The following is a 111344-nucleotide window of genomic DNA, read 5'->3' on the forward strand; positions in this document are numbered from 1 at the left end:
TGAAAGACAATGACATCGAAATCCCCTATCCGCATCGCGTGATCGAGATGAAAGGGCCCATGCCCACGTGAGCGATGCAGTTGTGATCGGGGCAGGTCCGGCAGGTCTGATGGCCGCCGAAACCCTTGGCCGGGCCGGTGTATCTGTCACAATCATTGACGCGATGCCTTCGGTTGGGCGCAAATTCTTGATGGCCGGTAAATCGGGGCTAAACCTGACCAAGGCCGAACCGATGGACAGGTTTATCGCAGCTTTTGGCAACATCCCCCCGGTGATGCAAAAGTCTTTGGCGGCCTTTGGTCCCGATCAGGTCATCGCCTGGGCGCATGATCTGAACCAAGCGACATTTACCGGAACAACCGGGCGAGTATTTCCCGACGCGATGAAGGCCTCGCCTTTGCTGCGTGCATGGATGGCCCGGCTTGGGGCGTTGGGCGGGTCGATACAGACCCGTTGGCGCTGGGATGGCTGGCAAGGAACGGACCTGCGTTTTGAAACGCCGGACGGGATGCGTCTGATAAAGGCAGGGGCAACAATCCTGGCACTGGGCGGTGCAAGCTGGGCGCGTCTGGGGGCAAATGGCGCCTGGACCCGATTTTTGCCGAATGACGTGACCCCGTTTCTGCCCGCGAATATGGGGTTTGTCGTCAATTGGTCGAGCCATATGGCCCCCCATTTTGGCCAGCCGGTCAAGGCTGTGGGGCTGCGCGCAGGGGATAAGATAAGCCGCGGTGAATTTGTGCTGTCTGCAAAAGGCATTGAAGGCGGCGGCATCTATGCAGTCTCTCAGGCCATGCGCGCAGGGGCGCAGCTTTATCTCGATCTGCTGCCCGATTGGTCTTTGCCTCAAATACGCGATGGCTTGGCTAAACCACGGGGCAAAGCCAGCCTATCGAACCATCTGCGCAAAGTGTTGCGGCTTGACCCCCTACGCCTGGCCCTTTTGAACGAATTTGGGCGCCCCTTTCCAGATGATTTGGCGGGTTTGATAAAGGCGCTTCCGATGACGCATCAGGGTCCGCGCCCCATCGATCAGGCCATTTCGACAGCCGGGGGGCTACGTTTTGACGCTTTGGACGACAATCTGATGCTACGGGGCCGCCCGGGCGTGTTTTGCGCTGGTGAAATGCTGGATTGGGAAGCGCCCACGGGCGGTTATTTGATCACCGGATGTCTGGCAACGGGCCGCTGGGCGGGGCTGGGCGCCGCTGATTATCTAAGGGCGTCCAAAAGATAGCACCTTGCGGTGTCATCCCGCGATTTGGTCGATCATGCGACCAAAAGCAGCTCCGCGGGTTGAAATCCGTAAAAATCCAAATCCCATTGATAGCGGTCTTCGATCATGCGCGTGGCCTCGGGGCTGTAACGCGCGCTAACAGGTTGATGAACCCGTAGCGTATCAATCGGACGCGCCCCGAAATGAGGTTTGATCCCGATATTATGGAAAATCTCGGGCAAATCCCGTTCGGCCGTTTCGGCCTTCACCACATGTGTAACCCGGTCCTGACACCAATCAAGGGCCGACCATGCGCCAAAACGGCGCCAACGGGGTCCGGCAGCTGTCATAGCGGCCCCATTTCCATTCGGCCGGGTACCGGCCAGCCAGGTGGTAAAATCGGGTACCGTCACGCCGACGCGCCGACGCATCCGCCAAACCCGGTCAGTCGCGGCAATACGGTCATAAAGCTGCGCCATCTTCGTCAAGGGGTTTCGGACAATCGCGACGCGCGTGTAATTGCGGAAGGCGTAGCCCGCCATATCAAAGGCCAGCTCAGCCTCTGCCGGGGACATACCTTGGAAAAAATGGCTTCCCATGCCTTTATGGCGCTGAAGCGGCTGATCCATCCATGGTAGAAGCGCATGGGTCATCCATGGGCAAGCGCCCATCGGATCTGGAAACAGAATGAAACGGTAACGATGTGATACTAACATACAGAAACTTTGCGGCATATTAGTTAACAAACCATTTACACGCATAAGGTGTGTTTTTGTTGCAGGAATTCCATCAAGATCATTGACCATTTCCAAGTTGCCCGCAGCGCGGTAGACCTTGCGCATCTATCGGGTGGAGTGACCATGACAAAAAGAGCCGTTTTTCTGATAGCATCGGCCTTGCCGCTTATCTGGGGTGCCGCAGCGCAGGCGCAGGATGTCCCTATCAACTACTCGCTTTTTGGCACGCCAGGGCTGTTGGATATGCCGTCGGCCCATACTGCGCCCGAAGGCACATTGGCCACATCTTTATCCTATCAAGAAGGGCTGCTGCGCGCCACGGCAACGTTCCAATTGACAAACCGGCTGTCGGCCAGCGCCCGTTATTCTATCGTCGATTTATATAATGATGACGCCACCGCCGTTGAAACAGGCGAGTTTGAGCGCAGCTTTGATCTACATTACCGATTAAATAACGAAGGCACCTATCTGCCGGCCTTTGCCGTCGGGATCAGAGATATGTTCACGCCGGGCGCGTTTTCATCCGAATATATCGTGGCCACGAAATCGATTGGTGATCGGTTGACTGTCACAGGCGGCATCGGATGGGGGGCCATGGGCACGCGCGATAGTTTCAGCAACCCGTTTTCCGGTCTCGATGACCGGCCTGTCTTTGTCGATACAGGCGAGGTTGGCGGGCAGCTTGGCTCTGACTATTGGTTTCGCGGGGAAGCTGCAGCCTTTGGCGGTGTCACCTATCAGCTCAATGAAAAATGGGGTTTTGTGGGCGAATATTCGTCGATTGCCTATCCGCAAACAGGCCTATCGCCCGCTTTAGAGGCGGAATCGCCCTATAATCTTAGCGTCATCTATCGGCCACGCCCGGGCGTCCAACTGTCGCTTGCATCGCTTTATGGAAGCGAAGTTGCCCTGTCTGGCACATTTACGCTGAACGCAAATAATCGCCCAAGCCTGAGCGGTTTTGAAAAGGCCCCTGCCCCGATCAAAGGCCGCAGCGCCGCTGAGCGCCATGAGACCACATGGGATCGCAGCACCCTGCCCGAAGCAGGTTTGCGCAACGCCATGAGCGCCCTGTTGGATATCGAGGGGCTGACCCTGACCGGTCTGGACGTCACCGACACCACGGCGCGGGTGCGTTATACCAACGGGCGGTTCAGATCAGATGCCCAAGCCATGGGCCGGGTCGCACGGATGATGACGCAAGTCATGCCAAACTCGGTTGAGACTTTCATCCTTGAACCCGAAGCACGGGGTATTCCGCTGTCAGCGGCCACCTTTGCCCGGTCCGATCTGGAAAACCTGGAAACACGGCCCGGTGCGGCTGCAGCCTCTTTCCAACGGGCCATGTTTGGGGATGCGGGCCAGGTTGGCGATGTAACCCGGGTTGACGCTGATGAGGGCGGCTTTAGCTGGGGGCTTAGCCCTTATCTGTCGATCAACGCATTCAGCAGTGACGGATCGGTAAGCGTCGACACCGGGCTTAACCTGAAAGGCCGGTATGAATTCTCACCCCGGCTTGTCGCTTCAGGAACCATCCGGCAAAGCTTTATCAAGGCAGATCCCGCCGATCCAGGCGTGGATACCGATGATATTCAAAATGTCCGCACCAATGGGTCATTCTATGGCGATGACGGGGTGCCGGTTTTGCAGAACCTTACGCTGGCCTATTTCGGCCGCCCTGCACCAAATTTCTACAGCCGGGCCACTGTCGGCTATCTTGAAGGAATGTATGGCGGCATCTCGACCGAGCTGCTTTGGAAACCCGTCGAAAGCCGGTTCGGGCTGGGGGGCGAGCTGAACTATGTCGCGCAGCGCGACACGGATATGGCATTCGGGTTTGACGAATTCGACTATGATGTCGTCACCGGGCACCTGTCCGCCTATTACGACCTTGGAAACGGGTACCATACCCAGCTTGATGTGGGGCGTTATCTGGCGGGCGACTGGGGGGCGACCGTGTCGGTGGATCGCGAATATGACAACGGTGTCCGGGTCGGCGCTTACTTCACGCAAACCGAGCTGAGCTACGACGATTTCGGGTCAGGGTCCTATAACAAGGGCGTGCGCATCTCGATCCCGCAGGATTTCTTGACGGGCAACCCCAGCACTAGCAGCTATGGAACGACCATTCGGACACGGGTCGGCGACGGCGGGGCACGTGTTCAGGTGGATGGGCGGCTTTACGATATCGTGCGCGATGCACATACCAGCGATCTGGAAGATACATGGGGACGGTTCTGGCGATGATCCATAGTTTCAAGAATATCATTCTGGCCGCTGCAATTGCTGGTCTGACGGCATGCGGATCAATCGGTGATGACGGGGTCGGCGCACAACTGGCGGATGTTGCGACGGGGCTTGTCTCTGGCCAGTCTGCCGAAGCGGCACCAAGCGCGGCGGTGATCACCGAAGAGGAATTGGTCAATAATCCGGGCAAGTTCATGCGGGTGAATATGCGCCGGCTGGACCGTTGGGATACGATGGTGCCTGCGGCGACAAATGGGGCACGCGTCACCTGGGTGGATAGCGAAAATAATACGGTTACGCTGGAAAACGGGATCATTGTCGCAACCCGCGGCTTGCCCCGTGACATCATGGGGGCAAGCGCAAATGGGACTTGGGCTGCGATCCGCGCGGGTGGCGGAAACGCGCAAAGAACGCATGAATTCCTGGATGACAATGACCAGATTTCGCAAGAACTGTTGCAATGCAGCATCGATTTTAAGGGGGCAGACACGGTCAATCGGCTCAGCCAATCGCTGAATTCGCGCAAATTTGAAGAGATTTGTCGCGGCGAAACGCTCCAATTGACCAATATTTATTGGCTAAATGGCTCTGGACAGCTTCTGCGCAGCCTTCAAGCGATTTCACCGGATGCCGGATATTTGCAAATCGATATCTTCTGAAGTTTTACGCCCACCCCCTTGGTTTTTGCGTAAGGGCCTGATTTAAGGAAGCAATGTGGCGAGCCCCCGGGCTTTCGCCCGACTACGCATTAATTGGAGTACCGACATGCGCTTTACAACAACTCTCGCCGCCGCAGCCGCTCTGGCTGTTTCCGGTTTCGCCGCTCAGGCTGGTGGTCTTTCTGACGAAGTCATGGAAGCACCTGTCGTAGCAGTTGAGCCTGCACCCGAGCCAGCAGGTTCGTCCATCAACAGCACATACGTGATCGTTGGTGTTCTGGCTGCTCTGGTTATCGCAGCTGCAGTTGCCGCTGAAGACGACGACGAATAAGTCTCTGGCGCAGATCGCGCCTGTTAGATTTTGTACACAAGGCAGGCTTCGGTCTGCCTTGTGTCGTTTTAGGACTTACCTGCGCGTCATCATCGCCAGCCGGATCAAGGTACGCTCCATCAATGCGGATTGCGGCGCTGTGCTGGCTGAACGCAGCTGCAAATCGACATCCGTTAATGCCGTCAGCGCCCGTTCCAAACGGTCACGCCCCCATTGCCCGGCCTGCCGCTCGATCTTGTTACGGCGGGGGCCAAAGACAGGTGGGCGCAGCTTGCCGATACCTGCCCCGACACCGCCAGGGTCAGAGGCAACGACATGTAGCCGTCTGAAGTGGCGCATCGCACCGATACAGAGCGTCACAGGGATGACGCCTTGCGCATACAAGTTCCGCAGCACCGGACCCAGTTGCTCAGCTTGGCCGAACGTGACCACATCCAACACATCATCAACATCCACCTCAGCCGATTGCGGGGCATTTGCCATGACATCAGCAATGGTCAGCGGCGCGGTTTCGCCTTGCATATAAAGCCCGACCTTTTCCAAGGTCTGCCGAAAATCGCCGGGCTCCAGGCTGCTTGCCAGCGACAGTAACGCATCCATCACATCACGATCCGGCTGGGGCAGGCCAGCACGCGCCAACGCCTGTTCAATATCCGCGATTGAGGGCGGGTCATCATAGATGCCAATGGCCACGGCATTAGGATGACCCTCAAAAAGCTTGCGCAGCGCCGATTTTGCAGTCAATTGGCCAGCTGTCACAACCACCTGCGCATCGCCTGCCTGCCAATCAGACAAGGTGGGGGTCAGGGTTTTGGCAAGCCCGTCTGTTGCGTCCTCAACAAAGGCCACGCGGTGGCCGGGAAAGAACCCCTGGGCTTTGATGGCATCATCAAGCAATGCGGGGTCTTTGCGCAGATCGGCGGCATTGATGCGGGTCAACCGCATCTCTTCTTCGCCTTGCGGGCCAACCAATGCGGCAATGGCCTCTTGCCGTTTGGCTGCAACCCGCATCGGGTCAGCGCCAAAAATCAAAAGCCCCATATGCGACGGGTCCGGCTTGCGGAAATAGGAATTCGCCGCCGTCCCGGTCAGTTTCATGCGGGCAGATCCAATGAGAGGATCATTAGCTGACTAACCACCCGATCGGCCAAAATGACAGATAGGCGGGCGGCCGCGTCGGTTTCAGCGGCCTGGGTGGCCGTCGTCGATCCGGTCGTCGCATAGCCGGTAAAGGCCTGCACCGTACCGCGATCTACCTCTTGGCCTGTTCCGCTATCTGTAAGAACCCAGCGCGCGGTGCCGATCACGTTAAACCGGGTCGTGTCCCCATCCGACGTGATCGCGGATGTCTGACGCTCTTCGGTCTTCGTGATCTTCAGCAAATACCGGGGCTGCGCCGCCACACCAAGCCGGCGCTCAAGCTGGCTGCGGATACGAAAACCATCGACGGTCTCATCTGTCTCATAGGCGACCTGCCCGTGCAGGGCGGCATCTTCCCCATAGATCGGCGCAAAACCGCAACCTGCAAGGGCAAAAAGCCCCAGCAAGGAGGTGCGGCGCGTGGGGCGATCAAATGACAATGTTCACAATCCGTCCCGGTACGATAATCAGCTTTTTCGGCGCAGCACCTGCCAAGGCGGTCTGCACCACCTCAAGTTCCATCACAACAGCCTCAATCGCATCTTTTGCGGCATCGGCAGGCACGACAATCTCGGCGCGACGTTTACCGTTGATCTGAATGGGCATGGTGACCTTGTCCTCAACCAACATCGCCTCATCGGCAACGGGCCAAGGTGCATCAGCGATGATACCCTCGCCGCCGAGCATGGCCCAGATTTCCTCGGACAAATGCGGGGTCATCGGCGACATCAATTGCACCAAGACACGGGCGGCCAGGCGTTTCGTCTCACCCCCTGCCTTGGATTTGGCAAGCACATTGGTAAAGGCGTAAAGCTTTGCAATTGCAGCATTAAATCCAAATGTCTCAACCCCCATGGTGACATCATGGATGGCCTTATGCATCGCGCGCAGAAGATCGTCATCCGCATCTGTCATCCCATCCGGCATCGCAGCAATATCAATGCAGACCCGATAAACACGGCTCAGATGCTTGAACGCCGCATCAGCCCCAGAGGCGGTCCATTCCACATCCCGTTCCGGAGGGCTGTCGGACAACACAAACCAACGGGCGGTGTCGGCGCCGTATTTCGCGATGATATCATCAGGGTCGACGACGTTCTTCTTGGATTTGGACATCTTGGCCGATGGAATGATCTGAACCTCAGTCCCGTCTGCCAGTTTCCTGTCGGTGACATCTTCGGGCAGGTGATACACCGGGCGGTCCTTGTCATCGCGGGTTTGGTAAATCTCATGCGTGACCATGCCTTGGGTGAACAAAGCATTAAACGGCTCTGATGTGCCTTGCGGCAAATGGCCTGTCATATTCATCGCACGGGCAAAGAAGCGGCTGTAAAGCAGATGCAAGATCGCATGCTCAATCCCGCCGATATATTGGTCCACATTCATCCAATAGGCGGCATCATCAATGTCGGTCGGCGTGGTCGCATGGGGGGCTGTGAAGCGCGCGAAATACCATGACGAATCGACGAAAGTGTCCATCGTGTCCGTCTCGCGCTTGGCGGGCTTGCCACAAGCGGGGCAAGCACAATCGCGCCACGTAGGGTGACGGTCCAGCGGATTGCCGGGGATATCAAAGCTGACATCATAAGGCAGCTCAATCGGCAGGTTTTCTTTCTTCTCCGGCACGGCACCACAATCGTCGCAATGGACGATGGGGATCGGGCAGCCCCAATAGCGCTGACGGCTCAGGCCCCAATCGCGCAGGCGATATTTGGTAACACCTTTGCCCAAGCCATGGGCCTCAAAGTAATCGATGGTAGCATCTATCGCCTCTTGGCTTGTGGCCTCGGTGATCCCGGCAAAATGATCGATAAAGACCACTTTCTCGGTCTTGGCCGGGACCAAAGCGGTGTTTTCAACCGGAACATCCTCGCCCGGCATATAAAACGCATTTTGCACAGGCAGATCATATTTGCGGGCGAAATCCAGATCGCGTTGATCATGCGCGGGGCAGCCAAAAACAGCACCGGTGCCGTAATCCATCAAAACAAAATTGCCGACCCAGACGGGCAATTCTTGATCAGGGTAGATCGGGTGTTTGACGCGAATGCCGGTATCCAGACCTTTCTTTTCGGCCTTTTCCATCGCGGCTTCGGTGGTGTCCATCTTGCGGGTTTCAGCGACGAAATCGGCAAGGTCCGGATTGTCTGCAGCCAAAGCCTGGGCCACGGGATGCTCAGCCGAAATCGCCACAAAGCTGGCGCCGCGCATCGTGTCAGGCCGTGTCGAGTAACAAACGATCGGATCGCCGCCATCCAAGCGCTGAAACGGAATTTCGATCCCGCGTGACTTACCGATCCAGTTGGATTGCATCAGCTTGACCTTTGCAGGCCAGTCGTCCAGCCCGTCGATGGCCGACAGTAATTCCTCGGAATAGTCACTGATTTTAAAGAACCATTGAACCAGCTCGCGCCGCTCAACCTCAGCGCCCGAGCGCCAGCCTTTGCCGTCGATGACCTGCTCATTGGCCAGAACGGTCATATCAACCGGATCCCAATTCACGACGGCCTTCTTGCGGTAAATCAGGTCTTTGGCCAAAAAGTCGATGAACAAGGCCTGCTGCTGGCCATAGTATTCCGGATCGCAGGTGGCAAATTCACGGGTCCAATCCAGGGTCCAGCCCAACGGCTTCATCTGGGCCTTCATCTCGGCGATGTTCTGATAGGTCCAATCCTTGGGATGGCCGCCCGAGGCCATGGCGGCATTCTCAGCGGGCATCCCAAAGGCGTCCCACCCCATCGGATGCAACACGCTATGGCCGGTGGCGCGTTTGTAGCGGGCGATCACATCACCCATCGTGTAGTTGCGCACATGGCCCATATGGATGCGGCCCGAGGGGTAGGGAAACATCTCAAGCACATAATACTTGGGTTTATCGTCGCTGCGGACAGCCTTAAAGGTTTCGGCCGAGTCCCAGGCGTCTTGCCATTTGGGCTCAATCTCAGCAGGGGAATAGGTGGTCATGGCTTGGGTCTTTCACATGCAAACGCCGGGCAGCGGGCCCGGCGTCAAAGATAATCGGGCGAGGTGCCGATGGCTAGAGCGCGCCGTCAGCAATACGTAGTTGACGGGCCCGGGCGAGGATCGCGTCTTCAACAGCACGCCGCGTCTCAACAGCGACCAAAGCATTTCCGGTCTGAAGCGACAGGTTCAGCGAGCGGGCATCCATTGCCGGATCAGTGATGTGGATCGTTGCACGATAGGCGCGGCCACCGCCCGGCGGCGTACCAAAACCGGTAGTGATTATACCGGTAAAGGGGTCAGCAGATTCCACGGGCAGAAAGTCCAGCACATCCAGCGAGGCGGCCCAAAGGTAGCGGTTCACCGCAACATTCTCTGCCCCGCGGGGAGTGGGTGCCTGCCCGCCGCCACATGCAGCAAAGGTTAGGGTCAGCAAACCCAGCAGCATTGCGCGTCCGATGCGTATCATAGCCGTCAAAACACTTTCCCTTCGGGTGGCGATCATATTGGCGGAATATGTAGCGAAGGGGGGGACAGGCCACAAGCTGTTATGCGAACAGCAAGGTTCACAAAAAGAAAGAGCGACCCCAAAGGGGCCGCTCTGACGTATTCAGATGTCAGCTTCGCTTAGAATGCGAAAGACAGCTCAACAGTTGTACCTTGTTGCAGGTCATCTGGGCCGATTTCGTCTTCAGCATTGCCAGTTTCGTCTTCAGCATAAGACACCAAGAACGATGCACCGCCGCCAAGGTCGTACTCAGCAGATACGAAGTAGCTTTCGTTCTCGTCTTCGTCGCCAGCATAACCTGCGCCAACAACCAGACCGTTGCCTACATCATAAGAACCTTCGATTTCCCAAATGCCGAAATCCTGATCGTTATCATAGTCGATCGAAGCAGCGATTGGGCCATCGCTGTAAGAAACATTGATACCGTAGTTAGGATCTACGTCGGTCGCAGCTTGCTCGTCCACAAAATAAGCTGTCGCTGTTACCGGACCAAATGGGTAGGCAACTTGAACACCCAAAGACTGCTGATCAGCGTCTGTCTCTTCAGCATAGGCCAAAGTGATCTCTGCGCCGCCGAACGTAGCTACACCGGAGATACCGAAGACTTCGTCATTTACAAAGTCATCGCTACCGTTGACATAGCCACCAGAGGCTTCAGCCTGGTAGCCCAGACCCAGAGTGAAGGACCCGAAAGTCGCGCCGACACCAATAGCTGCCTGCTCCATCTCGCCGTCTTCGTCGTCAGCAACGCCCGACACAGAAACATCTACAGTGCTGGTCGAGAAATCGAAACGCAGAACGGATGAATCGGAACCAGTGGAGAAGCCATCGCCTTCCATATCGCCGGCTGCAGAGAAGTACTTCTCAGCTGCCATGCCAGTGTCACCGAAGAACATGCCGCCGTTCTCAGCTTCCAAAGAGATCACGAAGTCAGAGCTAGACAGCGCCTGACCGAAATCATCTCCGGTAACGCCGTTGTCTTCTGCAACGGTGATTTCAAAATAGGCGCCAGCTGTCAGGCCGTTATCCAGCGCGGCAGTTGCCGTCATGGACAGGTTGCCTTCCCAGTAGAAGCCGTACTCGTTGTCGAACGTGCTGAATGTGTCAATGTAACCAGCATCGCCAGGTGCGACACCGTTTGCATCATCTACGAGAACATTGCTGTCAGTGTCATTGTAACCCAGAGTAGCAGTAAGAGCTGTTGTAATAGATGTGTGACCATCAGCAGCAGCGGCGCCAGCGAAAGCGACCAGAGCTGTTGAGGTAAGGAGGATGCTTTTCATGGATATTTTCCCTCGTGTTTTTGCATTCCCAAGAATACCAGTTTTCCTAGCATTGGCGTATTCCTGCTCCCTCAGCCTTGCACACTCAAGGGAATTGGGCAGGTTTTCGCCCTTCAATGGGAAAATGATGCAACAAGGCCACACCGCGTTTTCGGCCATGACATCGCGCCCAATTCGCTCTATTTCGTGCACAAACCAGCCAATTTCTATGTTTTGTGGAGCTTTCATGCCACTTTCCGACATCCAAGACCGCATCGAAAAAGCGGCGCAAACGGCGAACCGCGATCCGGCTGAGATTACGCTGATCGCGGTCTCCAAGGTCCAGCCCAATGCGCGTGTGCAGGCGATTCTGGATCAAGGGCACCGCGTTTTTGGCGAAAACAAAGTGCAAGAGGCGGCCGGCAAATGGCCTGATTTCCGTCAGCAATATGAACATATTGATTTGCATCTCATCGGCCCCTTGCAAACGAACAAAGCCCGGCAGGCGATGACGTTGGCCCAATCCATTCACAGCCTTGATCGCCCTAAGCTAGCCACAACCATCGCGCGTATTGCACAAGAAACCGGGGCCTGCCCAGATCTGTTTATCCAAGTAAATACAGGCGAAGAGCCGCAAAAGGCGGGTGTGCTGCCCACAGATACCGATAGCTTTGTGGCCGAAGCCCGGGCGCTTGATCTGCCCATCAAGGGGCTGATGTGCATCCCCCCGGTCGATGAAGAACCATCGCTGCATTTCGCCCTGTTGGCCAAGATCGCCGAACGCAACGGGCTTGCTGGGCTGTCGATGGGCATGAGCAGTGACTTTGAACGGGCCATCGCGCTGGGGGCCACACATATCCGCGTCGGCTCTGCCATTTTCGGCGAACGTGTCCCCACGTGACGGACGATTACGCGCCCCCGCAAGAACCGCTGACGATCCTGCATGATGACCACGAGGTGCTCTTGGTCGACAAGCCCAGCGGGCTGTTATCCGTGCCCGGCAAGGGGCCGCATCTGGCCGATTGTCTGATCACCCGGGTGCAAGCAGCCTTTCCAACCGCGCTGCTGGTTCACCGGCTGGATCGGGACACATCGGGGGTGATGATCTTTGCGCTTACGCCGCATGCCCAGCGCCATCTAGGGCTGCAGTTTGAAAAGCGGCAAACCAAGAAAACCTATGTTGCTCGCGTGGTAGGTCGGATGACTGACAAGACCGGCACAGTCGATCTACCGCTGATCGTCGATTGGCCGAACCGACCAAAGCAGATGGTCGACAATGACAACGGTAAACAGGCGATCACGGACTGGCGCATTGTGCGGGCCAATGACGCGGAAACACGGGTGCGGCTGATGCCGCGCACCGGCCGGTCCCATCAATTGCGGGTGCATATGCTGGCAATTGGACACCCGATCCTGGGCGATCCGTTTTATGCGACGGGCGCGACACGCGACCACCCCCGGCTGATGCTACATTCCGAGACCCTGCAATTTCGGCACCCCGATGGGGGGCAAGGAATGCGGATCACCGCAAAGTGCCCGTTTTAGGGCAGAGGCTCGAGCTCTTTTTCCAATTTGGCCCGCAGATGCTCATGTTGGCTGGGTAGTTTCAACGCCTCACCCAAATGGGCTGCGTCCTCATCACGGGCAAAGCCGGGCTCATGCGTAGCGACCTCAAACAAGACGCCGCCGGGCGTGCGGAAATAGATGGCGTGAAAGTAATCCCGGTCGATCACAGGGGTCACACGATAGCCGGTATCCAAAAGCGCCTCGCGCACCTCAAGCTGGCGGGCACGGTTTTCGACCGCGAAAGCAACGTGATGCACTGAACCTGCACCTTGCGCACCGAGCCGGCCATCAGGGCAGACTTCCAAATCAATAATATCTGCCCCATTCCCACCCGGCACCGCCAGGCGCGTGACCGGCCCTTGCTGATCCAGTGTTTCATAACCCATGAATTGCAGCAGCTCTTGATTGGCAGCGATGTCACGCAGGCGCAGATGAACGGAGTGAAACCCGCGTATGGCCATCTCGGCGCTGATCCCATTCCCTGTCCATGGCGTCCGATCGTCATCGGTTGCAATAAGGGCGAACTGATCGCCATCTGGCCCGTCAAAGAGCACGCGGTCCTGTCCAAAGCGGTTGTCTTGCGACAGGTTTTGCACATCAAAAAGGGCCAGCCGGTCAAGCCAGGCCCGTGCGCTGCCCTTTGGAATGCTGAAAGAAACGCGCCCGGCCTCGCCGACACCGGGCTTGGCGCGGCTCGCATGGGGAAACGGGAAATAGGTCATGACTGTACCGGCAGAACCAGACGCATCCCCGTAATATAGATGATACACATCCGGGGCGTCGAAATTCACAGTCTTTTTGATACGGCGTAGCCCCAACACCTGCGTGAAAAACGCATTATTGGCGCTGGCGCTTTGCGCCAAAGAGGTCACGTGATGAAGACCTTTGATCTGGTGCAGCATGATAACTCTCCTATCCGTTTGACAGATAGATAGAGAAATCAGCCGCGCACTAAATACCTGCTGACGCAGAGAATTGGTGCGCGGCTGCACATCAGCTTATTCTGCGGCCCAGCCAGAGATCGCCTTGGCCTCAAGGAACTCTTCAATCCCCCAGATACCGCCCTCACGGGCGCGGCCAGACATCTTCACGCCGCCGAACGGCGATCCTTGCGCGCGTCCCTGACCATTCATCTCAACCATGCCCGAACGCAGGGCCAGTGCCATGCGATTGCGTTTGGCGCCATCCTGGCTTTGGACATAGTTGGTCAGACCGTAGGGCGTGTCATTGGCGATCTCGATCGCTTCTTCTTCGGTCTCAAACGGGATAATTGACAGAACTGGGCCAAAGATCTCTTCGCGGGCGATCCGCATCTGATTGTTCACATCGGCAAATACGGTCGGGCGCACAAAGTACCCGCGATTGACGCTCTCCGGCAGACCAGGACCTCCTGCGATCAGGCGCGCGCCTTCGTCGATGCCCACCTGGATCATCTCTTGGATTTTCTCCCATTGGCTTTTGTTGACAACCGGCCCGATATGGCGGCCTGGCTCGGATGCAGGTCCAACGCCGATATTGCTGGCAACCTCGGCGGCTGTTTCAACGGCCTGATCATAGATCGACCGCTCAACCAGCATCCGTGTCGGAGCGTTACAGGACTGGCCGGAATTGCCCATGCAGTGTATGACACCGCGCTTGACCGCTTTTTCATCGGCATCGGCAAAGATCACATTCGCGCCCTTCCCACCTAATTCAAGCGTGACGCGTTTCAGGGTTTCCGCCGCAACCTTTGAAATCGCCTTGCCTGCCCGGGTTGAGCCGGTAAAGCTGATCATAGCCACATCGTCATGACGGGACAGTTGGCTGCCTACCCCAATGCCATCGCCATTGATCAGATTGAACACACCCCCAGGCACACCCGCATCATGGACAAATTCAGCGAACAGTAGCGATGAAAGCGGCGCCTCTTCCGAAGGTTTCAGCACAATGGTGCAGCCTGCCAAAAGGGCGGGAATAACCTTTAGCGTGACCTGGTTCATCGGCCAGTTCCAAGGGGTGATCAGACCGACAACGCCGATCGGCTCCATTGCGATCCGGTCATGCGGGGCGTGCGGGCCAAGCGGGCGGATCCATTCCACCGCATCAAATGCTTCAAGGAAGCCTTCCAGATGCCAGGGCAGGCATGGGGCCTGACTGCCGCGTGCCATATCAATGGGCGCGCCCATTTCAAGGCTGATCGCCTCGGCCATTTCTTCGGACCGGGCCTCATATTGGGCCAGGATCGCTTTGACATAGGCAGCACGTTCTTCAGGCGGGGTTGCAGCCCAAGCTGGAAAAGCGGCCGATGCCGCCGCAACAGCCGCATCAGTATCTGCTTGATCCCCAAGCGAGATAACGGCGCACGGCTCTTCTGTCGAAGGATCGATCACGTGATGATCGCGTGCCGTAGCGGGGGCAACCCATGCCCCATTGATATAGAAATTGCGGTTCTCGATCATGGCTTCTCTCCGGGTTGATCTGACGGAAGTAGTGGCACTGCAAATTGGCGGGCGCAAGGCACCCATGGCACTTGCCGCAACGTCGGCTTATATAGGCAGCAATACAGCCCAACCAAGGAGCAAATGCATGAGCCTGCGCATCAACGACACTATCCCAAATCTTGAAGTCGAGACAGATCAGGGCACCTTTTCGCTGCATGACTGGATCGGCGACAGTTGGGCAATTCTCTTTTCGCACCCCAAGGACTTTACCCCGGTCTGCACAACGGAATTTGGCGCTGTCGCACAGCTTTCCGATGAATGGGCCAAGCGCGGTACCAAGGTCATCGGCGTCAGCGTTGACGGTGTTGAAGACCACAAAAAATGGAAAGGCGATATTGAGAAAGTGGGCGGCGCGACCGCTGGTTTCCCGATTATTGCCGATACTGGGCTGGAAGTGTCCAAAGCCTTCGACATGCTTCCCGCCGAGGCCTATCTGCCCGATGGTCGCACCCCCGCTGACAGCGCCACGGTCCGTTCGGTCTTTATCATCGGCCCCGATAAACAGCTAAAACTGTCAATGACTTATCCGATGACCGTGGGTCGGAACTTTGCCGAAGTTTTGCGCGCCCTGGACGGCCTGCAAACGTCAACCGGCAAAGGCGTTGCGACCCCTGCGAACTGGAATGTCGGCGATGATGTGATCATTCCTGCAACCGTCAGCAATGAAGATGCGCAGGCCAAATTTGGCGATTTCACAACCGTCCTGCCCTATCTGCGGACGACCAAGCTGAAAGACTAACGGCATAAACCACCGAATAAAGGGGCGCGGCTATCGGATGGCCGCGCCTTGTTTTATTGGGCAATTCTAGCTTGCCCGTGTCATATCCCCGAAAATCGCAGCGCTGTAGTCTTGCAAATAAATCCGCAGCCACGGTGTGTAGCGCGCCGGGTGCCGGGCCACATCGGCGCACAGATCGTAGTAATCGATCCAGCGGATCGCCATCACCTCATCAGGGTTGGGCTGAATCTGCAGATCATGCGGGGCTTCGGCGACATAGACCTGTACCACCTCATGCTCGATCAGCCCATTCCCCACATCGGCCCGATATTCAATTTCATCGCGGTGGAACGGGAAAATGCCTTTTATTCCAAGCTCTTCTTCAAGACGGCGCAAGGCGCAATCGGCCGGGCTTTCATCCCATGCGGGGTGGGTACAACAGCTGTTCGCCCAAAGCCCGGGCGTGTGATACTTCGCCATGGCGCGCTGCTGAATCAAGACCCGGCCCTGATGCATCACAAAAACGCTGACAGCTTTATGTTTCAGCCCGCGTTGATGCGCTTCAAGCTTTTCGACGGGCTTTAAGACGCCGTTTTCCCAGGCCGGGATCATAATTGTCATGATCACCCTTTCCGGCTGCTGATGTCATTTTGCGGCAATCCCATTGCGCGCTCCTTGGCTGATTAATGATCCGTTAAACCACACTCAGCCAGATTTGCACTTGGGCATGGTGACACAGGCAGTGGGTTTTTGCAGTGGTTTTCATATGGCGGTTGCCCGAGGGTGGGAAGCCGCAAAATGCCCGGCAAGATCGCGTAAATATGCCGTACAGAACCTGTACATACAGCCCGGCAAAAACAAGTGGCCCTGACCATCGCGCAAGCAATGGCCATATCCGAGCCCTGCCCATGATGGCCGTCGACATTCACCAGCAACAGCTTTAGGGGAACGGTTACCTAAAACGATTTCGTAGTCCGATGATTCAAACGATCCTCAACTCTTGGAATGACCGGCTGCTGCGCCTGGCCTTTCTGTGCATTTTGCTGATGGGGGCGGCTGTTGCCTCGATCGTGCCGTTCCAGTCCATCATCGGGATTGAGCGACTTGGCCTGTCCGATGCCGCCTATGCTGCGATCTCAATCTTGGGGTCGGGCTTTAGCGTGGCTGCGTCGATCCTGGTGGGGATATTCTCGGACCAGACCGGGCGCTACCGCGAGGTTCTGATCGGATCGATCATCGCTGGATTGCTGGCGGCCTGCTGTATGTTCTTCGTCCCAACACAGGCCAGTTTCATCCTGGTCCATATGGTGCTGTTTCCCATCAGCGCGACGGCTTTCACCCAATACTTTGCCCTTGCCAGCCTGGCAGCCCGCCGCAATAACCGGTTGGACAAGGAATTCAGCCTTTCCATGATCCGGGCCGCCTTTGCCGGTTCATTTGCGCTTACCCCGCCAATATGGGCAATCATCGTGGCGGGCGGCGTTGATCTGCTTGTTGTTTACGGCTTTATCGCAGCGGTGAATGTGCTGGTTCTGGTCATCGTGATCCGCGGATGGCCGCGCGAGAATACATCCCAAACCGAGGAAAAATCTGGCATCAGCCTGTTTGCAGCTTTGGGTGAGCTGGCCGCCTTTCCGCTTTTGATCCGGCTGGTGCTGATTGCTGTGATCGTCGGCATGAACGGGCTTTACAATATCCTTCTTGGTCTCTTGGTCGTGAACAATCTGGGTGGCACCGAATCCGATGTGGGCTGGTTTGCAGGCGGGGTCGCCCTGACAGAAGTCCCCGTGATGTTGATGAGCGCCCTGCTGATCCGTCGTCTGACCCGGCGCGGCGCGATCTTTTTGGGGGCCATGGTCTATGTCGCCTTCCTGATCGCCCTTGCGATGATCCCATCCATGGCCATTGCCTGGTGGCTGATCATTCCTGCCGGGATCGGGGCGGGCATTCTGCTGTCGATCACTGTTGGCTATATTCAGGATCTTGTCGCCCATCGCGCCGGGGCGGGCAGTGCGCTTGTCTCAGTTTCGCATTTTGGTGGCATGATTTTTGCCTCGGTCATTTTGGCGGCTGGATCCGTTGTGACGGACTATGTTGGCATTGCCTTGATCGGTGCTGCGATTGGTTTTGTCGCCGGGCTGTCCTTGTTTGTGATCGACCGGCCAAAGGCAGATATACAGGCTGATACCGCGATCTAGCGGTACCTATTGACCCATAGATATCGCCACGGCGCAACCACCCTCAAACCAAGCACCGTACGGTGCTCTTTTTTGACAAGTTCCCCCTATTCCGTTTGTGTCCTTTGGCACAGCATGTCGTCGGTAAAGCCATACGTTTTTGAAAGGTTGGTCTCATATTTATTGATCGCTGAAAGATGCCGGAGGGGAGTTGGCACATGAATGAGATCCTTATTCCAACAGGGCCGGCTGAGCTTGTCGATCAGATCACAATGGCCCAACACAAGGCCCAGGCCGCAACCGATCCCGTCTGTCATCGGGTTTTGATGCAGCGATTGAACCTCATGCAGCGCGTTGCCGCGCGTGTGCTGCCGCAAGATCAGCCTTTTGGACAATTGCGCGCCGCCATCGTCTCGGCCCGCCATGATCTGATCCAGCTTGAAAGTGATCTGCGCATCTGCGAAGCCCGCGCCGATTTTGATATCGCCTTTGTTGCCCTGGCCCGCGCCTATCTAGAGGCAATGGACACGTTAGAGCACCACAAACGCGCCTTGGATGACCATGCGGGGCCGGGTTTGGAGCCGGACATTTCCCCCGCAGCAGATCATTGATTTCCCGCGCATTTTGGTCGAATTGAGTCTTTAAGCAAGCCTTCATGCCTCATCGACTAACCCTTGTTTCAGGGTGAACAAGAGGTGATGAAATGGGCGCAGGATCAAACGCTCCGATAATTATTAAACGCAAGAAGGTGATTGCCGGTGGCGGTCATCATGGCGGCGCGTGGAAAGTGGCCTATGCGGATTTCGTGACCGCCATGATGGCATTCTTCATGCTGATGTGGTTGCTTAACGCCACCACTGAACAGCAGCGCAAGGGTATTGCTGACTACTTTTCCCCCACTATCCCTCTCGTACGGGTGTCAGGCGGTGGTTCAGGCTCATTCGGGGGCGACAATATCTTTACCCAGGAACAGCTTGCGCAAAGCGGGCGCGGCATCAATCAGCCTACCATCGGCGATGAGCCTGTGACCGCAGAACAGGCCGCCGCAGATGCTGCTGCCGCCGCCCAGGTCGCGGCTTTGCGCGATATTGAAGAAACGCTGATGGGGATTGGCGGGGAATCCATGCTGTCTGAACAGGCGCTTCGCCATATTGTCACCCGCCTGACGGATGAGGGGTTGGTCATCGATATTTTTGACCTTCCCGATGCAACACTTTTTCCACCTAACTCGGCCGAGCCAAACCCCGTTACCGTCGAAGTCGCGCGCATACTGGCCAGCCTGTTTCAAAGTGTCAGTAATGACGTTGCCATTACCGGTCATCTACGTGCCCAATCCGTCGTACGGATCGATAACCCGATTTGGACCTTGTCAACCGAACGCGCATCGCAAATGCGTCAATTGATTGTTGATGGCGGGCTCAGCCCCATGCGTATCGCCCGTCAAACCGGTGCTGGTGATCGCAACCCGGCTGTACGCGATCCAACTGCGCCACGCAATAACCGGCTGGAAGTGATCCTGCTCCGTTCAGATATCTGACCCAAAATAGGTAGGATTTTAGACATTAGCCGGGTGTTAAGCCCTGTTGTTTACGAAGGGGATATCTCAGCGATCTTTGATCCAGAAAGGCTCATTTATGACGATATCCTCTTCCTTGAACGCAAGTGTGGCTGGCTTGGCGGCGAACGCATCGCGGCTCGCTACGATTTCGGACAATATTTCGAACTCATCCACCTATGGCTACAAACGTGCGGTCACCGATTTCGAATCCATGGTGATTGAAAGCGGCCAAGGAACCTATTCGGCAGGCGGTGTGCGGGTCACATCCTCGCGGTTGATTGATGAACGCGGTGCCCTGGTATCAACGTCGAACCCCACTGATCTTGCCGTGCGAGGCCGCGGTATGCTGCCCGTCACGACCGAGGCATCTGTCGCCATCGACAATGGTGAAAACCCGCTATTCCTAACAACGACCGGTTCATTCCGCACTGATGCGCAGGGTTATCTACGCAGCCCTGGCGGCATGGTGCTTTTGGGTGTTCCTGCCGAACCTGACGGCACCATCCCGAATTATCCGCGTGATTCTGTTGATGGCCTTGTGCCCATCCAGATCAATGCAAACCAATTTGCAGGTGAACCGACGACAAATATCGACCTGTCAGTGAACTTGCCCGCCACCTCAACCCGCGAAGGCGCAGCTGGCGATGCCGAGACCCTGTCGATCGAATATTTCGACAACCTTGGCGCCTCTTCCAACCTGCTGTTTACCTTCACGCCGACTGTTCCAGCGACTGGCGCCTCAAATGAATGGACGATGGTTATTCAAGACAGCGAATCGGATGTCGATGCAGATGACGTGCCCGATATTATCGGTGAATACACCCTGACATTTGACGATTCCCGCGGGGGTGGCGGGACATTGGCCTCGGTCGACTTCTCCGACCCGCTTGCCCCTGTCGGCGGAGCTTATGATACCACATCCGGGGTGATCACAGTCGACGTCAATGGTGGGCCGATGGACATCAATATTGGTGAGCTGGGCAGTTCGCTTGGCCTGACCCAATTGTCGGATGCATTTGCGCCCGTCGCCATTTCCAAGAACGGCACGCCCGTTGGCAGCCTGACATCCATCGAGGTAGATGAAAACGGGTTTGTCCGGGCCTCATTTGATATCGGGATTAACCGGGTGCTTTATCAAATCCCGCTAGTCGACGTTCCCAATGTGAACGGTCTCGAGACGCTTGATCAGCAGGTTTACAGCGTCACACCGGACAGCGGCACATTCTTTATGTGGGATGCCGGTGACGGACCGACCGGGGATATCGTGGGTTACGCGCGCGAAGAATCTGCGACTGATGTCGCCGGTGAGTTGACCGAGTTGATCCAGACACAGCGCGCTTATTCGTCAAACGCCAAAGTTATCCAGACGGTAGATGAAATGCTGCAGGAAACCACAAACATCAAACGTTAACCCATTAGCTGGATGATCACAGGATGAGTATTTCAAGCGCCCTCAATAATGCGATGTCTGGCTTGACTGCCAATGCGCGTATGACAGAAGTGACATCGAACAATCTGTCAAATGTCCTGACGGATGGTTACGCCCAAAGGTCAGTTGATTTATCACCCGCGCTTTTGGGGGGCGTGAATATTGATGGCATCAACAGATTTGTTGATGCGGGTCTTTTGGCTGATCGGCGCCTGTCGGATGCCGCCTTGCAAGGTCAAGACCGAAGCACAAGTATGCTCATCCGGCTAGAACAATCCCTTGGTGATGCAGAAGATCTGGCTAGTATCGGATCCCGCCTTGCAGCGTTTGAAAATGCGCTGATCAGCGCAAGCAGTGATCCAGCTTCTGAAACGCGGCTGAACGCTGTCGTTTCACGGCTCGGTGACCTGACGACGACACTTCAGGCGAACACAAGGACAGTTCAGGAGTTGCGGCAAGAAGCAGATGCCGCAATCGCACGTGACATCGAGGTCCTGAACACATCCTTGCAGCAGGTCGAGGACATGAATGCAGATATCCTGCGCCTCAAATCAACAGGGAACGACCCATCGTCGCTCATTGATGCGCGTCAACAGGTTGTCGACCAGATTGCAGGTATTGTCCCAATCCGTGAATTGCCCCGTGATAACGGGACAATCGCGTTGATGACAACAACCGGTACAACTTTGGTCGATGGCAGACGCGTTGAATTCGAATTTACGCGCACACCGACGATCACTGCGGACATGACCCTTGCGTCGGGTGCGTTGGGCGCAATCATGGTCGATGGTGAAGCGCTGGATTTGGCCACAGGCATAGGGCGACTTGATGGCGGATCGCTTGGCGCTGCGTTCGCGTTGCGCGACGGAACTCTCGTCGATGTTCAGGCCGGGCTTGATGAAATTGCCGTCGATCTGGTCGCGCGTTTCGAAGATCCCGCCAACGATCCGACACTGACAGCAGGTGATTTGGGCTTGCTCACAGACGAAGGTGGTACACTCGATCTGGCCGATACAGTTGGGCTGGCTGGGCGGATCGGCATTAATGCCGCGGTGGATCCGGATGTCGGTGGGGACGTCACGTTACTGCGCGATGGATTAAATGCGGTTGCTGCCGGACCGGTCGGGGACAGTACCCAACTGAATCGCTGGATCGAGGCACTTGATGTCTCGCGCAATGATCTGCCGGGCAGCGCCTTGCAAAGTGCCGCAGGGCGAACCGCATCCTTTACTTCGCAATTGGGCGCAACCCGTTTGGCGGCTGAGGAACAGCTCAGCTTCACATCAGCCCGTTGGGACACATTACGCGAGGCCGAGCTTGCCAATGGTGTCGACACGGACCTTGAACTGCAGATGTTACTGCGCGTCGAACAGGCCTACGCGGCCAACGCACGCGTCATCCAGACCGTCGATTCAATGATGCAACGCCTCATGGAGATTTAGAATATGCCAGTGCTATCAGTGGGCGACATGGCCCAGCAATTCATCTCTATGCGTAACAGCAGTACGATCAAAACTGAACTTGCTGACCTAGCGGAAAGCATGTCTTCGGGACGGGTGACAGATGTAACACGCACCCTGAATGGAGATACGGTTCGGCTGTCTGGTCTGGTTTATTCACTGTCTCAATTGGACGGCTATCAACAAGCAGTCACGGAAACCACGCAGATATTGGCGGGTATGCAGGCCGTTCTGGGGCAAGTTGATACGATGCGCGCAGATACGGCCGAGCAACTACTGTTGGTCAGCGACGAGAGTACTCTATCTCAGGTTAACGAGGCCGCGCGCGCTGCGCGCGATAGGTTCGGCGAAATGGTGACGGTGCTCAATACCCAAATTGCAGATCGGGCACTGATGAGCGGCACCAGCGTGGACAGCCAATCACTCGCGAATCCAGAAGACATGTTAGCGGATATGCAAACCGCTATTGGTGGCGCAACAGATTTCGCGACAATTGAGGCTGCCATCGACACCTGGTTCGACGACCCTGCCGGAGGGTTTGCGACAATGGGTTATCAGGGGGACACCGGCGCGATTGCACAGCGACGTGTCTCAGACACAAATACGGTCAGACTTGATGCACGCGCTGATGATCCCGCGATCAAGGAGACGCTGAAAGGCGCTGCAATGGCCGCAATGGCAAACGATCTAACGGGCCTCGACCAAGCAACAAAAGCAACCCTGTTAAAAGAGGCAGGCGCGGCTTTGTTCACAGCTTCAAGTGAATTGATCGGTGTCAGAACCCGTATCGGCGCAGCGGAAGCAGAAGTTGCGCAAACTGAAACTGAAATGAACGCGCAACGGACATCATTCGAAATCGCGCGTAGCAACCTAGTCGCAGCAGACCCGTTTGATACGGCTTCACGACTGCAAAGCGTCCAATTGCAACTGGAAACCCATTACAGCGTGACGGCCCGATTGTCTCAGCTCAGCTTGTTGAGGTACATTTGATGAAGTTTCGTTTGTTTTTAGCTGCGCTCTTGTTTGTCATTCCTGCCATAGGGCACGCAACACCTATCCGCATAAAGGATTTGGTCGAATTTGATGGTGTGCGTTCAAATGACCTGGTTGGCTACGGTTTGGTCGTTGGCTTGAATGGCACTGGCGATGGATTGCGAAATTCGCCATTTACCGAAGAAATCCTTAGCAACATTTTGGAACGCTTAGGTGTCAACGTGACAGGTGAGCAGTTCCGTCCCAACAACGTGGCTGCAGTTTTGGTGACAGCAAGTCTGCCGCCATTTGCACGCGCGGGCAGTCCAATTGACGTGACGGTTTCGGCCATCGGCGATGCCAATAGTCTTTTGGGGGGCACCCTGATCATGACGCCGCTGAACGCGGCCGATGGTGACATTTACGCGGTGGCGCAGGGCACGATCATCGCTGGGGGTGCTTCGGCAACCGGGGATGGAGCATCCGTTGTGCAGGGGGTGCCAACCTCTGGCGTTATCCCATCTGGTGCAACTGTTGAGCGCGAGGTCGCCTTTGACTTCACCGAAATGACGACGCTTAGACTGGCGCTGCGCACGCCCGACTTCACGACGGCGGGGCGCATCGAGCAGGCTATTAATCTAAACTTTGAACGAGTTGTCGCCGTTATGTTGGATGCAGGCACTGTCGAATTGAACATTGCTGCGACGCGCATGCCGTCACCTGCACATGCAATGGGGCGTATTGAAAACATTCTGGTCGAACCAGAACGCCGCGCGCGGGTCGTTGTTGACCAACGCTCGGGGACGATCGTCATGGGTGAGGATGTCAGAATAAGCCGGGTGGCTGTCAGTCAGGGAAACCTGACGCTGCGTATTCAAGAAACACCGTTGGTTTCACAACCCAATCCGTTTGCGCCTGGCGAAACGGTCATCGTGCCTCGGACTGATGCGGCATTGATTGATGAACCTGGCATCGGGTTGGCCGAGGTGCCGGAGGGCACATCACTGAGCGAAGTTGTCGCGGGTTTGAACGCGCTCGGTGTTGCGCCACGTGATATGATTGACATTTTGAAGAGCATCAAGGCGAGCGGTGCCTTGCATGCAGAGTTCATTGTCAGATGATATGTATCGAAGCCTAATTCGAGATGGTCCGGGAGTGGGTATAGACAAGACCGGGATTTCTATGAAATTTGGGGGCACCAATAACAACGCGTTCGGCACGCTATGAAAGTGGGCGAGGCGATCTTAGGCCTGCAGCGCGTGACCGACGATGGATGTCCCTTTTTGTTCCGTTGTGTTTAAGGCCTGAAACTGTGCCCGGTGGGACTCTTCCTTCTTTGCCGAGGTGTCCGCCCCTCAGAACACTTGGCCCTAGTCGGAAGATTCAGGCCCCTTAATCACCTGATTTGGGCCCATGACGCGTTGGCTCGCTCAAGAAACACCGAGGGTTAGCGAGATGACATTGCCGCTTAGCGACAATTTTGAGGATGGCGCCGTGAGGCACCTGGGTTAAAACTTGGATTTTGGCCTAGGTTCAGAACCCATTCATCTTGCACCGCCAGTTTGCCGAATTTTTTTTCTGACCACCGCCCGGCAGGACGATTACGGCGCAGTACCTGAAAGGAGAGAAGCATCCACGCAAGAATAGTGATTCTATTTCAAGTAGATGTGCCGCAGTTCAGAGGAAGTTCCCGCCATAAGAGAAACTGCCCGGAGAACATTTTCGGGCGCGAACGGAAAGAGCCCGGGGCAGATCCGTCATGCCGCAGGCATGCATGCCAAAGCTGGCGCAGTTTTGAGCAACGGGTGAAGGTTTCTATTCGTCTCAACGGCCTGCGTCACCTGACCGTAGAATATCCATAGCCGCACGGCCAGTCCGGTGCGCCGCCCCTTCGTAGCTGAAAACGTCCACTCGACTTTTTCTGTCCTGCACTCAGCCGCTGATGGTTTAGGATTAGTGGGTCCTGAGCCTTGGCGCTGTCAGCAACATGCGTTTTATATCCAAGCCGAATTGCATTGCCAGATCGACGAATATCGTCATGCAATCTGCGCGGACCATCCATGAGGCTATGAGCATCGCCTGCTCTCTTTCGCCTTCGGCAGCTGTCGCAACAAGTTGAACAAAACTGGCCTCGCCTGCGCTTATTCTGGGGTGACTGACGGGATGAGGCCGCGATAGTTGCCCGCCAGCCTCTAAAAAATCGCACCAAACAGTGATGACCCGTCTATCGTACCGACGGCCGGTTGAGGCGTCGTCCAAGACCCGCGCCCGACCAACTGGTCCTTGTGACCAAAGCCGAAGGTAAATGAGGGCGCATGCTTCCAAATCTGCCAACGCGTCCAAACGACCAACGTCCCTTGCTGGGTCATGCCGGACGATTGCGTTCATTTTGTCAGGATAAGTTTGCCAGACTTTGTGATCCGCAGGACGTAGGTCTGATCACCCAGAACGATATGCGCCTGACCGATTGCACCTGTCAGATCTTTGGCATCGTAGGTTGGTAGCGTCGGTGCGAGCGACGGTCTGTTCAAGGGAACTGAATGGATCGTCATCACGCGCCTGCCTTTGAAAGAGTTGCATTAAGGATTGCGATTCGAACTGTTTGCATGGCCATTTGCCTTTCATTGCGCATGATCGGGCTTCCATCGGCGCGGCGACAGTGGCTAGATTTCGCTGTTACATGATCTGCAACGCGGCCAAATGTCAATCTGAGTTTTTTAGTCAGGTATTAATTTTTGCGTTCACCGCGATGGGCGGCGACACGTAACGCTTATTCGACAGCGCGGATCAGTTTGCGTTCAAGCACCCGCAAAACCTGCCGTAAGTCGTTTCCGCGTTTCAGAATCTGCCCATCCATCCCGATCACGGCGTATTGGCCTTGGCGCAAACGCAACTTGGGGCGTTTCTCAATCCGGTAGAGCGGGTGTTCGGCCGTGCGACGAAACACGCTGAAGACTGCTGCGTCGCGCAGATGCGACAGACCATAGTCCCGCCATTCGCCCGCAGCCACCATGCGCCCATAAAGCCCGAGAATCACATTCAACTCTGTCCGATGAAAAGCGACTTGCTGCGGGGGTTGTGTCGGGGGAGGGGTATGTAACGTCATGGACGTAGGTTCTTCACAAAACACTTAAAAATCAAGCAGAGTTGTGCTGCCGCCTTTATTCGGCCACGAAATAAACACCGGGTCGCCGCAAGCATTGCCAACTCGGAACACAAGTCATCGCGATACTTAGTTCATAGCGAAAAGCTACCCCGATGTTACGGTCAATAGCCCCCACCCAGTTCGTGACATCGGGGACTTTTCGATAAAAGTTCCCCCTAACCACATTTGACCACAAACAGCCGAAATAGCGGGCCGCCATATCGACATTTATCCGCAGTAAATCCGGGTGATCGTTTCATCCGCACCGATCGCGAAGTTGATCCGCGCGGATCGGAAATCCATCGTGACGATATCCCCAGGCCGAATGACCCGAACCATGCCGAGGATCAGGGTTTTTTCCAATGCCGTCGCATCCTGACCGACCAATGCAGCATAATTGGTGGCGCCACAGCTGTCTTCGCCAGCATCCGGCAGTACCGGCGCGGCAGGCGTGCAGCCCATGACAAGCACAAAGCCCAGCGCCAAATATCCAAAGCTACGCATGGATCAGGTCCCGTAATAGGCCAGGAACACATCGACCGCGCCGTTGATCACGCGCTCTTTCTCTTCGGCCGAAAACTCATCCACGATATTGCAGACCATCTTTGGAAAAAGGGTCGCCTTGGCCAATTCGTGGAATTGATCGGCAGCCAGCTCAAAATCGTCGATTTTCAGATCACCACGCGCCACGCCTTCTTCGAAGAAGTCGATCAGCTTGGTCCGGACCAGAATCGGCCCACTATGGTAGAACTCGCGGCCCAATTCAGGGAAACGGTCACTTTCGCCAACACAAATCCGAAAGATCTGCTTTCCGAATTTCGAGGTAATGAACTCAACCATCTCGCTGGCAATATCATGCAGCACCTGACGGATCGGCGCTTCTACATCGATACTTGCGATGGCCAGATCTGCTTGACGCTGACATTCAGTTTTTGCCACTTGCATGAACAAGAATCGCTTGTCGGGGAAGTAGCTGTAGAGCGTTGCTTTGGAGACATTCGCCGCACGGGCGATATCATCCACGGATGCCCCTTCGAACCCATCGGCCATAAAAACCACGCGCGCCCCTTCGAGCACCTGATCATATTTCCGACCCTTCTTGGGTTCGATTGTGCCGTCGGGCATCGCTTTCTCCAGATTAGAGGCTTCATTATAAACCGCTCTGTTCAGTTCGGGCAAGGAGAATGCCACGAAAGGGCCGCTGCGTCAGCTGGGGCCCATCGCCATTTACTTGGTTGCCGTGTTGCAGCGTTCGGTCGGTTGCAACACATCATGGGTAGCACAGCCCTTTGATGTATCGGGTGCCGGTTGGGTTGGGAAAGTCAGTGTTGGCAGATGCACTTGAAACGAAAATGCAGATGCGGGGGCAGCAAAACTAGCGGTCAGGGTGAGTGCAAGGAGGACAGGTTTCATAGCAATTTCCTTTGATAGAGTGCGCTCAATGCAAACTATACCGTTTAGTTCATTATTCAATAAAAAAGTGAACTAAGCGGTATAGTTTTGCAATCCGTGGAAAGTCTGGCTTGTCGCAAGGCGTCTGGTAGCTACATCACGTCCCGGACCATTGTGGTCGCCGCACTGAACCCAAAGGCATGGCGCAATAGCCCCAGATGGTGGGTTCCCACCTCTTCAAAACCTTCGTGAAGATAAAGCGCTTTCGCCCGCGGATTAGTGTCGATCACGTCAAGCCGCACCTGGTGAAATCCGCGCCCCCGCGCCTCTTGATACACGGCCTCCAGCAGGGCGGTGCCTACCCCCCGCCCGCGTGCCTCGGGTGCGACGAAGATCCCGTCCATGACAAAACGGTCATTGTCGGTGTCCCGCTCGAGCGCGCCAAGCAACAGAATGCGAATACCGGCCCCGACCCAACCGTAAACCCTGCGCAAATCGGTGAAAGCCCCGCCCACAAGCGCCCCATGCGAGGTTTTGAAACCAGCCACGCCCAAAAGCCGACCATTTTCATCATGCGCACAAATCCCATGATCAGCCCGCAGAACAGACGTGATGAAAATCAGTGCCCGGTATTTTGGCCCGAGCACAAAACCCAGTTTTTCGCCAAATGCCTCCCAATAGAGCGCAGCCACTTCGCCCCTGTTCTTGTCCGGAATGCCAACTGTAATCTTCATGCTGCAAAACTACTGAAAGGGATGAAAGTGACAAGATCACCGGGTGCGATTGTTTGCGCGCCATCATTCAGCGCGATCAGTCCCGTTGCCCAGCTTAGCCCTGACACCCGCCCTGATCCTTCTGAGGCAAAGCGTTCTGCCACACCATTGTTGATCCGCGCCCGCAGATATTCGCGCCGCCCGGCCTTTTTGCTTTTTGTGAAACCTGCCGGAACTTGGAAACTTTGCGGTTCCTGCCAGGTGCCGCCGGCAAGCACACGTAACGCGGGCGCCGCAAAGATCATTGCGCAGACCATTGCCGCAACCGGGTTGCCCGGCAGCCCGAATACCGGCTTTTGCCCCCAAAACCCCAATGCCAGCGGCCGCCCCGGTTTCATCGCGATCCGCCACAGCGCAAGCGATCCGCTGTCTTTCAGCAGCGCTGACATATGATCTTCGTCCCCTGCCGACGCCCCACCCGAGGTCAGTATCACATCGCATCGCGCCGCCCCTTCGGTCAGGATTTGGCCGAGCCTTTCGCGGTCATCCGGCGCCTGCCCAAGATCGACGGCCTCATATCCCCAATCGCAGGCAAGCGCGTGCAACATCGGGCGGTTGGCATCATAAATCTGTCCGTCATCGATGGCGCTGCCGGGCGTGCGCAGCTCATCCCCCGTGGACAGGATACCGACCCGCAACCGCCGCCTGACCCGCAGCTGGCCGACACCGACCGCGGCCATCATCCCTAGATCCGCCGGGGTCAGTTTGCGTCCGGTCTCCAAAATCACCTGACCTTGGGTCATGTCCTCACCCGCTTTGCGGGCATTGGCACCTTTCTTTAGCGGCCCATGAAACCTGACCTCGTTTTGGGTGGCTGTGACATCCTCTTGCAGAACCACAGTATCGACACCCTTTGGCAGGTTTGCCCCGGTCAGAATACGCAAGGCGTGGCCTGCCGGAACATCGCCCGCATAAGGTGCGCCCGCCGCAGACCGCCCCTGAACCAACGGCAAGACCTGCACACCATCCGGGGCAGGCCCGGCAAAGCCATAGCCATCCACGGCAGCGTTTGCCGCTGGCGGATGGGCACGCGCCGCTGTCACGGGCGCCGCCAGATAGCGACCAGCAGCCTGATCAAGCGGGATCGTTTCATCGTTCACGACGACAGAAAGACGCGATTTCAGGTGGGTCAAAGCCTGATCCACCGGGGTCCAATGGGTGCCTTGCGGCATTGCAAAACAATCATTGCGCAATGGCGGCGGGCCGAGCACTGTTTCGGTCAAAAGCGACACATGATCCAAACCCAGGATCGACCCTTCGGGGTTGATTGGCACGTCCAGCATCGCGGTTAGCTGATCAGGCGTAAGCCGCGATAGCGTCTGCGCCAGCACAAAAACCTGATGGGCATCTTTGGGCAGGTCGGCAGGTTGAGTCGCCGCGATCACTTTGGCGATCAATGACGGCCAAATTTCGACAATTGCGATCGGTGCATTTTGCGCCTCAAAGGGCCAAACGCACAGATCTTTGCCAAACCGTTTGCGTAGCCGCGCCAAGCTGGGCAAACCCATAATGACCTGCGATCCCACAGCACCTGCCCCCGACAATTGCCACACGGGAAATGCACCCTTGGCCTGCAGCTCGGCCTGCCGTCTTTCGGCCATACCGTGACCGGCGCGGGCCGATCCTTTGCGTGGCAGATTGGCAATGTCACGTTTCAGCCCGTTGCCCCAAAAGGGACCGATACCGGGGAAAAGCCCGTTGATCTGCCCGGCCAGATCAAAGCGGTTATTGCCGTCGGGCGCGTCCTGCACATGGGCAGCAAACCAATCCCAGATCGCGAACGGGTCATCGCTGCCAGTTAGCACTTTGCCAAAACCCGCCGGATAGCCAAAAGCGAAGTCAAAACCGGCTAGAACGCGGCGCCCCGCTGCGCGCTCGGCATTGATGAAGTCGGTGATCCACGCCTCGGCCAGGGCCCTGTTTCGCAGATACACCGGAGCATCTGCCACGCCGTCGCGCGCCGCACAGACCCAAATTGCATCCGCTTTGGGCTTTGGCCCCCGGTCGTTTCCCCCCGACCAGTCCACCATCAAAAACGTGTCGAAGGTCAAAGCCCGACCTCGGCCAGAATGAAATCTGCAATTGCCTTGGTATCGTTCAGATCAAAAACCGGCCGGTCAATCGTGATCGGCGTGTCCGTCGCGACGGCGCGCACGGTTGGATCATCCTGCGCCAGCATAGGGTTGCCTGTCTCGGCCCGGTAAGCCTCGACCTTGGGATGATTGTCGCGTTTGTACCCTTCGACAAGCACCAGATCGACGGGGGCCAGCTGGGTCAGCAGATCGGCCAGCGGTGGTTCGTCCGTGTTGCGCAATTCGGTCATCAAAGCCCAGCGCGCGCGGGAAGCCAGCAGCACTTGATGCGCACCTGCTTCGCGGTGGCGGTGGCTGTCTTTGCCGGGTTGGTCGATATCGAAGTTGTGGTGGGCGTGTTTCAGGGTCGAGACGCTGAACCCCCGCCCGGTGATATCGGTTACCAGACGCTCCATCAGCCCGGTTTTCCCTGCGTTCTTAAAGCCGACAATACCGTAAATCCTCATATCATGGCCCGCGCTTTGGCCAGATCATCCGGCGTGTTGACGTTAAAAAAGGCGGCATCATCAGGGAACTGTGCCATGGCGCAACCGTGTTTGTCCGTCCAAAGGACCACTTTGCGCAGCCCGTCTTGCAAGGCCACCCGCAAGTCATCCCGGAGCGCCACGGGCCAAAGCCCGAATGTCGGGTGCCGTCCGTCAGGGGTGGCGGCAAGGGCGAAATCGGTGCCAGCTTGCTCTGCCGCGAGCATCAGCTGTGGCACCAGATCGCAAGGAAAAAACGGTGTGTCGGCGGCGGCGGTTACGATGTGGGTCGCGCCCTGTGTGGCGGCCCAATCCAGCCCGACCAACACGCCCGATAATGGGCCTGCAAAGCCCTCAATGCTGTCGGGGATCACTGGCAATCCAAGATCCGCGAACCGTGCGGCATCGCCATTGGCATTCAGTGCCAGCCCGGCCACCTGCGGCTCCAGCCGGTCGATCACATGGGACAGGATTGTGCTGTCGCCCAGCGTTAACATTCCCTTGTCGCCCCCGCCCATCCGGGTGGCCTGACCACCGGCCAATATGACGCCGACGGGTTGGGTCATGCGTTTACCCGTAAATCTTCGAGGTCAGTTCTGAACGCATCCGGTGTCTTGTCGCTAGGTAAGCCGTCGTTCGAGATGATGATTTGGTCAACGCCTCTTATGACCGCAGTTCCACGCTTCAGCGCGTAAATCTGGTCAATGCCGGCCCAATCCCAACTGCGCATTGCGCCTGATTGTTTCTCTACGATTCCATCCTTGCTGATCAGTATGCGAACACGGTTGCCATGGGCCGCTCTCCCGTGCCTGCGCAGCAAAATCTGTTTGTGGCCAGGTGCCAGAAAAAACTTGCACATTGCAAGGATTGTTAAGAGCACCGCGAAGACACCAAGAAAAAACGCAATCGCCCAGTCAACTGGCATGCCTGCCCTGAACAGAAAAAGAGCGACCAGGAAGACGATGGTCCATAGAGCGATCTCTCGCAGCCAGCCAAATCGTTTTTTACGCTTTGCGGTGGCCAACAGCTTCGGCCACATATCAATGACTTCTTTGTACAGGAGGTCATCGACCTCAAAGTTGAGTTCGAAAATTGGATCACTCATCCTATACCCTTCCGTCCACTCTTGCGCGGATCATCGGCGACGGTTGACGGATCGACATCTCTCACCAACCGCTCCTCGCCCGCCAGACACACAAACCGTTGCCCCTTCATCCGCCCGATCAAAGTCAGCCCAACCTGTTGGGCAATCTCGACCCCCCATGCGGTGAACCCGGACCGGGACGCCAGCACGGGGATGCCCATCAGCGCGGTTTTGATCACCATCTCAGAGGTCAATCGCCCGGTGGTATAAAGCGTCTTATCCGCCGCATCCACGCCTTCAGACAGCATCCAACCCGCGATTTTGTCGACAGCGTTGTGGCGGCCCACGTCCTCCATATAGACCAGCGGGCGGGCACCCTGGCAAAGCACGGTGCCATGGATCGCCCCGGCCTCAAGGTAGAGTGACGGGGTCCGGTTGATCCGGGCAGCCAGTGCATAGAGATCGGAGGTCTTGACCGGCATGGCCGGAAGGGTGACGCCTGCAAGCCCCTCCATCATATCGCCAAATACCGTGCCAACAGCGCAGCCGCTGGTGCGGGTCTTTTTCTTCAGTTTCTCTTCATATGTTGTCTGGGTGTCTGTCCGTACGACAACCGTGTCCAGCTCGTCATCATAGTCGACCCCGGTGATCACGTCGTCGGTGCGTAACATGCCTTGATTGCGCAAAAACCCCAGCGCCAGATATTCTGGATAATCCCCAATCGTCATGGCCGTGACGATTTCCTGACTGTTCAGAAAGATCGTCAGCGGGCGTTCTTCAACGACGTTGAGGTCGATTTTTTGCCCGTTCTGATCGGTTCCGGTGACCGCGCGTGTTAATCGTGGCGCGTCAGGATCAGGCGCAATCAGGTAGTCCGATATGTCATCGATACGCGCCAATTGTCATTCCCTTTCCGCACGGTTAAGCCTGTCACATCGGCCTCAAGCTAGGGCAAAGCCATGACAACTTCTACAGCGAAAAAGGCCGGGCTGTCCCCGGCCAAATCGGCCTTTTGGGCGGGCGTGCGGGACGGTGCACCCTTCATTTTGATGGCCGGGCCCTTTGCCACGCTTTTTGGTGTGGTCGCCACAGATGCAGGGCTGACGCTGGCGCAGGCCATGGGTTTTACCGTGCTGGTGATTGCCGGAGCCGCCCAGTTCGCAGCGGTGCAATTGATGGTCGAGAATGCGAGCATCGCCTTTGTCTTGCTGGCCGCGCTTGCGGTCAATTTGCGCATGGCGATGTATTCGGCATCATTGGTGCCCTATCTGGGGTCAGCGCCGCTATGGAAACGGGCCTGCATCGCCTATCTGAACTTTGATCAGACCTATATCACCTCGGTCGCCCGCTACGAGGCGCGGCCAGAGATGCCAGTCCCTGAACGGGTTGCCTATTTCTTTGGTGTGGCCACGCCGATCACGCCGCTCTGGTTTGGTATGACGCTGGTGGGCATTCTGGCGGGCAAGGCGATCCCCGAAGCTTGGGCGCTGGATTTCATTTTGCCCATCATGTTCCTGGCTATGGTGGCGCCAATGTTGAAATCGCTGGCCCATATCGCAGCGGCGGGCATGTCGATGATCGTGGCCTTGGCGCTAGTCGATCTGCCCGCAGGCACCGGGCTGTTGATCGCCGCAGGGGCCGCCATGGTGACCGGCGCATTGGTTGAGATCTGGATGGAAGGGCGCGCCAAATGAATTACAGCACCACCGAAATTTGGCTGATCATTCTCATCATGGGGATCGGGACTTTCCTGATCCGGTTCTCATTTTTGGGCATGATCGGCGACAGGCCGATGCCCAGCTTTGTCCTGCGTCTTTTGCGGTTCACACCTGTTGCCGTGCTGCCCGGCATGGTCGCGCCTTTGGTCCTTTGGCCTGCTGCAACAGATGGGCAGACCGATCCGGTGCGGCTGCTCGCTGCTGGGATGACAGTGCTTGTCAGTTTTTGGACCCGTAATGCGCTTTGGGGCATTCTAGCAGGTGCAGTGACTTTTTACGGCGCCATAGGCGTTATTGATCTGTTGCCAATGCTGCGTTGATTTCTGCAGCCGCCACCGATTTATCATCTGCGTCATCTTCGCGGTAGGTCCGGGTTTCAACGCCAGGGAGCTGCGCAAAATCAGCTTGGAGGTTGTTGGGGAACCACGTTTGCCCGATGCTTTCAAAGCCGGGCAATTGGCGCAGCAGACGCGATGTGGTGCGGGTGCAATTGGCCTGCGCAACGGGGCCAGCAACAAGCGCCAGGTTCAAGGCCTGCTCGGCAACCGCATCGGGCACCTGAATTGTCTGACCAACAACGTAATAGCTGACCCGGGCGTGGAAACTGACGTAATAGCGTTCAAGCGCGGGCGTGACACCAAACAGGACGTCATTCCGCTCGGGCATGCGTTCCTGTTTCCATGATCCCGCAGGGTCAAACATAACGCGCTGGCTGGCATTGATCAGCAATGCAGAATGGGCCCCGTTATCCGAGCCGGTATTCTTCATCGTGTAAAGGGTCAGATATTTTGGCCCCTCTTCACGGTAAATCGCCCGCGAGATCACATCATCAGGTGCCCAAACAGATTGCGCCGCACAGCCAGAAAGGGCCAGCGGCGCGCCGATCAAAAAGCTGCGTCTTTTCACAAGGATGTCCTTAAGCCGCGATCGCGGCCAGGAAGATCAGGAACACGATGATTGCAATCGTGCCTTTGGTGGTCATGTTCATGAAACCTTCAAAGGTTTTTTCCTGAACAGTGATATCCATTTCGCCGTGTTTATGTTCAGCCATGGCCAGGCTCCTTCGTCATTCTGGTTTGGGAATCGCATAGACGATAAACCGGTCTATGTCACCCATTCAGGTTGTCGCATCAGGGTCGCGGTCCAGCCCTTCGGCCAGACGAAAACCAATCCGCTTGGGTTCGGGTTGATCAATATGTTTCGGGCTGGCGATCAAGGTGACGTTTAGCTGACTGACATGCTGGATCAACTGGGTCTTCGCGCCGGCTTCGTTCACACCGTAATAGGTAATGATGTCCGGATCGTAAAAGCCCAATCCCTCGATCCGAATGACCCCGGCGTTGCTGCCGGCAAGGCCAAGCCCCACCTCATGATCATTGTCCAGCTGCTTTTCAAAATTCTGGATATACATGATGATCCGCTCATAGGCCCATTGCGCCGGGCTTTTCTGTGAAGCAGGCTCGGTCAGGGCGCTGGGCAGATCGCCGGATGAGGCGCATTGCATATCGGGATCTGTATGCACCTCTTTGATCTTGGGCAGAATATCATTTTCCATCAGTTCCGCCGAGGTATCGATACTCATCTTTGTTTTGCTCATTGGGGTCCTGCCATGATTTGCGTGTCCAACTCATAGCAACAGTTTGGCATAAGGCCGAGACAGAAATGCGTGATCGGCTTGCAAAGCGCCTTTGGGCCATGCACCCCATGCAAAACAGTCATGCGCCGGTTTTGCTTTCCTTTTTTGCGCCATTGCCATAGAATCAAATCAAGTCAAGGAGGTCTTGACCCACAAAACCATACGCTGCGGAGGTCGCGCGACATGAGTACCAGACACAGGCTGGCCGTCTTTATCGGCCGTTTCCAACCCTTTCATGCTGGTCACTTGGACGTTGTCCAAAATGCACTTTTGCAGGCTGATAGCATGTTGATGCTGGTGGGCAGCGCCTATCGGCCACGCAGTTGGAAAAACCCTTTCACTTATGCAGAACGTGCCGCCTTCATTCAGGCATCCATGGTGCAGCTGGGCAAACCCGTTGCCACGCTGCCCTTGGTGGATACGCTTTACAATGATCGTGCTTGGATCGTGAATGTACGCACTGCTGTCACATTGCATATGCGCCGCGCTGGTCTGAACCCCGACAAGACGGATGTCGTCCTGACCGGGTTCGAAAAGGATAAATCCTCGCGCTATCTTGGCTGGTTTCCGACCTGGGAAATGTTGCCTGCCGATCCGCATATGCATGAGGGTCAGATCGTCAACGCAACCGATCTGCGCCATGAGCTATTCTTCGGCCCGGGTGAGCAAACCGGCCGGATGGCACAGCGCTATGGGATGCAGCAGATCGCACCGGTTCTGGATTGGATGAAGAAACATCCCGATGCCGTGTCAACCGTGCGGGACGAAGGATCATTCGTGCTGGATTATCGCGAACGGACAGAGACCGCCGAAGGCGTCTTTGGCTATCCGATCCCGGTCAATACTGCCGATGCCATCGTGGTCCAATCGGGCCATATCCTGATGGTTGAACGCAAGATGCAACCCGGCAAAGGCCAATGGGCCTTGCCCGGTGGGCATATCGACCGGGGAGAACAGGCCATAGATGCCGCAATCCGTGAACTCTATGAAGAGGCCGGATTGGACATGCCAAAAGGCGCCATGCGGGGCCGATTGCGTGAACGGCGGGTTTTTGACCACCCTGAACGCTCTGAAAAGGGCTGGGTCCGGACCGAGGCTTTCGTGTTCGAACTACAGGACCGGGCCAAACTGGAGAAAATCAAATCCGGCAGTGATGCCGCATCCGCCCGTTGGGTGCCGATCACTGAAATCACACCGGACAACATATTCGAGGACCACTTCGATATCATCCAAGCGCTCGTGCCTGATGTACCCTTTGCGTATTCATCGATCCTGATGGCGCAAAGCTAACCAAACCCTGCGGGAGGTCCGCAGGGCATCACAACCGTCCATATCCGAGGAGGAACAGGACAATGAAAGACCAAGTCACCGGGGCTGCGGCCCTGTTCGAAAACCCTGTCGCTTTTGACAATCTGATTTTCGATACCGACAGCTATAAACTGTCTCACTTCAGCCAATATCCCGAAGGCACTGAATATGTGTCTTCTTATGTCGAACCGCGCCGCGCCTGGGGCGAGATTGATCAGGTATTGTTCTTTGGGCTGCAGATTGAACTGGCCAAACTCGCCGGTCAGGCCGTCACCCAGGCCATGCTGGACGAGGCTGTCCCGTTCCTGAAAGCGCACGGGTTCGATCTGTTCATCGAAGGCTGGCAATATATCATCGATCGTTATGACGGACGTTTGCCTGTCCTGATCGAAGCATTGCCGGAAGGCACATTGGCCCCTGTCTCGGTCCCGCAATTGCGGATCGAGAATACAGATCCCAATTGCTACTGGTTGGTCAGCTATCTTGAAACACGGCTTTTGCGGGCAATATGGTATGGCGCGACTGTCGCCAGCATGTCCCACTACGTGGTCGGCCGGATCCGCGAGCGGTTGATCCTGACTGATGGCACCGATGCCGGGGCCGAGTTCAAGCTGCACGATTTCGGCGCCCGCGGTGCATCGAGCAACGACACAGCCGGGATCGGGGGTGCGGCCCATCTGATCAATTCCATGGGAACCGATACAATTGCCGGGCTTGTCTATGCGCGCAATTTCTATGGGGCGGATATGGCTGGGTTTTCGATTCCCGCATCTGAGCACAGCACCATGACTGCTGCCGGTGAAGCGGGTGAGCTGAACCAGATGCGCCGGTTCCTTGCCGCCAATCCCGCTGGTATAATTGCCTGCGTCAGCGACAGCTATGATCTGATGCGCGCAGTCAAAGACTACTGGGGCGATGCCCTGCGCGATGATGTGCTTGCCCGCGATGGCGTGCTTGTGGTTCGTCCCGATAGCGGCGACCCTATTGAGATCGTCCCCGATGTGATCGAGGCCCTGATGGCCAAATTTGGTTATCACACCACTGATCAGGGGTTCCGGCTGTTGAATGACAAGGTCCGGGTGATCCAGGGCGATGGGGTCGACAAGGATTCCATCGTGGCCATCATGGATGCGATGATGGCCCGCGGTCAGGCCATCGGGAACATCGCGTTTGGCATGGGTGGCGGCCTGTTGCAAAAGGTGAACCGCGATTGCTTTGGCTATGCGATGAAAGCCTCAGCCATATTCTATGACGGCGCATGGCGCGATGTTTTCAAGGATCCTAAAACCGCGGGCGGAGCGAAAACATCGAAAAAAGGCAAGCAGGGCGCGATGCGCACCGATAGCGGCGGGTTTGTTGCACGGCCTGCGGCGAATATCCCGCTTGGGGCCGATGCATTGCAACCTGTGTTCCGGGATGGGGTTGTCTTGAAGCCACAACGCTTTGCCGAAATCAGAGCCCGGGCATGGCCTGATGCGCCCGGCTTCGGCGCATGAAAAAAACCGGCCCGCGCCCTCATGCGCGGGCTGGTTTCCTTATTCGGGCCGCGGCGGGATATTGCGGGCTTTGGCAACCGCAGGACGGTCAAAGAAACGCGTTACATAGGCCGGTACATTCTTCAAATCATGATATCCAACCACATCCTTGGTGCCATAAAATTCAAGCGCATTGATCCAGGGCGCGATGGCCATATCCGCGATAGAATACGCGCCTGCAATCCAATCTTGCCCGTCCAGCGCGTTATCCAAAACGGATAACAGACGGATCGCTTCGTCGCGGTAGCGTTCACGGGGGCGAGGATCATCAATCTCTTTTCCCGCGAATTTGTAGAAGAACCCCATCTGGCCCAGCATCGGCCCTAGGCCGCCCATCTGAAACATCAGCCATTGGGTGATCTTGGCCTTGTCCGACGCGGTCTGGCCCAGAAACTGCCCTGACTTTTCAGCCAGATAAAGCAGGATCGCACCGCTTTCGAACAGGCCAATCGGACCATCAGGGCCATTGGGGTCGATGATCGCGGGGATCTTGTTATTGGGGTTCAGGGATAAGAAGGCCGGGCTTTTGACATCTGCATCACTCAGCGTGACCAGATGCGGCTCATAGGGCAGGCCCATCTCTTCAAGGGCAATCGACACTTTCACACCATTGGGGGTGGGAAAGGAATAAAGCTGGATCACCGAAGGATCCTTGGCAGGCCAGCGCTGCGTGATCGGGAAGGTGGAAAGGTCAGCCATATCAAAAACATCCTTGTGCAAAAGCTTCGCCGACAAAATTAAGGGGAATTGCCGTGAAGAAAACCCATGCCACTGTTGGTTAATTGGGGTATCTATGTGCGCAGTTGCGCAATGGGCATGAGACCCATGCGCCAATCAAGACCAAGTGGGGACAAATATGATTAAAGAATTCAAAGACTTCATTGCCAAGGGCAATGTCATGGACATGGCCGTCGGTATCATCATCGGCGCGGCATTTACGGCGATTGTGACATCGCTGGTGGGCGATCTGATCAACCCAATCATCGCGCTCTTCACCGGCGGGATCGATTTTTCAGGTTGGTTTTATGTGCTGGGCGATGGCGAATGTGCTTCGGTCGATGCCTGCGGCGAGGCCGGTATTTCCGTCTTTGCGATCGGTAACTTCATCATGGCCATCATCAACTTCCTGATCATCGCTTTTGTCGTTTTCATGCTGGTGAAGATGGTCAACCGCGTGAAAGAGGCCGCTGAAAAAGAAGAAGAGGCAGCACCAGAGGCCCCCAAAGGCCCAACAACAGAAGAGCTGCTGGCCGAAATCCGCGACGCTTTGAAAAAGTAAGCGCCGGCTATTCAAGACCTAAGAAAAAGGCCCGCCCTTCGGCGGGTCTTTTTTGTTGGCGATTTGCAGCAGCTGCAAAAAAGCAAACCGCATTCCCCAGCGGGGTGGGCCGATATGCTTGATCAACGTCGCATAAATACATTGTTTTCTAGACTTTAGGGCAAAAGCGACCCATTCTGATCTTGCCAGTAAACGGCGCCTGTCAGGCGCATCACGCAAGCTGAACGGACATGGATAATGGCCCTAAAGAATACATCTGAGCGCTACGGCGCGTTTACCAAGCTTTTTCATTGGATCATCGTCATCCTATTTGCCTGGCAGTTTCTAAGCGGCAATATCATGACCGGTATGCAGCGTGGTGAGCTTGTCGTTGGACTAGATCAAAACGCTTATTACAACTGGCATAAATCCATCGGCCTTGTTGCCCTGCTGATTGCAGTTTTTCGTCTGATCAACCGCTCAATGGGCCAATTGCCTGCATGGGCCCCGACACTTACTGGCGGTGAAAAGAAGGCGATCCACCGGCTTGAGCAGCTGCTTTATCTGGCCATGTTTATCATGCCAATCAGCGGATATATCTATGTGATGGCGGGCGGCTACGGCGTATTGCTGTTCGGCGAGTGGCGATTGCCGGACCCGATCGGCAAGTCAGAGATGCTCGCCCTGATTGGTCGCTGGGTGCATATTATCGCCGGTTATATTTTGGCCGCCTCTGTCCTGGGCCATCTGTTCATCGTTTTTCGCCATCAGTTCTTTGTCAAAGACGGGCTGATTTATCGGATGTTGCCTGCGCGCAAGAAATAGCGCGCTAGGCCCGCCCCGTATTAAGCCCTGCCGCCAGCGCCCCATGCAGTGCCCCATTACTGGCGATAAATGAGCCGCTTTCCAGCATGCCCTGCCCGGGCCAGAGCGGGGTGATGTAACCGCCGGCCTCTTGCACGATCAGCGCACCTGCGGCGATATCCCAAGCCCCTAAATTACGTTCCCAATAGCCGTCCAGCCGCCCGGCGGCTACATAGGCAAGATCAAGCGCCGCTGCCCCCCAACGCCGCAGCCCAGCCGTTTGCGGCATCAGTTTTTCAAGATCCTCAAGGCAATGCGGCAGATAAGTAATCCGCCCCCCCGCCGGCACGCCCGACGCAAACAAGGCCGATTGCAAGGGCACGTCTTTGCTGACCGTGATCTTGCGCCCATTCAGGTATGCGCCCTGACCTGCCTCTGCGCTGAAGGTTTCGGATTTTGCCGGATCATAAATAATGGCCGCCAGTGGCCTGTCGCCCTGGTAAAGCGCAATTGAAACCGCCCAATGCGGCAACCCTTTGAGAAAGTTGGTTGTCCCATCAAGCGGATCAACAATCCAGCGCAGCCCGTCCTGCGCGCTTGGCCTTGTGCCGGTTTCCTCACCCAGCCAGCCATAGCCCGCGAAATGCGCGTTTAAATGATCGCTAATTGTCTTTTCCGCCTGCAGATCCGCATTGCTGACAAAATCGCCCGCCGTTTTTTCTGTTATCGTCAGATCAGCCAATTTCCGTGACGCATCCAGCAGGCCTTGCCCCGCCAAACGCGCCGCTTCACCCATGATATGCAGCCGGTCTGATGCGTCTTTGGGCAAGATCACGGTCTGTTCAGCCCCCATAGCGTACCCGGTGGCACAAGGTCGCTGGATCATGCAGGATATCGCCATAGCGCCTTGCCAGATCGCCAAAGGCCGTTTCCCCCGAAATCAGCGCATCAAGCCGCCCGTCGCGCAGCAATGCCAGCGCTTTGGCCAGCCGCCGCCCATAGTCCCAGCGTGCCGCCTGCGCGGCGGGCACCCGCCCGACTTGCGAGCTGACCAATTGCAACCTGCGTTGATGGAACCGTCCCCCAAGCGGTGTTTCTGTCATGGCCGCCCCGTACCAGCTGGCCTCGATCACTTTTGCTTCGATCCCTGCCAGATCCAACCCCAGCGACAGCCCGGCGCTGTTTGCCGAGGCATGCACAATCACATCAGCGTCCCCGCCAAGCACCTTTTGCGCGTTCTGCGGCGTTGCGAAGTCACAGCCGAGCGTCCGCGCAAGACTTTCCCGGGTCGGGTCGATATCGATCAGTGTCACCTCTGTCCCCGGCATTTGCCCGGCCAGATAGCCCACCAGCGCGCCCACAACGCCGCAGCCGATCACCGCAACCCGGTCCCCGATCCGCAGACCTGCGTCCCAGGTGATATTCAGTGCCGTTTCCATATTAGCCGCAAGGATAGCCCGCTTTGCAGGCACATCCGTAGGGATTGTGAGCGCCATATTGTCCGGCACTGCGAACCGGGTTTGATGCGGAAAGAGGCTGAAGACCAGCTGGTCCTTGCGCGGCCCGTTTTGCACCCGCCCCACAGCGCTGTACCCGTATTTGACCGGGAAGGTGAAATCCCCCTCCTGAAAGGGTGCACGCATTGTGTCATGCTCGGCAGGTGGAACCTGCCCGTGATAGACAAGCCGTTCGGTCCCGCGGCTGATCCCTGTATACAGCGTTTCGATCTCAACCATATCGGCCTGGGTCGACACGTCAATCTCGCGGCATTCAGCCTGCTGCGCCGCCGTGATCCAAAGCGCGTGCGCCTGCGTCATAGCATATGGCCGGATTTCAACGCCTTGACTGACAGGTAATTCTGGTTGTGGATATTCCGCCCTACCCGAAGTGGCAATTGTTCGGTGATCGTGATCCCATTGTCATGGAAGGTTTGCACCTTGGCGGGGTTGTTTGTCAGAAGCCGCACCGACTGGAACCCCAGTTTGGACAGCATCACCGCCGCGATCCGAAAGTCCCGTTCGTCATCCTCATAGCCGAGCCGGTGGTTTGCCTCGACAGTATCGAGCCCTTTGGACTGCAGATCATAGACCCGCATCTTGTTGGCCAGCCCGATCCCGCGCCCCTCTTGGTTCAGATATAAAAGAACGCCAGCCCCTTCTTCGCCCATCCGCGCAAGCGCCGCGTCCAGCTGTGGGCCGCAATCGCATTTCAGACTGCCAAGCACATCACCGGTGAAACAGGCGGAATGCAACCGCGACAACACCGGTTGGTCGGGGTCCGGCTTGCCGATTTCGATGGCGTAATGTTCGCTCATCCCGTCGGGGTCGCGAAAGACATGGAGCCGGCCCACATCATGTGTCTCAAGCGGCAGGCGCGCCGCCGCCACCGGGGCCAGAACAGGCGCCAATGCGAGATGATGCAAAGCGTCTTGCGCTGTGATCGGCACCAGATGCAGCGGATTATCGGCCATATCTGCGGGCAAGGTGAATAGCCCAACGGCTGGTAGCAATTCTGCTTTTTTGACCAGTTTGATCGCCGCCTCATGCAGCGCCGTGGCTGCATTTCGTACCAGATGCAGCGGCCCTGTGGGCGCACGCGCTGCGTCAAACTGGGTGTCTGCCTGCTTTTGAAACCATTCCAGCGTCGCATCCGCAGGCGGGCAGACCCGCACTGTATCATCGCTGATCAACGCCGCAGTCGCAGGAGCCATGATCGCCTGCCCCCGCTTTGCCGTCAAAAGCAGCTCAGGCGCACCGAACATGTCGCGTAGCGCATCGAGCCGGGTTTGGGTCAGCGTTTCAATCGCGACAATCAACACGCGGGCACCGTCATGCGTCAGAAGGGCTGGCAACCCCATCGCGAGATCCCCACGCGCACGGGCAAGCCGTTCAGGCATTGATGGCAAAAGGCAGTCAATATTGGTTTGCATGGCGGTTTTCTCAGCTTGGTTCAATGGGTGTGCCTCGGTCTGGCGGCAGGCGCTGTCGGGGCAGAATGCGTGATTCGATGTTGCGCGTCTGCAGCGGTGCAGCTTGCAGGCGCCAAGGCACAATCAAACAGAATATCGCTGCCCAGGTTGTAAATGTCCGTCTGCGGTCGGCGCGCGGCGGCCAACGTGCCGACTGGCGACGTTGTCAGGCTTTGCGGCCCAGAACCAATGAGCAGCGGCGCGACAGCCACATGCAGCCGATCGAGCAATCCTGCTTCAAGGAACTGGGCAATCGTAATCCCGCCACCTTCAATCAAAATACGTCTGAAGCCCAGTTTTTTGAGCGCGGCAAGGATGTCGTCGGGTGCGATCCAGGGTGCGCGTGGGAGCGTGATCACCTCAACCCCAGCGGGCCGCTTGGTATCTGTGGCCTGAATGATGATCCGTCTGGCATCGGTGCAGGTCAAAAGCCGCGCGTCATTTGGCAGCCGTCCGTCCGGGTCAATCACAACCCGGGCCGGGCTGGTGCCATCGGCCAATCGGACGGTCAGCTGCGGATCATCATGCAAGGCGGTTTTCACCCCGATCACAACAGCATCGGCAAGCGCGCGCAGACGGTGCAAATGCGCCAGCCCATCCTGGCCCGATATATCCTGCGCATCCCCGGTTTCCGTGGCGACCCGTCCATCAAGCGATTGGCCGATCTGCGCGAAAACCTGGGGCGTTTCGGTGGGCTGCAACAAGGCACCATAAAGGGCTAGCGCCTGCGTCTCGCCAACGCTCCAATCCCCGCAACACAGACAGTCCGTTCCGGTTTTCACACCCAGAATCCTTTCCCATACTCTGTCTGTTACGTCCAAGTGCTGCATTTTATTCTCCGGTCAAGTGCGGTATCGCCAGAATATCGGTATGACCAATATATCCGGTAGTCTGCGCAACTGTCCTGCGGCGCATTTCCGCCCACGTAAGGGCATCCTTATACCCGGCCTCAGCCGCCGCAGCGCCGATCCCGGCGATCAATTCATCATGAAGCGCTGTATCATCTGCCCCCAACTGCCAGGGGCTATCACCCCGATGCACATCAAAGCCATGCGCCGCAAAGATCTGGGCGGTTTCATCTGCTGAAATGGGCCCGAGTGCTGCGCCAATGCCTTTGTCGCTACGCTGATGCTGGTTGAATGCCGCTGTCACGCCCGCATCATCCGGGCTGGCTGGGGACCAGCGCATCTGACCATTATAGTTGATCGCCGCATAAAAAGGTATTTTCGCAGCCGAGAGCCGCGCCGCCAACGCATCCACCCAATCACGCGGCATCAGATCAAGCAGGGCCGAGGCCGTGACCAGCCCCACCCCATCCAGTGGCAGATCGGCAATATTACCCAAATCGAACAAAACCTGTTCCGATTGTGGATGTTTTTCCCCTGCAATTTGCAATAATGCAGCATCGCCATCGACAAACCGCCAGCCCCAAGCGGCTGGGGCGTGACCGGCAAAGGCCCGCGCGGTTGAACCTGTGCCACTGCCAAGATCAAGCACAAGCGTCTCCTGACCGGCTGCAGCCACAGTCTGCGCCAGTAAAGCAGCATCCCGCGATGCATGATCTACAGGTTCACGTAACGCCAACCAATCAGGAGAAAAGCCCATATCAGATATCCGCCTCGTACCAACCGCGCGCCATATGGCTTTCTTCCAATGATACTTTGATCCGGCACACCCGCCCGTTATCGCCCAGACCCGTTGTCTTGGCCGTATCGCGCAGCTGTTCCCAGATGTAATGGCACAGGAATTCTGTTGTGGTGATTTTGCCCTTGAATGCGGGTACCTCGTCCAGATTGGCGTATTTCAGCGGCTTGAGCGCATTTGCCAATGCCTCAAGCGCCAGCCCCATATCGACTACAAGCCCGTTTTCATCCAGGTCTTTGGTGTAAAAGGCCGCATCCACGACAAATGTCGCCCCATGCATTCCCTGCGCCGGGCCGAATACCGGCGATGGCAGGGAATGGGCAATCATGATGTGATCCCTGACTTCAACTGCAAACATATATTTCCCCAATCCTATCGATCTTTTTGAACATGAAGCTATCGTTCCTTTGTCTCATGGCGGCAAGCCGCACCAGCAGAGGGCACATATTGACCAAACAGATGCAAACGCTTTCCTGTCTGAGCTGGAACATCCATCGCTGCCGCGGCAATGACGGGGTGATAGACCCTGCCCGGACCCTCGCCACCCTGCAAGCCGAGGCTTTGGACAGCCCCATCGACGCCCTGATCCTGCAAGAGGCCGATGAAGAGATCCCGCCCCATACCGGCTTGCTGGACATTGATGCTGTCGCGGCGGCCACCGGCCTGCGTTACATCCATGACGATCCCGCCCATCGCTGGTCCGACGGCAGCCATGGTTTTTTGGGCACGATCATCTTTGTGCATCCCGACATCACAGTGGACCGGATCACATTGTTGGATTTGCCGGGTCGTTGTCATCGTGGCGCTGTCATCGCGGACCTGACCCGTGATGGGCGCCGCTTTCGTTTGATCGGAGTGCATTTGTCGCTGATGCAAGCCCTGCGCTGGGCGCAGTTGCGCACGATCTGCCAGTTTATGTTCCGCAACCCGCTGCGCCCAACCATCCTGATGGGTGACTTGAACGAATGGCGCCCTTGGGGCGGTCTGGCTTTGTCCCCCCGCTTTTTGGGCACGACATTCACGGGTCCGGCTTTGCCAAGTTTTCCAATCAACCGCCCCTTTTTGCCGCTGGACCGTGTCTTGGTCACCGCCCCCGCGACCGTTCGGTCGGCTGAGGTGCTGGATGGGCCGGGTATCCGTATGACTTCGGACCACCGCCCCTTGCGCGCGCTTGTGGATTTGGGTGAGGGGGCCATTTCGCCTTAAGACTGTCATCACACGCCCCCGTCCCGCGCCCGGGTCCAACGGTGCAACCATACAGGGCTAAGCGCTGTTCCATCGCTTGCCCGCAGACTGAACCGGATTTCAGCTGCATCCACTGTGTCCGCCGCAAAAAGAAACGTCACCCGGGTCGCGGACCCATCGGGCAACGCGAATGCGCTGATCCCCAGCACATCTGCCCCTTCGCTGGCCGAGATATCGGGCACCACCCCTTCAGCGGTGGTGCCCACATCCAGAACAAAGCGCCGGTGTCCCGGCCTGTCATGCTCGCGCCCGCTGCGCCCCTGCAAAATCGGGGGTAGCCCCCCCAGATCAGGTGCAGCCAATGTCCAGTTCAGCCGGTAGCTATAGCGGTAAGTTCCGCCCGCCAGCAGCGGCTGCGCTGGTCGCCAAAACGCGACGATATTGTCCAAAAATTCCGTTTGCGTCGGCAATTCGACCAGCATGACCGCCCCCGCCCCCCAAGGTTCCAAAGGGGTCACGGTGGCCGAGGGCCGGTCGTGATACCGCGCTTCGGTATCCTGAAAATCAGCATAGCTGCGCGGGGTCTGGTAAAGACCAAAGCGTCGCGGCGCATCATCTACAAAGGCCGAGCTTTCCACATTGCGGGGGTTGGCGACGGGCCGCCAGATGATCTCGCCCGCGCCGTTCTCAATCACCAGCACATTGCTATCGTGTACCCGCGGCCGGAAGTCATCGGACACCGTCGAAAGCATCGGGCCCTTCAGATACATCGATGTCAGCGGCGCGATCCCGATATCGGCGATATCGACGCGCGGAAAGATCGTTGTTGCGATCTCCATCACAGTGTCTGTGCCTGGATGCAAAACCAGATCCAGATGCGCCGACAGCGATGGGCTGTCGATCACCCCTTCGATCCGCACACTATCCCCGGTCGCAGGATGCAGACGCAGATGGACAAAGCGAGGGAACTCTTCAGGCGCGCCGCCCCCAGTGCCTACAGCGACCGTCCGCGCCGAGAGCCCGTAAGCCATCGCCGTTCCAATCGCCCGGAAATAGCTGGCCCCTTGCATGACCAGCACCTCATCCATCACGTCTGGTGCATTCAAAGGATAGCGCAACCGCATTCCTGAAAAGCCGGCGCCGGGGCTTTCAGTTGGCACGTCATCAAAATACCGCGCATCGAAATCGAACAGCGACGGGCTGAAGGCGATATCGCGCAAACCGGCTTCGGTCATTTGATCCACCTTCAGAGGATCCGGAAAATAGAGCCCCGGTGGGAGCAGGTCCAAGGCAAACCGGTCCCCATGCGGCAGCATCGCCGATTGACCAACCAAAGGCCGGATCGCCCGGAATTGATTATAGGTCAGATCGGCAAATGGCGGGGCAAGCGGGGTTGTATTTGGCTGATAGGGCCGGCTTTGTAGCGCTTGAGCGATCTCAAGCATACTGCCCTCTGTTTGACTGCGGGCAAGCCTGGGCAAACAGGCCAGAGCGACAGTGCCTTTGAGCAAGGTGCGGCGGTTCATGCGGGCTCTCCATCCAGCAGCGGGATCAACACCGGAGCCATGATCAAAGGCCCAAAGATCGGGGCCAGCCATAGCGCGCTTATCGCTTGGCTATTTAGCGCCAGCAGCAAGATGGCAAGGCCAGCCGCAGCCTCGGGCCAGCCTGCGGGCAGCCGCCAGGTGCCACGTCGCCCTGATTTCCAACCGCAATCGCGCCCCATGCAAATCGACAGCACCGCCGCGCTGTGCCGCAATGAAATCAGCGGGCCGACCAATGTTGAAAGCCCCAGCTCTGACAGCCACGCGCGCAGGATGACCCGGCGCCGCTGCCCGGTCCGCGCCGCTGGCAACCGATCCGCAAGCGCGCAGAGCTTTGGGATAAACAACACAATCGCAACAACCAGGATCGCACCATAATGCGTCACGGACACGACCCCAAAGCTAAGCAGCGCTAGCAAAATCAGCAAGATTGGCGCCGATAGATAGCTGAAAGCGCCCATGATCAGGTGCAAACGGCTTAGCGGATGCAGCCCAGCCGCTGTGCAAATGCGCAGATGTTGCAAATTGCCCTGACACCAACGCCGGTCGCGGCGAAAAAACTCATGCATGGTTTGCGGTGCATCTTCGGCGCTACCGCCCACTTCGGTAGCCAGCTCAATGTCCCAGCCTGCGCGGCGCATCCAGGCCGCTTCGACAAAGTCATGGCTCAGGATATCGCCGCCAAAAGGGGCTTTGCCGGGCAACTGGGGCAAATGCGCTGCCGCGCGGAAGGCTTTGATCCGCATAATCGCGTTATGCCCCCAATAATTGCCTGCTTTGCCAGAGGCCGCCACAAAACCACGCCCAAAGATGCGCCCCAGCAGCCGCGACGACACCCGTTGATGCCGCCCGAACCGTGTCCGTCCCGGCACCATGGCGATCGCCGCCTGCAAGAGCCCGGTCTGCGGGCGCTGTTCAAGCCCCCAGATCAAGTTTCGGGTGCAATGGACGCTCATTCGGCTATCGGCATCCTTGACCAGCATAAAGTCAAAATTCTCTCCTTCTGCGGTCAGCCAATCAGCAATGTTACCCGGTTTTTTCCGGGTATTTGCAATGCGGCGCCGATAGCTGATCTGTCCCGCGTCAATGAGCCCTGCAAGCGCCTGCTGTTCATCCTTGATTTGATCAGCGCCAGACGTGTCCGACAAGACAAAAACCCGTGTATGATCGGCGATACCAGCTGTCTTCAGCCCATTGGCAAAGCTAGCCAGATAACGCGCAAGCGGTGCTATGTCTTCGCCGCAGACGGTGATCAGAATGGCTGTGCGGTTTTGCGGCACCCATGCCCGGGGTGCATCAATAACCATCACGCGCTTGCTCAAAAGACCCAGCAGCGCCGTCGCCGCCCCGCCTGATATCCATAACGCATTTATCAGGATCAGCCCTGCCACAATGATCGCCGGAATATGCCACTGCTCCACCGCCATCGCGAAACTGGCCGTGATAGACAGGGCAAAGACCAGCGTCAGGATTGCAAACCCCGGCAAGCCCGGGCCTACGATACGTGGCCGGGCCGCTTTGGGCGCAAGCCGATCCTGCCCTTTGGCAAGGGTTTGTGACGATGCAATCAGCAAGGGGCGTGCTTTCCAGACCTAGGAGTTTTTGCCAACTGGTGGCCACATCCGGGTGAAAATCCCGTCGCGGCGTATCAGGCCATGAAACGCGGCCGCCCCGATATGCATCAAGATCAGTGCGGTAAAGGCGTAGGCCCCATAATAATGCACCGCTTTTGCAAATTCGGCCAAGGCTTCGGATCGCGGCACAAAAGAGGGGATGCCCATCGCATCAAGCGCCTCAATCGGGAAACCACCGGCCCGCACCCGAACATAACCGGCCAGCGGCATGATCAACAACAGCGCATAAAGGCCGATATGGGTGGCATGCGCCGCAAATTCTTGAATTTTCGGCAACTCCACCGGTTTCAGCTGGGGTGGCCGACGCCAGCGGTAAATCGCGCGGACAAAAAATAGGACAAGTAACAAGGTGCCCACATTCTTATGGGTGATGAAGAGGAAGTTTTGCGTACTACGTTCTAATTCAGCGCGGACCATCAGGAAGCCGATTGGAATGATACATAAAATCAAAATTGCCATAATCCAGTGGATCACACGTGCTGGGACGCGGTATTTTTGCAAAGGCTCGGGCATGTCAAGTACTCTCTTTTTTGTCGGTCTCGAGAATAGTACGTCTGGCTGGCGCGTATTATTCTCAGGAAATGTCGTTTTAGAGAAAATCACATGAAAAACCCAACGATCCATAGCGCAAGCCCCCCCGGGAAACCCGGGCTGGCCGTTATTGCCGCCAAGCCTGCCGGAAAATTCGGCGTGGGCGCGGGTGTTGGGCTGCTTGTAATTTTTGCTGCGTGTGAGCTGCTTTTCGGACTGATGACTGCCCTACCCGGCGCCGTTTTCGTCAGCGCGATATTCTATGGCATCGCCGTTCTCATCGGGATGCGCGGTCTGCACCAGGGTTACCCCCATGCCGCCCTTGGCCTTTGCAACCTCGTCACGTTGGTGCGCCTTGTGATCGTGGCCATCCTTTGTGCCGCCCTGCTGGGTGCGATCAGCCCTACCTGGACAACTTTCGCATTGGCCAGCTTTGCCCTGGCGCTGGACGGCATTGATGGTTGGCTGGCCCGCAAACAAGGTCTTGCCTCGGATTTTGGTGCCCGTTTTGATGTTGAGGTGGATGCCGCGTTCGCCCTGATCCTGGCTATGTATGCCGCCACAAATGGTGCCGCCGGGCCTTGGGTCATCCTGCTTGGCGTGCCGTATTACCTGTTTGTCTTCACGGGCCGCTATCTGCCCTGGCTAAACGGGGCGCTGCCCCCGCGCTTTAGCCGCAAGGCTGTCTGCGTCTTCCAGATCGCCGCATTGATTGCCTTGCAGGTCCCGTTGTTGGCCGATGGCCGACTGGACCCCGTTATCATCGCGGTTGCCGCTGCGCTGGTCTGGTCGTTTGGCCGCGATATCCTGTGGCTGTGGCGGACAAAAATATGAATAGCTGGCGGAACCGTCTGAACATGCGGGCTATTTTGATGGGCACTTTGGCGCTGTTTTTGCTGCATCTGGTGCTGATCCAGCCCAATCATCCAGCCGCCATGGCCTGGAACGCAGTTTTGCTTTTTCCGCTTGAGCTGCCTGCGATTGTCTTTGGCCTTATCGCATTGGGTCGGTCCCGCGCCGGACTGATCCTGCGTGTCTTGGTTATTCTCATTTTGAGCGTCATCGCTGTTTTGAAAACCGCCGATTATGTGATGTTCACCTCACTTAGTCGCGGGTTCAATGTGGTGGCTGATCTGCCGCTTGTGGGCTCATTCTATGACCTGATTGTTGGGACCATGGGGCAATTTGCAGCGATTTCCGCTGTCCTTGCTGCGCTGCTGATTGTTGTATTGCTGATCGTCGGTCTGTGGTGGGCCACAGGGTATTGGACCCGGCTGGCCCGGCCCAAATCGGTCGCAAGTGCGAGTACCATTGCCGCGCTTATCTGTGTCGCAGTTAGTGTCGCCGATATCGGTACACGCATGGGCCGTTGGGATACAGGTTTCCCCTATCCCGGCACCGCCTTTACCGCCCGCGTCGGGGTTGAACGAGTGCAAACCGCCCGCGCCACCTTGCGCGACCTTCGCGCATTTCAAGAAGCCGCACAGAATGATCCTTTTGCAGGCCAGACGGGCCTGTTTGATCTTGTGGACCGGGATGTGCTGGTTGTTTTTGTCGAAAGCTATGGGCGTACCAGCCTGGACACCCCGCTTTACGCTGATCTACACCGCGCGACGCTGACCGCTGCCCAATCCCAACTTGAAGGGTTGGGATTGGGCATGTCATCCACTTTGCTGGTGTCGCCCACACAAGGCGGGCAAAGCTGGCTGGCCCATGCCAGTTTTGCAAATGGCCTGTGGGTGTCAGGGCAAACCAGTTACCGCGCAGCGCTGCGCAGCGAACGGCAAACCTTGTTTCATCTGGCCCAAGAGGCCGGTTTTCGCACGGCCGCAGTGATGCCCCAGATCACTCTGGACTGGCCCGAGGCGCAGTTTATGGGTTTTGACACAGTGCTTGCCGCTGATGATCTGGGCTATGCGGGCCTGCCCTTCAACTGGATCACGATGCCCGATCAGTTCACCTTTGGCGCCATGGACCGCTTGCTGCGTACGGAGCGCCCGGATGGCAAGCCGCTATTTATCCAAATGGCGCTTGGCTCTTCCCATGCGCCTTGGGTCCCTGTCCCCGACCTGATTGCCTGGGACGATCTAGGAGACGGCAGTGTCTTCAATCCGATTGTTGAGGCTAGCGATCCGCCGCATATCGTATGGCAGGATAATGACCGGGTGCGCGATCAATACCGGCTGGCAGTGGATTACGCTTTGCAGACGGTCTTTGCCTATGCCGCGCTGCATGCCGAAGATCCACCCTTGATGATCATCATCGGCGATCATCAGGCCGCAGGTTTCATCGCGCTGGATGAACGGCCACATGTCCCGATGCATATCGTCGGCCCGCCCGATCTGGTTGATCGGTTATCGGATGCTGCCTTTGTCCCAGGGCTGATCCCTGATGCGACCGACGCACCCCGCCGCATGGACCTGATGCGTGGCCATATTTTGCGCGCGCTTTCATCGCAAATGCTGGCAGAGGTGGCCGAATGATCCCCCCTATCTATTGGCGCATCGGGCAGCTTGCCTTCACGGCTGGGCTGATTGCCCTTCTCTGGCGCACAACCGATGGCCCCCAGATTTTTCGGATATTGCAACAGGCCCAGCCAATCTGGTTAGCGGCGGCCATCGGCGTGCTGCTTTGCCAGACGGTCCTTTCCGCTTGGCGCTGGCAAATCACCGCCGCCCAATTGGGTCAAAAGCTACCCCTTGGCTATGCTGTGAAAGAGTATTTCATGTCACAAATTGTCAACCAGGCCCTTCCCGGCGCTATCATGGGTGATGCCGCCCGTGCGGTGCGCGCCCGTGCCCAAGCCGGGCTAGCGGCAGCAACCCAGGCCGTCCTATTCGAACGGCTGGCGGGGCAAATTGCCATGTTCATGATGATGAGCATCGCGTTTTTGATCACCTTCACCGCGCAAGGCGGGCTGACATGGCCGCCGGAATTTGCAGCGCCTATCGGCAGTGCAATCGCAGTTGGGATCGGGGTTGGCGGGGCAATCGCCTTGGGTTCACGCTTTCCAAATCTTATCGGCCAACGGCTGGCGGCTTGGATTGCACCGATGTACCGCGCAGTTTTGGCAAAACATGTCTTGCCTGCGCAAATTGGGCTGGGTCTGGCAATTACGCTATGCAATCTGGCCGCCTTTGGACTGTGCGCATGGGCTGTCGGGGTGCATCTATCGCTCGCGGCCATCTGCGCCATTGTGCCTGTGATCCTTTTCTCAATGCTGATCCCGTTCACGATCAGCGGTTGGGGCGTCCGTGAAGGCGCAGCGGCCGTTCTGTTACCACTTGCCGGCACAACACCCAGCGAAGCCGTCGCGGCCAGCGTCATATTTGGCTGTGCGCTCTTATTGGCCGTTCTGCCCGGCCTTATTGCGGTGATCCTGAAATGAATAAATGCAAAGCAGCCTTCGCCATCCCCGGCGATATTGAGACACTGACCGGCGGGTATATCTATGACCGCAAGGTCCTGACCCGTTTGCGTGCGCAGGGCCACGACATATCCCATATCGCTTTGCCCGGCACCTTTCCTGAGCCACCGGCCGCAGATATGGATGCAGCCTTTGCAAGCTTGGGCCATCTGCCAGCAGATCGTCCGGTGATCATTGATGGACTTGCCTTTGGCGCGCTTGATCCAACCCGCGTGGCCGCGATCAAAGCCCCGATAGTCGCGCTGATCCATCATCCGCTTGCAAAAGAAAACGGCCTGGCACCCCTGCGCCAAAAACAGCTTCATGAGACCGAGCGCGCCAATCTAGGCCATGCGGCACAGGTCATCGTGCCCAGCCCGCATACCGCTGCGATCCTGACCGAAGAATACAACGTCCCGCTGAGCAAGATCAGCGTTGCCCGGCCGGGCACAGACCAACCACACGATGTGGAAAAACCGGCCCATCCGCCGCTTCTTTTGTCGGTTGGCATTCAATTGCCGCGCAAAGGGCATGATGTCCTGCTCAAGGCCTTAGCCGCTATCCAAGACCTGGATTGGCAGGCAAAAATTGTCGGTTCGGCACTAGACCCTGCCTTTGCCAACGCGCTGGAAGAGCTACGGCAATCTCTTGGTTTGGCGGATCGGGTCGTGTTGACCGGCAAGATCGATCAAGAGGCCCTTGGCGCGCTTTATCGCAAGGCCACAATATTTGCGCTGGCGACCCGGTATGAGGGTTATGGCATCGTCTTTGATGAGGCATTGGCCCATGGTTTGCCCATCATTTCATGCGCAGCGGGGGCGGTGATTGACACAGTCCCGAAAGGTGCTGGGGTGCTTGTGCCGCCTGACGACCCGGACGCCTTTGCCGCCGCCCTGCGTCGCGTTTTAACCGAACAGACAACCCGCCATGACATGGCAATGGTCGCGCGCACCGCTGGGCGCAACTTACCCGGTTGGGACGACACCGCCGAAGTCTTTCAAGCCGCCTTAGCGCGGATCACCCAATCGCAAAGGGCCACTACAACATGATCCCCGCATCCCAACCGACAGCGTTGACCAAGACCCATCTGGCCGCCATCGGGCGATCACTGGATATTTATTATCGTGATAAAGCGCGCACCGCGCGGATGGACCAATTGAATGCGCAATTCATTCGCAAGGGGGGACTGGCCTTTGATATCGGGGCGCATGTCGGCGACCGCATGGGTAGCTTTCTGCGCCTTGGCGCAAGATGTGTCGCCGCCGAGCCGCAACCGCATGTCTTTCGCGCGCTTCGATTGCTCTATGGGCAATGCGATCAGGCACATCTGCACCGAACAGCGGTGGGCGCCACTACCGGAACCGTTGATCTGAAAATCAACAGTGACAATCCAACGATCAGCACAGTCTCAACCGACTTAATTGCTGCGGCGCAAACAGCGGATACATGGCAGGGGCAGGTCTGGGATGCAGAACTACGTGTCCCGATCACAACGCTTGATCAGTTGATGGCTCAATATGGGCTGCCGGATTTTGTGAAAATTGACGTCGAGGGGCATGAGCTTGCAGTGCTTGAAGGGCTGAGCCGTCCAATGCGGGCATTGTCATTCGAATTCACGACGATCCAGATTGATGTCGCCTGCGCCTGCCTTGAGAGGCTGGCCGCACTTGGGTGCACCCGATTTAACTACAGTCTGGGCGAAGAGCATCGTTTGCAGGATCACGGCTGGATGGACACCAAGGGGTTGGGTGCAGAGCTACAGGCGCTACCTGCCGCCGCAAATTCCGGCGACGTGTTCGCTGTGTGGGAAGACTGACCCGCTGGTTATTCCAAAATCAGCATTGATCTTGGGCGCGGCTTCGGTTCTGGCTTTGGTTCTCCGGCACGGGCTGATGCGGCGGCTAGAATCGCCTCTGTCTTATCGTCCAAAGGCGCTGCATCAAGATTATCTGCGGCGGGCCCGGCTTCACGCTCATGACGTTTGTCGGACCGCCACGAGACATAAAACACCATCAGGCCAACAACTGTCATCAAGCCGCCAAAAACGGGTACACCTGCAGCGAAATCACCTGACGTAACCCCCCAATAAGCCAAGGCTGCGATCCCGGTCAGCAGGAAGGCCCATTTATAAAGATAGAAGAAAACCGACCCCATGCTTGAGTCCAGCGCGTGTTTGTCATGCAAAAGGCATAAAAAGAACGGCAGGGCCAGATAGCTGACAACAATCTGTGCGGTGCTTGCTAGTGCGGTGGGCAGTTTGAGGGCCAGCCAGTCGGCTGCAAGGAAAGGAAGATAGATCGCAAGTGCAATAACCGTAAGGGTGATAGCCCAAGCTTGCGGGCGCATGGATATTCCAAAAAACATGCGATCTCCTTCATACGTCGCGCTTCTATCTAGGACAAAATGTCTTCAATTGTATTGATTTGGGCAAGCGCGCGATCAGATCAGGCCCGTTTCGGTAAAACTTCGCCGATTGGATCAAGGACTTATGCGAATTTCGCGCCATTTTTAGGCATCGAGTAATCACCTCTCGTGCAACAATTTGCCGCCGCGACTTTGTCTTGTTTGCATGCAAGCCTGAGCCGGACTAGGGTCAAAGCGAAACCAAAGGGGCCTTTCTTACTGTGTTTAGAACAACTCTTTTCGCGATTGCGCTTATCTGTGCGCTTGCCCCTGCCACCCAAGCCATAGCCGACGTTGATGCGGGCGCCTATCTGGCCGGCCGTCAAGCGGGTGCGGATAATGATTTCGCCGCCGGTGCACGGTATTTCACGCAAACCCTGATGTCCGATCCCGGCGATGCCTATGTGCTGGAAAATGCCATGACATCGTTCATTGCACTTGGACAGATTGATCGGGCGGTTCCGGTCGCCCAAACCATCGTGGATTTAGACCATCACAGTCCTGTCGCCTATCTCGCGCTGAGCGTGGCCAACGCAAAGGCGGGCAATTGGGCGGGTATTTTTGACGGGCTTGAGCGTGGCCAGAATATCGGCCCCTTGGTAGACGGGCTGGCCCAAGGCTGGGCCCATCTGGGCCAAGGCGATGTCAACGCGGCCTTGGCCAGCTTTGACCGCGTGATCGAAACTGACGGTATGGAGGTCTATGGGCGCACGCACAAAGCCTATGCACTGGCAACTGTCGGCGATTTTGAAGCGGCCGCTGAAATGTTCGTGACAGCCTCTGGATCAGTCCCATACAGCCGCAACAGCGCGATGGCCCATGCGCAGATCCTCAGCCAACTGGGCCAAAACGACGATGCTATGGCGATTATCGATGCGATCTTTGGCAACCAGCTGGACCCAGCAGTCGCGCAATTGCGCGATCAACTGGCCTCGGGTGATGCCGTTGCTTATGATATCGTATCTGGCCCCCTTGAAGGAATGGCCGATCTGTTTCACGCCATCGCGGGGCTAATCCGCGATGAAGCGCCCGAGGCGTTTACGTTGATGTATACACGGGCAGCCAATTACCTTGATCCGGGCAATACCGCTGCCGTTTTGATGACAGCGTCACTGCTTGAAGATTTGGAACAATATGATCTGGCGAATATGGCGCTTGGGGCTGTATCCCGTGATGATCCTTCCTTCCACGCCGTTGAAATTGCGCGGGCCGAGGCTTTGCGCAGTGCAGACCGCGATGATGCCGCCATCGAAGTACTTGAGGCACTGACCCGCAGCCATCCCGATCTGCCGGATGTTTGGGCCACCAAGGGCGACACGCTGCGCCAGGCTGAGCGTTTTGATCAGGCGAATGATGCCTATTCGCGGGCCCTGACACTTTATGATGACGCAAATGCCACGAAGTGGTTTGTCTATTACACGCGGGGCATCACCAACCATGCGCTGGATATCTGGCCCGCTGCCGAAGCCGATTTTCGTGCTGCCCTGTCCTTGAACCCAGATCAGCCCCAAGTGCTGAATTATTTAGGCTATTCACTTGTTGAGCGCGGCGAAAAGCTGGACGAAGCGCTGGGCATGATCGAAACCGCGGCGGCCGCGCGACCTGACAATGGGGCGATTGTCGATAGCCTTGGCTGGGTTTTCTTCCAGCTTGGCCGATATGACGATGCCGTTGTGCATTTGGAAAGGGCCGCGTCGCTTCTGCCAATTGATCCGGTGATCAACGATCATTTGGGCGATGCCTATTGGGCTGTTGGCCGGGACATTGAAGCACGTTTTCAATGGAACCGGGCGCTTTCCTTTGACCCAAAAGAAGAGGACGCCACCCGCATTCGTGACAAACTGGCGCGCGGGCTGGATATTGTTCTCTTGGATGAGGGCGCCGACCCGATCCACGTCGCCAGTGACAACGATTAAGGCCATAGCCCCCGCCAAGGTCAATCTGACCCTGCATGTGACCGGTCAACGCGATGATGGTTACCATTTGCTGGACAGTTTGGTCGTCTTTGCCGATGTCGCAGACCAGCTTGGCGCCACGCTTGCGCCCAACCTGCAACTGACAGTCAGCGGTCCGTTTTCAGCTGATATTCCCACAGATGAAAGCAACTTGATGATGCGCGCGGCCCAAACGCTGCAAAAGGCGCGCGGCGTCAAGCAGGGTGCGGTTCTGACTTTGGAAAAACACCTGCCCCATGCAGCTGGTATTGGCAGTGGATCGTCCGACGCAGCCGTCACGCTGGCTATGCTGGCTGAACTTTGGGGCGTGGCCCCACTGCCCGCGACCGCCCCCGAAGTCGTCGCATTAGGGGCAGATGTTCCGGTCTGCCTGCAAGCCCCCAATCCCACACGTATGTCAGGAATTGGAGAGACGCTTCAGACCGTACCGCGCCTGCCGGGCTGTGCATTAGTGCTGGTAAGGCCGCCGGTTGCCGTACCGACATCTGCGGTCTTTCAGGCCATGACCAACAAGCACGGCAGCCCGATGACAGACATGCCAAGCGGCATGGATTTCGATGGGTTTGCCCATTGGCTGCAGGCGCAACGTAATGACATGCAAGCACCGGCCATGGGCCTTGCCCCTGAAATCGGGGCGGCTATCGCAAAGCTGAAGTCTTTGCCAGCCGTGCGTGTGGCTGGCATGTCGGGCTCCGGGGCGACCTGTTTTGGATTGGTCAAGGATATGGCCACTGCACGGCAAGTGGCGCGGATCATTCAGGTTTCGCAAATGGGATGGTGGGTCGCACCGGCGGCAATCTTGTAATTCTCTTGGCTGTTCTGTGGACTTGGGGCTAGTCTAGATGTGATGATCACGATGGAGCCGCCCCATGCTCGAACGCCTCGCCGCATTCTTTAACAATCCCGAAGAATATAAGACTGAATTACCTGACGCGGACGCACCGCATGCGATGGGCGCATTGCTGGTGCGGGCTGCGAAGGCAGATGACGCCTATTTGTTTGAAGAAATCGCGATCATCGACAAAATTCTTGGGCAACGGCACGGGCTGAACCCTATCGATGCGGCCAAGATGCGGGCCGAATGCGAATTGCTGGAAAAAGACATTCCCGAAACCCAGGAAATTGCCGCAATCGTCAACCATGCCATCAGCACCGCCGAGAAAGAGGCGACATTACTGGCGCTCTGGCGGGTGGTTTATGCCGATGGGGTCAAACATGACCAAGAGGACCGGCTGCTGCATCATATTGAGCGCGTCCTTGGCATCAAACCGAACCGGGCCAAAGAGCTTCAACAGAAGGCAACCGCATGAGCATCAACGGATGTCGACCATACGCCAACTTTCAGCAGCAAAGCAGCACAAACTAAGAACCGTCTGGACGATCCAGCATTCTTTCGCAAAACCTGTTCACAACAGCGTGCAAAAGCAGTGTCAGCACCGCAAGAACGATGAGGGCTGCAAACATCAAGTCAGTTTTCGCCCGTCCATTGGCCAGCAACATCAGATAGCCTAGACCCTTGGACGCCCCGACCCATTCGCCGATGATGGCACCGATTGGGGCATAAACCGCAGCCAGACGCAGCCCCGAGGCAAAACCGGGCAAGGCGGCTGGGATACGGATGTGCCACATGATGCGGGCCGGGCTTGCCCCCATCACTTTGGCCATTCCGATCCAATCGCGATTGGTGCGCATCAGCGCGTCAAAAAACGACGATACCACCGGAAAATAGATAATCAGCAAGGCCATTGCGACTTTGGACCATAGTCCAAAACCCAGCCAAAGGGTCAGGATCGGGGCCAGAGCAAAGACAGGGATGGCCTGGCTGAATACCAATATCGGGCGCATAAAGACGCGGGCCATGGGCGATGCCGCCAGCGCAACAGCCGTCACGAAGCCCAATAGCGCGCCCAGCGCCAGACCGATCAGGACTTCGGCCATGGTGATCGCGGCATGCTCAAGCAACAGCATCCGGCTTTCCCAAATGGTCTGCGCAACCAGCATGGGCGGGGGCAGGATAAATCGGGCAACGCCGGTCAACCAAATCACAATCTGCCATAAGATGACCGCCAGGCACAGTGCAGCCAAACCGCCACGCCAGCCGCTCATTTGGGCACCTCATGGCCAGCGTCAGTCAGATAGTGATCTACGGCCAAACGGGTCGTTAAAATCAGACCAACTATCATACCGGACCGGTGAGCTGCGCAAATAGATCGGCCTGTGCGCGCAAGACGCTTTGATCACCGATTGGGCGCGGGATAGGGCCATTTGGCGCGGCCACTTCGATCGCGCCCTCTGGGCGCATAATCAAAATGGTCTGCCCCAAGCGCGCAGCCTCAGCAGGGTCATGCGTGACAAGCAGCACGGTTCGCCCCGTCAGCAATCGCGCTGTTAGCTCTTGCATCTGCGCCCGGTTCAACGCGTCAAGTGCTGAAAACGGCTCATCAAGCAACACAAGCGGGCGATCTTCCATCAAGGTCCGCGCCAATGCGGCCCGTTGGCGTTGGCCGCCAGACAGGGCAGCGGGGCGTTTGGACAAATGGTCCGACAGGCCGACCTGTGCCAAGACATCACGGGCGCGGGCCGTTTCTGGGGCATCGCCGCGCAACCGCGCGCCTAACAGGACATTCTCGAGGACGCTCAGCCATGGCAGCAACAAATCCCGCTGCGCCATCAACGCAACGCCCGCAGGACGATCTATGGCACCGGTGAACGCAACATCCTCGGCCAACCCGGCAAGAAGACGCAGCACGGTGGATTTGCCCACACCACTTGCGCCCAAAAGGCAGGTCCATTGGCCCGGCGCCAGCGTCAGATCCAGATCTGAAAAGATCGAAGCGCCCGCGATGCGGGCTGATCCAGACAGACCTAAGGGCGCGTTCACGGATCAAGCCCCATGGCCCAAAAGCCGATCTCAAGCTGGGTGGCCATGGCAAACCGGGCCTGCAGAGCGGGCCAACGGGGGCTGGCTGTCGGATCGTCACCCAAACGCCGGGCGACGGCGGCGTCGATCAACGCCCCAACATCCCGGCAAAGCCCCTGATAGGCATCACTGGCATAGGTGCTGATCCAATCATCGTAGTTATCTGACGTTTTCTGCGCCGCCAGATTGCGGCCAATTTCGCCATACCCCATGACGCATGGGGCCAGGGCCGCAAGCAAATCCAACAGATCACCGGAATGGCCTGCATCCAGGACATAGCGGGTATAGGCCAGATTTTCGGGGCGCTCTTGGGTGGCAAATAAACTGGCCTCATCAATGCCCGCCGCTGCGCAGGTTTTGATGTGCAATGCGATCTCTTCATTGATCAAACCATGCACCGTGCCTGCGGCAAGACGCATTTCCGCAACCGTCTCTGCCTTAGTAATCGCAAGGGCCCAAGCCCGCGAAAAATGTATCAAGAAGACATAATCCTGTTTGAGATAGTGCAGAAATGCTGCAGGCGGCAGGGTCCCATCACCCAGAGCGCGCACAAAAGCATGGCCGGTATATGCCGGCCATGCGGGTGTATCTGCGCGCCATGCCGCAAAAGTGCTGCCATAGGTCATTGCGCACCTAAATCGATGGCAAGCGCTGATACCGGGCGTGTACCCGCGACTAGGCCGCTATCTGCCAGGAATTGCTCAAACCGGGAATAACGCCCCTCATCCAGCGCTTCAGGGCGCAAGGCAAACCGGGGCAGCGTATCAACCCAGGCTTTGGCGTTCAGCTCATCATCCAATTCGGATGAATAGCTTTTAAAGACGTCCCATGAGGCGGCCGGGTTATTGACGATATATTGGGTGGCCAGTTCTGTCGCCCTCAGGAAGCGGCGGATTTGATCGGGGTCCATCGTCTGAGGGTTGGCGACATAGATCAGTTCATCATAAGTTGGCACACCTTCTTCTTCGACATAAAAGCAACGGCCCTCAACACCTTCGATTTCCATCTGGTTCAGTTCGAAATTGCGATAAGCGCCAATCACAGCGTCAACCTGCCCAGACATCAGCGATGGGCTCAGCGAGAAGTTGACATTGATCAGCTCAACCTCATCCAGGGACACACCATGCTTGGTCAACATCGCACCCAGCACGGCCTCTTCAACACCCGCGACGGAAAAGCCGATTTTGGCACCTCGTAGATCATCAATCTGCTCAATTGATCCGTCGTCCAGCACCAATAGACAATTCAACGGGGTGGCAACCAACGTGCCGACGCGTATCAAAGGCAGCCCTTCGGCCACATGCAAATGTTGGCTGGGCTGATAGCTGACAGCAATGTCGCCCTGCCCGGCGGCCACCAGTTTGGGCGGCGCAGAGGGGTCAGCGGGCGGGATGATTTCAACCTCAAGACCTTGATCGGCGAAATAGCCCAGCTCTTGGGCAATGATGATGGGGCCGTGATCTGGGTTGATGAACCAATCCAGAAGCAGTGTCATCTTGTCCTGCGCCATCGCTGGTGCGCTCGTCATGACGGCCAGCGCCGCCGCAATCAGATATTTCATGAAGTTCTCCTTAATCTCCAAGGGCAATAAGTTTGATCTCGCCCGGCCAATATTGTGAAAGCCGCGTTGCCGCCTGCCAGGCACGCAGCCCGGACCGGCAGGCCAGAACGGCGCGTTGCGTATCTTTGGGATGCGGACCAACCGGGGCAAAATCGGTGACAACATGCCGGCATGCATCCGGCAAAGCTGGGCCCGCTTCGTCCACAGCGCGCAGGTCGACCACAAAGTCACCATCAGTGATATCTGCGGTGGCGATAAAGGCGGGGGTCGCCGGCGGCTCAACAGCCATGTCAAAACGGAAACCACCAAACCGCAGGGCGCGTGCGTCATAGGTCACAAGCTGGCCTAAACCGGTGCGGTCCCCTGCCAGGACCGATAGCGCCATTTCAGCCTGCAAGCTGCCGATCACACCCACGCTTGGGCCCAGCACGCCGTCGGTGTCGCATGACCCAAGCTGATCGGGCAGGTCAGGAAACACAGCCCGCAGACCGGGGCCGCCACCGCAAAAGCCGCCAACATAACCGTTGGTGCCCACAACGCTGCCGCTGATCAGCGGCTGGCCGCTTTTGTGGCAATGATCCGACAGGATGTAACTGGCCGCAAAGCTATCAGCGCAATCCAGAACAAGGTCCATATCACGGGCAAGGCTATCGACATTTGCCGGATCAAGACGCGCGGCGATGGGCTGAAGCGTCACATCGGGGTTCAGCGCAGCCATCGCCTGGGCGATGACCTGGACCTTGGGCTGGGCGATATCGGCCACGCGAAACAGGGTCTGGCGATGCAGGTTCGACAGGCTGACATGATCGGCATCCACGACCCGCACATGGCCGACCCCCGCGCCGACCAGATATTGCAACACCGGGGCAGCAAGCCCGCCTGCCCCAACAACAAGGACCGAGGCCTGGCCGAAGCGTGCCTGCGCGGCGGAACCAATGACGGCAATCTGGCGGGCATAGCGGGTCATGTGCAGGCGCCCAGCCATTCTTTCACGCGCGCCTCAGGATCGGGGTGAAGGGTAATATCTGTCACAGCCGACACAATATCAGCCCCCGCCGCAAACGCCCCGGCAGCGCGTGCCACGCTCATCCCACCAATGGCGACAAGCGGAATATCCCCAATGCGTTCCTTCCAAACGGTCAGTTTTTCAACACCCTGCCGGTGCCATTTCATCTTTTTCAAGATCGTCGGATAGATCGGCCCCAGCGCAATATAGTCAGGGTTCAAAGCCATGGCACGGGCCAGCTCGGCGGCGTCATGGGTCGACACACCCAAGCGCAGCCCAGCAGCCCGAATTGCGGCAATATCAGCCGTATCAAGATCCTCTTGGCCCAAATGAACGCAATCGCAGCCCAGCTCAATCGCCAATTGCCAATGATCATTGACCACCAGAACAGCGTCATACCTCTGGCAAAGTTCACGGGCCTCTTCGATCTGCCTATGAACCTGCGCTTGGGGCTGATCTTTGATCCGCAGCTGGACCAATTTCACCCCAAGAGGCAAAGCACGGCGCAGCCAGGCGACATCATCAAAAATGGGATAAAAGCGGGCAAGGGTCATAAGAACGCCTTTCCCAAGACCGGGGTGGAAGGGGCCGCCATATCGCGCGGATCCATCGGGTCGGCCTTTGCGGCAAGCGCGCCTGCCTCAACGGCCTGGGCAAATCCCTGTGCCATCGCCGCCGGATCGCCCGCCTTTGCAACGGCGGTATTCAGCAAAACCGCGTCATAGCCCAGCTCAATGGCGTGGGCGGCTTGTGATGGCAGACCAAGGCCGGCGTCAACAACAAGGGGCAAATCAGGGAAGTGGGCGCGCAAACTGCGCAAGCCATAAACATTATTCAGACCCAAGCCCGTGCCAATCGGCGCGCCCCAGGGCATCAGCACTTCGCAACCGACCTCAACCAGACGTTCGCACAGAACCAAATCCTCGGTGCAATAAGGAAAGACCTCAAAACCATCCGCAGTTAGCTGCGCGGCGGCCTCAACCAGGCCAAAGGGATCAGGCTGCAACGTGTCGGCATGGCCGATAACCTCGAGCTTGATCCAATTGGTATCAAAAAGCTCGCGGGCCATCTGGGCAGTGGTGACAGCTTCGCGGACGGTATGGCATCCGGCCGTATTGGGCAGGATGGCAACGCCAAGGTCCTGGATCAGCGCCCAGAAATCCTGACCTGCTTGCTCGCCCCCTGCCTCGCGGCGGACCGATACGGTGGCAATACCTGCGCCAGATCTGCGAAACGCATCGGCAAGAACCGCAGGTGAGGGATATTGCGCGGTGCCCAACATCAAGCGGGATGAAATCTGGGTGCCATAAAAAAGCGGCATGCTAACCCCCTTGCCTTGGGGCTACGATCTCAACCCGGTCACCGTCATTGAGGGGCGTCTGGGCGCGAAGCGTCTGCGGTATAAACGCTTCATTGACCGACGTGGCCACTTTAGCCTCTGCTTTGCCAAGTTGCGCCAATAGCTGGGCCAGTGTCGGCGCCGTGCTCTCGCATGGCTCACCGTTCACGATGATCTTCATACCAAACCTCAGGTGTTATGCCCTTCAGCAACAGATCAGCAGTCATCGACGCCAAAGCAGGCGCCAACAGAAAACCATGCCGAAAAAGGCCATTTGCGTAAATCCGGTCGCCCAAGTGGCGAATACGGGGTTGATTGTCAGGAAAGGCAGGGCGGGCATCGACGCCGATTTCCAGCAGTTCGGCCTCTCCAAAAGCGGGATGCAGGGCGTATGCTGCATTCATCAGTTCCATGACCGACCGTAGCGTCGGGCGGCTGCGCTCACCGGTCTCAATCTGGGTCGCGCCCAGCATAAAGACACCGTCGCCGCGCGGGACGATGTAAAGCGGAAAGCGGGGGTGTAGCAGACGGATTGGCCGCGAAAGCGACACATCATTGCAGCGGACGACCAGCATTTCACCCTTAACGCCGCGCAGATCAGACAATGCATCGCGGGCCGTCAGGCCGCGGCAGTCAATCAGCGGCCCCTGCGCAGCCGTCTGGAAAGCAACACTCCGACGGGCCAGCCGATCGTGCAACGCGGTCAAAGTTTCACGCGGATCCAAATGGGCCTCCTCTGCAAGAAACAGGGCGGCAGCGAAGCGCTCGGCCAGATGGGGTTCAAGGGCACCGATCTGATCGCGGGTCAGACGCTGCGCGGCAGGGGCGCGGCGGGCAAACGTGGTCAGATCGCCTTGATCGCGACCCAAGGCGACAACCATCGTGCCGTTCTTGTGAATATTTGCACCATGACGCTGCCACCATGCAGCGGCCTTTCGGCCCTGGCGCTGTATTTCCGGCTCAGCGCTGACGCCTTCACAATCAGGGGCAAGCATCCCGCCCGCCCACCAGGAACACGCATGCGCCCCCGGCGGGCCTTGCGGATCGATCACGGTAACGGGCGCGCCGCGCGACGATAGTTCCGCCGCCATGGCCAGACCGCAGACGCCTGCGCCAAGGATGGTGAAGGGCGTGGTCATGTCCAAAGCGCATGAAAATGATGGACCGGCCCATGCCCACGCCCCACCTGCAAGTCATCTGCCGCCAGGATCGCCTTATGCAGCCAGTCATGCGCCTGGGACACAGCATCAGGCAGGGCATGTCCCTTGGCCAGAAACGCGGCAATCGCCGATGAAAAGGAACACCCGGTGCCATGCGTGTTACCGGTCGCAACACGCGGGGCCGCAAATGATTGCGTACCTGTGTCACCAACCAAATCATCGATACAAACATCCCCCGCCGCATGGCCACCTTTCATCAAGACGGCACGTGGCCCCAATTTCAGAAGAGCCTGCGGCTGATCTGCGCGGCCTGCGTCACCAACCAGCTTGGCGGCTTCTGGCAAATTTGGGGTCAACAAGGATGCGCGAGGCAGAAGATGGGTTTTCAAAGCCGCTATGGCGCTATCGGCCAATAGAACATCCCCCGATTTTGCGACCATCACAGGGTCCAGCACTACAGGGCCGTCAAAGTCACCAATCGCCTCAGCAACAGCTTTGATCAGCGACGGCGTACCCAGCATGCCAATCTTGATCGCACCGATTTGGATGTCATCCAAAACGGCTTTGATCTGGGCGGTAACAACATCGTCCGGAATGGGGTGGATCGCGGTGACCGCCTGCGTGTTTTGGGCGGTGACGGCTGTGATAACCGAAGCACCGTAAACACCAAGCGCCGAAAAAGTCTTCAGATCGGCCTGGATACCCGCGCCGCCCCCCGAATCCGAACCGGCAATCGTCAAAGCCTTCGCTGTCATGTCCTCGTCCTCGGCTTTTTGGGCCAGGACAACAGGCAAAAGGAATACGGCTATGCGCGAACGAGGTTTCGCAAGCTGTTCCCTCCGCCGGTCCTAACCGGTTCAGGTTCAATGGGTCCACGACAAGCGCATCTCAGCCCGGATAAGGGCACCCCAACAGTCATTTGACGTAGGGGTAGACCGATCAAATGGGCGCGTCAAATGGTTTTGAAACCACCCTGACATTTGATGGTTTGGGGCGGCAGGCTGCGTCTTGCCAACAGAAACGGCGCCAAAATCTGATCGGGCCTTATAGAATGTTCAACCATTCGTTGGATAAGGCGCAATGGATTGTGGCAGGCCATCCCTGATGGTATGGCACCGCCAACCTTTTGGAGATTTATGAAATGGCAACCGACTATATCGTCAAAGACATCGACCTCGCTGCGTTTGGCCGCAAGGAACTGGATATCGCTGAAACGGAAATGCCGGGCCTGATGTCCCTGCGTGAGGAATACGGTGAAAGCAAACCGCTGAAAGGTGCCCGGATCGTTGGGTCTTTGCACATGACCATTCAAACCGCTGTTCTGATCGAGACCTTGGTTGAACTGGGCGCGGATGTTCGTTGGGCGTCTTGCAACATTTTCTCAACCCAGGATCATGCCGCAGCTGCGATTGCTGCTGGCGGTACACCCGTCTTTGCGATCAAGGGCCAATCCCTTGAGGAACATTGGGATTATCTGGACAAATCCTTTATGTTCCCTGACGGGCCGAACATGATCCTGGATGATGGCGGTGATGCGACCCTTTACGTTCTGCTGGGCGCGCGGGCCGAAGCGGGCGAGGATATCATCCCCGTGCCGCAATCCGAAGAAGAAGAGGTCATCAAAGCCCAGATCAAAAAACGGATGGCCGAAAGCCCTGGCTGGTTCACCAAGACACGCGATCAGATCAAAGGTGTGTCCGAGGAAACAACCACAGGTGTGCACCGCCTTTACGATCTGCACAAGAATGGCCAACTGCCCTTCCCCGCAATCAATGTGAACGATTCTGTCACCAAGTCGAAATTTGACAATAAATATGGCTGTAAGGAATCGTTGGTTGATGGCATCCGCCGCGCCACCGACACAATGATGGCTGGTAAGGTCGCCGTTGTTTGTGGTTATGGCGATGTGGGCAAAGGCTCTGCTGCGTCACTGGCCGGTGCCGGTGCCCGCGTCAAAGTCACCGAGGTGGATCCAATCTGCGCCCTGCAAGCCGCCATGGACGGGTTCGAGGTTGTGATTCTAGAGGATGAACTCGCAACAGCTGACGTTTTCATCACCACGACCGGCAACAAAGACGTCATCCGGATTGAGCATATGCGCGAAATGAAGGACATGGCGATCGTCGGTAACATCGGCCATTTCGACAATGAAATTCAGGTTGCCGCGCTCAAGAACCATAAATGGACCAACATCAAAGAACAGGTGGATATGATCGAGATGCCATCTGGCAACCGTCTGATCCTACTGTCCGAGGGCCGTTTGCTGAACCTTGGCAATGCGACCGGGCATCCATCCTTTGTGATGTCGGCTTCATTTACCAACCAGGTTCTGGCCCAGATGGAGCTGTGGAACAATGATGATGCTTATGCGGTCGGCGTGCATATCCTGCCCAAACATCTTGATGAGAAAGTTGCGCGCCTGCATCTGAAGCGGATTGGTGTGAAGCTGACTGAGCTGAAAAAAGAGCAGGCCGATTATATCGGCGTGACCGTTGAAGGACCGTTCAAGCCAGAACATTACCGGTACTAACCCAACATGCGGCACGCCAAACGTCAGGCAATGGCGCAGGATGCCACAAAGCAAAAACGCAGTGAGCGGAAACGCGGCTTGGCCCTGATCAGGGGCCTGGCCGCTTTTTTGTTTGTTGGTTTGCTGGGATTTGGTGCCTATCAGGCCTTGATGCATCCCAACACGCCGTTGCCCCCGCAATGGAATCCGGTGCAGCCCCTTTCCATTGATGATCCGGTCACGCCGATCACCGGATGGAAACTTAATCGCGCTGTAGCGGATGGGCAAAGCTGCTTAGCTGTTCTAAACGGGCATGCCGCATTGCAGCCCTTGACCGATTTTGAAGCCAGCGATCAATGTCATATCAGGGACCGTGTCGCGTTACAGGGCGTCGGCAATGCGCGGCTGAACGGGTTGGAAACACGCTGTGCCATCGCCTTACGAATGGCGATGTGGGAACGCCATAGCTTGCAACCCGCCGCCCGGAATATCCTTGGGACTGCGTTACGCGACATCACCCAAACCGGTAGTTATAATTGTCGCACGATACGCACGGGCAGCGGGCCCTCCACCCGGATGAGCACCCATGCAACCGCCGATGCAATCGATATCTCAGGGTTTGGATTTGCCGATGGACGGCAGATTTCACTGTTGCAGGATTGGGTCGGCACCGACGCCGAGGCCGCGTTTTTACGGGCGGCACGGGATGGGGCGTGTGAGTGGTTCAGGCTGACGCTTTCGCCAGATTACAACAGCCTGCACGCGGATCATTTCCACCTGCAATCCAAAGGCTGGGGATCGTGCCGGTAGGGGCCGCCTAGGTCATTTGAACAATTCGGTCGCCTTGTCTTTGAAACCAAAGCGCGCGTTATGAAACCCATCAAAATCAGTGGCAGAAGCCCAAATCCACAACAAAACATGACCTTGGGTCAAGGCGAAACATCGCTGCTTTTTTGGGTTTTCCCTTTACCAAACGACTATGCTGCCATTAACCTGCGCAGACGTGGCAAAAGCTGCGGATATTGACCAATAACACGAACATCGGGGACATTCTCATGGGTAAAAGAGACGATTTGATCGCAAAATATGCAGACGATCTCAAGAACAAGTGCGGCATGACGCCAGACATGGATCTGCTGACAAAAGTGACGATTGGCTGTGGCCCGGCGATCTACAATGCGGATGCGTCGACTGTGGCAGCCGGCCAACCGGACGAAATCGAAACCGTGAAGAACAATTTCCTGATCAAGAAGCTTGGCCTGAAAGACAGTGCAGAACTTGATTCAGCCATTGATTCGGTCCTGACGACCTATGGCAAATCTGAGCGCAACAAGTACCGCGCTGTTGTCTATTACATGCTGACAAAGCACTTCGGCAAAGAAGCGGTCTACGGCTAATTCTGTCCCAACGCTCATCTTTCGGACGCCCGTTCTCGTGACGGGCGTTTTTTGTTCCCGATCAGTACAGTTTTAATGTTTCGATTCTTCCATTCATAGTTTTTGCTTGGGCAGGCCTATTGCGCTACTGTTCAATTGTGACCGGCAACGCGGTGCAATTTTTTCAAAAAAATTGCAGACCCCGGGAACGAAATGATGATGCGAGGCGTTATAACAACAATCGTCTACAGCATGACCGAAGGGCCAGAATGGTCCGAACCAGGAATTTCATAGCGTGTGGTGGTAGAAGTGCACGCGGGGTGAAAAGGGGGTTCGGCATTTGCCCGAACCCCCTTTTTTATCTCATAAACGCTTTTGTGCGGTGACATGACCATCGCCCTGAGCCTTGATACGCGCGATTGCCTGGTCCAGCGGCTCATACCGTGTTGCCATATGATGTACATTTGCGTGGATCAGCGTATGCTCATCCACCATCATCCCAACATGCCCTTTCCAGAAAATCAAATCCCCGCGCCTCAGCGCGCCGCTGACATCCGCGCCCAGCGCCTCACATTGCAGATCGCTGTCCGCCGGACAGCCCATTGCACAGCTGGTAAGGCTCGCCGCAATCAGACCGGAACAATCGATACCGCTTGTTGAATTCCCACCCCAAAGATAAGGCACGCCAAAATGCAATTGGGCCACCGTCGCCGGGTCTGTAAACGGCTGATCCAAGCCACGCAGATGCTTTTTCGGCACAAACCCCACCGACGTTTCAAAGAACTTGCGCCGTTCATCCAGAACGGTAACCCGCGCGCCGAAGGGCAGATGCATCACATCGCGCGATTTGAAATCCTCGGCCTGATAAGCATGGGTCGCCATGGTGGCCACAAAATGACTGGGCGGGCTTAGAGCCCCCAGCGCATCCGAGGGCACATACCCGACATAACCGTCAATCGCCTGCACAAAGGACCAACCATCACGATCTTCAAAAACCGTGACAATGGCACCAAGCAAAAGCTGCCGATCTCGCGCGCCAGCAGGGCTTGCGCAAAGATCCGTCACCGGTGCCAGAAGCATCTTCTCAGCGCCTAGAACAAAAGTATCAGCCTCGACCTGTCCGGCCAGATGCATGGCCGCAACGCGCCCATTGGCCGGGGTCAAACGCCGATCGGTCATAGTTCCAGGAGCGCGGGCAAAGCCTCAAGCACGGCGCGCGCGCCCATCCCAACCCCGCCCTTTGGCCGGGAAGGTGCTGCAGCAGGCTGCCAGCCATAGATATCAAAGTGAATATAGGGGCTTTCGACAAATCGGCGAAGGAACAACGCGGCGGTGATACTTCCTGCCATGCCGCCCTTTGGCGCGTTATCCAAATCCGCAATCCCCGGCTCAATCATGGTCTCATACGGGGTATGAAATGGCAGGCGCCAAACCGGATCGGCCACTGCATGGGCCGCCTGCGAAAGCGCGGCAGCATGATCATCACTGTCCGTATAAAATGGCGATATATCCGGCCCTACGGCAACCCGTGCCGCGCCTGTCAAAGTGGCCATCGAAATCACCAAATCAGGCGAATCTTCGTCTGACAATGTCAGCGCGTCCGCCAAGACCAACCGCCCTTCGGCGTCCGTATTGTTGATCTCAACCGTCAAGCCCTTGCGCGATGTCAGGATATCTTGGGGCCGAAACGCGTTTCCATCGATGCTGTTTTCCACTGCGGGGACCAGCACACGCAGCCGCAGCCGCAGTCCAAGCCCCATGATCATATGGGCAAGACCCAGCACCGTCGCGGCGCCACCCATATCCTTTTTCATCAACCCCATGGACGCGCCAGGTTTGATATTCAGGCCGCCGGTGTCGAAACAAACCCCCTTACCCACCAAGGTCAATTGCGGGCCCTGATCCCCCCAACGCATATCCAAAAGGCGGGGTGCCTGCGCCGAAGCGCGGCCAACCGTGTGGATCAACGGAAACCCCGATGAGATCAGATCATCCCCAACGGTCACGTTTATCTTGGCCTCATGCTCGGCCGCTAGTGAACGGGTCGCGTTTTCCAGATCGGCAGGTCCCATGTCTGATGTTGGCGTGTTGATCAAATCACGTGTCAGCGCTTCGCCCTGCGCGATAATTTCGATCTGGCGCGCCTCGATCCCTTCTGGCGCGATAAGCCCAGCAATCGGAACTGCAGGTTTGCGATAGCGATCAAAGCTATATCCAGCCAAGAGCCAAGCAAGGGCCGCCTCTTGCAAATCAGATCCATCTAAACCGCCCGCGATCCGGTAGGTTCCGTCCGGCAGTTTCGCTGCCACAGCGCCTAAATGAAATCGGCCGCGCGCGCGCTGTTCTGGTGTGCCGTAGCCAACCAAAACCCGCGCGATCTGCCCATCGTCATCCGGCAAAGTCAGATGCTGACCCAGCTTTGCCTGAAAACCTTGTGTTTTTACCCAGCGCTGATGTTGATCTGGCAACTGTCCCACCGCGCCATCCAAACCATCCGCATGGATCACATGAACAGGAATTGCATCTTCGGTTGGCGCGGCAAATGTCAGGGGCATCGGGGTTCCTATCAGGGTATTCTTCACCCCTAGGTTAACCGCACCCCCACGCGCCGCAAGGCCCAAGGCCTAAACAGCGCGATATTCCCACACTTCGGATACAGCAATATCAAAGCCCCGCTCGAGCCGCGCAAGCGTAGCATCAAGCGCCACGCCATCATGCTGTTCAATGCAGCGCGCGACATGTGCGGCGGCAACAGACACTTCGCCAAGGCCGATTTGTTCTGCCACCGTTTCAATCCGCTTTGCGGGCGTGATCATCTTATCAAGATCGCTTTCACTGCGACCCTGTTGCAAAATGTCCAAGCGCTTTGCGATATCTTCCAGGACACGGCAAACCACCTCCTCAGCCTCGTCGGGATCTTTCTCGGCGAAAAGACGGTTAAGCACTGACGGATCGAAATGCACCGGATCGGCACAGCATAATACGATTACGTCGTTTTCCTGGTCTGGCACTGGGGCCAACATATGCGTCGTGTTTTCCATGAGTGCGTTGATATGGCATCAAGGTTCCCAGAAGGTTGAGACCACACCAAAAAATTGCTCGAAATTCATGAAAATGCGACGTATTCGGTGTCAACGACCAAAGGACAAAACCATGGAACATGCACGCCCACTGCCCGCATATCTGATCAACCGCTATCACGGTTGGAAGGCAACAACCTATGCCGAAAACAAAGGCTGGTATGCGCGACTGGCCGAAGACGGGCAGCATCCGCGCTCGATGGTGATTGCTTGTTGTGACAGCCGTGTGCACGTCACCACGATCTTTGGCGCCGATCAGGGCGAGATTTTCATCCACCGCAACATCGCCAATCTTGTTCCATCCTATAGCCCTGATGGGAATCAGCATGGGACATCCGCCGCGATCGAATACGCTGTGACGGCTTTGAAGGTCGCCCATTTGATTGTGCTCGGGCATTCGGGATGTGGCGGTGTCGAAGGGTGCTATAACATGTGCTCAGGTCACGCACCCGAGCTTGAAGAGCCTGGCAGTTTCATTGGTCGCTGGATGGACATCCTGCGCCCCGGTTTTGAGCGCCTTGAAGATGGGGATGATGCAACCCGCAAACGGGCTTTGGAAAAGACCTCGGTTATTGTGTCACTGGAAAACCTGATGAGCTTCCCATTTGTCGCATCCGCCGTCGAAAACGAGACCTTATCGCTGCACGGGCTTTGGAATGATATCGGGGACGGAAGTCTTGAGGTCTATGATCCCAAGCAAGGCGGATTTTCGGCGATCTAAAGCGAACCGGCCAAGAAACATCTCAAGGCATTTGCAATCAGCGATCTTTACATTAGGTCCTGCGCGGACGTGGTAGGGAATAGATATGGCCGAGATCATTGCACTGGCGGGTGAGAACCTGATTTCACCCATTATCCTAAGTTTCGCGCTAGGACTGGCCGCAGCGCTGGCACGATCCGATCTGACAATCCCAGAGGCCGTTGCCAAGGGGATGTCGATCTACCTGCTTTTTGCGATCGGGTTCAAAGGCGGCGTGGCGGTCAGTGCACATGGTATCGATCAGACCCTCATCCTGTCCCTGTTGGCCGGTCTGATCCTGTCTTTCGCCCTGCCCCTAATCGCGTTTGCCCTTCTGCGGATCATGACGGGGCTATCGCATGTGGATGCCGCCGCCGTGGCGGCCCACTACGGATCTATCAGTATTGTGACCTTTGTGGCGGGCACATCCGTACTGCAAGGACGCCTGATCGATGCCGAGGGCTACATGGTCGCCGTCGCCGCCGTGATGGAGGCGCCTGCGATCCTCTCGGCACTCTGGCTTGTGGCGCGTAGTGGCGGCGGGTCAAAGATGACGCCCGGCCTGATCCGAGAATTGATGCTGAATGGGTCGATTGTCCTGCTGGTCGGGTCCTTCTTTATCGGGGCTGTCACAGGCGAAGAAGGTCTGGCCGATATCAGCGCCTTCATCGTCTCGCCATTCCAGGGTGTGCTTTGCCTTTTCCTGCTGGATATGGGGTTGATCGCCGGACGCGGGTTGCGGCAATCAAAAGGTGTACTGGGCATAGGTGCCGTGGGTTTTGCCATAGTGATGCCGATGGTTTCGGCAACCATTGGTCTGGGTGTTGGACTGCTAATCGGCTTGTCGCTTGGGGGTATTGTGCTGCTGATGGTACTATCCGCATCTGCCAGCTATATCGCTGTACCTGCGGCAATGCGCGTCGCCCTGCCCGAGGCGAACCCATCAATCTACCTGACCCTATCGCTTGGTGTTACATTCCCGTTCAACCTGACGCTGGGTATCCCGCTTTACCTGGCCATCGCCCAATCTGTGACAGGAGGCTGAGATGGAAACGCATATCGCGAAACGCGTGGAAATAGTGATCGAGGCACCGCTCGAGCGGCGATTGACCGAAGCGTTGACCTCAGCCGGAGTTACCGGTTTCACAATCCTGCCCGTCCTTGGCGGATCCGGTCGATCCGGCAAATGGAGCCGCGAAGGCCAGGTTGGGCGCTCCGGTATGGTCGCCGTGGTTTGCCTGATCCGGCCCGAGCGGCTGGACGGGCTGCTTGAGGCCGCATTTACGGTAGTTGAAAAGCATATCGGGGTTGTCAGCATCACAGATGCACATGTGTTGCGGGCCGAAAGATTCTAAAGCAAAACGTAGGGTCAGGACTCTAGTGTCGCTGCCTATTGACCCCACCCATCCGATTGCATTTCGCGCAAACGGCTTGCGGTCCGTTCAAATTCAAACGTACCCTCGCCCTCCATATATAGCATCTCGGGCGCAGCAGCTGCGCTGGCAATCAATCGCACCTTCGCCTCGTAAAGCGCATCGATCAGCGTGACAAAACGCTTGGCCTCGTTGAAGTTGCTGCGGGATAGGGCGGGAATGTCCTCTAGGATAAGGACACGGACCGCATCGGCAAGCGTCAGATAGTCCGCAGCACCCAGCGGTTTTCCACACAGATCAAAGAACTTCGCGCGGGCAACACCATTATGATAGTGCGGCAATACAACTTCGCGGCCTTTGACATGTAACACCAAAGGCGCCGACTGACCGTTGCTCAGCTGGGTCCAGATATCCGCGATGGCCGCGCGGGCATCCGCATCAATGGGTGTGAAGTAACTTGTGGTGCCCGCAAGCCGGTCTTGGCGATAATCGGTCGGGCTGGACAGTTCATGAACAACCATCCGTTCTTTCAATAGATCAATGAATGGCAGGAACAGCTGCCGGTTCAGCCCGTTCTTATATAGGTCATCCGGCGGGCGGTTAGAGGTGGTAACGACAACAACGCCCGCGGCAAACAGAGCCTCAAACAGGCGGCCAACGATCATTGCATCGGTAATATCTGTGATCTGCATCTCATCAAATGCAAGAAAACGAACTTCTTTCGCCAATTTGGCCGCAACAGGGGCGATCGCATCATCAACGCCCTTCGCACGGGCCTCTGCCATTTCAGCATGGATCCATTGCATGAATGCGTGGAAATGACGGCGTTGCTTGGGGGCGTCAACCTGCGCGAACAGCAAATCCATAAGCATCGATTTACCACGACCAACGCCGCCCCAGACGTAAAGACCGGGAATCGGCGGCGGGGCCTTGCGGAAAAAACCACGCGGGGCAGGGGCGCCCAAGGCCGCGCGAACGCGCTCTAGCTCTGGAAGCACCGCCAATTGCGCGGCGTCTTCTTTCAATGTGCCCGCGGCAACGGCCGACTGATATGCATCTTGCAATGTCATCAGATGTGAATAGCCCGGCTTTGCGTTGTTGAAAAGGACCGCTTTGCGGCGAGGTAGCGCTACGAACAACGGTCAGTTTGGGCGGCTATTTGGCCGGATCAAAGCTGAATTGTGCGGCTTTCAGACAAATTTAGGTAAAGTCTAATTTCACGCTGTGGTTGTTTTCCCATAAACACCCTCCTGTTAACAAAGCCGTTATCTTCACGCTCTACTTCTCCTCCTGATCGGAGGACAAAAGTCATGATGGTAGCCTTGCTTGAAAAGACCATGCTTGTCGTACAGCCATTGGGGTTGGCGATAATGACCATTTATGCCTACGGCCTTTTTCGGCGTTCTATAAATGATCTTTGGATTTTGAACCTGATCATGGGCGCCCTATTCGGGTTGGAAGCAAGCTTTGCTATGTTATCTCCGATGCCGTTGGCTGACGGTATTATTGTTGACATACGGAACCTCTTTATCGGGATAGCTGGTGCATTTTTTGGCTTTGTTGGCGCGGGCATTGCGCTAGGCCTTGGCATTGCAACACGCCTCGCCATTGGCGGAGAGGGCGCGACAATAGGTGTATACGGGATGCTCGTGTCGGGCAGCATGGGTGTCATTTGGGCACATTTCATACGTCCGCGTATCGCCCAGAATATATTGGCATATGGGGTCTTGGGCACCATGATATCGGGACATATTCTGGTAGGTTTCTTGCTACCGTCAGCGGTCTGGGCAAACTTCTTTATCGGTCTCGGCCCCACGCTTTTGATCGCCAATATCGTTGGCGCAGTACTTCTAAGCTTTCTGATTGAGCGTGAACAAAGGCTCATCGACATCGCGCGTGATTTCGAAAGCCAGGCGACTATTGACCCGCTTACCAAATTGGTAAACCGAAACACTGCCGTCGCTGCGTTTGCCAACCTGCCGGCACCAAGAACGCGCTGTTCAGGTCAGACCATGATTTGTATCGATGTCGACCGCTTCAAATCCATCAATGATGAACACGGCCACATTCGCGGCGACCAGGTTCTTGTCGATGTGGCCGCACGTCTGTCCAGCTGCGTCCGGCCCGACGATATTCTATCCCGGATCAGCGGCGATGAGTTTTTGATTGTGCTTCACGATGTCAAACAGGATCACGCGCGCGATATAGCTGAACGGTGCCTTACAGCCGTCAATGAAAAGCCGATTACGACTGATAATGTCGCCATAGATGTATCAATCAGCATCGGCGCGGTATGGTCAGACGGCAGACCAAATTTCACCGCCTTCCGTGAGATCGCCGATCAGGCCCTGTACAAGGCAAAAGCATTAGGCCGCAACTGCGTTTCATTCGAAGTAACCCCCGTATTGGCAAAGCCCCAACAAACACAGGTAGCCTAACAGGGCGCGCGGGCTCAGACAGGACTATCGATTACATGTTCTTGCGAGCAAAGCATTGATCCGTTGACCTGACCCTTGAAGTCCCGGCCGAACTGGCACAGGTTGCGACCTAACACTTCGCCTGATTTTGGGGATTCTGGCATGGGTCGCGTATCCATTATTGCAGCTATTTGCGTCACCGCCCTGATCGCGGGCGGCGCACTGCTTTTGGGCGCGGGCGGCCCGCGCATCTCAGAGGATGATACCTTTGCCGCACCGGGCCTTGCACCTTTGACCATCGAAGATGCGCGTGCTGAATTCTGGCGGCTAACCCCCGCACTATTGTTGGTGGTCTATGATGCCTTTGGAGAAACACAAGAAGACGCGATCTACGATACGCTCGCCAGCGTGACCCATGGGGATGCGCTGGAATATCTGTATCTTGAACGCGTCGGCGCCATGGCAGGCGGCGGTCTGGAAGAGGCCGATCAGACCATCCATGAAATCAAGCTGTTAAATACAAGCGTCACACGCGAACAATCATCCCTGCAGTTGGATGCGTCCTGGCAGGTTATTGGAACCGTGGGACATGCAGAACATCTGCATGTGCGCGGTAACACCTACAGCGCCGATTTGACCGTCGCACCCATCGATGGGGCGTGGCGGATTACGGACTTCGCCCTGTTGGACGTGAACCGCGACGCTGCGGGTGAAACGTTTCTAGCACCGCAGACCAACTGATGATCCATATCGAGAACCTGACATTTGGCTATGGCGCTGGCGGCTTTCGGCTGAACATCCCCGCATTTACGTTGGCCCAGTCTGAACGGCTGGCTGTCGTCGGCCCTAGCGGCAGTGGCAAAACAACGCTTTTGAACCTGATCGCGGGGATCCTGACACCCGATAGCGGGCAAATCACTGTCGCAGATACCCAAGTATCAAACCTAGGTGAAACCGACCGGCGGAAATTCCGGGCCAGCCAGATCGGATTTGTGTTCCAGGATTTCGCGCTGCTTGATTATCTGAATGCGCGGCAAAACATCCTTTACCCCTACCGGATCACATCTGCTCTGAAACTGGATGAGGCCGCACGCGACCGGGCGCAAAGCCTGGCCCAAGCCTGCGGGATTGGGGATAAGCTTGACCGACACCCAACCGCACTTAGCCAGGGCGAACAGCAGCGGGTGGCGATCTGCCGCGCGCTTGTCACGCAGCCCAAACTGATCCTGTCGGATGAGGCAACCGGCAATCTGGACCCCGATAGCAAGGCGCGCATTCTCGATCTGCTGTTTGAGCAAGCCGCCGCTGCAGGTGCGCCTGTCCTGGCAGTCACCCATGATCATGAGCTGCTACCGCGCTTTGAAAGGGTGCTCGACTTTGCGCAATTCCGCGAAGGGGGGCAGCCATGAACGCTCTTTATCTGGCCTTTGCCTATCTGCGCTATCATTGGGCACGCAGCCTTGTTCTGGTGTTGGTCACAGCGCTGATCCTGTTTGTCCCCGTCGCCACGCAAACCCTGCTTTCAACCAGCGAACGGGCTTTGGTCGCACGCGGCGAAGCAACACCGCTGCTGCTGGGCAGTCGCGGCTCGCAGCTGGATCTGACGATGGCTGCGCTTTACTTTTCCGAAGAACGGCCCGATCCGATCCCCATGCACGAGGTTGAGACCGTCTGGGATAGCGGGCTCGGCATCCCGATCCCTGTGCACACGGCCTTTTCATCAAGCGGGTTCAGAATTGTCGGCACAACGCTGGATTACTTTGATTTTCGGGCGTTAGAGTTCACCGATGGGCGGGGTCTGTTGCTTTTGGGTGATGCGGTGATCGGTGCTGATGTGGCCGCAACGCTAGGCAAAGGCTTGGGCGATACGTTGGTTTCGGCCCCCGAAAACCTGTTTGACCTTGATGGGGTCTACCCGCTGGAAATGCCCATTGTTGGCGTCTTGGCGCGAACCAACACCCCCGATGATGCCGCTATCTTTGTTGATATCAAAACGGCCTGGGTCATCCAGGGTATCGGCCATGGGCATGAGGACGTGGTGACCGCCGATCAGGTCGCCGCAGGCACGGCAGCACTCGCCAATGCGGCGGTCGTTCAATACCAGCGGATCACGCCGGAAAATATCGACAGCTTTCATTTCCATGGCAGCCAGGATGATTTCCCGGCCTCTGCAGTGATCGTTGTGCCCAATGACACACGGTCCGGAACGATCTTGAAGGGGCGGTATCTGGATACAGAAAACCCAAGTCAATTGATCGAACCTGCGGGCGTGATCCAAGGGCTGGTTGACCGGATTTTCCGGATCAAAGCCCTGCTCGACGTTGTCACCGCGATCATCGCTATCGCCGCACTTGCCGCAATTGCGCTTGCTGTTTTCCTCAGCTACCGGCTGCGCGCACGCGAAATTGCCACCGCTGTGAAGCTCGGGGCGCGGCGCGGCATGGTGCTGCGGCTCTTGTCGGCTGAGACAGTTACGTTACTGTTATGCGCAAGTGGTATCGCGGCCGTTGCAGCCGCAATTGTATCTAAAAACGCCGAAGGCTGGGTTGGTTGGTTGCTCGCCCTTGGCGCCTAAACAACAGGAGTCCCTATGAAAACCCATATTCTGACAGCGTCGCTTGCGACATTGATCGCGGCAACGCCTGTGATGGCCCATTACGGCATGATCATTCCAACAGATCCAATGATCAGCCAGGAAGACGGGCGCAGCGTTGGATTGACCATGTCCTTTTCCCACCCGTTTGAGGTTGACGGGATGATGCTGGACACGCCCGCCGCTTTCTCTGTCACGCATGAAGGCGCAACCACCGACCTGCTGGGCGATCTGCAAGACGCGACCGTGATGGATGAGCAAGGCTTCACTTTAGATTATCCGCTGGACCGTCCCGGCACTTATATCTTTGCGATGGAACCGCAGCCCTATTGGGAACCTGCCGAAGATGCGTTCATCATTCACTACACCAAAACCTACGTCACAGCCTATGGCGACGACGAAGGTTGGGACACCGAACTAGGCCTGAAAACCGAGATCGTGCCCCTATCCAAACCCTTTGGTCTTTGGGAACATAACGTCTTCCAGGGCATCGTAAAAATGGATGGTGAACCGGTCCCCTATGCCGAAGTCGAGGTGGAATTTTTCAACGATACCGCAGGCGCGACTGCCCCTGATGAATTGATGATCACCCAAACCGTCAAGGCTGATGCGAACGGTGTGTTCACTTACGCGCCTCCCGCGCATGGTTGGTGGGGCTTTGCCGCCCTGAACACTGCCGACTACACACTGCCCCAAGATGGCGCTGACAAAGCGGTTGAGCTGGGCGCAGTCATCTGGGTGCATTTCGAAGAATGGACGGGTCAGTGATCCGGGCCATCGCCCTGACCGCCGCTATGGTCGTTGCCCCCATCGGGGCGGCGGCACATCAGCTGGTTGTCTTTGCGTCGGTTGATTGTGAAACAGTCACGGTTGAGGCGAAATTTTCCAACGGCAACCCCGCCCAACAGGGCGATGTACGGGTGCTTGATGCGGGCAATACGCTGCTGACCACATTGCCGTTGGAACAGGATGGCACCGCGACCCTGCCTTTGGACAGCGTTGATCATTCAGAGGGGCTGGTGATCGAGGTTGATACAGGCGGTCACGACAATTACTGGATCCTGACACCCGACGATATCGCCCGCAACTGCCGGAGCTAAACACAATGGCCGCGCCAAAATCCTTATTCGCATTTGTGCTGCTGGTTTGCAGCACCCTGTCGGCTGCCGCGCAAGACCGCGCGCGCGTTGTCGCGGTCAATTACCCATTGCAGTATTTCGCAGAACGCTTGCTTGGCGATACAGCCGATGTGCTTTTTCCCGTGCCCGCTGACGTTGATCCGTCTTTCTGGCGCCCCGGCATCGCCGATATCAGTCTGATCCAAGAGGCAGACCTGATCTTGCTGAACGGCGCAGGTTTTGCGACTTGGATTGACCGGGTTTCACTGCCCAGATCGCGGGTGGTGCAGACCTCTGCCGCCATTGAGGATCAGTTCATCGTGACCGAAAGCATCACCCATAGCCATGGCGACGGAGGTGAGCATTCGCATGAAGGGCTGGCCGCCTACACGTGGCTTGATCCTGTTCTGGCCATTGCGCAGGCCGAAGCGGTTGCAGCCGCAATCAACGCACGCGGCATTGCCCCCCAGGCAGAGGTAAACGACCGGTTAGACGCACTACGGGCCGATCTGGAAATGCTCGATGAGACCGCGACCGTCGCTTTGGAAGGTGCAAATACCGTCCCAATGATCGCGACCCACCCGCGCTATCAGTATTTCGCACATCGCTATGACCTGTCGATCAGCGCCCTTGAATGGGAAGCAGGCGCCGCACCCTCGGACACCGAATTAGCCGATCTCGAAACACTGGTGGCTAAGACCGGCGCGAAAATCATTCTTTGGGAAGCAGAGCCACCCGCGGCAGCTATAGATGCCGCCACTGCACTGGGACTACAAAGCGTGATATTCCCGCCAATGGCACAAAGTGATGGAAACGGAACATATCTTGAGGCCCTGACAACATCGATTGAGGCATTGTCCGCTGCCGTAACGCCGTAGACGCGTCTCCCCCACCGATAACAGTTATGGCCACCCGCAGCCAAGCGCGGTAGACATGCGGCATGACGCTGAATATACCCAATATCCTGACCATACTGCGCCTGATCGCGGCGCCTGCTGTGGTCTTTTTGTTTCTTTTTATCACCCGGCCTTGGGCGGATTGGTTTGCCCTGGTGCTTTTCATCGGGGCCGCTTTGACCGACTTTCTGGACGGCTATCTGGCCCGCGCCTGGAAGCAAGAAACCAAGCTTGGGGCGATGCTTGATCCGATTGCGGACAAAGCGATGGTTATTATCGCGCTCTTTGTGATCGCAAGCCAATCGAACATGAACTTCCTGATCCTGGCCCCCGCCACGATCATCATTTTCCGCGAGGTATTCGTTTCAGGCCTGCGCGAATTTCTGGGCGATACGGCCGGCACCCTAAAGGTCACCAACCTGGCCAAATGGAAAACCACCGCACAGATGATTGCCATTGCCCTTCTCTTTGCAGCAGGCGTGTTTGAGCATTATTTTGGCATTCAATCGCTCGCCATGACGCAGCAAATGGTGACAGAAGCGATTGACGGAACAGGCCCCGATTATCAGGGTCTGCGCTGGAAATATTATGGAATGCTCGCCTCGGGTTGGGGCGGGATTGGGATGCTTTGGATCGCAGCTTTGCTGACCTTTGTCACCGGGGCCGATTATTTCCGCAAAGCGACCCCTTATCTGAAGGATAATACCGGATGAACATCATGTATTTCGCCTGGGTCCGCGAACGGATCGGCATCCCGCAGGAAACGGTCGAAACCGATGCGGCCACGGTCAATGACCTGATCGCCGAATTGATCGCGCGCGAAGATCGCTATGCTGCAGCCTTTGCCGATATCAGCGCTTTGCGGGTGGCGCTGGATCAGGAACTTTCCGATTTCGATGCGCCGCTCGCGAATGTACGCGAAGTGGCCTTCTTTCCGCCAATGACGGGGGGTGATGCAGGTCCGGGTCCAGTCAGAACCATTTGATGCCGGGACAGAGCTGAACAGCTTTGCCACGGGCCGCAGCGATGTCGGGGCCGTCGTCAGCTTTACAGGTGTTGTACGCGATACATACGGTAACTTGCAGGAAATGCTGATTGAACATTACCCCGGCATGACCCAATCGGCGATTACCAAAATTGCGCAAGAGGCTGTTGATCGCTGGGCCTTGGCCGATTGTCTGGTAATCCACCGCTACGGCGCCCTGAAACCAGGTGCCCCAATCATGATGGTGGCCACCGCAGCAGCCCACCGCGCCGCAGCCTTTGAGGCGGCCGATTTTCTGATGGATTACCTCAAATCCAGAGCGCCTTTTTGGAAGAAAGAAATCACGACCTCCGGCGCCGACTGGGTGGCCGCAAAGGACGCCGATGAAGATGCGCTGAAACGCTGGTAAAAAGGGGCAGGCCAATGGCAAATGATCGCTATTTGATAAAGGCCGACGAGATCGCGCAGCTGGAAGGCACCGCAAAGGAGCATTTCCTGAACCCGAATGCGCAATGCGTGAACAAATCGCTGGGCGATTTGACAGGGCTTACCGGATTTGGCTTTCACATCATGGAATTAGCCCCGGGGCGCGATAGCACCGAGCCGCATTTCCATTACCGCGAGGATGAATGCCTTTATGTCCTGTCCGGCGAAGGCATCGCAACGGTCGGCGAGGATAGTTTCAAAGTCTCCGCCGGTGATTTTCTGGGCTATCGCAAGGGCGGCCTGCCACATTCCCTAACCAACACCGGACCAGACACCATGCGCTGCATCGTCGTGGGCGGACGCGAAGATACCGATATTGTGGACTATCCAAATCGGGGCAAACGCATGTTCCGGACCAAGGGGCTCGATTGGAATGTGGTGGATCAGGCGGATATCAAAGATCGAAAACCGATGTGATCGAGGCGCTAGGGCCTTTTTGCCAACGCCGCGCATTCTTCATGCCGAAAACAAGTGGTCAGATGATTGTTGAAAAGGCCCGTCGCCTCCATGAACGCATAAACGATTGTCGGCCCACAAAACTTGAACCCGGCCTTTTTCAGATCTTTGGATATCTGGGTGCTTAAAGGGGACTGGGTCGGGATATCCTCGCGCCGGGACGCTGTCGTTTGCAGCGGCTGGCCATCAACATAGTTCCACAGAAAATTGTCAAAGCCTCGATCCGCGTCAATCGCGCACCACGCGCGGGCATTGGTGATCGTGGCCTCGATCTTGCCGCGATGACGGATAATGCCAGGATCGCCCAGCAAGCGGGTCACGTCATCCTCGCCCCAATCGGCAATGATATGCGGGTCAAACCCCGCAAAAGCAGCGCGAAAATTTTCGCGTTTCTTCAGAATCGTGATCCAGCTCAGCCCGGCCTGAAACCCATCGAGGATCAGCTTTTCCCAAAGCGCCCGGCTGTCATATTCAGGAACGCCCCATTCGGTATCGTGGTATTCGATGTAAATCTGCTCGGGGCCAGCCCAGGGACAACGTGTTTTCATTGGCAGTTCTTAATCGGATGTTAGGGGCCATCGGCCAAATTGCTGGGATCAGTATGGAGCCTTGCGATGCAAAACGCCACGCTTAGCCGTGCCGAAATCGAAGATCAGGCGCTCGCCGACCCGCTACATTATGCAATGGCCAGCCGGGACGCGGACGTGTTGGATTTGGTGCGCGATGCATTGGCTGCTGGTCGCGCGAAGCTGGCATACCATCCAATCATCACCGCCGATGCAAAGCCTCATGTGGCTTTTTACGAAGGGTTGGTGCGGCTTTTGGACGAAGCCGGGCGGGTTATTCCAGCCTCCCATTTCATGCCCTTGATTGAAGAAACCCAGCTTGGCCGGCAGATTGACTGCGTGACATTGGATTTGGCGCTGCACAAGCTGCGACAAAACCCCAGCCTGCGTCTATCCGTCAATCTTTCCGCCCGTTCCATAGGCGATGGGGAATGGCGGCGCATCTTGGATCGGGGATTGATGGACCGGGCCAACCTTGGGGACCGGCTGATTTTTGAGATTAGTGAAACATCTGCGATGGTGCTGCATGAAAACGTGATTCGGTTCATGGCCGAAATGCAACCCAAGGGCGTGGCTTTTGCATTGGACGGTTTCGGCGCGGGCTTTACCGCCTTCCGGCACCTGAAGGACTTCTTTTTTGATCTTGTGAAAGTGGACAAAAGCTTTGTCAAAGGGATCGATCAGGACCCCGATAACCAGGTTTTGGCCGAGGCGCTGATTACGGTCGCCCATCAATTCGAAATGTTTGCGATCGCCGATGGGGTCGAATCCGAAGCCGAGGCCGCGTTTCTTAAGAATATCGGGATCGATTGCCTGCAGGGGTATCTCTACGGCGTCCCGCGGTTCGAACTCTAAGCCCATGACATGACGCGTATAGACGGGATTTGATTTGCCCTGCGTCAACTTAAGCCCTAAGCAGGTCGGCGAAGGACAGAGGGAGGCTGTCTTGCACCTGATACGTGCAGCTGGCACCGTTCCGTCCAGAACGCCAATCTGAGAGGGATCAATCCATGACCAATGTTGTTATCGCATCAGCCGCCCGTACCGCCGTGGGCAGCTTTGGCGGGGCATTTGCAAACACGCCCGCCCATGATCTGGGTACTGCGGTACTCGAAGCTGTTGTCGCACGCGCAGGCATCGACAAGTCCGAAGTCAGCGAAACAATACTGGGTCAGGTCCTGACAGCTGCGCAGGGGCAAAACCCGGCGCGTCAGGCACATATCAATGCAGGTCTGCCACAAGAATCTGCGGCCTGGGGCATCAACCAGGTCTGCGGCTCCGGCCTCCGGGCAGTGGCTTTGGGAGCACAGCATATCCAATTGGGTGATGCAGATATCGTGGCTGCGGGCGGCCAGGAAAACATGACGCTCAGCCCCCATGCCGCCGCTTTGCGCGCCGGGCAAAAGATGGGCGATATGAAATATATCGACACCATGATCCGCGACGGCCTATGGGACGCTTTCAACAACTATCACATGGGTCAAACGGCCGAAAACGTCGCAGAAAAATGGCAAATCAGCCGTGATCAGCAGGATGAATTCGCCGTTGCATCCCAAAACAAGGCCGAAGCCGCGCAAAAGGCTGGGAAATTCGATGATGAAATTGCTGCCTTCACCGTGAAGACACGCAAAGGCGATATCATCGTCGATAAGGATGAATATATCCGCCACGGCGCCACGATTGAGGCGATGCAAAAACTACGCCCCGCTTTTGCAAAAGATGGGTCTGTGACGGCGGCCAATGCCTCGGGGCTGAATGATGGTGCGGCTGCAACCCTGTTGATGAGTGCTGAAAATGCCGAAAAACGCGGGATTGAGCCGCTCGCGCGGATCGCATCCTATGCAACGGCCGGGCTTGATCCATCTGTCATGGGCGTTGGGCCAATCTACGCATCGCGCAAAGCGCTGGACAAAGCGGGCTGGTCCGTCGACGACCTTGATCTGGTTGAAGCCAACGAAGCCTTTGCAGCCCAGGCCTGCGCCGTGAACAAGGACATGGGGTGGAACCCTGAAATCGTGAATGTGAATGGCGGGGCCATCGCGATTGGGCACCCGATCGGCGCATCCGGGTGCCGCGTTCTAAACACCCTGCTTTTTGAGATGAAGCGCCGCGATGCCAAGAAAGGCCTTGCCACGCTCTGCATCGGGGGTGGCATGGGGGTCGCGCTCTGCGTTGAGCGTCCCTGATCTCAGTTACGGCGGCGCCCATGCGCGTCGCCCAACATAAAAAACAACCAACCTGGAGGAGAAAACTATGGGACGTGTCGCACTCGTCACGGGCGGCTCGCGTGGTATTGGCGCAGCCATTTCAACGGCATTGCAACAGGCGGGCTATTCCGTCGCGGCCACTTATGCGGGCAATGACGAAAAGGCCGCCGCCTTTACTGCGGAAACGGGGATCAAAACCTATAAATGGAATGTCGCCGACTATGACTCCTGCACTGCGGGGGTCAAACAGATCGAGGCGGATTTGGGCCCGGTCGAGATCCTGATCAACAACGCAGGCATCACCCGGGATGCGCCCTTTCACAAGATGACGCCCCAACAATGGCATGAATGCATCGACACGAACCTGAACGGCGTGTTCAACATGACCCATAATGTCTGGGGCGGGATGCGCGAACGCAAATTCGGGCGGATCGTCACGATCAGCTCAATCAATGGCCAAAAAGGGCAATTCGCGCAGGCAAACTATGCTGCGACCAAAGCAGGCGACATCGGGTTCACCAAATCACTTGCCCAAGAAGGTGCGCGGGCGGGCATCACGGTGAATATCGTAGCGCCCGGCTACATTAATACCGAGATGATGAGCACGATTCCCGAAAAAGTGATGAACGAGGTGATCCTGCCGCAAATTCCTGTCGGACGTTTGGGCGAAGCCGCAGAAATCGCGCGGGCGGTTCTGTTCCTAGTCTCCGATGACGCTGGTTTTGTCACCGGCTCGACCTTGTCGGCGAATGGCGGTCAATACCTCGCCTAGAGAGCCTTCACAGAAAATAGCAAGGGCCGCGCTGATCAGACGCGGCCCTTTTCCGTTCGGATGCCTGGCAGGGCGTCCGTAGCGAATAGTTTAGTGGCGGCGTCCACTGATCCAGCGAAAGGCAGCACGGACGGCTTTCGCACGTTCTTTATGTGCCCGTTCAATGCCAGAACGAATTTCTTTATGTGTTGTCGTCTCGAACATGGGTTCAATCCTACTGATGCGGCTGATCTGATGCACTTAATATGACCCTTAGAAAACTTGGTGACAAACGAGACTTCCTATAGGTTCAATTAAGCTGTATTAAACTGAATTATGAATGATAGGTTACCGCCACTCACCGCTCTTCGCGCTTTTGAAGCTGCCGCGCGACATATGTCTTTCGCCAAAGCTGCGGCAGAACTCAACGTAACACCTGCTGCATTATCCTATCAGATCAAAGCATTAGAGGCTGATTTGGGTATCCCCGTCTTCCGCCGCCTCAACCGCGCGGTTGAGCTGACCGAAGCGGGGCGCATGCTTGCCCCTGGCACAGCAGACGCTTTTGCGACCCTGTCAGCCGCATGGCGCAATACAAAACGGTTGAATGATAGCGGTGTTTTGACCGTCACCGCCGGGCCCGCCTTTACGTCAAAATGGCTCGCCCCGCGCCTGTATAAATTCGCGCAAGCCCATCCCGAAATTGAACTGCGGTTTAATGCCAGCCTGAGGGTGGCCGATTTTGACAGGGATGAGGTCGATGTGGCGATCCGTTTCGGGATCGACGTGGACCCAAATGTCTTTGCGGAACCGCTCAATCAGGAATGGGCCACGCCCATGATGACGCCGGAATTGGCCCGCACGATCAAGACACCCGCCGACCTGGCAGAGGTGACATTGATCCATGACGATTCCATCGCGTTTTTGAAGATGAACTGGGATTGGCCTTCATGGTGCCGGGCGGAAGGGGTCGATATTGATACCGAACACGGGCTGCGGTTTTCCCAGGCCGATCATGCGCTGGATGCCGCGATATCAGGGGCTGGCGTTGTCCTTGGGCGGATCACATTGGCGACCCGCGCGCTAGAATCGGGACGTCTCGTTGCCCCGTTTGATTTGGGATTGATCGCTGATGGCCAATTCCGCTTCGTCTGCCCCAAAGGTCAGGAAGATAGACCGCATATCAGCGCGTTTCGGGCCTGGATCATGGAAGAGGTTGCCGCTGTGCAAGCCTTTGAAAAAGGGCGCCGGATGGTGCATTGCGCAACGTTGGGTAAATAGGCACCGGCGCATCGCGCCAGCGCCAGTTGTGACGTTAATGTGCGCTCAGCCGCGTGATCTCTTCTTTGATCATTAGCTTCTTTTTCTTCAATTTCGCTATTTCGAGATCGTCAGTCGCAGGGCTACGTTGGAGGCTTTCAACAGAGTCAGAGAGGGATTGGTGCTTCTTCTTCAGTTCCTGCAAATGTGAACTCAAGCTCATGATCGTGCTCCTCTGGTTTGTGAATAGGTCTAGTTCAACACAGATGATCGCCCATGTCACGCTGCGTGGCAGCAATCACCTACGCCAGAGGTTCTGAGACAGATATTGCCAAAAGATTAAGACGTGACGGGTAATTCTGCACCGCTCCGCAAAATGCGGGTCACCAACGGGGTATAACTTTCCTTGTCACCCTGATGGGTCGCACCTTCATGCATCACCAGTGTCGGGGCCATCTGAAACGCCGCGCGGCCTTCCTGACGCGCGCGCAGCAAAAACAGCTCGGGCGCGCGCTCTTCACGGCCTGCAATCGGTTTGACAACGATCGACCCAAGCCGCCCATCCAGCGCGGCCAAAACTTCAGGTAGTCGCTCGGTCCGCTGGATCAGGCTTAGGTAGGCCCGTGGCCCAAGCCGCCGTATGCCGATGTCCAGCCAGTCAGCCAGCGGGGTATCACCGCCAAGTGCGACATCGCGCCCCGTGTCTTTAGACTTAGTGCCTGCCGTACGGTCAAAATACGGAGGGTTCATCATCACATGATCAAACCGCCGCTGTCGCAGTTCATGGGGCAGCTTGCGCAAATCAGCTTCAACCACGTGGAACGCCGCATTGTTTTCTTTGGCGTTCAGCATAGCAAGAGCGGCATATACGGGCTGCATTTCGACCCCGGTGACAGACACGCCAGGAACGCGGTTGGCCAAACACAGTGACGCAACCCCAACGCCGCAACCTAATTCTAAGATCGATTGACCTGGGCGCGCGTCAATGGACGCCGCCAATAACACAGGATCAACCCCTGCACGGTATCCCCGACGGGGCTGAAACGCGCGGACACGTCCCCCTAAAAAATCGTCACATGAAAATTCTTCAGTCACGGCCTAAATCAATCTCGCCGTCGCGCATGACGGCCTCGGCCATGAACAGATCCCGGTCCAAAACCATCAACCGGCGCGGCATTATGCCTATGCTGCCCTCGAGGACGCTCATATTTACGTCGAAGGTGAACCAGTCTATACCCTCGCTGTCCAACAGGGCGGTTGCAAAGGCGATGATCGTCGGGTCGTTGGTGCGCAAAAGCTCTTTCATACTGCAGACCTAAGACGGGGCAGGCCCCTTGTCTATTCACATGACGGAAACTTGCATGAGCCTTGATGCTGCTGCCACCAAACCGCACGAACAACTTGCCGCGTTTTTGGCAGATGATCTGAATGCGGTGAATGATATGATCCGGGCGCGGATGGCGTCGGAACATGCGCCGCGCATCCCCGAGGTTACCGCACATCTGGTTGAGGCAGGCGGCAAACGGCTACGCCCCATGCTGACGCTCGCGGCGGCACGGCTTTGCGGCTATGAAGGCCCCTATCACGTGCATCTGGCGGCCACGGTTGAGTTTATCCACACCGCGACCTTGCTACATGATGATGTCGTGGACGAAAGCAGCCAGCGCCGCGGCAGACCGACAGCGAATCTTTTATGGGACAATACCTCAAGCGTATTGGTGGGCGATTACCTTTTTGCGCGATCCTTCCAGCTGATGGTGGAAACCGGATCGATCCGCGTGCTCGATATCCTGGCAAATGCGTCAGCAACCATCGCCGAAGGCGAAGTATTACAGCTGACCGCCGCCAGTGATCTGGCCACCACCGAAGAAACCTATATCCAGATCGTGAGAGGCAAAACCGCCGCGCTCTTTTCTGCCGCGATGGAGGTTGGCGGCGAAATTGCGGAGCAAGACGCCGCCACCAAACAGGCGCTTTATGATTATGGCGATGCGCTGGGGATCGCTTTTCAGATTGTCGATGATCTGCTGGATTACGGCGGCACATCGGCCACGGGCAAGAATGTCGGCGATGATTTCCGGGAACGCAAACTGACGCTGCCCGTGATCCGGGCCGTGGCGCAAGCAGATGAGACGGAAAAGGCGTTCTGGGTACGGACAATCCAGAAGGGCAAGCAGGAAGATGGCGATCTTGATCAAGCCATCACGCTTTTGGCGAAATACGAGGCGATGGAAAGCACCAGGCAAGATGCTATCGCATGGGCAGAAAAGGCCAAAGCGGCCTTGGAACGTTGCCCCGATCATCCGCTGCGGACGATGTTGATTGATCTGGCCGATTACGTGGTGGCCCGGATTACCTGATCGGGCCGAAAACCCCCGGCGGCAGGCCGCCGAGGATTTGTTTTCAAAAGACTTTACTGATCTGTGCCGATATTTGCGGTCACCGCCTCTTGTGCGGCTTCTACCAGCGCGGCACCGTCAAAGCCTTTGGCGTCCATCTCGGCAATCCAGTCCGCAGTGACCACAGCGCCCAGTTCCTGAATGCGGGCGGTCTCTTCTTCGGTCAACTGTGCAATTTCATTGCCATCAGCAGCCATCAGATCACGGCCAACGACATCGCCGGTATCATGGGCACGCCCGGCCCAGCGGCTGGCCATCATCCCTGAATTAGCATCAATGATAGCGCGCAGATCCTCTGGCATGCCTTCATAAACATCCTTGTTCATCGCCCAGATGAAATAAAGATTATAAAGCGCGCGGTCACCGGCGACATCTGTATGGCTGTCAGTCAGCTCATTCAGTTTCAGGGATGGGGACATCTCCCATGTAATCACACCGCCATCGACCACACCTTTCGACAGGGCCTCGGGGAATTGCGGCACGGGCATCCCAATCGGGGTTGCGCCGAGCTCTTCCAGCAGCAAGGTGGCTGGGCGGGACGGGCCGCGCAGTTTCAGGCCGGCGAAATCCTCAACCGTTGCAATGGAATCGCCGCGTTTATGGACAATGCCAGGGCCATGCATATGGGCGGCAATGACGTGCACATCGGCGAAGTCATCCATCAGATAGTCTTGCGTAAAGCTCCATGCGGCGGCAGATGCTTCCTCGGCCGATTTTGTGGTCATGAAGGGCAGCTCCATCGCCTCAGCTTCGGGGAAGCGGTTTGGTTGATAGCCCGGAATGACCCAGCCGCCATCAATCGCGCCATCGCGGATCAGGTCAAACTGGTTGGGGGCCGCGCCACCCAATTGCATAAATGGATACAGCTCGACCTTGATGCGGCCTTCTGATTGCTCTTCGATCGCATCAGCCCAGGGCTGCATGAAATAGGTCGGATTGGCACTGGCCGGGGACACAAAATGCTGGAAACGCAGTGTCACCTCTTGGGCAGTAGCGGAAGTTGCAGTCAGGCCAAGCATGGCCAGCAAAGCGGCAGATTTCATCAGGTGCATGTGGTGCATCCTTCTTTTGATCATGTAGGGGAAGTGTCACCGCTAGCGACAACCCCTATATGGGGGTTTTTGCCCCCAGTTGCAAGTCATTCGCAAAAACAAAGGGCAAGCCCTTGTTTTTAGGCATATGTCGGATGGAATTTACCCGCTGGGGACAATGTAAAGATCTGACACCCATCAGCTGTGATCCCGATGGAATGCTCAAACTGGGCTGACAGGGATTTATCACGGGTGACCGCAGTCCAGTCATCGGCAAGCACTTTGGTGTCCGGGCGGCCCAGATTGATCATCGGCTCGATGGTAAAGAACATACCCTCTTCAAGTACGGCGCCAGTGCCCGGACGGCCATAGTGCAACACATTCGGCGGCGCATGAAAAACCCGGCCCAGCCCATGCCCGCAGAAATCGCGGACAACAGACATGCGGTTGCTTTCGGCATAGGTCTGAATGGCATGCCCGATATCCCCAAACGTGTTGCCTGGTTTGGCGGCCTCGATCCCTTTCATCAGGGCATCATGCGTGACCTGCACCAGACGTTCTGCTTTGCGCGGCATCTTTCCCGCAACATACATCCGGCTGGTGTCACCAAACCAACCATCAAGAATGACAGTGACGTCAATATTCAGGATGTCGCCATCCTTCAGCGTCTTATCGCCCGGAATACCATGGCAAACGACGTGATTGACCGAAATGCAGCTGGCATGCTGATAGCCCTTATAGCCAATCGTGGCCGAGGTCGCACCGGACGCATCCACCATCTGGGTGATGATGCGATCGATCTCACCCGTGGTTTGGCCGGGCAGCACATGCGCGGCGATATCGTCCAAAATCTGCGCAGCAAGCGCGCCGGCCTTGGCCATGCCCGCAAAGTCCGCTGGTTCGTAAATGCGAATACCGTCTTTGGTCAGATGACCTTTTTTCGTTTCCACGTAGATCGTCCTTTATCCGTTACCCGGCACATAAGTGAAATCAGGCACAAGTTCTAGGGCCAGGACCCATTCATCTTACACCGTCAGCGGCGATTTCACGAAATATCAGTGGTTTGCGCCGCTGAGATGAAGTGAAATCGTCGCCCTTCGGGTTTGCCCAGGGCTCCGCCCGTTCGCGCCTGAAAATGTCCCCCGGACATTTTCTGTTCCGGCGCAAACTCCCTCTGATCTGCGGCACATCTGCTTGAAATAGAACCACTATTCCTGCGCAGATGCTTCTTGTCAGAGAAAAAATCTGGTAAACTGACGGGGCAAGATGAATGGGTCCTGGCCCTAGACCTGCACTGGGGTGGCACCAGCCAATGTGATCGCCTGCGGGGAAATCTTGCATCCATGCGCCATGACGGTCACACCAGCGGCACGGGCCTGTGCAAAGGCTTTGGCATAGGTTGGATCAATATCAGCAGCGAGGGTCATTTCCTGACAATCGGTACGCTGGACCAGATAAAACATGATTGCGCGATGGCCCTCAGCAACCATACGCGACAGCTCAGCCAAATGCTTGGCGCCGCGCGCTGTCACGCTATCGGGGAATGCGGCAAGGCCCTGTTGGCGGGATAGGGTCACACTTTTGACCTCAACATAAGTGTCAGGGCCATCACCGCTGAGCAGAAAATCAATGCGGCTGCTTTCACCATATTTCACCTCAGAGCGGACCATATCATATGGCGGTAGCCCCGGAACTTCATGGGCCAGCAATGCCGCCTTTAGCGCCTTATTGGGCACAGACGTATCAACACCAGTGAAATGGCCATTCTCATGATCAACCAGACGCCAGCCATATTTTAACTTCTTCTTGGGGTCGTCATTCGGCTCAACCCAAATTTTCGTGTCGGGGGCGGCAAGGCCCATCATCGATCCGGGGTTTGCGCAATGGGCTGTCACCTCGCGCCCATCGTCCAGTTTGATATCAGCAAGAAACCGTTTGTAGCGGCGGATCAGGCGGGCGGGGATAAGGGGCGTGGCAAATTCCATACGCGCCCTATAACCTGTGTCGCGATACAGGAGAATACCATGCCGAATCCCACCGCCGCGATGCTTGTGATCGGGGATGAGATCCTTTCGGGTCGCACCAAAGACGCCAATATGCACCATCTAGCCGGTGCGCTGACCGAGATCGGGATCGATCTGAAAGAAGTGCGCGTTGTCAGCGATGACGCCCCGGCCATTGTCGGGGCAGTCAAGGCGCTGTCAGCCGGGTTCGACCATGTTTTCACCAGTGGCGGGATCGGACCAACCCATGATGACATCACAGCCGATTGCATCGCCGAGGCTTTTGGGACCAGCATTGATGTCCGCGATGATGCGCGTGCGTTGCTGCGAGCCCATTACGACCGCAACGGCATGGAACTGAACAGCGCGCGGCTGCGCATGGCCCGGATCCCCGATGGGGCCAGCTTGATTGATAATCCTGTCAGCATCGCGCCGGGCTTTAAGCTGGAAAATGTGCATGTGATGGCCGGGGTACCATCAGTCTTTCAGGCGATGGTAGCGACAGTACTACCCACACTTGTCGGGGGGGCGCCGCTGATATCACGCAGCTTGCGGGTGACGCGGGGCGAGGGCGATATCGCCGGTCCGTTGGGCGTTTTTGCGCAAAACCACAGTGATTTGTCGGTCGGGTCCTATCCTTTCCAGAAAGATGGGGTTTACGGTGCCAATATCGTGGTGCGTGGCACAGATGCTGATCGGCTCGACCGCGCGATGGAAACCTTATCCGAGATATTTGCAACGTGACTCTCCCCTCTGCGAAAAAACTCTATGCGGTAATCGATGGGACGTGGCCTGCCGCAGCGAAACAGGCGCTTGGCCCTTGGACGGTACGCATGGATGACAGCGGCAGCAGCCGGGTCAGCGCCGCAACCGCCGAAGCACCCTTTACAGATGCCGACATCCCCGAGGCCGAAGCCTCAATGCGCGAGGCCGGGCAGTCCCCGCTTTTTATGATCCGCGAAGGCGAAGAAACGCTGGACGCATTGCTGGCGGCGCGGGGCTATCAAATCAAAGACCCGGTCAACATGTATGCCGCGCCCATCGGGCAGATCGCAACAAGCAGGCCGCCCCCCGTGACCACGTTTGAGGTCTGGCCGCCCCTCGCCATCCAGACCGAAGTTTGGGCGGCAGGCGGCATCAACAAAGGGCGCATCGATGTTATGGATCGCGCGCGACACCCCAAAACTACCTTGCTTGGCCGGTTGAACGACCAGCCTGCCGGGACCGTCTATGTGGGTATGGCTGCAGATTGCGCGATGATCCACGCGCTTGAGGTCGCAAAAGAACATCGCAGACAGGGTCTGGCCGCGCATATGACACGGGCCGCTGCATTTTGGGCGCAGGCGCAGGGGGCCGCTTACCTGACCTTGGTGACAACCCGCGCCAATGACGCCGCGAACGCGCTATACACTTCCCTTGGGATGACGCTTGTGGGACAGTATCACTATCGGATCCTGCCGGAGTGATATCTTGACTGACCAACCGACTGCACTTGACCTGCCGATGGTCGACCCTTTGCCGGAAGAGACGCAGAAATATTTTGATATCTGTCAGGACAAGCTGGGTCTGATCCCGAATGTGCTGCAGGCTTATGCGTTTGATATTGACAAGCTGAACGCGTTCACAGCGCTTTATAATGATGTGATGCTGGCCGCTTCGGGGCTGTCCAAACTGGAACGCGAAATGATCGCAGTCACAGTGTCATCAATCAATAAATGCTACTATTGCCTCACCGCGCATGGGGCGGCGGTGCGGCAGCTGTCAGGTGATCCGCAACTGGGTGAAATGCTGGTGATGAATTGGCGCGTGGCTCCGCTGGATGCACGCCAAAAGGCGATGCTGGCATTCGCCGAACAGGTCACAACAGCCAGCGCCACAGTGTCCGAAAAAGACCGGGACGCCTTGCGCCAAGTTGGATTTTCGGACCGGGATATCTGGGACATCGCGGCGGTAACGGGCTTTTATAACATGAGCAATCGGATCGCATCGGCCACCGATATGCGGCCCAATGAAGACTATCACGCCCAATCACGATGATCCGAACAAGCGCGGTTCTATTTTGGTTCCTGGCCGGCGCGATTGAGGCGCAGACCCTTGATTTTCCAAGCAATGCATCTTTGCAGGCCGCGGTCGAAAGCCCGCTGGACAGCTATGCGATGCCCATCGCCATCTGGGACGGGCAAACCGTCCCGGTCCGGTCGGTTGAAGGGGCCATGACCCAGCAAGCCTGGCGGATTGATGCAGCATCCCTGACAACATTGCAGCTCTTGCGGCCCTTGCGCGAACAGCTTCGCAATGATCGGTTTCGGATCCTTCTTGATTGCCAGACCGAAGAATGCGGCGGATTTGATTTCCGCTTTGGCACGCAAACGCTGCCGCCCCCGGACATGCAAATCAATATCGGCGATTTCCGGTTTCTGGCCGCCGAACGCAGCGGGGTGGATGGGCCGGAATATGTCACGTTATTTGTCAGCCGCACCGCGCAGGCAGGCTTTGTGCAAGTCACGCATGTGGGCCCGGTACAGGAAGAGGAAACAGAACCGCTTGTAACCGCGTCCGCCCCCGCCCTGCGTGCCACCGATGAAGACCCCGAGGCCCCGAATCTGGCGGATCAACTGGAACAGAACGGTCACGCGATTCTATCGGATCTGACCTTCGCGACCGGTTCAGCCCAATTGGCAGAAACTGATTTTGCCTCGCTACAGGCACTGGCTGATGTGTTGGTCGATAATCCTGAGCTTACGGTGGCATTGGTCGGACATACTGATTCCGCCGGATCGCTTGCCGGGAACATTGCCCTGTCAAAACAGCGTGCAGGTTCAGTGCTGGAACGGCTGGTCAGCGATTATGCGGTGCCCCGGCGCCAGCTTGAGGCCGAAGGCATGGGCTACCTGTCCCCTATCGCCAATAACCAGACCGAGGAAGGCCGCGATGCCAACAGGCGGGTTGAGGTAATTATCACATCGACAGAGTAGCCCGGCTTTTGGAAAACACGCCAGCAACAGCCTATCCCGCCGCGGGCAGACTTTGTTTTTCCGCCTGAATCTCGGACCAGACAGACATGCAAGCCCGTCCTGATGCCTTAGCGTGATACAGCGCCTCATCAGCCCGGGCCAGCAACGCATCTACGGTCAAACCAGGTTCAACCTCAACTGCGCCAATTGACATGGTAATCGTCAGCGTTTCGCCGGTTACAGCGGATTCAAACGGGATTGGCTTGGTCAGACGCTCTGCAATAATCTTGGCTTGGCGGGTCATTGTGTAATCCAAAAAAACGGCAAATTCCTCACCACCGATACGGCCAATCACATCGGCACCTCGCAAATTATAGTGCAAGGTTTCGGCAATGACCTGCAGACAATTATCGCCGGTCTGGTGGCCGTGCTGGTCATTGACCTGCTTAAAGTGATCCGCATCCAGCAAGAGCACAACACCACCAACCGAGCTTTCCAACCGATCAGCTGCTGCCGCCAGGAAACTGTCACGATTGTTCACACCCGTCAGCCCATCCTTGCGGGCCAGGTCACGAAAGTGGTGAATCAAAGCGCGTTGATACAGCGCAAGCGCGAAGAACACCAAAACAAACGGGCCACCAACAAAGGCCGCATGCACCAGCGCTTCAGGCAATTGACGGGATTGTGGTGGATCAAAAAATTCCAAAAAAACCAAATTCGCCAGTGCGAACAAAGCAATGAACACAACCAATCGAATGATTACATCGCCCAACGAGCGGGGCTCGAGAATATTGATGATAGCCTTCACTTGCGCACCCTTCCCCCTCTACGCGTATAGGCTGTGAGTGTTGCTGCCCCCTTAACGGAAAAGAAAAAAGCGCGGCCTGTGAAGGCCGCGCCAGTTTGGGATAATCACACACCCAGGGAAAATTACCAGATATCGGGGCCTTTATCGGCAAAGGCTTGGACAAGAAAATCAATGAAGGCGCGGACCTTGGGCTGCGTAAAGCGGCCCGGCGGATAGACTGCATAGATACCTTGGGTCTCCATCGGAAGATCGGGAATAGCCTCTTCCACAAGACCTTGGCGCATCGCATCCGCATAGAGAAAGCTTGGCAGATAAGCGATGCCCAGCCCACCGATACAAGCGTTCAACAAAGACTGGCCATCATTGACGGTCAGCCAACCAGCGGTACGGACCTGACGCTTTTCACCCGATGGGGCGGTCAGTTTCCATACAGCCGAATTCGCCTGATTGGAGTAGTGCAGCAGCTTATGTTCGTTCAGATCATCGATCTTTTCGGGGCGGCCATATTGCTGAAAATAGGCAGGGCTCGCGATCATGCGCTTTGTGGTCTCGGTCAGTTTACGGGCGCGCAAGGTGCTGTCTTCCAGCTCACCGATGCGCACGGCCATGTCAAACCCTTCTGAAATCAGCTCAACATAGCGGTTATTCAGCACCATATTGACGGTGATATCTGGGAATTCGCTTAGGAACTCACCCAATACCGGGGATAGATGGTTTACCCCAAAATCGGTAGCAACACTGATACGCAGAAGGCCCGATGGGGCCGATTGCATCGATGTGACCAGCGCGTCCGCTTCGCCAGCATCATTCAACACGCGGCGGGCACGGTCGTAATAGGCCAGACCAATCTCGGTCGGGCTCACGCGGCGGGTTGTCCGGTTCAAAAGCCGGGCGCCAAGGCGCGCTTCAAGCGACGAGACATGTTTCGACACAGCAGATTTGGAGATGCCCATCTTCTTGGCAGCGTCTGTGAAACCACCTTGATCGACAACCGTGGCAAAGGCCTCCATTTCCGTCAGACGATCCATACGAACATTCCAATTCTTTACTAGAGTTAGATGCTTATAGACCGCCAATTCGGGCAGGAATGGGACCAAGCCCTGACAATACCGGGGTATGAATCGGTTTGATGCCGATGAGGAAACAGCAAACTGGCGGATGTCTGCCGCTCTTTTGGCAGTTTTCCGCTATAATTGGGCCGCCAGACGGGTCCCTTGGTCGATGGCGCGCTTTGCGTCCAATTCGGCCGCAACATCCGCACCGCCAATGACATGCACCGTGCATCCTGCCTGTGTTAGGGTCTCAGCCAGACCCTTTTCAGGGACCTGACCAGCGCAAAGAACAATTGTATCTGCCGCGATCAGCTTAGGGTTTTCGCGCGCCTCGCCATGGCTGACATGCAAACCATCTGCATCAATACGTTCATAATTCACACCGCCAATCATCTGCACATTCTTCATCTGCAGCCCGGCCCGGTGAATCCAGCCGGTTGTCTTGCCAAGCCGTTTGCCAAGCTTCTCGGATTTACGCTGTAGCAAGGTGACCGCACGCGTGGGCGCTTCGGGCTTGGGCCCTTCAGGGCGCAGGCCACCACGGGTTTCAGCAGGGTCACCCACCCCCCATTCTTCAAGCCATTCGGCCAGGTTCTCGGTTGGGCTGTCATCGGTGACCAGATATTCGGCCACATCAAAGCCGATGCCCCCAGCACCTATGATGACCACCCGTTCGCCCACTTCGGCCTTGCCGCGCAGCACGTCTATATAGGACAGAACATGCGGGGCGTCCTGCCCGGGGATTTCAGGATCGCGCGGGGCGACACCCGTGGCGATGATGATCTCATCAAACCCGGCCAAAAGATCAGGCGTTGCGTCTGTGCCAAGGCGCAGCGTGATATCTGTCTTGGCAACCATCGTGCGGTAATAATCCACAAGCCCCCAGAATTCCTCCTTGCCCGGAACCTGTTTGGCCATATTCAACTGGCCCCCGATTTCTGATGCACGATCAAAGATCGTGACCGCATGGCCGCGCTCCGCCGCCGTCAAGGCTGCTGACAAACCGGCAGGGCCGGCACCAACAACAGCGATCGTCTTGGCCGCAGCAGTGGGCGCAACCACCAATTCAGTTTCATGACAGGCGCGTGGGTTCACCAGACAGGATGACAGTTTGCCACTGAATGTATGATCAAGACAGGCTTGGTTGCAGGCAATACAGGGGGCGATCTCAGCGCTTTTGCCCGCGGCGGCCTTGGCCACGAAATCAGGATCAGCCAGGAAAGGCCGCGCCATGCTGACCATATCAGCACAGCCATCGGCCAGCACATCTTCGGCGACCTGCGGCATGTTGATGCGGTTCGAAGTGATGATCGGGATCTGCACCTCACCCATCAGTTTCTTAGTCACCCAGGTAAAGGCCCGGCGGGGGACGGATGTGGCAATTGTCGGGATACGTGCCTCATGCCAGCCGATGCCTGTATTGAGGATCGTGGCGCCCGCAGCCTCAACCGCCTTGGCCAGTTGCACAACCTCTTCCCAGGTTGATCCGTTCGGGATCAGATCAATCATGGAAAGCCGGTAGATCACAATGAAATCCGGGCCAACAGCCTCGCGCACGCGCGTGATGATTTCGACCGGCAGACGCATCCGGTTTTCATAAGACCCGCCCCATGCGTCATCGCGTTTATTGGTATGGGTGACAAGAAACTGATTGATGAAATACCCCTCAGAGCCCATCACCTCGACCCCGTCATAACCGGCCTCGCGCGCGCGGGCGGCGGCGGTGACGATATCGGCGATCTGCTTTTCGATCCCGGCGGCGTCAAGCGCGGTCGGGGGGAAGGGCGAAATGGGGGATTTGATCGCCGAAGGCCCGACGCATTTGGGGCTATAGGCATAGCGGCCCGCGTGCAAAATCTGCATGGCAATCTTGCCACCCGCATCGTGGACACGGTCTGTGACGATCCGGTGGTTGGTGATATCGTCAGCCGTGTAAAGCCCTGCCGCCCCCGGAAAAACGCCGCCCTCGGGGTTGGGGGCCATGCCGCCTGTCACCATCAGCGCCACATCGCCCCGCGCCCGTGTGGCATAGAATTCGGCGACCCGGTTCCAGTCTTTGGTCTCTTCCAGACCGGTATGCATTGATCCCATCAACACCCGGTTTTTGAGCGTCGTGAACCCGAGGTCCAAAGGGGCCAACAAATGGGGATAATGGGTCATGGGTGCCTCCGCTTTGGGAGGGAGCATGGCCAAAACACGCCCTTTCGTCACCCCTGAACGCGGCGTCATAATGGACACATTGCGCCCAGCAAGATCGCGTACAGAACCTGTACATATACTGTACATACGAAAGCGCCCATTCAGGGTGCTTAGCTGTCGCCGCCCAAATCATCCCAGATTTGCCGAACCCAGCGCATAATCAGTTGCGACTCTTCCCAGCGGTTCGACATCTCGCGCCCATCGGGGCCGGTCATGGCATATTCAGGCGGGCCCAGCTCGCAAACGAAAATGCAATCACCCGATGGATTGCGCGCACGCCAATCTGCCAATCCTTCGCGCCACCAACCTTTGAACAGGTCGACCCATTTTTGATGCTGCGGAAAATCCAGCTGCAACTGGATTTGCTGACGCGAGGCGACACGGCCCTGAAAACTGTCTGAGCGGTGCAAGATCCGGCTGATCAATCCCATGTCATCATCTGAAAGCGGAAACCAGAATTCGCGGTCAACGACGTAATGGGACAGATCGGCGCAAAGGCGCATGTCGGGGATACGGTCCAGCAATTGCAGCGTCACAAACAGATCATTGGTGATGCAGTTACGGTGCGTTTCAAATTGGACCGGCACACCGATCCGGTCCGACATGCCCATCCATGTTTCGATCACCGGCACCATATCATCAATAGCCAAAGGCATGACCTGACCGATGACATCAACAAAAGGCGCACCAAAATCAGCGGCCATATGCAGGGTGTCTTCAAGGCTATCGATCGTCTTGGGAAAATCGGCGATCAGCGGGGTCAGGCCCTGGGCCTCCATATGCGGGCGGACAGTATGGGCGACCGAGACATCAAATGCGCCCAGATCAAGTACCATGCCGTCAAACCCGGCAGCGGCCACCATTTCGCAGACCTGATCATAGGGCAGCTTTACGCCGCTTTGATCATGCGGCTGCATCGCCCAAAGCGAGGTATAGACCTTTAACTGCCGCATGATGGCGTCTGCTGATCAGGGATCATTCTGCGGGGATCCGGCTGACCCGGCCACCAGCGCGGGGGATCACCCACACCTCATCCATGGGATATTCGTTTTCATCCTTTGCCATCAGCTTTTGGATCACCTCGATCTGAAATTCAATCCAGCCCATACGGTGAACCGCGCCGACCTTGCCTTCAATCCGGTCATTCAACTCACGCAGCTTCCAGAACGGGACGGCCGGAAATGTGTGATGGGCGGTGTGATATGGCATTTGCCAGCACAGCCAGCGTTGCAGCGCATTGGCGCGGGTTGAACGGGTGTTTTCCAAGATGTCATCTTTGTGAGACAGGCCCAGATGCTCAATCGTGTTTTGCAATTGATGGATCGGTTTAGTCAGCAGCATCGGCAAAATCCAAAAGGTGACCGCCGCCCAAGACCCCATCAGCACAGAGATCAGGGCAATCAGCAGATAACCCAGCACATGCCATAGGCTTTCGCGGATGACCTTTTCTTCCTCTTCTGCGCGGATGAAGGGCTCAACAATGACGCCGCCCGCGCGCCGGACCAGCCCAAACAGACGGTTGCGCCAATATGTGATCCCGCTGAGCCACAGAAGATAAGTGGTCAGCGTGTAAGGTTCGCGCACAAGTTCGCCATCGCGTTCCCAATTCTGCGTATATTGGTGATGGGCAAAATGCATGATCTGGTCAAAATCCCGTGGGAAAATCTGGATAAAGCCGATGATGCGTCCAAAAATTTCGTTCCATTTGCGGGTCTTGAAAACAGTGGCGTGGGACAATTCATGCTGCGCGGCGTAAAGAAAATTCAGCAGCACGCCCAAGGCAAGCCCGGTGATCAACACCCAGCCAGTGCCCATGGCAAACCCGTGCAGGATCGCCACGATACAGATCGCGCCCATATGGCTGGCCATTTGAAGGGCGCCGCGGTGGTCAGAGCGTTCCGACAGGCTGCGTAGCTCGGCGGGGGTTAGTAGGTCGCGGCGCGAAAAGCTGGCTTCCATCACATATCTCCTTTGCCAGAAAGTGTAGCCAAAGATCCAATTGCCGCAAAACAATTCTTGACCCCAGGTCATCTGCGAAAATACAGTTTGCCCAGATTTTCGGCGCTGAGCGCGGCACCCCGACCAGATGGGGGCAACCGCGGCGCTCGCCCGGAAGCGTTTTCATCTCACATCCGGGCTTTCAAAACCGGAGGACCATCAGATGAAGACCATTATCGAACCATTCCGCATCAAATCGGTTGAGCCGATCCGCATGACAACCCAGGCCGAGCGCACAGCGAAGCTAAGGGCGGCCCATTATAACCTGTTTGGCCTGCATGCAGATGATGTGATCATCGATCTGCTGACAGATAGCGGCACCGGCGCGATGAGCGCCGAACAATGGGCCGCTGTCATGCGCGGCGATGAAAGCTATGCCGGGTCGCCCTCATTCGCGAGGTTCACAGCAGCGGTGCAAAATCTGATGCCGTTCAAACATATCATCCCCACCCATCAGGGACGCGCGGCTGAGGCGATTTTGATGTCACTCTTTGGTGGGGCCGGTCGCAACATCCCGTCCAACACCCATTTTGACACAACCCGCGGCAATATTGAGGCCAGCGGCGCCTTTGCCCATGATCTGAACATCGCAGAGGGCCGCGATGGCCAATCTGAACACCCGTTCAAAGGCAATATGGATCTGGAGGCACTTAGCGCTTTTATGGACCGTCATGCCGATACAGTGCCTGTGGTCATGATCACAATCACCAATAATGCAGGCGGCGGCCAGCCTGTCAGCCTTGCCAATATCCGCGCCGTCGCCGAGATCGCCCATGCCCATGGCAAGCCCTTTATCATCGATGGGTGCCGCTTTGCCGAAAACGCCTGGTTCATCAAACAGCGCGAGGCCGGTCAGGCCGACCGGTCGATCCCTGACATTGTGCGCGATTGCTTTGCTGTTGCCGATGGCATGACCATGAGCGCCAAGAAAGATGCCTTTGGCAATATCGGCGGCTGGCTTGCCCTGAATGATGATGATCATGCCGAGGCCGCCCGTGTCAGGCTGATCCAGACCGAAGGGTTTCCGACCTATGGCGGGCTGGCTGGCCGCGATCTGGATGCCCTGGCCCAGGGTCTGTCAGAAATCGTGGATGAAGATTACCTGCGCTATCGCACCCGCACCCATGCCTATATCGTCGAACGGCTGGATGCGATGGGCGTCCCTGTGGTCAAACCGGCGGGCGGTCATGCCGTTTTCATCGACGCCAAACGTTGGCTGCCCCAGATTGATCCGTTGCACTATCCGGCCCATGCTGTCGCCTGCCGCCTGTACGAAATCGCTGGTATCCGCTCTTGCGAGATTGGCAGCGTCATGTTTGGCCGTCAGCCCGATGGCACCGAAAAACCCGCCGCGATGGAATTGGTTCGCCTTGCCTTTCCGCGCCGGACCTATACCCAAAGCCACGCCGATTATGTGGTTGAAGCCTGCGGTGTTCTACAGTCCGAGATCGACACCATCACCGGCTTTCGGATCACAAAAGAGCCAAAGGCCATGCGCCATTTCACAAGTCAGTTTGCGCCGGTTTAGCGTCGGGTGCAGCCAGGGTTTCCCCTGCCACATAGCTTTGCTTCAACAGGCCCAACCGGCGCTGTTCTGACCCGGTCGCGCCGCATAGCAGCTTTAACCTGCGCGGCGCCAAGCCAAAATAGCCGAAGGTCCCGTCAATCCACGCGGTTTCCAGCGCTTGCCGGTATCCTGCGGCCTCAACCTTGTCCGCGCCCGCCCCAGCGGGCACCAAAAGCAGACCGCTGCGTGGTTTTTGTAGTGATCTATTCGGATCATCCAATTGGTCATAGGCCCAGCCCCAAGTCCAGACTTTGTCGACCCAGCCTTTCATCATCGCGGGCATCCCCCACCAATAAAGCGGGAAGACAAGGCAAATCGCGTCCGCCCGGGCGATCCTGTCTTGTTCGCGCTGTATCGCTGGCCCCGGCGTGCCCGCGACGTCCGCCATGGTCCAACGCGGATCGAACCCTTCGCTGTGTAGATCGGCAAGCTCAACCGTGTGCCCGGCCGCTTTCGCCCCGTTCATAAAATGTTGGGCAACTGCCCCGCTGAAAGAGGCCGGGTTGGGATGATCAAGAACAGTAAGCACATGCATTGGGAAACCTTTGCTAAGATTCGGGTGATGCGGGCAGGCTCCGATCTAAAGCTAGGTTTAGATCAAGCGCTTTGTTCAAGAACCGTCTAGCAAATTGTGTCGTTCACAGTCTTTGCTGTTTCAAGCAGTGCTTTTTCGATGGCGCTGAGCTTTGACGCGAACCTTGTGGTCGGCACCGGCACTGATATCGCATAAAGATCCCCTGCCGCATCTGTGAAGGCAAAGCCAACTGCGGAAATACCATCGGAATGTTCGTTGCGGTCATAGGCCAGCCCGGTGGCCTGCACGTCATCGAGGATTTTTGAGAATGCGTCTGCGTCGAAACTTGCGCCAGCCTCGCTTGCTGCAAGGGACAGTGCTGTCTGCCGCGGCATTGCGGCCAGGCAGGAGCGTCCGTTTGCTGTCGTCAAAATCGGGAACACCTCACCAACCGAGGAAACTGTTCGCAACCGGTGGGTGCCGGGCACCTGATCGACAAAGATCATCGCCGCATCCCGCAGGACGGATAAGTCGGACGTCTCACCCGTGATTTCGGTCAACCGCATAAGCAGGGGCCGGCAAAGCTCGGCGGTATTGAAACGTGCGGCTTGCGCAAGCGCCCCCAACTCGGGCCCCAACCGAACGCCACTGCCAGAGGTATTGGCGATGATCAGCCTTTCATCCTGCAATGCGCCAACAATCCGCTGCACCGTCGAACGGGGAAGCGCGATATCAGATGCGATTTGACCAAGGCTGCGACCGTCCGGGTGCTCTTTAAGACTGCGTAAAACCGCAGCGGCCCGGGAAATGACCTGAATCCCTTTTTTACTTGCTTCTGGGTCGTCGTCTTTCATCCGGCGTGATCCTTGTTGGCAACTAAGAAACGCGTTTACCTCATTTGAATTGAGCGTCAAGCTGAACCGCCATTCAATACAGCTGAACCGCATTGCAATCAAGTATTGACCACAATGTGGTGCGACTGTATCGTTTTTTTGAGTCGGCTGGGAGGCCACATAAAAATCAAAAGACGCAACGCAGCCTGCGGGCTGCGAACGGAGGAGGCGTATCAAGATGGTGGAAATTCGCGGAATTGAATTTCAGGCAAATGATAATAACGACATGGGGCTCGAGTTTGTGAACCTCAGCCATCGTTACGGGTTTCAATGCCCGAACTGGCCTTACTTCAAAGACGTTCAGATCGACCGCAAGCACTATATGGCCAAGTCTGGCGTGCTCAGCCAAACCATTACCACGACGATGCATGTCACCACGCACATTGATGCACCTGCCCATGTGGTTCAGGGCACGCCGTTCATTGACGAGGTGCCTTTGCCGCATTTCTTCGGGTCGGGCCTTGTTGTGTCGATCCCCAAGAAGAAATGGGAGCAGATCACAGCAGATGATCTAGAAAGGGCCTGTGGCCATGCCATTCGCAAGAATGACGTACTGATCATCAACACAGGCTGGCACAAGCAATATGAGGACGGTGATTATTTTGCCTATTGCCCCGGCCTGGTGCCCTCGGCCGCCGATTGGATCGTTGAAAAGGGCATCAAGGTTGTGGGTCACGACACCCAGGCCAATGACCACCCGCTGGCCACCGCCATCGGCCCGCAGCGCAACGGCCCCATCCTGCCGCATCTGGAGAAGGAATATCTGGAATGGTCCGGCGGCACCCCGTGGGAGGTTGATTTCCCCGAATGGGAGCCGGTGCATCAGAAGCTGTTCACCAATGGTATTTTGGGCATTGAAAATGTCGGCGGTGATCTGGACCGTGTGACCGGCAAACGCGTCACTTTTGCGTTCTTCCCCTGGAATTGGGATCGCGGTGATGGCTGCATCATCCGCCTTGTGGCCATGATGGACAAAGACCAGGCCTATCGCATCGAAGCCGGCGAGGATTTCTGATGCAGGTCAAACGCTTCGCCGATGCAGCACCCTATGAGGCCCCAAATCATTGGGGCGTCACAGGGCTGCGCCTGCAGGGATTCGAAGAGGGTGGCCCCGAAAACCAATGGGTCGGCTTTTCGCAATTTCTGCCCGGCGGCGGGGCGGGCCCTGACAGCACCCCTTTTGAAAAGGTCTATGTGGTGCTGGACGGGGAAATGACCGTCGAGGTGGACGGCGTAGAAACCGTTCTGGGCCCGATGGACAGCTGTACCATTCCACCCGGACAGGTCCGCCGGATCGAGAATAAAACCAATCATATTTGCAAGATGCTGGTGGTGATGCCTTACCCCGGCGGCAAAAGACCGGAGTAGTCGCCATGGCGCTCGATAATCCGCTTTCGATGTTTGATGTAAAGGGCAAGGTGGCCTTGATCACCGGAGCCTCTGGTGCCTTTGGCGCTGTTGCTGCGCGCTGCCTGTCTGGTGCCGGCGCCAAGGTGGTGCTGGCCGCGGGCAATGCCGAGGCCTTGGCAGAAGTCGCCAGCAGCTGCACTGGCGAAGTGCATCAAATCAACGCCCGCCCCGACAGCGAAGCGGCCTGCGCGGCCATGGTCAAAGAGGCGGTCGCTACCTTTGGCGCGCTTGATATTCTGGTGGTCGGATCTGGCATGAACAAGGTAGCCATGATTGACCAGATGGAGCCGGGCACCTTCGAAGGCGTCATGGACGCCAATGTGTCCCAATCCTGGCTGGTGGCCCGCGCGGCGACCGTTCAGATGAAGGCGCAGGGCAATGGCGGCAAGATTGTCTTTGTCTCGTCTGCCCGCGGCCTTTTGGGCCATCCTGCGGGGTATACGGCCTATTGCGCCTCAAAGGCGGCAGTGGACGGGTTGACCAAGGCGTTGGGCTGCGAATTGGGCCCGACGGGCATTACTGTGAACGCCATAGCCCCGACCGTGTTCCGCTCGCCCCTGACAGCTTGGATGTTTGAGGATACTGACAAGGCCAAGGCGGTGCGCGAGGGGTTTCTGGCCCGCGTGCCCAAGGGCCGTTTGGGCGAGCCAGAGGATTTAGCAGGTCCGCTGCTGTTCCTGTCATCGGCGGCGTCTGATTTCTACACCGGCCACATCCTTTATGCCGATGGCGGCTATACGGCGGGTTAGGACATGCAGAAAAACCTTCAAACGGCGGTGATTGGTGCTGGCCTTATGGGCCATGGCATCGCCCTGACCCTGGCCCGCGCGGGCCAATATGTGCGCATTTCTGATCCAACCGAAGAGGCCCGCGCAAGCGTTGCGCAGCGGATTTCGGATAGTCTGAAAACCTTGGGCGAAGATGAGGGCGCGATCACCAAGATCCTTAAAAGGATCGAGATTTGCAGCGCGATTGAAACGGCCGTCCATGATGCGGATTTCGTCTTTGAGGCCGCGCCGGAAAAGATGGACCTGAAACGCGCGATCTTTGCCGAAATTGAACAACATGCACCGCAGGGGGCTGTTCTTGCCTCGAACACCTCGGTCATGCCGATCACGCAGATCATGGGTGAGCTTCGGCATAAGGCGCGCGCGCTGGGCACCCATTGGTGGAACCCGCCGCATATGATCCCACTGGTTGAGGTCGTCAGCACCGATTGGACAGATCCCAAATGCGCCGATGCGATGATGGCGCTGCTGACGGATGCGGGCAAAACCCCTGTGCGGGTGAATAAGGATGTCCCCGGCTTTATCGGCAACCGGCTGCAACATGCGCTGTGGCGCGAGGCCGTCAGCCTGGTGGAAAACGGTATCTGCGATGCAGAAGCGGTGGATACCGTGATCAAATCCAGCTTTGGCCGCCGCTTGGCGGTGCTTGGCCCGCTGGAAAACGCGGACCTCGTGGGCACTGACCTGACCTTGGACATCCACGAAAATGTTCTTTTCGATCTTGAGCGGCGCGATGCGCCCTCGCCCTATCTTGCCCAGCTCGTCGAGGAGGGACGGCTTGGCATGAAATCGGGTGAGGGCTTTCGCAAATGGACCGCGCAAGAGGCCGATGATGTGCGCGCCCGTGTGGCGCAGCATCTGACCCGGCTCGAAGGAATATTGCCCTAGCGGCAAAACGAAACCGGCCCTTTGCGGGCCGTATCAGGGAGGAAACAATGACAAAGACTTTCAAACCGTGGACACGGCGCAAGTTTATGGCGGGCGGGGCCGGTGCGCTGGCCGCCCCGGCGATTTTGACCGCGACCCAGGCCTATGCGCAAAGCCCCGTTATCCGCGTGGGCCATGTCAGCCCCCGCACCGGCCCATTGGCCAGCTTTGCCGAGGCCGATGATTTTGTTCTGTCCGCTGTGCAAGAGATGTTCAGCGCCGGGCTGGAAAACAATGGCCGGACCTATTCGGTTGAAATCATCTCAAAGGACAGCCAGTCGAACCCGAACCGCGCCGCCGAAGTGGCCGCTGATTTGATCCTGGGCGATGAGGTCGACATTATCGTCGCCGCCTCTACCCCCGACACCGTTAATCCGGTCGCCGACCAGGCCGAAATCAATGAAGTCCCTTGCATCACCACGGATTGCCCTTGGCAGCCTTATTTCTTTGGCCGCAACGGTGTGCCGGGTGAAGGGTTCCTAAGCACATATCACTTCTTCTGGGGTCTTGAAGATGTGATTGGCGCTTTCCTTGATATGTGGGGCCAAAGCGGCGTTGGCAAAACCGTTGGCGGGCTTTTCCCCAATGACGCCGATGGCAACGCATGGGGCGATCCAGAGCTGGGCTTGCCCAAGCCGCTGGCTGCGGACGGGTATGAGCTGCTTGATCCGGGCCGGTATCAGCCCCTGTCGGATGATTTCACCAACCAGATCACCGCTTTCAAAAACGCGGGCTGTGAGATTGTCACCGGCAATATGATCCCGCCGGATTTTGCGACCTTCTGGGCGCAATCGGCGCAGCAGGGCTTTGCGCCCAAAATCGTGACCATCGGCAAGGCGCTTTTGTTCCCGTCGGTGATCGAATCCCTGGGCGAGCGCGGCAATGGCCTGTCGTCCGAGGTGTGGTGGTCACCGAACCATCCGTTCAATTCATCGCTGACGGGCGCGAGCGCGAAAGACCTCGCTGATGGGTTCACCGCAGCAACGGGCCGCCCATGGACACAGCCGATCGGGTTCAAACACGCCTTGTTCGAGGTTGTGGCCGATGTGATCAAACGCGCCGAGGATCTGGAAGATCCCGAAGCGATTGTTGCGGCTATTGCAGCGACCAACCTGGATACGATCACGGGCAACGTCAATTGGGCGAACGGTCCGATCAACAATGTCACCAAGACGCCGCTTGTCTCTGGCCAATGGCAGAAGGATGGCGATGCGATGGACCTTAAGATCGTGGCCAATAGCAATGCACCTGACATTCCGCTGACCGGCGAATTGCAGCTGTTGTCGTAACCTCACGAACTGGCGGCCCCAAAAACAGGGGCCGTCCACGGCCCGAGCAGGACATCCCATGACCGCTTTTTTGCAAGTCGATAACTTGTGCAAATCCTTCGGCGCGATCACCGTCGCTGACGATCTGTGTTTTGCCGTCGAAAAGGGGCAAGCATTAGGTGTGCTGGGGCCCAATGGTGCCGGCAAGACATCGATGTTCAATCTGATCACGGGGACGCTGTCGGCCAATTCGGGCAGTGTCATCTTTGACGGCACAAACATCACCAAATATTCCGCCGCAAAGCGGTGCCGCGCTGGTCTGTCGCGCAGCTTTCAGGTGCCGCAACCGTTTTCCGGCATGACTGTTTTTGAAAACGCGATGATCGCCGCCACCCAAGCGGGCGGCATGTCCGGCAGTGAAGCTGAGGCGCATTGTATCAACGTACTTGAACAGACCGAGCTTTTGGACCGCGCCAATATCCAGGCGGGCAGCCTGACCTTGCTGGGGCGCAAACGGCTTGAGCTGACGCGTGCATTATGCACCAAGCCCCGGCTGTTGATGCTGGACGAAATAGCTGGCGGCCTGACCGAAGGCGAATGCCGGTCGCTGGTGCAATCCATCAAGAACATCCACGCCAGCGGCGTGACCATTATCTGGATCGAACATGTCGTGCATGCATTGCTGGCCGTGGTCGATAAGCTGATGGTCATCGATTTTGGCCGCAAGATTGCCGAAGGCCCGCCCCGCCAAATCATGGAAAGCCCCGAAGTGCAGGAAATCTATCTGGGGATCGACGCTGATGAGTGATCCAATCCTCAAACTGACCGGGCTTG

General features: G+C 56.9%; 126 protein-coding genes and 1 riboswitch (2 of these 127 cut by a window edge). Of the genes, 64 read left to right on the forward strand and 62 right to left on the reverse strand.

What is annotated here, in order from left to right:
- Positions 1–71, forward strand: partial view of a mechanosensitive ion channel domain-containing protein gene (locus AABB29_RS04930; protein WP_341368001.1) — the 3' end only. 1240 nt of this gene lie to the left of the window's left edge; the window shows 71 of its 1311 coding nt (coding positions 1241–1311); its start codon lies beyond the left edge, outside the window; its stop codon occupies positions 69–71.
- Positions 68–1237 carry a TIGR03862 family flavoprotein gene (locus AABB29_RS04935; RefSeq protein WP_341368000.1) on the forward strand — a complete coding sequence of 390 codons (1170 nt, stop codon included), beginning with the start codon at positions 68–70 and terminating at the stop codon, positions 1235–1237. The genes AABB29_RS04930 and AABB29_RS04935 overlap by 4 nt, the downstream gene beginning before the upstream one ends.
- Before the next feature lie 32 nt (positions 1238–1269).
- On the opposite strand, the gene AABB29_RS04940 is transcribed toward AABB29_RS04935, so the two are convergent.
- Positions 1270–1869, reverse strand: a complete 600-nt coding sequence (locus tag AABB29_RS04940; RefSeq protein WP_341367999.1) for a hypothetical protein — start codon at positions 1867–1869, stop codon at positions 1270–1272.
- Between the two features lie 207 nt (positions 1870–2076).
- On the opposite strand from AABB29_RS04940, the gene AABB29_RS04945 reads away from it, so the two are divergent.
- From AABB29_RS04945 to AABB29_RS04955, 3 genes are all read left to right on the forward strand, one after another.
- Positions 2077–4200, forward strand: a complete 2124-nt coding sequence (locus tag AABB29_RS04945; protein ID WP_373636803.1) for a YjbH domain-containing protein — start codon at positions 2077–2079, stop codon at positions 4198–4200.
- Entirely contained in the window at positions 4197–4859 is a 663-nt protein-coding gene (locus AABB29_RS04950) for a YjbF family lipoprotein (RefSeq protein ID WP_373636804.1), read from the forward strand. The genes AABB29_RS04945 and AABB29_RS04950 overlap by 4 nt, the downstream gene beginning before the upstream one ends.
- Positions 4860–4965: 106 nt before the next feature.
- Positions 4966–5190: a hypothetical protein gene (locus AABB29_RS04955; protein ID WP_341367995.1), complete on the forward strand. Its 225-nt coding sequence runs from the start codon at positions 4966–4968 to the stop codon at positions 5188–5190.
- A 75-nt stretch (positions 5191–5265) separates the two neighbouring features.
- Here the strand turns inward: AABB29_RS04955 and holA are convergent, their stop codons facing one another.
- The 5 genes from holA to AABB29_RS04980 form a co-directional block, all read right to left on the reverse strand.
- On the reverse strand, positions 5266–6288 hold the full coding sequence (gene holA / locus AABB29_RS04960; RefSeq protein ID WP_341367994.1) for a DNA polymerase III subunit delta: 1023 nt from the start codon (positions 6286–6288) through the stop codon (positions 5266–5268).
- The gene (gene lptE / locus AABB29_RS04965) at positions 6285–6770 is read right to left on the reverse strand and encodes an LPS assembly lipoprotein LptE (protein ID WP_341367993.1); all 486 of its coding nucleotides are present in this window, start codon (positions 6768–6770) and stop codon (positions 6285–6287) included. Before lptE ends, holA begins: the two co-directional genes overlap by 4 nt.
- A complete protein-coding gene (gene leuS, locus AABB29_RS04970; RefSeq protein ID WP_341367992.1) occupies positions 6760–9294 on the reverse strand; it encodes a leucine--tRNA ligase in 2535 nt (844 codons plus the stop codon). The genes lptE and leuS overlap by 11 nt, the downstream gene beginning before the upstream one ends.
- A 73-nt stretch (positions 9295–9367) precedes the next feature.
- The gene (locus tag AABB29_RS04975; RefSeq protein WP_373636900.1) at positions 9368–9739 is read right to left on the reverse strand and encodes a DUF3576 domain-containing protein; all 372 of its coding nucleotides are present in this window, start codon (positions 9737–9739) and stop codon (positions 9368–9370) included.
- Positions 9740–9918: 179 nt separating this feature from the next.
- Positions 9919–11310, reverse strand: coding sequence for a porin (locus AABB29_RS04980; RefSeq protein WP_341367991.1), 1392 nt, complete (start codon positions 11308–11310; stop codon positions 9919–9921).
- Here AABB29_RS04980 and AABB29_RS04985 point away from each other — a divergent pair.
- Together AABB29_RS04985 and AABB29_RS04990 are read left to right on the forward strand one after the other, a co-directional pair.
- Positions 11309–11962, forward strand: coding sequence for a YggS family pyridoxal phosphate-dependent enzyme (locus AABB29_RS04985; RefSeq protein WP_341367990.1), 654 nt, complete (start codon positions 11309–11311; stop codon positions 11960–11962). The genes AABB29_RS04980 and AABB29_RS04985 overlap by 2 nt on opposite strands.
- Entirely contained in the window at positions 11959–12606 is a 648-nt protein-coding gene (locus AABB29_RS04990; protein WP_341367989.1) for an RluA family pseudouridine synthase, read from the forward strand. The genes AABB29_RS04985 and AABB29_RS04990 overlap by 4 nt, the downstream gene beginning before the upstream one ends.
- Here the strand turns inward: AABB29_RS04990 and AABB29_RS04995 are convergent.
- On the reverse strand, positions 12603–13529 hold the full coding sequence (locus AABB29_RS04995) for a ring-cleaving dioxygenase (protein ID WP_341367988.1): 927 nt from the start codon (positions 13527–13529) through the stop codon (positions 12603–12605). The two genes, AABB29_RS04990 and AABB29_RS04995, sit on opposite strands and share 4 nt — an antisense overlap.
- A gap of 96 nt (positions 13530–13625) precedes the next feature.
- Complete coding sequence (locus tag AABB29_RS05000) at positions 13626–15065, reverse strand: aldehyde dehydrogenase family protein (RefSeq protein WP_341367987.1); 1440 nt, start codon at positions 15063–15065, stop codon at positions 13626–13628.
- Positions 15066–15192: 127 nt separating this feature from the next.
- On the opposite strand from AABB29_RS05000, the gene AABB29_RS05005 reads away from it, so the two are divergent.
- Positions 15193–15846, forward strand: coding sequence for a peroxiredoxin (locus AABB29_RS05005; RefSeq protein ID WP_341367986.1), 654 nt, complete (start codon positions 15193–15195; stop codon positions 15844–15846).
- Between the two features lie 66 nt (positions 15847–15912).
- Here the strand turns inward: AABB29_RS05005 and idi are convergent, their stop codons facing one another.
- On the reverse strand, positions 15913–16446 hold the full coding sequence (gene idi / locus AABB29_RS05010) for an isopentenyl-diphosphate Delta-isomerase (RefSeq protein ID WP_341367985.1): 534 nt from the start codon (positions 16444–16446) through the stop codon (positions 15913–15915).
- 356 nt (positions 16447–16802) lie between these two features.
- Here idi and AABB29_RS05015 point away from each other — a divergent pair, with 356 nt between their 5' ends.
- From AABB29_RS05015 to AABB29_RS05045, 7 genes are all read left to right on the forward strand, one after another.
- Entirely contained in the window at positions 16803–18023 is a 1221-nt protein-coding gene (locus tag AABB29_RS05015) for an MFS transporter (RefSeq protein WP_341367984.1), read from the forward strand.
- Between the two features lie 197 nt (positions 18024–18220).
- A complete protein-coding gene (locus AABB29_RS05020) occupies positions 18221–18613 on the forward strand; it encodes a hypothetical protein (protein ID WP_373636805.1) in 393 nt (130 codons plus the stop codon).
- Positions 18614–18705: 92 nt separating this feature from the next.
- A complete protein-coding gene (locus AABB29_RS05025) occupies positions 18706–19539 on the forward strand; it encodes a flagellar motor protein MotB (RefSeq protein ID WP_341367982.1) in 834 nt (277 codons plus the stop codon).
- Positions 19540–19636: 97 nt separating this feature from the next.
- Positions 19637–20971, forward strand: a complete 1335-nt coding sequence (locus AABB29_RS05030; protein WP_341367981.1) for a flagellar hook-basal body complex protein — start codon at positions 19637–19639, stop codon at positions 20969–20971.
- A gap of 23 nt (positions 20972–20994) precedes the next feature.
- Positions 20995–22431: a flagellar hook-associated protein FlgK gene (flgK, locus tag AABB29_RS05035; RefSeq protein WP_341367980.1), complete on the forward strand. Its 1437-nt coding sequence runs from the start codon at positions 20995–20997 to the stop codon at positions 22429–22431.
- 3 nt (positions 22432–22434) lie between these two features.
- Positions 22435–23439: a flagellin gene (locus AABB29_RS05040; RefSeq protein ID WP_341367979.1), complete on the forward strand. Its 1005-nt coding sequence runs from the start codon at positions 22435–22437 to the stop codon at positions 23437–23439.
- Positions 23439–24542 carry a flagellar basal body P-ring protein FlgI gene (locus tag AABB29_RS05045; protein WP_341367978.1) on the forward strand — a complete coding sequence of 368 codons (1104 nt, stop codon included), beginning with the start codon at positions 23439–23441 and terminating at the stop codon, positions 24540–24542. The genes AABB29_RS05040 and AABB29_RS05045 overlap by 1 nt, the downstream gene beginning before the upstream one ends.
- Before the next feature lie 1263 nt (positions 24543–25805).
- Here AABB29_RS05045 and hemP read toward each other — a convergent pair.
- The 11 genes from hemP to AABB29_RS05100 all read right to left on the reverse strand — a co-directional run bounded on the left by hemP (position 25806) and on the right by AABB29_RS05100 (position 33271).
- Complete coding sequence (gene hemP, locus AABB29_RS05050; protein ID WP_341367977.1) at positions 25806–25973, reverse strand: hemin uptake protein HemP; 168 nt, start codon at positions 25971–25973, stop codon at positions 25806–25808.
- Positions 25974–26191: 218 nt separating this feature from the next.
- On the reverse strand, positions 26192–26527 hold the full coding sequence (locus AABB29_RS05055; protein ID WP_341367976.1) for a DUF2794 domain-containing protein: 336 nt from the start codon (positions 26525–26527) through the stop codon (positions 26192–26194).
- Positions 26528–26794: 267 nt separating this feature from the next.
- The gene (locus AABB29_RS05060; RefSeq protein WP_341367975.1) at positions 26795–27070 is read right to left on the reverse strand and encodes an I78 family peptidase inhibitor; all 276 of its coding nucleotides are present in this window, start codon (positions 27068–27070) and stop codon (positions 26795–26797) included.
- 3 nt (positions 27071–27073) lie between these two features.
- Complete coding sequence (locus AABB29_RS05065) at positions 27074–27691, reverse strand: TetR/AcrR family transcriptional regulator (RefSeq protein WP_341367974.1); 618 nt, start codon at positions 27689–27691, stop codon at positions 27074–27076.
- 102 nt (positions 27692–27793) lie between these two features.
- Complete coding sequence (locus tag AABB29_RS05070) at positions 27794–27979, reverse strand: hypothetical protein (RefSeq protein ID WP_341367973.1); 186 nt, start codon at positions 27977–27979, stop codon at positions 27794–27796.
- 131 nt (positions 27980–28110) lie between these two features.
- Positions 28111–28692, reverse strand: a complete 582-nt coding sequence (locus AABB29_RS05075) for a GNAT family N-acetyltransferase (RefSeq protein ID WP_341367972.1) — start codon at positions 28690–28692, stop codon at positions 28111–28113.
- Entirely contained in the window at positions 28689–30761 is a 2073-nt protein-coding gene (gene glp, locus AABB29_RS05080) for a gephyrin-like molybdotransferase Glp (protein ID WP_373636901.1), read from the reverse strand. The genes AABB29_RS05075 and glp overlap by 4 nt, the downstream gene beginning before the upstream one ends.
- A gap of 17 nt (positions 30762–30778) precedes the next feature.
- Positions 30779–31270, reverse strand: a complete 492-nt coding sequence (gene mobB, locus AABB29_RS05085) for a molybdopterin-guanine dinucleotide biosynthesis protein B (protein ID WP_341367970.1) — start codon at positions 31268–31270, stop codon at positions 30779–30781.
- The gene (gene mobA, locus AABB29_RS05090; RefSeq protein ID WP_341367969.1) at positions 31267–31854 is read right to left on the reverse strand and encodes a molybdenum cofactor guanylyltransferase MobA; all 588 of its coding nucleotides are present in this window, start codon (positions 31852–31854) and stop codon (positions 31267–31269) included. The genes mobB and mobA overlap by 4 nt, the downstream gene beginning before the upstream one ends.
- Positions 31851–32393 (reverse strand): hypothetical protein, encoded by a 543-nt coding sequence (locus tag AABB29_RS05095; protein ID WP_341367968.1) that lies wholly within the window; start codon positions 32391–32393, stop codon positions 31851–31853. Before AABB29_RS05095 ends, mobA begins: the two co-directional genes overlap by 4 nt.
- Complete coding sequence (locus tag AABB29_RS05100; RefSeq protein ID WP_373636806.1) at positions 32390–33271, reverse strand: formate dehydrogenase accessory sulfurtransferase FdhD; 882 nt, start codon at positions 33269–33271, stop codon at positions 32390–32392. The genes AABB29_RS05095 and AABB29_RS05100 overlap by 4 nt, the downstream gene beginning before the upstream one ends.
- A gap of 60 nt (positions 33272–33331) precedes the next feature.
- On the opposite strand from AABB29_RS05100, the gene AABB29_RS05105 reads away from it, so the two are divergent.
- Positions 33332–34066: an AzlC family ABC transporter permease gene (locus AABB29_RS05105; protein ID WP_341367967.1), complete on the forward strand. Its 735-nt coding sequence runs from the start codon at positions 33332–33334 to the stop codon at positions 34064–34066.
- Positions 34063–34410, forward strand: a complete 348-nt coding sequence (locus AABB29_RS05110; protein WP_341367966.1) for an AzlD domain-containing protein — start codon at positions 34063–34065, stop codon at positions 34408–34410. The genes AABB29_RS05105 and AABB29_RS05110 overlap by 4 nt, the downstream gene beginning before the upstream one ends.
- Here the strand turns inward: AABB29_RS05110 and AABB29_RS05115 are convergent.
- From AABB29_RS05115 to AABB29_RS05125, 3 genes are all read right to left on the reverse strand, one after another.
- The gene (locus AABB29_RS05115) at positions 34382–34996 is read right to left on the reverse strand and encodes a hypothetical protein (protein WP_341367965.1); all 615 of its coding nucleotides are present in this window, start codon (positions 34994–34996) and stop codon (positions 34382–34384) included. The genes AABB29_RS05110 and AABB29_RS05115 overlap by 29 nt on opposite strands.
- A gap of 10 nt (positions 34997–35006) precedes the next feature.
- Entirely contained in the window at positions 35007–35141 is a 135-nt protein-coding gene (locus AABB29_RS05120) for an aa3-type cytochrome c oxidase subunit IV (RefSeq protein ID WP_341367964.1), read from the reverse strand.
- A 66-nt stretch (positions 35142–35207) separates the two neighbouring features.
- Positions 35208–35687 (reverse strand): DUF6173 family protein, encoded by a 480-nt coding sequence (locus tag AABB29_RS05125; protein ID WP_341367963.1) that lies wholly within the window; start codon positions 35685–35687, stop codon positions 35208–35210.
- Between the two features lie 222 nt (positions 35688–35909).
- Between AABB29_RS05125 and AABB29_RS05130 the strand changes: the two genes are divergently transcribed.
- Together AABB29_RS05130 and AABB29_RS05135 are read left to right on the forward strand one after the other, a co-directional pair.
- On the forward strand, positions 35910–37016 hold the full coding sequence (locus AABB29_RS05130; RefSeq protein ID WP_341367962.1) for an NUDIX domain-containing protein: 1107 nt from the start codon (positions 35910–35912) through the stop codon (positions 37014–37016).
- 62 nt (positions 37017–37078) lie between these two features.
- A complete protein-coding gene (locus AABB29_RS05135; protein WP_341367961.1) occupies positions 37079–38530 on the forward strand; it encodes a nicotinate phosphoribosyltransferase in 1452 nt (483 codons plus the stop codon).
- A 39-nt stretch (positions 38531–38569) separates the two neighbouring features.
- On the opposite strand, the gene AABB29_RS05140 is transcribed toward AABB29_RS05135, so the two are convergent.
- Positions 38570–39268, reverse strand: coding sequence for a glutathione S-transferase N-terminal domain-containing protein (locus AABB29_RS05140; protein WP_341367960.1), 699 nt, complete (start codon positions 39266–39268; stop codon positions 38570–38572).
- A gap of 157 nt (positions 39269–39425) precedes the next feature.
- On the opposite strand from AABB29_RS05140, the gene mscL reads away from it, so the two are divergent.
- Both mscL and AABB29_RS05150 read left to right on the forward strand, forming a co-directional pair.
- Positions 39426–39848: a large conductance mechanosensitive channel protein MscL gene (gene mscL, locus AABB29_RS05145; RefSeq protein ID WP_341367959.1), complete on the forward strand. Its 423-nt coding sequence runs from the start codon at positions 39426–39428 to the stop codon at positions 39846–39848.
- 237 nt (positions 39849–40085) lie between these two features.
- A complete protein-coding gene (locus AABB29_RS05150; protein ID WP_341367958.1) occupies positions 40086–40652 on the forward strand; it encodes a cytochrome b in 567 nt (188 codons plus the stop codon).
- A 4-nt stretch (positions 40653–40656) separates the two neighbouring features.
- Here the strand turns inward: AABB29_RS05150 and AABB29_RS05155 are convergent, their stop codons facing one another.
- From AABB29_RS05155 to AABB29_RS05180, 6 genes are read right to left on the reverse strand one after another with little or no spacing between them, the layout of a single operon-like run.
- Entirely contained in the window at positions 40657–41484 is an 828-nt protein-coding gene (locus tag AABB29_RS05155) for an inositol monophosphatase (RefSeq protein WP_373636902.1), read from the reverse strand.
- Positions 41474–42448, reverse strand: coding sequence for a zinc-binding alcohol dehydrogenase (locus tag AABB29_RS05160; RefSeq protein ID WP_341367957.1), 975 nt, complete (start codon positions 42446–42448; stop codon positions 41474–41476). The genes AABB29_RS05155 and AABB29_RS05160 overlap by 11 nt, the downstream gene beginning before the upstream one ends.
- The gene (gene ribA, locus AABB29_RS05165) at positions 42445–43560 is read right to left on the reverse strand and encodes a GTP cyclohydrolase II (protein ID WP_341367956.1); all 1116 of its coding nucleotides are present in this window, start codon (positions 43558–43560) and stop codon (positions 42445–42447) included. Before ribA ends, AABB29_RS05160 begins: the two co-directional genes overlap by 4 nt.
- Positions 43561–43580: 20 nt before the next feature.
- On the reverse strand, positions 43581–44381 hold the full coding sequence (locus AABB29_RS05170) for a RibD family protein (protein ID WP_341367955.1): 801 nt from the start codon (positions 44379–44381) through the stop codon (positions 43581–43583).
- A 49-nt stretch (positions 44382–44430) separates the two neighbouring features.
- Positions 44431–45204, reverse strand: a complete 774-nt coding sequence (locus tag AABB29_RS05175; protein WP_341367954.1) for a class I SAM-dependent methyltransferase — start codon at positions 45202–45204, stop codon at positions 44431–44433.
- 1 nt (position 45205) lies between these two features.
- Positions 45206–45601 carry a 6-pyruvoyl tetrahydropterin synthase family protein gene (locus AABB29_RS05180; RefSeq protein ID WP_373636807.1) on the reverse strand — a complete coding sequence of 132 codons (396 nt, stop codon included), beginning with the start codon at positions 45599–45601 and terminating at the stop codon, positions 45206–45208.
- A gap of 101 nt (positions 45602–45702) precedes the next feature.
- On the opposite strand from AABB29_RS05180, the gene AABB29_RS05185 reads away from it, so the two are divergent.
- Positions 45703–46449 (forward strand): endonuclease/exonuclease/phosphatase family protein, encoded by a 747-nt coding sequence (locus AABB29_RS05185; protein WP_341367952.1) that lies wholly within the window; start codon positions 45703–45705, stop codon positions 46447–46449.
- A gap of 8 nt (positions 46450–46457) precedes the next feature.
- Here the strand turns inward: AABB29_RS05185 and AABB29_RS05190 are convergent, their stop codons facing one another.
- From AABB29_RS05190 to AABB29_RS05200, 3 genes are read right to left on the reverse strand one after another with little or no spacing between them, the layout of a single operon-like run.
- Positions 46458–47954: a glucan biosynthesis protein gene (locus AABB29_RS05190; RefSeq protein WP_341367951.1), complete on the reverse strand. Its 1497-nt coding sequence runs from the start codon at positions 47952–47954 to the stop codon at positions 46458–46460.
- Positions 47951–49546, reverse strand: a complete 1596-nt coding sequence (mdoH, locus tag AABB29_RS05195; protein WP_341367950.1) for a glucans biosynthesis glucosyltransferase MdoH — start codon at positions 49544–49546, stop codon at positions 47951–47953. The genes AABB29_RS05190 and mdoH overlap by 4 nt, the downstream gene beginning before the upstream one ends.
- An 18-nt stretch (positions 49547–49564) precedes the next feature.
- Positions 49565–50119: a cytochrome b gene (locus tag AABB29_RS05200; protein WP_341367949.1), complete on the reverse strand. Its 555-nt coding sequence runs from the start codon at positions 50117–50119 to the stop codon at positions 49565–49567.
- Between the two features lie 90 nt (positions 50120–50209).
- Between AABB29_RS05200 and AABB29_RS05205 the strand changes: the two genes are divergently transcribed.
- The 5 genes from AABB29_RS05205 to AABB29_RS05225 are packed head-to-tail and all read left to right on the forward strand — an operon-like array spanning position 50210 to position 55359.
- Positions 50210–50971, forward strand: a complete 762-nt coding sequence (locus tag AABB29_RS05205) for a CDP-alcohol phosphatidyltransferase family protein (protein ID WP_373636808.1) — start codon at positions 50210–50212, stop codon at positions 50969–50971.
- Positions 50968–52620, forward strand: a complete 1653-nt coding sequence (locus tag AABB29_RS05210) for a sulfatase-like hydrolase/transferase (RefSeq protein WP_341367947.1) — start codon at positions 50968–50970, stop codon at positions 52618–52620. The genes AABB29_RS05205 and AABB29_RS05210 overlap by 4 nt, the downstream gene beginning before the upstream one ends.
- Positions 52617–53525, forward strand: coding sequence for a lysylphosphatidylglycerol synthase transmembrane domain-containing protein (locus AABB29_RS05215; protein WP_341367946.1), 909 nt, complete (start codon positions 52617–52619; stop codon positions 53523–53525). The genes AABB29_RS05210 and AABB29_RS05215 overlap by 4 nt, the downstream gene beginning before the upstream one ends.
- Positions 53522–54592: a glycosyltransferase family 4 protein gene (locus AABB29_RS05220; protein WP_341367945.1), complete on the forward strand. Its 1071-nt coding sequence runs from the start codon at positions 53522–53524 to the stop codon at positions 54590–54592. Before AABB29_RS05215 ends, AABB29_RS05220 begins: the two co-directional genes overlap by 4 nt.
- Positions 54589–55359 (forward strand): FkbM family methyltransferase, encoded by a 771-nt coding sequence (locus AABB29_RS05225; protein ID WP_341367944.1) that lies wholly within the window; start codon positions 54589–54591, stop codon positions 55357–55359. The genes AABB29_RS05220 and AABB29_RS05225 overlap by 4 nt, the downstream gene beginning before the upstream one ends.
- 8 nt (positions 55360–55367) lie before the next feature.
- On the opposite strand, the gene AABB29_RS05230 is transcribed toward AABB29_RS05225, so the two are convergent.
- Positions 55368–55907 carry a hypothetical protein gene (locus AABB29_RS05230; RefSeq protein ID WP_341367943.1) on the reverse strand — a complete coding sequence of 180 codons (540 nt, stop codon included), beginning with the start codon at positions 55905–55907 and terminating at the stop codon, positions 55368–55370.
- A 260-nt stretch (positions 55908–56167) separates the two neighbouring features.
- Between AABB29_RS05230 and AABB29_RS05235 the strand changes: the two genes are divergently transcribed.
- The 3 genes from AABB29_RS05235 to AABB29_RS05245 all read left to right on the forward strand — a co-directional run bounded on the left by AABB29_RS05235 (position 56168) and on the right by AABB29_RS05245 (position 59211).
- Positions 56168–57862 (forward strand): tetratricopeptide repeat protein, encoded by a 1695-nt coding sequence (locus AABB29_RS05235; protein ID WP_341367942.1) that lies wholly within the window; start codon positions 56168–56170, stop codon positions 57860–57862.
- A complete protein-coding gene (locus AABB29_RS05240) occupies positions 57819–58706 on the forward strand; it encodes a 4-(cytidine 5'-diphospho)-2-C-methyl-D-erythritol kinase (RefSeq protein WP_373636809.1) in 888 nt (295 codons plus the stop codon). Before AABB29_RS05235 ends, AABB29_RS05240 begins: the two co-directional genes overlap by 44 nt.
- Before the next feature lie 64 nt (positions 58707–58770).
- Entirely contained in the window at positions 58771–59211 is a 441-nt protein-coding gene (locus AABB29_RS05245; RefSeq protein WP_341367940.1) for a TerB family tellurite resistance protein, read from the forward strand.
- 52 nt (positions 59212–59263) lie between these two features.
- Here the strand turns inward: AABB29_RS05245 and AABB29_RS05250 are convergent, their stop codons facing one another.
- From AABB29_RS05250 to thiD, 10 genes are all read right to left on the reverse strand, one after another.
- The gene (locus tag AABB29_RS05250) at positions 59264–60007 is read right to left on the reverse strand and encodes an ABC transporter permease (RefSeq protein WP_341367939.1); all 744 of its coding nucleotides are present in this window, start codon (positions 60005–60007) and stop codon (positions 59264–59266) included.
- Positions 60008–60080: 73 nt separating this feature from the next.
- Positions 60081–60782: an ABC transporter ATP-binding protein gene (locus AABB29_RS05255; RefSeq protein ID WP_341367938.1), complete on the reverse strand. Its 702-nt coding sequence runs from the start codon at positions 60780–60782 to the stop codon at positions 60081–60083.
- Positions 60779–61447, reverse strand: a complete 669-nt coding sequence (locus AABB29_RS05260; protein WP_341367937.1) for a TenA family protein — start codon at positions 61445–61447, stop codon at positions 60779–60781. Before AABB29_RS05260 ends, AABB29_RS05255 begins: the two co-directional genes overlap by 4 nt.
- On the reverse strand, positions 61444–62382 hold the full coding sequence (locus tag AABB29_RS05265; RefSeq protein ID WP_341367936.1) for an ABC transporter substrate-binding protein: 939 nt from the start codon (positions 62380–62382) through the stop codon (positions 61444–61446). Before AABB29_RS05265 ends, AABB29_RS05260 begins: the two co-directional genes overlap by 4 nt.
- A gap of 10 nt (positions 62383–62392) precedes the next feature.
- Positions 62393–63349 carry a HesA/MoeB/ThiF family protein gene (locus AABB29_RS05270; protein WP_341367935.1) on the reverse strand — a complete coding sequence of 319 codons (957 nt, stop codon included), beginning with the start codon at positions 63347–63349 and terminating at the stop codon, positions 62393–62395.
- On the reverse strand, positions 63346–63942 hold the full coding sequence (locus AABB29_RS05275) for a thiamine phosphate synthase (RefSeq protein ID WP_341367934.1): 597 nt from the start codon (positions 63940–63942) through the stop codon (positions 63346–63348). The genes AABB29_RS05270 and AABB29_RS05275 overlap by 4 nt, the downstream gene beginning before the upstream one ends.
- Positions 63939–64709, reverse strand: coding sequence for a thiazole synthase (locus tag AABB29_RS05280; RefSeq protein WP_341367933.1), 771 nt, complete (start codon positions 64707–64709; stop codon positions 63939–63941). Before AABB29_RS05280 ends, AABB29_RS05275 begins: the two co-directional genes overlap by 4 nt.
- A 1-nt stretch (position 64710) precedes the next feature.
- Positions 64711–64908, reverse strand: coding sequence for a sulfur carrier protein ThiS (gene thiS / locus AABB29_RS05285; RefSeq protein ID WP_341367932.1), 198 nt, complete (start codon positions 64906–64908; stop codon positions 64711–64713).
- Entirely contained in the window at positions 64886–65866 is a 981-nt protein-coding gene (locus AABB29_RS05290; RefSeq protein WP_341367931.1) for an FAD-dependent oxidoreductase, read from the reverse strand. The genes thiS and AABB29_RS05290 overlap by 23 nt, the downstream gene beginning before the upstream one ends.
- Positions 65863–66642, reverse strand: a complete 780-nt coding sequence (gene thiD / locus AABB29_RS05295) for a bifunctional hydroxymethylpyrimidine kinase/phosphomethylpyrimidine kinase (RefSeq protein WP_341367930.1) — start codon at positions 66640–66642, stop codon at positions 65863–65865. Before thiD ends, AABB29_RS05290 begins: the two co-directional genes overlap by 4 nt.
- A 62-nt stretch (positions 66643–66704) precedes the next feature.
- Positions 66705–66808, reverse strand: a riboswitch (TPP riboswitch).
- Positions 66809–67028: 220 nt separating this feature from the next.
- On the opposite strand from thiD, the gene ahcY reads away from it, so the two are divergent.
- The 3 genes from ahcY to AABB29_RS05310 all read left to right on the forward strand — a co-directional run bounded on the left by ahcY (position 67029) and on the right by AABB29_RS05310 (position 69793).
- Positions 67029–68417, forward strand: a complete 1389-nt coding sequence (gene ahcY, locus AABB29_RS05300; RefSeq protein ID WP_341367929.1) for an adenosylhomocysteinase — start codon at positions 67029–67031, stop codon at positions 68415–68417.
- A gap of 78 nt (positions 68418–68495) precedes the next feature.
- Positions 68496–69206 (forward strand): extensin family protein, encoded by a 711-nt coding sequence (locus AABB29_RS05305; protein ID WP_341367928.1) that lies wholly within the window; start codon positions 68496–68498, stop codon positions 69204–69206.
- A gap of 245 nt (positions 69207–69451) precedes the next feature.
- On the forward strand, positions 69452–69793 hold the full coding sequence (locus AABB29_RS05310) for a DUF2853 family protein (RefSeq protein ID WP_341367927.1): 342 nt from the start codon (positions 69452–69454) through the stop codon (positions 69791–69793).
- A gap of 342 nt (positions 69794–70135) precedes the next feature.
- Here AABB29_RS05310 and AABB29_RS05315 read toward each other — a convergent pair whose 3' ends face one another.
- From AABB29_RS05315 to AABB29_RS05325, 3 genes are all read right to left on the reverse strand, one after another.
- Positions 70136–70951, reverse strand: a complete 816-nt coding sequence (locus AABB29_RS05315; RefSeq protein ID WP_341367926.1) for an NlpC/P60 family protein — start codon at positions 70949–70951, stop codon at positions 70136–70138.
- Positions 70948–72327, reverse strand: coding sequence for a M17 family metallopeptidase (locus AABB29_RS05320; RefSeq protein ID WP_373636810.1), 1380 nt, complete (start codon positions 72325–72327; stop codon positions 70948–70950). The genes AABB29_RS05315 and AABB29_RS05320 overlap by 4 nt, the downstream gene beginning before the upstream one ends.
- A gap of 69 nt (positions 72328–72396) precedes the next feature.
- On the reverse strand, positions 72397–72813 hold the full coding sequence (locus AABB29_RS05325) for a hypothetical protein (protein ID WP_341367925.1): 417 nt from the start codon (positions 72811–72813) through the stop codon (positions 72397–72399).
- A 112-nt stretch (positions 72814–72925) separates the two neighbouring features.
- Between AABB29_RS05325 and AABB29_RS05330 the strand changes: the two genes are divergently transcribed.
- The 3 genes from AABB29_RS05330 (at position 72926) to AABB29_RS05340 (ending at position 74946) form a co-directional block, all read left to right on the forward strand.
- Positions 72926–73573 (forward strand): carbonic anhydrase, encoded by a 648-nt coding sequence (locus tag AABB29_RS05330; RefSeq protein WP_341367924.1) that lies wholly within the window; start codon positions 72926–72928, stop codon positions 73571–73573.
- An 85-nt stretch (positions 73574–73658) separates the two neighbouring features.
- Positions 73659–74636 (forward strand): sodium-dependent bicarbonate transport family permease, encoded by a 978-nt coding sequence (locus AABB29_RS05335; RefSeq protein ID WP_341367923.1) that lies wholly within the window; start codon positions 73659–73661, stop codon positions 74634–74636.
- A gap of 1 nt (position 74637) precedes the next feature.
- Positions 74638–74946 (forward strand): P-II family nitrogen regulator, encoded by a 309-nt coding sequence (locus AABB29_RS05340; RefSeq protein WP_341367922.1) that lies wholly within the window; start codon positions 74638–74640, stop codon positions 74944–74946.
- A 35-nt stretch (positions 74947–74981) separates the two neighbouring features.
- Here AABB29_RS05340 and zapE read toward each other — a convergent pair whose 3' ends face one another.
- Entirely contained in the window at positions 74982–76034 is a 1053-nt protein-coding gene (zapE, locus tag AABB29_RS05345; protein WP_341367921.1) for a cell division protein ZapE, read from the reverse strand.
- A 240-nt stretch (positions 76035–76274) separates the two neighbouring features.
- Between zapE and AABB29_RS05350 the strand changes: the two genes are divergently transcribed.
- The 11 genes from AABB29_RS05350 (at position 76275) to AABB29_RS05400 (ending at position 83876) form a co-directional block, all read left to right on the forward strand.
- Positions 76275–77402 carry a diguanylate cyclase domain-containing protein gene (locus AABB29_RS05350; protein WP_341367920.1) on the forward strand — a complete coding sequence of 376 codons (1128 nt, stop codon included), beginning with the start codon at positions 76275–76277 and terminating at the stop codon, positions 77400–77402.
- Positions 77403–77543: 141 nt separating this feature from the next.
- Positions 77544–78122 carry a hypothetical protein gene (locus AABB29_RS05355; protein WP_341367919.1) on the forward strand — a complete coding sequence of 193 codons (579 nt, stop codon included), beginning with the start codon at positions 77544–77546 and terminating at the stop codon, positions 78120–78122.
- Positions 78122–78790 (forward strand): ABC transporter ATP-binding protein, encoded by a 669-nt coding sequence (locus AABB29_RS05360; protein ID WP_373636811.1) that lies wholly within the window; start codon positions 78122–78124, stop codon positions 78788–78790. The genes AABB29_RS05355 and AABB29_RS05360 overlap by 1 nt, the downstream gene beginning before the upstream one ends.
- Positions 78787–79956, forward strand: a complete 1170-nt coding sequence (locus AABB29_RS05365) for an ABC transporter permease (RefSeq protein WP_373636812.1) — start codon at positions 78787–78789, stop codon at positions 79954–79956. Before AABB29_RS05360 ends, AABB29_RS05365 begins: the two co-directional genes overlap by 4 nt.
- Positions 79957–79971: 15 nt before the next feature.
- A complete protein-coding gene (locus tag AABB29_RS05370; RefSeq protein ID WP_341367917.1) occupies positions 79972–80742 on the forward strand; it encodes a DUF4198 domain-containing protein in 771 nt (256 codons plus the stop codon).
- Positions 80739–81074, forward strand: coding sequence for a hypothetical protein (locus tag AABB29_RS05375; protein ID WP_341367916.1), 336 nt, complete (start codon positions 80739–80741; stop codon positions 81072–81074). The genes AABB29_RS05370 and AABB29_RS05375 overlap by 4 nt, the downstream gene beginning before the upstream one ends.
- 5 nt (positions 81075–81079) lie before the next feature.
- A complete protein-coding gene (locus tag AABB29_RS05380) occupies positions 81080–81970 on the forward strand; it encodes a metal ABC transporter substrate-binding protein (RefSeq protein ID WP_341367915.1) in 891 nt (296 codons plus the stop codon).
- Between the two features lie 62 nt (positions 81971–82032).
- The gene (gene pgsA, locus AABB29_RS05385) at positions 82033–82701 is read left to right on the forward strand and encodes a CDP-diacylglycerol--glycerol-3-phosphate 3-phosphatidyltransferase (RefSeq protein ID WP_341367914.1); all 669 of its coding nucleotides are present in this window, start codon (positions 82033–82035) and stop codon (positions 82699–82701) included.
- Positions 82698–82973, forward strand: coding sequence for a molybdopterin converting factor subunit 1 (gene moaD, locus AABB29_RS05390; protein ID WP_373636813.1), 276 nt, complete (start codon positions 82698–82700; stop codon positions 82971–82973). The genes pgsA and moaD overlap by 4 nt, the downstream gene beginning before the upstream one ends.
- A complete protein-coding gene (locus tag AABB29_RS05395; protein WP_341369000.1) occupies positions 82942–83382 on the forward strand; it encodes a molybdenum cofactor biosynthesis protein MoaE in 441 nt (146 codons plus the stop codon). The genes moaD and AABB29_RS05395 overlap by 32 nt, the downstream gene beginning before the upstream one ends.
- Positions 83383–83396: 14 nt before the next feature.
- Positions 83397–83876 (forward strand): cupin domain-containing protein, encoded by a 480-nt coding sequence (locus AABB29_RS05400; RefSeq protein ID WP_341367913.1) that lies wholly within the window; start codon positions 83397–83399, stop codon positions 83874–83876.
- Positions 83877–83884: 8 nt separating this feature from the next.
- Here AABB29_RS05400 and AABB29_RS05405 read toward each other — a convergent pair whose 3' ends face one another.
- Positions 83885–84463 (reverse strand): DNA-3-methyladenine glycosylase I, encoded by a 579-nt coding sequence (locus tag AABB29_RS05405; RefSeq protein ID WP_341367912.1) that lies wholly within the window; start codon positions 84461–84463, stop codon positions 83885–83887.
- 66 nt (positions 84464–84529) lie between these two features.
- On the opposite strand from AABB29_RS05405, the gene AABB29_RS05410 reads away from it, so the two are divergent.
- The 4 genes from AABB29_RS05410 (at position 84530) to AABB29_RS05425 (ending at position 88720) form a co-directional block, all read left to right on the forward strand.
- Complete coding sequence (locus AABB29_RS05410; RefSeq protein WP_341367911.1) at positions 84530–85336, forward strand: EAL domain-containing protein; 807 nt, start codon at positions 84530–84532, stop codon at positions 85334–85336.
- Positions 85337–85491: 155 nt separating this feature from the next.
- A complete protein-coding gene (locus AABB29_RS05415; protein WP_341367910.1) occupies positions 85492–86667 on the forward strand; it encodes an acetyl-CoA C-acetyltransferase in 1176 nt (391 codons plus the stop codon).
- A 67-nt stretch (positions 86668–86734) separates the two neighbouring features.
- Positions 86735–87460: an acetoacetyl-CoA reductase gene (phbB, locus tag AABB29_RS05420; protein WP_341367909.1), complete on the forward strand. Its 726-nt coding sequence runs from the start codon at positions 86735–86737 to the stop codon at positions 87458–87460.
- Positions 87461–87775: 315 nt separating this feature from the next.
- Positions 87776–88720, forward strand: coding sequence for a transcriptional regulator GcvA (locus AABB29_RS05425; protein ID WP_341367908.1), 945 nt, complete (start codon positions 87776–87778; stop codon positions 88718–88720).
- 34 nt (positions 88721–88754) lie between these two features.
- Here the strand turns inward: AABB29_RS05425 and AABB29_RS05430 are convergent, their stop codons facing one another.
- The 3 genes from AABB29_RS05430 to AABB29_RS05440 form a co-directional block, all read right to left on the reverse strand.
- Complete coding sequence (locus tag AABB29_RS05430; RefSeq protein WP_341367907.1) at positions 88755–88922, reverse strand: DUF465 domain-containing protein; 168 nt, start codon at positions 88920–88922, stop codon at positions 88755–88757.
- A gap of 116 nt (positions 88923–89038) precedes the next feature.
- On the reverse strand, positions 89039–89794 hold the full coding sequence (locus AABB29_RS05435; protein WP_373636814.1) for a tRNA1(Val) (adenine(37)-N6)-methyltransferase: 756 nt from the start codon (positions 89792–89794) through the stop codon (positions 89039–89041).
- Complete coding sequence (locus AABB29_RS05440) at positions 89787–90005, reverse strand: DUF2007 domain-containing protein (protein WP_341367905.1); 219 nt, start codon at positions 90003–90005, stop codon at positions 89787–89789. Before AABB29_RS05440 ends, AABB29_RS05435 begins: the two co-directional genes overlap by 8 nt.
- A 55-nt stretch (positions 90006–90060) precedes the next feature.
- Between AABB29_RS05440 and AABB29_RS05445 the strand changes: the two genes are divergently transcribed.
- The gene (locus AABB29_RS05445; RefSeq protein WP_373636815.1) at positions 90061–91059 is read left to right on the forward strand and encodes a polyprenyl synthetase family protein; all 999 of its coding nucleotides are present in this window, start codon (positions 90061–90063) and stop codon (positions 91057–91059) included.
- Positions 91060–91112: 53 nt separating this feature from the next.
- Here the strand turns inward: AABB29_RS05445 and AABB29_RS05450 are convergent, their stop codons facing one another.
- From AABB29_RS05450 to sfsA, 3 genes are all read right to left on the reverse strand, one after another.
- Complete coding sequence (locus tag AABB29_RS05450; RefSeq protein WP_341367904.1) at positions 91113–92159, reverse strand: TRAP transporter substrate-binding protein; 1047 nt, start codon at positions 92157–92159, stop codon at positions 91113–91115.
- Between the two features lie 110 nt (positions 92160–92269).
- On the reverse strand, positions 92270–93079 hold the full coding sequence (gene map / locus AABB29_RS05455; RefSeq protein WP_341367903.1) for a type I methionyl aminopeptidase: 810 nt from the start codon (positions 93077–93079) through the stop codon (positions 92270–92272).
- A gap of 333 nt (positions 93080–93412) precedes the next feature.
- The gene (gene sfsA / locus AABB29_RS05460; protein ID WP_341367902.1) at positions 93413–94114 is read right to left on the reverse strand and encodes a DNA/RNA nuclease SfsA; all 702 of its coding nucleotides are present in this window, start codon (positions 94112–94114) and stop codon (positions 93413–93415) included.
- 39 nt (positions 94115–94153) lie between these two features.
- On the opposite strand from sfsA, the gene AABB29_RS05465 reads away from it, so the two are divergent.
- From AABB29_RS05465 to AABB29_RS05480, 4 genes are read left to right on the forward strand one after another with little or no spacing between them, the layout of a single operon-like run.
- Entirely contained in the window at positions 94154–94876 is a 723-nt protein-coding gene (locus AABB29_RS05465) for a competence/damage-inducible protein A (RefSeq protein WP_373636816.1), read from the forward strand.
- Complete coding sequence (locus AABB29_RS05470; protein ID WP_341367901.1) at positions 94873–95598, forward strand: GNAT family N-acetyltransferase; 726 nt, start codon at positions 94873–94875, stop codon at positions 95596–95598. Before AABB29_RS05465 ends, AABB29_RS05470 begins: the two co-directional genes overlap by 4 nt.
- Before the next feature lie 4 nt (positions 95599–95602).
- Positions 95603–96169, forward strand: a complete 567-nt coding sequence (locus AABB29_RS05475; protein ID WP_341367900.1) for a peroxidase-related enzyme — start codon at positions 95603–95605, stop codon at positions 96167–96169.
- Positions 96166–97107, forward strand: coding sequence for an OmpA family protein (locus tag AABB29_RS05480; protein WP_341367899.1), 942 nt, complete (start codon positions 96166–96168; stop codon positions 97105–97107). Before AABB29_RS05475 ends, AABB29_RS05480 begins: the two co-directional genes overlap by 4 nt.
- 31 nt (positions 97108–97138) lie before the next feature.
- On the opposite strand, the gene AABB29_RS05485 is transcribed toward AABB29_RS05480, so the two are convergent.
- The 5 genes from AABB29_RS05485 to AABB29_RS05505 form a co-directional block, all read right to left on the reverse strand.
- The gene (locus tag AABB29_RS05485) at positions 97139–97894 is read right to left on the reverse strand and encodes a GGDEF domain-containing protein (protein WP_341367898.1); all 756 of its coding nucleotides are present in this window, start codon (positions 97892–97894) and stop codon (positions 97139–97141) included.
- Positions 97895–98016: 122 nt separating this feature from the next.
- A complete protein-coding gene (locus tag AABB29_RS05490) occupies positions 98017–98922 on the reverse strand; it encodes a LysR family transcriptional regulator (protein ID WP_341367897.1) in 906 nt (301 codons plus the stop codon).
- 159 nt (positions 98923–99081) lie between these two features.
- Positions 99082–101106 (reverse strand): NADPH-dependent 2,4-dienoyl-CoA reductase, encoded by a 2025-nt coding sequence (locus AABB29_RS05495; RefSeq protein ID WP_341367896.1) that lies wholly within the window; start codon positions 101104–101106, stop codon positions 99082–99084.
- Between the two features lie 149 nt (positions 101107–101255).
- Positions 101256–102098, reverse strand: a complete 843-nt coding sequence (locus tag AABB29_RS05500) for a sugar phosphate isomerase/epimerase family protein (RefSeq protein ID WP_373636817.1) — start codon at positions 102096–102098, stop codon at positions 101256–101258.
- A gap of 22 nt (positions 102099–102120) precedes the next feature.
- On the reverse strand, positions 102121–103104 hold the full coding sequence (locus AABB29_RS05505) for a fatty acid desaturase (protein WP_341367893.1): 984 nt from the start codon (positions 103102–103104) through the stop codon (positions 102121–102123).
- A gap of 202 nt (positions 103105–103306) precedes the next feature.
- Between AABB29_RS05505 and AABB29_RS05510 the strand changes: the two genes are divergently transcribed.
- On the forward strand, positions 103307–104671 hold the full coding sequence (locus AABB29_RS05510; RefSeq protein WP_341367892.1) for a tryptophanase: 1365 nt from the start codon (positions 103307–103309) through the stop codon (positions 104669–104671).
- Here AABB29_RS05510 and AABB29_RS05515 read toward each other — a convergent pair.
- A complete protein-coding gene (locus AABB29_RS05515) occupies positions 104646–105245 on the reverse strand; it encodes an NAD(P)H-dependent oxidoreductase (RefSeq protein WP_341367891.1) in 600 nt (199 codons plus the stop codon). The two genes, AABB29_RS05510 and AABB29_RS05515, sit on opposite strands and share 26 nt — an antisense overlap.
- Before the next feature lie 86 nt (positions 105246–105331).
- A complete protein-coding gene (locus AABB29_RS05520; RefSeq protein WP_341367890.1) occupies positions 105332–106078 on the reverse strand; it encodes an IclR family transcriptional regulator in 747 nt (248 codons plus the stop codon).
- A gap of 217 nt (positions 106079–106295) precedes the next feature.
- Here AABB29_RS05520 and AABB29_RS05525 point away from each other — a divergent pair, with 217 nt between their 5' ends.
- The 7 genes in view from AABB29_RS05525 to AABB29_RS05555 are tightly spaced (at most 58 nt apart) and all read left to right on the forward strand, a layout consistent with a single transcriptional unit that may run on beyond the window.
- Positions 106296–107132 carry a cyclase family protein gene (locus tag AABB29_RS05525; protein WP_341367889.1) on the forward strand — a complete coding sequence of 279 codons (837 nt, stop codon included), beginning with the start codon at positions 106296–106298 and terminating at the stop codon, positions 107130–107132.
- Positions 107132–107485 carry a cupin domain-containing protein gene (locus AABB29_RS05530; RefSeq protein ID WP_341367888.1) on the forward strand — a complete coding sequence of 118 codons (354 nt, stop codon included), beginning with the start codon at positions 107132–107134 and terminating at the stop codon, positions 107483–107485. Before AABB29_RS05525 ends, AABB29_RS05530 begins: the two co-directional genes overlap by 1 nt.
- Positions 107486–107490: 5 nt before the next feature.
- Positions 107491–108276, forward strand: coding sequence for an SDR family oxidoreductase (locus tag AABB29_RS05535; RefSeq protein ID WP_341367887.1), 786 nt, complete (start codon positions 107491–107493; stop codon positions 108274–108276).
- A gap of 3 nt (positions 108277–108279) precedes the next feature.
- Positions 108280–109203 carry a 3-hydroxyacyl-CoA dehydrogenase NAD-binding domain-containing protein gene (locus AABB29_RS05540; RefSeq protein ID WP_341367886.1) on the forward strand — a complete coding sequence of 308 codons (924 nt, stop codon included), beginning with the start codon at positions 108280–108282 and terminating at the stop codon, positions 109201–109203.
- Positions 109204–109250: 47 nt separating this feature from the next.
- A complete protein-coding gene (locus tag AABB29_RS05545; RefSeq protein ID WP_341367885.1) occupies positions 109251–110531 on the forward strand; it encodes an ABC transporter substrate-binding protein in 1281 nt (426 codons plus the stop codon).
- Positions 110532–110589: 58 nt separating this feature from the next.
- Positions 110590–111318 (forward strand): ABC transporter ATP-binding protein, encoded by a 729-nt coding sequence (locus AABB29_RS05550; protein WP_341367884.1) that lies wholly within the window; start codon positions 110590–110592, stop codon positions 111316–111318.
- Positions 111311–111344, forward strand: partial view of an ABC transporter ATP-binding protein gene (locus tag AABB29_RS05555; protein WP_341367883.1) — the 5' end (the start) only. Its footprint extends 674 nt past the window's final position; only the first 34 of its 708 coding nucleotides appear in the window; the start codon lies at positions 111311–111313; its stop codon lies beyond the right edge, outside the window. The genes AABB29_RS05550 and AABB29_RS05555 overlap by 8 nt, the downstream gene beginning before the upstream one ends.

The sequence above is a fragment of the Yoonia sp. BS5-3 genome (assembly GCF_038069655.2).
In the GTDB taxonomy this organism is placed as follows: domain Bacteria; phylum Pseudomonadota; class Alphaproteobacteria; order Rhodobacterales; family Rhodobacteraceae; genus Yoonia; species Yoonia phaeophyticola.

Bases quoted from the DNA above. Each gene is read 5' to 3' on its own strand.
- AABB29_RS05410 (WP_341367911.1), top strand. From the start codon at position 84,530: ATGCAAAACGCCACGCTTAGCCGTGCCGAAATCGAAGATCAGGCGCTC.
- AABB29_RS05515 (WP_341367891.1), bottom strand. From the start codon at position 105,245: ATGCATGTGCTTACTGTTCTTGATCATCCCAACCCGGCCTCTTTCAGC.
- holA (WP_341367994.1), bottom strand. From the start codon at position 6,288: ATGAAACTGACCGGGACGGCGGCGAATTCCTATTTCCGCAAGCCGGAC.
- zapE (WP_341367921.1), bottom strand. From the start codon at position 76,034: ATGACATTGCAAGATGCATATCAGTCGGCCGTTGCCGCGGGCACATTG.
- AABB29_RS05425 (WP_341367908.1), top strand. From the start codon at position 87,776: ATGAATGATAGGTTACCGCCACTCACCGCTCTTCGCGCTTTTGAAGCT.
- AABB29_RS05310 (WP_341367927.1), top strand. From the start codon at position 69,452: ATGGGTAAAAGAGACGATTTGATCGCAAAATATGCAGACGATCTCAAG.
- AABB29_RS05200 (WP_341367949.1), bottom strand. From the start codon at position 50,119: ATGCCCGAGCCTTTGCAAAAATACCGCGTCCCAGCACGTGTGATCCAC.
- AABB29_RS05110 (WP_341367966.1), top strand. From the start codon at position 34,063: ATGAATTACAGCACCACCGAAATTTGGCTGATCATTCTCATCATGGGG.
- AABB29_RS05280 (WP_341367933.1), bottom strand. From the start codon at position 64,709: ATGCCGCTTTTTTATGGCACCCAGATTTCATCCCGCTTGATGTTGGGC.
- AABB29_RS05015 (WP_341367984.1), top strand. From the start codon at position 16,803: ATGATTCAAACGATCCTCAACTCTTGGAATGACCGGCTGCTGCGCCTG.
- mobA (WP_341367969.1), bottom strand. From the start codon at position 31,854: ATGACCCAACCCGTCGGCGTCATATTGGCCGGTGGTCAGGCCACCCGG.
- AABB29_RS05070 (WP_341367973.1), bottom strand. From the start codon at position 27,979: ATGAAACCTGTCCTCCTTGCACTCACCCTGACCGCTAGTTTTGCTGCC.
- mobB (WP_341367970.1), bottom strand. From the start codon at position 31,270: ATGAGGATTTACGGTATTGTCGGCTTTAAGAACGCAGGGAAAACCGGG.
- AABB29_RS05055 (WP_341367976.1), bottom strand. From the start codon at position 26,527: ATGACGTTACATACCCCTCCCCCGACACAACCCCCGCAGCAAGTCGCT.
- AABB29_RS05440 (WP_341367905.1), bottom strand. From the start codon at position 90,005: ATGAAAGAGCTTTTGCGCACCAACGACCCGACGATCATCGCCTTTGCA.
- AABB29_RS05550 (WP_341367884.1), top strand. From the start codon at position 110,590: ATGACCGCTTTTTTGCAAGTCGATAACTTGTGCAAATCCTTCGGCGCG.
- thiS (WP_341367932.1), bottom strand. From the start codon at position 64,908: ATGAAGATCATCGTGAACGGTGAGCCATGCGAGAGCACGGCGCCGACA.
- AABB29_RS05405 (WP_341367912.1), bottom strand. From the start codon at position 84,463: ATGAAAACACGTTGTCCCTGGGCTGGCCCCGAGCAGATTTACATCGAA.
- AABB29_RS05325 (WP_341367925.1), bottom strand. From the start codon at position 72,813: ATGGAAAACACGACGCATATGTTGGCCCCAGTGCCAGACCAGGAAAAC.
- AABB29_RS05185 (WP_341367952.1), top strand. From the start codon at position 45,703: ATGCAAACGCTTTCCTGTCTGAGCTGGAACATCCATCGCTGCCGCGGC.
- AABB29_RS05240 (WP_373636809.1), top strand. From the start codon at position 57,819: ATGAGGGCGCCGACCCGATCCACGTCGCCAGTGACAACGATTAAGGCC.
- AABB29_RS05180 (WP_373636807.1), bottom strand. From the start codon at position 45,601: ATGTTTGCAGTTGAAGTCAGGGATCACATCATGATTGCCCATTCCCTG.
- AABB29_RS05000 (WP_341367987.1), bottom strand. From the start codon at position 15,065: ATGATCGAGAACCGCAATTTCTATATCAATGGGGCATGGGTTGCCCCC.
- AABB29_RS05225 (WP_341367944.1), top strand. From the start codon at position 54,589: ATGATCCCCGCATCCCAACCGACAGCGTTGACCAAGACCCATCTGGCC.
- thiD (WP_341367930.1), bottom strand. From the start codon at position 66,642: ATGACAGCGAAGGCTTTGACGATTGCCGGTTCGGATTCGGGGGGCGGC.
- AABB29_RS05520 (WP_341367890.1), bottom strand. From the start codon at position 106,078: ATGAAAGACGACGACCCAGAAGCAAGTAAAAAAGGGATTCAGGTCATT.
- AABB29_RS05105 (WP_341367967.1), top strand. From the start codon at position 33,332: ATGACAACTTCTACAGCGAAAAAGGCCGGGCTGTCCCCGGCCAAATCG.
- AABB29_RS05450 (WP_341367904.1), bottom strand. From the start codon at position 92,159: ATGCACCACATGCACCTGATGAAATCTGCCGCTTTGCTGGCCATGCTT.
- moaD (WP_373636813.1), top strand. From the start codon at position 82,698: ATGAACATCATGTATTTCGCCTGGGTCCGCGAACGGATCGGCATCCCG.
- pgsA (WP_341367914.1), top strand. From the start codon at position 82,033: ATGACGCTGAATATACCCAATATCCTGACCATACTGCGCCTGATCGCG.
- AABB29_RS05510 (WP_341367892.1), top strand. From the start codon at position 103,307: ATGAAGACCATTATCGAACCATTCCGCATCAAATCGGTTGAGCCGATC.
- AABB29_RS05370 (WP_341367917.1), top strand. From the start codon at position 79,972: ATGAAAACCCATATTCTGACAGCGTCGCTTGCGACATTGATCGCGGCA.
- ahcY (WP_341367929.1), top strand. From the start codon at position 67,029: ATGGCAACCGACTATATCGTCAAAGACATCGACCTCGCTGCGTTTGGC.
- AABB29_RS05175 (WP_341367954.1), bottom strand. From the start codon at position 45,204: ATGGGCTTTTCTCCTGATTGGTTGGCGTTACGTGAACCTGTAGATCAT.
- AABB29_RS05210 (WP_341367947.1), top strand. From the start codon at position 50,968: ATGAATAGCTGGCGGAACCGTCTGAACATGCGGGCTATTTTGATGGGC.
- AABB29_RS05205 (WP_373636808.1), top strand. From the start codon at position 50,210: ATGAAAAACCCAACGATCCATAGCGCAAGCCCCCCCGGGAAACCCGGG.
- AABB29_RS05215 (WP_341367946.1), top strand. From the start codon at position 52,617: ATGATCCCCCCTATCTATTGGCGCATCGGGCAGCTTGCCTTCACGGCT.
- AABB29_RS04950 (WP_373636804.1), top strand. From the start codon at position 4,197: ATGATCCATAGTTTCAAGAATATCATTCTGGCCGCTGCAATTGCTGGT.
- AABB29_RS05250 (WP_341367939.1), bottom strand. From the start codon at position 60,007: ATGAGCGGCTGGCGTGGCGGTTTGGCTGCACTGTGCCTGGCGGTCATC.
- AABB29_RS05350 (WP_341367920.1), top strand. From the start codon at position 76,275: ATGATGGTAGCCTTGCTTGAAAAGACCATGCTTGTCGTACAGCCATTG.
- AABB29_RS05190 (WP_341367951.1), bottom strand. From the start codon at position 47,954: ATGAACCGCCGCACCTTGCTCAAAGGCACTGTCGCTCTGGCCTGTTTG.
- AABB29_RS05130 (WP_341367962.1), top strand. From the start codon at position 35,910: ATGAGTACCAGACACAGGCTGGCCGTCTTTATCGGCCGTTTCCAACCC.
- AABB29_RS05360 (WP_373636811.1), top strand. From the start codon at position 78,122: ATGATCCATATCGAGAACCTGACATTTGGCTATGGCGCTGGCGGCTTT.
- AABB29_RS05500 (WP_373636817.1), bottom strand. From the start codon at position 102,098: ATGCGGCAGTTAAAGGTCTATACCTCGCTTTGGGCGATGCAGCCGCAT.
- AABB29_RS05120 (WP_341367964.1), bottom strand. From the start codon at position 35,141: ATGGCTGAACATAAACACGGCGAAATGGATATCACTGTTCAGGAAAAA.
- AABB29_RS05495 (WP_341367896.1), bottom strand. From the start codon at position 101,106: ATGACCCATTATCCCCATTTGTTGGCCCCTTTGGACCTCGGGTTCACG.
- AABB29_RS05270 (WP_341367935.1), bottom strand. From the start codon at position 63,349: ATGACCCGCTATGCCCGCCAGATTGCCGTCATTGGTTCCGCCGCGCAG.
- AABB29_RS04975 (WP_373636900.1), bottom strand. From the start codon at position 9,739: ATGCTGCTGGGTTTGCTGACCCTAACCTTTGCTGCATGTGGCGGCGGG.
- AABB29_RS05320 (WP_373636810.1), bottom strand. From the start codon at position 72,327: ATGCCCCTGACATTTGCCGCGCCAACCGAAGATGCAATTCCTGTTCAT.
- sfsA (WP_341367902.1), bottom strand. From the start codon at position 94,114: ATGGAATTTGCCACGCCCCTTATCCCCGCCCGCCTGATCCGCCGCTAC.
- AABB29_RS05230 (WP_341367943.1), bottom strand. From the start codon at position 55,907: ATGTTTTTTGGAATATCCATGCGCCCGCAAGCTTGGGCTATCACCCTT.
- AABB29_RS05265 (WP_341367936.1), bottom strand. From the start codon at position 62,382: ATGAAATATCTGATTGCGGCGGCGCTGGCCGTCATGACGAGCGCACCA.
- AABB29_RS05220 (WP_341367945.1), top strand. From the start codon at position 53,522: ATGAATAAATGCAAAGCAGCCTTCGCCATCCCCGGCGATATTGAGACA.
- phbB (WP_341367909.1), top strand. From the start codon at position 86,735: ATGGGACGTGTCGCACTCGTCACGGGCGGCTCGCGTGGTATTGGCGCA.
- AABB29_RS05150 (WP_341367958.1), top strand. From the start codon at position 40,086: ATGGCCCTAAAGAATACATCTGAGCGCTACGGCGCGTTTACCAAGCTT.
- AABB29_RS05030 (WP_341367981.1), top strand. From the start codon at position 19,637: ATGACGATATCCTCTTCCTTGAACGCAAGTGTGGCTGGCTTGGCGGCG.
- idi (WP_341367985.1), bottom strand. From the start codon at position 16,446: ATGACAATTATGATCCCGGCCTGGGAAAACGGCGTCTTAAAGCCCGTC.
- flgK (WP_341367980.1), top strand. From the start codon at position 20,995: ATGAGTATTTCAAGCGCCCTCAATAATGCGATGTCTGGCTTGACTGCC.
- AABB29_RS04945 (WP_373636803.1), top strand. From the start codon at position 2,077: ATGACAAAAAGAGCCGTTTTTCTGATAGCATCGGCCTTGCCGCTTATC.
- AABB29_RS04980 (WP_341367991.1), bottom strand. From the start codon at position 11,310: ATGAAAGCTCCACAAAACATAGAAATTGGCTGGTTTGTGCACGAAATA.
- AABB29_RS05380 (WP_341367915.1), top strand. From the start codon at position 81,080: ATGGCCGCGCCAAAATCCTTATTCGCATTTGTGCTGCTGGTTTGCAGC.
- AABB29_RS05465 (WP_373636816.1), top strand. From the start codon at position 94,154: ATGCCGAATCCCACCGCCGCGATGCTTGTGATCGGGGATGAGATCCTT.
- AABB29_RS05155 (WP_373636902.1), bottom strand. From the start codon at position 41,484: ATGGGGGCTGAACAGACCGTGATCTTGCCCAAAGACGCATCAGACCGG.
- ribA (WP_341367956.1), bottom strand. From the start codon at position 43,560: ATGCAAACCAATATTGACTGCCTTTTGCCATCAATGCCTGAACGGCTT.
- AABB29_RS05160 (WP_341367957.1), bottom strand. From the start codon at position 42,448: ATGACGCAGGCGCACGCGCTTTGGATCACGGCGGCGCAGCAGGCTGAA.
- AABB29_RS05275 (WP_341367934.1), bottom strand. From the start codon at position 63,942: ATGACCCTTGCCCGCTTTTATCCCATTTTTGATGATGTCGCCTGGCTG.
- AABB29_RS05525 (WP_341367889.1), top strand. From the start codon at position 106,296: ATGGTGGAAATTCGCGGAATTGAATTTCAGGCAAATGATAATAACGAC.
- AABB29_RS05095 (WP_341367968.1), bottom strand. From the start codon at position 32,393: ATGAGTGATCCAATTTTCGAACTCAACTTTGAGGTCGATGACCTCCTG.
- AABB29_RS05505 (WP_341367893.1), bottom strand. From the start codon at position 103,104: ATGGAAGCCAGCTTTTCGCGCCGCGACCTACTAACCCCCGCCGAGCTA.
- AABB29_RS05065 (WP_341367974.1), bottom strand. From the start codon at position 27,691: ATGCCCGACGGCACAATCGAACCCAAGAAGGGTCGGAAATATGATCAG.
- AABB29_RS05315 (WP_341367926.1), bottom strand. From the start codon at position 70,951: ATGACCGATCGGCGTTTGACCCCGGCCAATGGGCGCGTTGCGGCCATG.
- AABB29_RS05430 (WP_341367907.1), bottom strand. From the start codon at position 88,922: ATGAGCTTGAGTTCACATTTGCAGGAACTGAAGAAGAAGCACCAATCC.
- AABB29_RS05490 (WP_341367897.1), bottom strand. From the start codon at position 98,922: ATGGATCGTCTGACGGAAATGGAGGCCTTTGCCACGGTTGTCGATCAA.
- AABB29_RS05260 (WP_341367937.1), bottom strand. From the start codon at position 61,447: ATGACCTATGGCAGCACTTTTGCGGCATGGCGCGCAGATACACCCGCA.
- AABB29_RS05125 (WP_341367963.1), bottom strand. From the start codon at position 35,687: ATGAGCAAAACAAAGATGAGTATCGATACCTCGGCGGAACTGATGGAA.
- AABB29_RS05290 (WP_341367931.1), bottom strand. From the start codon at position 65,866: ATGACCACGCCCTTCACCATCCTTGGCGCAGGCGTCTGCGGTCTGGCC.
- AABB29_RS05060 (WP_341367975.1), bottom strand. From the start codon at position 27,070: ATGCGTAGCTTTGGATATTTGGCGCTGGGCTTTGTGCTTGTCATGGGC.
- AABB29_RS05415 (WP_341367910.1), top strand. From the start codon at position 85,492: ATGACCAATGTTGTTATCGCATCAGCCGCCCGTACCGCCGTGGGCAGC.
- AABB29_RS05540 (WP_341367886.1), top strand. From the start codon at position 108,280: ATGCAGAAAAACCTTCAAACGGCGGTGATTGGTGCTGGCCTTATGGGC.
- AABB29_RS04995 (WP_341367988.1), bottom strand. From the start codon at position 13,529: ATGCTGCACCAGATCAAAGGTCTTCATCACGTGACCTCTTTGGCGCAA.
- AABB29_RS05545 (WP_341367885.1), top strand. From the start codon at position 109,251: ATGACAAAGACTTTCAAACCGTGGACACGGCGCAAGTTTATGGCGGGC.
- AABB29_RS05135 (WP_341367961.1), top strand. From the start codon at position 37,079: ATGAAAGACCAAGTCACCGGGGCTGCGGCCCTGTTCGAAAACCCTGTC.
- AABB29_RS05075 (WP_341367972.1), bottom strand. From the start codon at position 28,692: ATGAAGATTACAGTTGGCATTCCGGACAAGAACAGGGGCGAAGTGGCT.
- AABB29_RS05530 (WP_341367888.1), top strand. From the start codon at position 107,132: ATGCAGGTCAAACGCTTCGCCGATGCAGCACCCTATGAGGCCCCAAAT.
- AABB29_RS05040 (WP_341367979.1), top strand. From the start codon at position 22,435: ATGCCAGTGCTATCAGTGGGCGACATGGCCCAGCAATTCATCTCTATG.
- AABB29_RS05365 (WP_373636812.1), top strand. From the start codon at position 78,787: ATGAACGCTCTTTATCTGGCCTTTGCCTATCTGCGCTATCATTGGGCA.
- AABB29_RS05535 (WP_341367887.1), top strand. From the start codon at position 107,491: ATGGCGCTCGATAATCCGCTTTCGATGTTTGATGTAAAGGGCAAGGTG.
- AABB29_RS04955 (WP_341367995.1), top strand. From the start codon at position 4,966: ATGCGCTTTACAACAACTCTCGCCGCCGCAGCCGCTCTGGCTGTTTCC.
- AABB29_RS05400 (WP_341367913.1), top strand. From the start codon at position 83,397: ATGGCAAATGATCGCTATTTGATAAAGGCCGACGAGATCGCGCAGCTG.
- AABB29_RS05335 (WP_341367923.1), top strand. From the start codon at position 73,659: ATGGCCGAGATCATTGCACTGGCGGGTGAGAACCTGATTTCACCCATT.
- AABB29_RS05005 (WP_341367986.1), top strand. From the start codon at position 15,193: ATGAGCCTGCGCATCAACGACACTATCCCAAATCTTGAAGTCGAGACA.
- AABB29_RS05330 (WP_341367924.1), top strand. From the start codon at position 72,926: ATGGAACATGCACGCCCACTGCCCGCATATCTGATCAACCGCTATCAC.
- AABB29_RS04940 (WP_341367999.1), bottom strand. From the start codon at position 1,869: ATGACCCATGCGCTTCTACCATGGATGGATCAGCCGCTTCAGCGCCAT.
- AABB29_RS05355 (WP_341367919.1), top strand. From the start codon at position 77,544: ATGGGTCGCGTATCCATTATTGCAGCTATTTGCGTCACCGCCCTGATC.
- AABB29_RS05395 (WP_341369000.1), top strand. From the start codon at position 82,942: ATGCAGGTCCGGGTCCAGTCAGAACCATTTGATGCCGGGACAGAGCTG.
- AABB29_RS05445 (WP_373636815.1), top strand. From the start codon at position 90,061: ATGAGCCTTGATGCTGCTGCCACCAAACCGCACGAACAACTTGCCGCG.
- hemP (WP_341367977.1), bottom strand. From the start codon at position 25,973: ATGACGATCCATTCAGTTCCCTTGAACAGACCGTCGCTCGCACCGACG.
- AABB29_RS05140 (WP_341367960.1), bottom strand. From the start codon at position 39,268: ATGGCTGACCTTTCCACCTTCCCGATCACGCAGCGCTGGCCTGCCAAG.
- mscL (WP_341367959.1), top strand. From the start codon at position 39,426: ATGATTAAAGAATTCAAAGACTTCATTGCCAAGGGCAATGTCATGGAC.
- AABB29_RS05245 (WP_341367940.1), top strand. From the start codon at position 58,771: ATGCTCGAACGCCTCGCCGCATTCTTTAACAATCCCGAAGAATATAAG.
- AABB29_RS05480 (WP_341367899.1), top strand. From the start codon at position 96,166: ATGATCCGAACAAGCGCGGTTCTATTTTGGTTCCTGGCCGGCGCGATT.
- AABB29_RS05340 (WP_341367922.1), top strand. From the start codon at position 74,638: ATGGAAACGCATATCGCGAAACGCGTGGAAATAGTGATCGAGGCACCG.
- leuS (WP_341367992.1), bottom strand. From the start codon at position 9,294: ATGACCACCTATTCCCCTGCTGAGATTGAGCCCAAATGGCAAGACGCC.
- AABB29_RS05025 (WP_341367982.1), top strand. From the start codon at position 18,706: ATGGGCGCAGGATCAAACGCTCCGATAATTATTAAACGCAAGAAGGTG.
- AABB29_RS04985 (WP_341367990.1), top strand. From the start codon at position 11,309: ATGCCACTTTCCGACATCCAAGACCGCATCGAAAAAGCGGCGCAAACG.
- AABB29_RS05020 (WP_373636805.1), top strand. From the start codon at position 18,221: ATGAATGAGATCCTTATTCCAACAGGGCCGGCTGAGCTTGTCGATCAG.
- AABB29_RS05045 (WP_341367978.1), top strand. From the start codon at position 23,439: ATGAAGTTTCGTTTGTTTTTAGCTGCGCTCTTGTTTGTCATTCCTGCC.
- glp (WP_373636901.1), bottom strand. From the start codon at position 30,761: ATGGTGGACTGGTCGGGGGGAAACGACCGGGGGCCAAAGCCCAAAGCG.